At 71.6% G+C, this 113,937-nt stretch carries 105 protein-coding genes and 1 pseudogene (2 of these 106 running past the window's edge); 44 read left to right on the top strand and 62 right to left on the bottom strand.

Annotation, left to right across the window (positions count from 1 at the left end; translation table 11 throughout):
* Positions 1–840 carry the 3' portion of a UDP-glucose/GDP-mannose dehydrogenase family protein gene (locus B042_RS0105530; protein WP_028647430.1) on the top strand. 474 nt of this gene lie to the left of the window's left edge, so only the last 840 of its 1,314 coding nucleotides appear in the window; its start codon lies beyond the left edge, outside the window; its stop codon occupies positions 838–840.
* Positions 841–1,006: 166 nt separating this feature from the next.
* Complete coding sequence (locus tag B042_RS0105525) at positions 1,007–1,768, top strand: TNT domain-containing protein (protein ID WP_028647429.1); 762 nt, start codon at positions 1,007–1,009, stop codon at positions 1,766–1,768.
* A 43-nt stretch (positions 1,769–1,811) separates the two neighbouring features.
* Here B042_RS0105525 and purE read toward each other — a convergent pair whose 3' ends face one another.
* Entirely contained in the window at positions 1,812–2,363 is a 552-nt protein-coding gene (gene purE, locus B042_RS0105520) for a 5-(carboxyamino)imidazole ribonucleotide mutase (protein WP_028647428.1), read from the bottom strand.
* Positions 2,360–3,517 (bottom strand): 5-(carboxyamino)imidazole ribonucleotide synthase, encoded by a 1,158-nt coding sequence (locus B042_RS0105515; protein WP_036553959.1) that lies wholly within the window; start codon positions 3,515–3,517, stop codon positions 2,360–2,362. The genes purE and B042_RS0105515 overlap by 4 nt, the downstream gene beginning before the upstream one ends.
* Before the next feature lie 176 nt (positions 3,518–3,693).
* Between B042_RS0105515 and B042_RS0105510 the strand changes: the two genes are divergently transcribed.
* On the top strand, positions 3,694–4,215 hold the full coding sequence (locus B042_RS0105510) for a GtrA family protein (RefSeq protein WP_028647426.1): 522 nt from the start codon (positions 3,694–3,696) through the stop codon (positions 4,213–4,215).
* Positions 4,216–4,441: 226 nt separating this feature from the next.
* The gene (locus B042_RS0105505; RefSeq protein ID WP_028647425.1) at positions 4,442–5,812 is read left to right on the top strand and encodes an LCP family protein; all 1,371 of its coding nucleotides are present in this window, start codon (positions 4,442–4,444) and stop codon (positions 5,810–5,812) included.
* A 26-nt stretch (positions 5,813–5,838) separates the two neighbouring features.
* Here B042_RS0105505 and B042_RS0105500 read toward each other — a convergent pair whose 3' ends face one another.
* Positions 5,839–6,849, bottom strand: coding sequence for a CPBP family intramembrane glutamic endopeptidase (locus tag B042_RS0105500; protein WP_028647424.1), 1,011 nt, complete (start codon positions 6,847–6,849; stop codon positions 5,839–5,841).
* A 397-nt stretch (positions 6,850–7,246) separates the two neighbouring features.
* Here B042_RS0105500 and B042_RS0105495 point away from each other — a divergent pair, with 397 nt between their 5' ends.
* Positions 7,247–8,389: an Mrp/NBP35 family ATP-binding protein gene (locus B042_RS0105495; RefSeq protein ID WP_028647423.1), complete on the top strand. Its 1,143-nt coding sequence runs from the start codon at positions 7,247–7,249 to the stop codon at positions 8,387–8,389.
* Positions 8,390–8,685: 296 nt separating this feature from the next.
* Here B042_RS0105495 and B042_RS0105490 read toward each other — a convergent pair whose 3' ends face one another.
* From B042_RS0105490 to sigE, 4 genes are all read right to left on the bottom strand, one after another.
* Complete coding sequence (locus tag B042_RS0105490) at positions 8,686–9,750, bottom strand: S1C family serine protease (RefSeq protein ID WP_036553956.1); 1,065 nt, start codon at positions 9,748–9,750, stop codon at positions 8,686–8,688.
* A gap of 303 nt (positions 9,751–10,053) precedes the next feature.
* Positions 10,054–11,112 (bottom strand): sigma E regulatory protein, MucB/RseB, encoded by a 1,059-nt coding sequence (locus tag B042_RS0105485; RefSeq protein WP_028647421.1) that lies wholly within the window; start codon positions 11,110–11,112, stop codon positions 10,054–10,056.
* A complete protein-coding gene (locus B042_RS22040; protein WP_081748609.1) occupies positions 11,109–11,765 on the bottom strand; it encodes an anti-sigma factor in 657 nt (218 codons plus the stop codon). Before B042_RS22040 ends, B042_RS0105485 begins: the two co-directional genes overlap by 4 nt.
* A 2-nt stretch (positions 11,766–11,767) precedes the next feature.
* A complete protein-coding gene (gene sigE / locus B042_RS0105475; RefSeq protein ID WP_028647420.1) occupies positions 11,768–12,364 on the bottom strand; it encodes an RNA polymerase sigma factor SigE in 597 nt (198 codons plus the stop codon).
* A gap of 253 nt (positions 12,365–12,617) precedes the next feature.
* On the opposite strand from sigE, the gene B042_RS0105470 reads away from it, so the two are divergent.
* A complete protein-coding gene (locus B042_RS0105470; RefSeq protein WP_051415486.1) occupies positions 12,618–13,262 on the top strand; it encodes an O-methyltransferase in 645 nt (214 codons plus the stop codon).
* Here B042_RS0105470 and B042_RS0105465 read toward each other — a convergent pair.
* The 7 genes from B042_RS0105465 to B042_RS0105435 form a co-directional block, all read right to left on the bottom strand.
* On the bottom strand, positions 13,259–14,746 hold the full coding sequence (locus B042_RS0105465; RefSeq protein WP_028647418.1) for a leucyl aminopeptidase: 1,488 nt from the start codon (positions 14,744–14,746) through the stop codon (positions 13,259–13,261). The genes B042_RS0105470 and B042_RS0105465 overlap by 4 nt on opposite strands.
* 98 nt (positions 14,747–14,844) lie before the next feature.
* On the bottom strand, positions 14,845–15,012 hold the full coding sequence (locus tag B042_RS24730; RefSeq protein WP_081748608.1) for a DUF3117 domain-containing protein: 168 nt from the start codon (positions 15,010–15,012) through the stop codon (positions 14,845–14,847).
* A gap of 355 nt (positions 15,013–15,367) precedes the next feature.
* Complete coding sequence (locus B042_RS0105455) at positions 15,368–15,949, bottom strand: hypothetical protein (RefSeq protein ID WP_028647417.1); 582 nt, start codon at positions 15,947–15,949, stop codon at positions 15,368–15,370.
* Positions 15,950–16,117: 168 nt separating this feature from the next.
* Positions 16,118–16,489, bottom strand: a complete 372-nt coding sequence (locus tag B042_RS22035; RefSeq protein WP_197024178.1) for a hypothetical protein — start codon at positions 16,487–16,489, stop codon at positions 16,118–16,120.
* A gap of 26 nt (positions 16,490–16,515) precedes the next feature.
* Complete coding sequence (locus tag B042_RS0105445; protein ID WP_197024177.1) at positions 16,516–17,295, bottom strand: TIGR00730 family Rossman fold protein; 780 nt, start codon at positions 17,293–17,295, stop codon at positions 16,516–16,518.
* Between the two features lie 99 nt (positions 17,296–17,394).
* Positions 17,395–18,459 (bottom strand): succinyl-diaminopimelate desuccinylase, encoded by a 1,065-nt coding sequence (gene dapE / locus B042_RS0105440; protein ID WP_028647415.1) that lies wholly within the window; start codon positions 18,457–18,459, stop codon positions 17,395–17,397.
* Between the two features lie 135 nt (positions 18,460–18,594).
* Entirely contained in the window at positions 18,595–19,431 is an 837-nt protein-coding gene (locus tag B042_RS0105435) for a 2,3,4,5-tetrahydropyridine-2,6-dicarboxylate N-succinyltransferase (RefSeq protein WP_028647414.1), read from the bottom strand.
* Between the two features lie 200 nt (positions 19,432–19,631).
* Here B042_RS0105435 and B042_RS0105430 point away from each other — a divergent pair, with 200 nt between their 5' ends.
* Entirely contained in the window at positions 19,632–20,495 is an 864-nt protein-coding gene (locus B042_RS0105430; protein ID WP_028647413.1) for a hypothetical protein, read from the top strand.
* Between the two features lie 4 nt (positions 20,496–20,499).
* On the opposite strand, the gene dapC is transcribed toward B042_RS0105430, so the two are convergent.
* Positions 20,500–21,606, bottom strand: coding sequence for a succinyldiaminopimelate transaminase (dapC, locus tag B042_RS0105425; protein WP_028647412.1), 1,107 nt, complete (start codon positions 21,604–21,606; stop codon positions 20,500–20,502).
* Positions 21,607–21,773: 167 nt separating this feature from the next.
* Positions 21,774–22,094, bottom strand: coding sequence for a ferredoxin (gene fdxA / locus B042_RS0105420; RefSeq protein ID WP_028647411.1), 321 nt, complete (start codon positions 22,092–22,094; stop codon positions 21,774–21,776).
* A gap of 184 nt (positions 22,095–22,278) precedes the next feature.
* Here fdxA and B042_RS0105415 point away from each other — a divergent pair, with 184 nt between their 5' ends.
* From B042_RS0105415 to B042_RS0105405, 3 genes are all read left to right on the top strand, one after another.
* The gene (locus B042_RS0105415; protein ID WP_028647410.1) at positions 22,279–22,536 is read left to right on the top strand and encodes a hypothetical protein; all 258 of its coding nucleotides are present in this window, start codon (positions 22,279–22,281) and stop codon (positions 22,534–22,536) included.
* A gap of 163 nt (positions 22,537–22,699) precedes the next feature.
* Entirely contained in the window at positions 22,700–24,061 is a 1,362-nt protein-coding gene (locus tag B042_RS0105410; protein WP_028647409.1) for a hypothetical protein, read from the top strand.
* An 85-nt stretch (positions 24,062–24,146) separates the two neighbouring features.
* Positions 24,147–25,163 (top strand): site-2 protease family protein, encoded by a 1,017-nt coding sequence (locus B042_RS0105405; RefSeq protein WP_028647408.1) that lies wholly within the window; start codon positions 24,147–24,149, stop codon positions 25,161–25,163.
* Between the two features lie 20 nt (positions 25,164–25,183).
* Here B042_RS0105405 and B042_RS22030 read toward each other — a convergent pair whose 3' ends face one another.
* Both B042_RS22030 and mshB read right to left on the bottom strand, forming a co-directional pair.
* The gene (locus B042_RS22030) at positions 25,184–25,633 is read right to left on the bottom strand and encodes a hypothetical protein (protein WP_051415485.1); all 450 of its coding nucleotides are present in this window, start codon (positions 25,631–25,633) and stop codon (positions 25,184–25,186) included.
* A 32-nt stretch (positions 25,634–25,665) separates the two neighbouring features.
* Positions 25,666–26,532, bottom strand: coding sequence for an N-acetyl-1-D-myo-inositol-2-amino-2-deoxy-alpha-D-glucopyranoside deacetylase (gene mshB / locus B042_RS0105395; RefSeq protein ID WP_197024176.1), 867 nt, complete (start codon positions 26,530–26,532; stop codon positions 25,666–25,668).
* A gap of 111 nt (positions 26,533–26,643) precedes the next feature.
* Here mshB and B042_RS0105390 point away from each other — a divergent pair, with 111 nt between their 5' ends.
* From B042_RS0105390 to B042_RS0105365, 6 genes are all read left to right on the top strand, one after another.
* Positions 26,644–28,830 (top strand): prolyl oligopeptidase family serine peptidase, encoded by a 2,187-nt coding sequence (locus B042_RS0105390; protein ID WP_028647406.1) that lies wholly within the window; start codon positions 26,644–26,646, stop codon positions 28,828–28,830.
* Positions 28,831–28,914: 84 nt separating this feature from the next.
* Positions 28,915–29,298: a DUF3054 domain-containing protein gene (locus B042_RS0105385; protein WP_028647405.1), complete on the top strand. Its 384-nt coding sequence runs from the start codon at positions 28,915–28,917 to the stop codon at positions 29,296–29,298.
* A gap of 100 nt (positions 29,299–29,398) precedes the next feature.
* Positions 29,399–30,103: a TrmH family RNA methyltransferase gene (locus B042_RS22025; RefSeq protein ID WP_036553952.1), complete on the top strand. Its 705-nt coding sequence runs from the start codon at positions 29,399–29,401 to the stop codon at positions 30,101–30,103.
* Between the two features lie 57 nt (positions 30,104–30,160).
* Positions 30,161–30,796, top strand: coding sequence for a GNAT family N-acetyltransferase (locus tag B042_RS0105375; protein WP_028647404.1), 636 nt, complete (start codon positions 30,161–30,163; stop codon positions 30,794–30,796).
* A 179-nt stretch (positions 30,797–30,975) separates the two neighbouring features.
* Complete coding sequence (locus tag B042_RS0105370; protein ID WP_155988885.1) at positions 30,976–31,203, top strand: Arc family DNA-binding protein; 228 nt, start codon at positions 30,976–30,978, stop codon at positions 31,201–31,203.
* On the top strand, positions 31,200–31,586 hold the full coding sequence (locus B042_RS0105365) for a type II toxin-antitoxin system death-on-curing family toxin (RefSeq protein WP_028647402.1): 387 nt from the start codon (positions 31,200–31,202) through the stop codon (positions 31,584–31,586). The genes B042_RS0105370 and B042_RS0105365 overlap by 4 nt, the downstream gene beginning before the upstream one ends.
* A gap of 62 nt (positions 31,587–31,648) precedes the next feature.
* Here the strand turns inward: B042_RS0105365 and B042_RS0105360 are convergent, their stop codons facing one another.
* From B042_RS0105360 to B042_RS0105350, 3 genes are read right to left on the bottom strand one after another with little or no spacing between them, the layout of a single operon-like run.
* A complete protein-coding gene (locus tag B042_RS0105360) occupies positions 31,649–32,395 on the bottom strand; it encodes a succinate dehydrogenase/fumarate reductase iron-sulfur subunit (RefSeq protein WP_028647401.1) in 747 nt (248 codons plus the stop codon).
* A complete protein-coding gene (locus B042_RS0105355; RefSeq protein ID WP_028647400.1) occupies positions 32,392–34,338 on the bottom strand; it encodes a fumarate reductase/succinate dehydrogenase flavoprotein subunit in 1,947 nt (648 codons plus the stop codon). Before B042_RS0105355 ends, B042_RS0105360 begins: the two co-directional genes overlap by 4 nt.
* A complete protein-coding gene (locus tag B042_RS0105350; RefSeq protein ID WP_255342299.1) occupies positions 34,339–35,025 on the bottom strand; it encodes a succinate dehydrogenase cytochrome b subunit in 687 nt (228 codons plus the stop codon).
* 95 nt (positions 35,026–35,120) lie between these two features.
* Between B042_RS0105350 and B042_RS0105345 the strand changes: the two genes are divergently transcribed.
* Complete coding sequence (locus B042_RS0105345; protein WP_028647398.1) at positions 35,121–36,071, top strand: LysR family transcriptional regulator; 951 nt, start codon at positions 35,121–35,123, stop codon at positions 36,069–36,071.
* Between the two features lie 64 nt (positions 36,072–36,135).
* Here B042_RS0105345 and B042_RS24255 read toward each other — a convergent pair whose 3' ends face one another.
* The 3 genes from B042_RS24255 to B042_RS0105330 form a co-directional block, all read right to left on the bottom strand.
* Positions 36,136–36,645: a hypothetical protein gene (locus B042_RS24255; RefSeq protein ID WP_028647397.1), complete on the bottom strand. Its 510-nt coding sequence runs from the start codon at positions 36,643–36,645 to the stop codon at positions 36,136–36,138.
* Between the two features lie 333 nt (positions 36,646–36,978).
* Positions 36,979–37,146, bottom strand: coding sequence for a DUF397 domain-containing protein (locus B042_RS24725; RefSeq protein ID WP_081748605.1), 168 nt, complete (start codon positions 37,144–37,146; stop codon positions 36,979–36,981).
* A complete protein-coding gene (locus tag B042_RS0105330) occupies positions 37,143–37,904 on the bottom strand; it encodes a Scr1 family TA system antitoxin-like transcriptional regulator (RefSeq protein WP_028647396.1) in 762 nt (253 codons plus the stop codon). The genes B042_RS24725 and B042_RS0105330 overlap by 4 nt, the downstream gene beginning before the upstream one ends.
* A gap of 152 nt (positions 37,905–38,056) precedes the next feature.
* On the opposite strand from B042_RS0105330, the gene B042_RS0105325 reads away from it, so the two are divergent.
* From B042_RS0105325 to B042_RS24720, 4 genes are all read left to right on the top strand, one after another.
* Positions 38,057–38,374 carry a hypothetical protein gene (locus B042_RS0105325; RefSeq protein WP_028647395.1) on the top strand — a complete coding sequence of 106 codons (318 nt, stop codon included), beginning with the start codon at positions 38,057–38,059 and terminating at the stop codon, positions 38,372–38,374.
* A 32-nt stretch (positions 38,375–38,406) separates the two neighbouring features.
* Positions 38,407–38,709, top strand: coding sequence for a hypothetical protein (locus B042_RS0105320; protein ID WP_028647394.1), 303 nt, complete (start codon positions 38,407–38,409; stop codon positions 38,707–38,709).
* Positions 38,710–38,858: 149 nt separating this feature from the next.
* Positions 38,859–39,551, top strand: a complete 693-nt coding sequence (locus tag B042_RS22015; RefSeq protein WP_231493835.1) for a type IV toxin-antitoxin system AbiEi family antitoxin domain-containing protein — start codon at positions 38,859–38,861, stop codon at positions 39,549–39,551.
* A 95-nt stretch (positions 39,552–39,646) separates the two neighbouring features.
* The gene (locus B042_RS24720) at positions 39,647–40,447 is read left to right on the top strand and encodes a nucleotidyl transferase AbiEii/AbiGii toxin family protein (RefSeq protein WP_197024175.1); all 801 of its coding nucleotides are present in this window, start codon (positions 39,647–39,649) and stop codon (positions 40,445–40,447) included.
* A gap of 392 nt (positions 40,448–40,839) precedes the next feature.
* Here B042_RS24720 and B042_RS0105310 read toward each other — a convergent pair whose 3' ends face one another.
* From B042_RS0105310 to B042_RS0105300, 3 genes are all read right to left on the bottom strand, one after another.
* Positions 40,840–41,478 carry an MBL fold metallo-hydrolase gene (locus B042_RS0105310; RefSeq protein WP_036553945.1) on the bottom strand — a complete coding sequence of 213 codons (639 nt, stop codon included), beginning with the start codon at positions 41,476–41,478 and terminating at the stop codon, positions 40,840–40,842.
* An 88-nt stretch (positions 41,479–41,566) separates the two neighbouring features.
* On the bottom strand, positions 41,567–42,556 hold the full coding sequence (locus tag B042_RS0105305) for an adenylate/guanylate cyclase domain-containing protein (RefSeq protein WP_028647392.1): 990 nt from the start codon (positions 42,554–42,556) through the stop codon (positions 41,567–41,569).
* Between the two features lie 253 nt (positions 42,557–42,809).
* Positions 42,810–43,673 (bottom strand): biotin--[acetyl-CoA-carboxylase] ligase, encoded by an 864-nt coding sequence (locus tag B042_RS0105300; protein ID WP_028647391.1) that lies wholly within the window; start codon positions 43,671–43,673, stop codon positions 42,810–42,812.
* Positions 43,674–43,801: 128 nt separating this feature from the next.
* On the opposite strand from B042_RS0105300, the gene B042_RS0105295 reads away from it, so the two are divergent.
* On the top strand, positions 43,802–44,416 hold the full coding sequence (locus B042_RS0105295) for a Uma2 family endonuclease (RefSeq protein WP_028647390.1): 615 nt from the start codon (positions 43,802–43,804) through the stop codon (positions 44,414–44,416).
* A gap of 207 nt (positions 44,417–44,623) precedes the next feature.
* Positions 44,624–45,175, top strand: a complete 552-nt coding sequence (locus tag B042_RS0105290) for a Uma2 family endonuclease (protein ID WP_231493834.1) — start codon at positions 44,624–44,626, stop codon at positions 45,173–45,175.
* Between the two features lie 65 nt (positions 45,176–45,240).
* On the opposite strand, the gene B042_RS0105285 is transcribed toward B042_RS0105290, so the two are convergent.
* On the bottom strand, positions 45,241–47,802 hold the full coding sequence (locus tag B042_RS0105285; protein ID WP_028647388.1) for a phosphoenolpyruvate carboxylase: 2,562 nt from the start codon (positions 47,800–47,802) through the stop codon (positions 45,241–45,243).
* A 336-nt stretch (positions 47,803–48,138) separates the two neighbouring features.
* Between B042_RS0105285 and B042_RS0105280 the strand changes: the two genes are divergently transcribed.
* The 3 genes from B042_RS0105280 to B042_RS0105270 all read left to right on the top strand — a co-directional run bounded on the left by B042_RS0105280 (position 48,139) and on the right by B042_RS0105270 (position 51,812).
* Positions 48,139–49,749 carry an acyl-CoA carboxylase subunit beta gene (locus B042_RS0105280; protein WP_028647387.1) on the top strand — a complete coding sequence of 537 codons (1,611 nt, stop codon included), beginning with the start codon at positions 48,139–48,141 and terminating at the stop codon, positions 49,747–49,749.
* Positions 49,746–49,967 (top strand): acyl-CoA carboxylase subunit epsilon, encoded by a 222-nt coding sequence (locus B042_RS0105275; protein WP_028647386.1) that lies wholly within the window; start codon positions 49,746–49,748, stop codon positions 49,965–49,967. The genes B042_RS0105280 and B042_RS0105275 overlap by 4 nt, the downstream gene beginning before the upstream one ends.
* A 78-nt stretch (positions 49,968–50,045) precedes the next feature.
* Positions 50,046–51,812, top strand: a complete 1,767-nt coding sequence (locus B042_RS0105270) for a biotin carboxylase N-terminal domain-containing protein (RefSeq protein WP_028647385.1) — start codon at positions 50,046–50,048, stop codon at positions 51,810–51,812.
* A gap of 27 nt (positions 51,813–51,839) precedes the next feature.
* On the opposite strand, the gene B042_RS0105265 is transcribed toward B042_RS0105270, so the two are convergent.
* Positions 51,840–52,481 carry a Uma2 family endonuclease gene (locus B042_RS0105265; RefSeq protein ID WP_197024174.1) on the bottom strand — a complete coding sequence of 214 codons (642 nt, stop codon included), beginning with the start codon at positions 52,479–52,481 and terminating at the stop codon, positions 51,840–51,842.
* Positions 52,482–52,704: 223 nt separating this feature from the next.
* Between B042_RS0105265 and B042_RS0105260 the strand changes: the two genes are divergently transcribed.
* Entirely contained in the window at positions 52,705–53,940 is a 1,236-nt protein-coding gene (locus B042_RS0105260) for a hypothetical protein (protein WP_028647383.1), read from the top strand.
* Positions 53,941–54,029: 89 nt separating this feature from the next.
* On the opposite strand, the gene B042_RS0105255 is transcribed toward B042_RS0105260, so the two are convergent.
* The 3 genes from B042_RS0105255 to B042_RS0105245 all read right to left on the bottom strand — a co-directional run bounded on the left by B042_RS0105255 (position 54,030) and on the right by B042_RS0105245 (position 56,569).
* On the bottom strand, positions 54,030–54,674 hold the full coding sequence (locus B042_RS0105255) for an AAA family ATPase (protein ID WP_028647382.1): 645 nt from the start codon (positions 54,672–54,674) through the stop codon (positions 54,030–54,032).
* 7 nt (positions 54,675–54,681) lie between these two features.
* On the bottom strand, positions 54,682–55,074 hold the full coding sequence (locus B042_RS0105250; RefSeq protein WP_081748603.1) for a zf-TFIIB domain-containing protein: 393 nt from the start codon (positions 55,072–55,074) through the stop codon (positions 54,682–54,684).
* Positions 55,075–55,186: 112 nt separating this feature from the next.
* The gene (locus B042_RS0105245) at positions 55,187–56,569 is read right to left on the bottom strand and encodes an NAD(P)H-quinone dehydrogenase (protein WP_028647380.1); all 1,383 of its coding nucleotides are present in this window, start codon (positions 56,567–56,569) and stop codon (positions 55,187–55,189) included.
* 374 nt (positions 56,570–56,943) lie between these two features.
* On the opposite strand from B042_RS0105245, the gene B042_RS0105240 reads away from it, so the two are divergent.
* On the top strand, positions 56,944–57,768 hold the full coding sequence (locus tag B042_RS0105240; RefSeq protein WP_028647379.1) for a purine-nucleoside phosphorylase: 825 nt from the start codon (positions 56,944–56,946) through the stop codon (positions 57,766–57,768).
* Positions 57,769–58,088: 320 nt separating this feature from the next.
* Here B042_RS0105240 and B042_RS0105235 read toward each other — a convergent pair whose 3' ends face one another.
* From B042_RS0105235 to B042_RS22010, 5 genes are all read right to left on the bottom strand, one after another.
* On the bottom strand, positions 58,089–58,742 hold the full coding sequence (locus tag B042_RS0105235; RefSeq protein ID WP_028647378.1) for a PH domain-containing protein: 654 nt from the start codon (positions 58,740–58,742) through the stop codon (positions 58,089–58,091).
* Positions 58,727–59,824, bottom strand: coding sequence for an adenosine deaminase (locus B042_RS0105230; protein WP_028647377.1), 1,098 nt, complete (start codon positions 59,822–59,824; stop codon positions 58,727–58,729). The genes B042_RS0105235 and B042_RS0105230 overlap by 16 nt, the downstream gene beginning before the upstream one ends.
* An 89-nt stretch (positions 59,825–59,913) precedes the next feature.
* Positions 59,914–61,152, bottom strand: coding sequence for a M20 family metallopeptidase (locus B042_RS0105225; RefSeq protein ID WP_028647376.1), 1,239 nt, complete (start codon positions 61,150–61,152; stop codon positions 59,914–59,916).
* A gap of 26 nt (positions 61,153–61,178) precedes the next feature.
* On the bottom strand, positions 61,179–62,351 hold the full coding sequence (locus B042_RS0105220) for a glutamate--cysteine ligase (RefSeq protein WP_028647375.1): 1,173 nt from the start codon (positions 62,349–62,351) through the stop codon (positions 61,179–61,181).
* 173 nt (positions 62,352–62,524) lie between these two features.
* Entirely contained in the window at positions 62,525–63,472 is a 948-nt protein-coding gene (locus tag B042_RS22010; protein ID WP_081748602.1) for a YihY/virulence factor BrkB family protein, read from the bottom strand.
* A 142-nt stretch (positions 63,473–63,614) separates the two neighbouring features.
* Between B042_RS22010 and B042_RS0105210 the strand changes: the two genes are divergently transcribed.
* Both B042_RS0105210 and B042_RS0105205 read left to right on the top strand, forming a co-directional pair.
* The gene (locus B042_RS0105210) at positions 63,615–64,736 is read left to right on the top strand and encodes a galactokinase family protein (RefSeq protein ID WP_036553941.1); all 1,122 of its coding nucleotides are present in this window, start codon (positions 63,615–63,617) and stop codon (positions 64,734–64,736) included.
* Between the two features lie 128 nt (positions 64,737–64,864).
* Positions 64,865–66,133, top strand: a complete 1,269-nt coding sequence (locus tag B042_RS0105205) for an LCP family protein (RefSeq protein ID WP_028647373.1) — start codon at positions 64,865–64,867, stop codon at positions 66,131–66,133.
* Between the two features lie 609 nt (positions 66,134–66,742).
* Here B042_RS0105205 and B042_RS0105200 read toward each other — a convergent pair.
* Together B042_RS0105200 and B042_RS0105195 are read right to left on the bottom strand one after the other, a co-directional pair.
* Positions 66,743–67,960, bottom strand: a complete 1,218-nt coding sequence (locus B042_RS0105200; protein WP_028647372.1) for an NADP-dependent isocitrate dehydrogenase — start codon at positions 67,958–67,960, stop codon at positions 66,743–66,745.
* Positions 67,961–68,140: 180 nt separating this feature from the next.
* Positions 68,141–68,536 (bottom strand): DUF3017 domain-containing protein, encoded by a 396-nt coding sequence (locus B042_RS0105195; RefSeq protein WP_028647371.1) that lies wholly within the window; start codon positions 68,534–68,536, stop codon positions 68,141–68,143.
* 467 nt (positions 68,537–69,003) lie between these two features.
* Between B042_RS0105195 and B042_RS0105190 the strand changes: the two genes are divergently transcribed.
* On the top strand, positions 69,004–69,609 hold the full coding sequence (locus tag B042_RS0105190) for an FHA domain-containing protein (protein WP_028647370.1): 606 nt from the start codon (positions 69,004–69,006) through the stop codon (positions 69,607–69,609).
* Between the two features lie 96 nt (positions 69,610–69,705).
* Here the strand turns inward: B042_RS0105190 and B042_RS0105185 are convergent, their stop codons facing one another.
* Genes B042_RS0105185 through purN form a run of 3 tightly spaced genes read right to left on the bottom strand, consistent with a single transcriptional unit; the run spans position 69,706 to position 72,774 of the window.
* The gene (locus B042_RS0105185; RefSeq protein ID WP_028647369.1) at positions 69,706–70,557 is read right to left on the bottom strand and encodes a bifunctional methylenetetrahydrofolate dehydrogenase/methenyltetrahydrofolate cyclohydrolase; all 852 of its coding nucleotides are present in this window, start codon (positions 70,555–70,557) and stop codon (positions 69,706–69,708) included.
* Positions 70,558–70,576: 19 nt separating this feature from the next.
* On the bottom strand, positions 70,577–72,142 hold the full coding sequence (gene purH, locus B042_RS0105180; RefSeq protein ID WP_028647368.1) for a bifunctional phosphoribosylaminoimidazolecarboxamide formyltransferase/IMP cyclohydrolase: 1,566 nt from the start codon (positions 72,140–72,142) through the stop codon (positions 70,577–70,579).
* Entirely contained in the window at positions 72,139–72,774 is a 636-nt protein-coding gene (purN, locus tag B042_RS0105175; RefSeq protein ID WP_028647367.1) for a phosphoribosylglycinamide formyltransferase, read from the bottom strand. Before purN ends, purH begins: the two co-directional genes overlap by 4 nt.
* A gap of 406 nt (positions 72,775–73,180) precedes the next feature.
* Between purN and B042_RS0105170 the strand changes: the two genes are divergently transcribed.
* The 8 genes from B042_RS0105170 (at position 73,181) to B042_RS0105135 (ending at position 82,447) form a co-directional block, all read left to right on the top strand.
* The gene (locus tag B042_RS0105170) at positions 73,181–73,576 is read left to right on the top strand and encodes a hypothetical protein (RefSeq protein ID WP_028647366.1); all 396 of its coding nucleotides are present in this window, start codon (positions 73,181–73,183) and stop codon (positions 73,574–73,576) included.
* A gap of 197 nt (positions 73,577–73,773) precedes the next feature.
* Positions 73,774–75,423, top strand: a complete 1,650-nt coding sequence (locus B042_RS26915; RefSeq protein ID WP_028647365.1) for a Wzz/FepE/Etk N-terminal domain-containing protein — start codon at positions 73,774–73,776, stop codon at positions 75,421–75,423.
* Positions 75,423–76,823 carry an O-antigen ligase family protein gene (locus B042_RS0105160; RefSeq protein WP_231493833.1) on the top strand — a complete coding sequence of 467 codons (1,401 nt, stop codon included), beginning with the start codon at positions 75,423–75,425 and terminating at the stop codon, positions 76,821–76,823. Before B042_RS26915 ends, B042_RS0105160 begins: the two co-directional genes overlap by 1 nt.
* Positions 76,813–78,036 (top strand): aminoglycoside phosphotransferase, encoded by a 1,224-nt coding sequence (locus B042_RS0105155; protein ID WP_028647363.1) that lies wholly within the window; start codon positions 76,813–76,815, stop codon positions 78,034–78,036. The genes B042_RS0105160 and B042_RS0105155 overlap by 11 nt, the downstream gene beginning before the upstream one ends.
* A 47-nt stretch (positions 78,037–78,083) precedes the next feature.
* Positions 78,084–78,962: a sulfotransferase domain-containing protein gene (locus B042_RS0105150; RefSeq protein WP_028647362.1), complete on the top strand. Its 879-nt coding sequence runs from the start codon at positions 78,084–78,086 to the stop codon at positions 78,960–78,962.
* Positions 78,932–80,467 carry a lipopolysaccharide biosynthesis protein gene (locus tag B042_RS0105145; RefSeq protein ID WP_036553938.1) on the top strand — a complete coding sequence of 512 codons (1,536 nt, stop codon included), beginning with the start codon at positions 78,932–78,934 and terminating at the stop codon, positions 80,465–80,467. Before B042_RS0105150 ends, B042_RS0105145 begins: the two co-directional genes overlap by 31 nt.
* 25 nt (positions 80,468–80,492) lie before the next feature.
* The gene (locus B042_RS0105140; protein WP_028647360.1) at positions 80,493–80,951 is read left to right on the top strand and encodes a polysaccharide biosynthesis protein; all 459 of its coding nucleotides are present in this window, start codon (positions 80,493–80,495) and stop codon (positions 80,949–80,951) included.
* Positions 80,948–82,447 (top strand): glycosyltransferase, encoded by a 1,500-nt coding sequence (locus B042_RS0105135; protein ID WP_028647359.1) that lies wholly within the window; start codon positions 80,948–80,950, stop codon positions 82,445–82,447. Before B042_RS0105140 ends, B042_RS0105135 begins: the two co-directional genes overlap by 4 nt.
* Positions 82,448–82,462: 15 nt before the next feature.
* Here the strand turns inward: B042_RS0105135 and B042_RS0105130 are convergent, their stop codons facing one another.
* From B042_RS0105130 to glmU, 10 genes are all read right to left on the bottom strand, one after another.
* Complete coding sequence (locus B042_RS0105130; protein ID WP_036554001.1) at positions 82,463–83,569, bottom strand: glycoside hydrolase family 26 protein; 1,107 nt, start codon at positions 83,567–83,569, stop codon at positions 82,463–82,465.
* Between the two features lie 94 nt (positions 83,570–83,663).
* Positions 83,664–84,551, bottom strand: coding sequence for a sulfotransferase (locus B042_RS0105125; protein WP_036553936.1), 888 nt, complete (start codon positions 84,549–84,551; stop codon positions 83,664–83,666).
* Positions 84,552–84,633: 82 nt separating this feature from the next.
* The gene (cysN, locus tag B042_RS0105120) at positions 84,634–85,902 is read right to left on the bottom strand and encodes a sulfate adenylyltransferase subunit CysN (RefSeq protein WP_028647356.1); all 1,269 of its coding nucleotides are present in this window, start codon (positions 85,900–85,902) and stop codon (positions 84,634–84,636) included.
* A gap of 80 nt (positions 85,903–85,982) precedes the next feature.
* On the bottom strand, positions 85,983–86,915 hold the full coding sequence (gene cysD, locus B042_RS0105115; RefSeq protein WP_028647355.1) for a sulfate adenylyltransferase subunit CysD: 933 nt from the start codon (positions 86,913–86,915) through the stop codon (positions 85,983–85,985).
* Positions 86,916–86,966: 51 nt separating this feature from the next.
* Positions 86,967–87,758, bottom strand: a complete 792-nt coding sequence (locus B042_RS0105110) for a 3'(2'),5'-bisphosphate nucleotidase CysQ (RefSeq protein ID WP_028647354.1) — start codon at positions 87,756–87,758, stop codon at positions 86,967–86,969.
* Between the two features lies 1 nt (position 87,759).
* Complete coding sequence (locus B042_RS0105105; RefSeq protein WP_028647353.1) at positions 87,760–89,262, bottom strand: sugar transferase; 1,503 nt, start codon at positions 89,260–89,262, stop codon at positions 87,760–87,762.
* Positions 89,263–89,465: 203 nt separating this feature from the next.
* Positions 89,466–90,089: an aminoacyl-tRNA hydrolase gene (gene pth / locus B042_RS0105100; RefSeq protein WP_051415481.1), complete on the bottom strand. Its 624-nt coding sequence runs from the start codon at positions 90,087–90,089 to the stop codon at positions 89,466–89,468.
* 84 nt (positions 90,090–90,173) lie between these two features.
* Positions 90,174–90,764 carry a 50S ribosomal protein L25/general stress protein Ctc gene (locus B042_RS0105095; protein WP_028647351.1) on the bottom strand — a complete coding sequence of 197 codons (591 nt, stop codon included), beginning with the start codon at positions 90,762–90,764 and terminating at the stop codon, positions 90,174–90,176.
* 475 nt (positions 90,765–91,239) lie between these two features.
* Positions 91,240–92,211: a ribose-phosphate diphosphokinase gene (locus B042_RS0105090; RefSeq protein WP_028647350.1), complete on the bottom strand. Its 972-nt coding sequence runs from the start codon at positions 92,209–92,211 to the stop codon at positions 91,240–91,242.
* Positions 92,212–92,228: 17 nt separating this feature from the next.
* Positions 92,229–93,695: a bifunctional UDP-N-acetylglucosamine diphosphorylase/glucosamine-1-phosphate N-acetyltransferase GlmU gene (gene glmU, locus B042_RS0105085; protein ID WP_028647349.1), complete on the bottom strand. Its 1,467-nt coding sequence runs from the start codon at positions 93,693–93,695 to the stop codon at positions 92,229–92,231.
* 523 nt (positions 93,696–94,218) lie between these two features.
* On the opposite strand from glmU, the gene B042_RS0105080 reads away from it, so the two are divergent.
* From B042_RS0105080 to B042_RS0105070, 3 genes are all read left to right on the top strand, one after another.
* Positions 94,219–95,181, top strand: coding sequence for a fatty acid desaturase (locus B042_RS0105080; protein ID WP_028647348.1), 963 nt, complete (start codon positions 94,219–94,221; stop codon positions 95,179–95,181).
* 14 nt (positions 95,182–95,195) lie between these two features.
* The gene (locus B042_RS0105075) at positions 95,196–95,846 is read left to right on the top strand and encodes a TetR/AcrR family transcriptional regulator (RefSeq protein ID WP_197024173.1); all 651 of its coding nucleotides are present in this window, start codon (positions 95,196–95,198) and stop codon (positions 95,844–95,846) included.
* Positions 95,847–95,920: 74 nt separating this feature from the next.
* Positions 95,921–96,430, top strand: coding sequence for a MarR family winged helix-turn-helix transcriptional regulator (locus B042_RS0105070; protein WP_028647346.1), 510 nt, complete (start codon positions 95,921–95,923; stop codon positions 96,428–96,430).
* On the opposite strand, the gene B042_RS0105065 is transcribed toward B042_RS0105070, so the two are convergent.
* Positions 96,427–98,196: an ABC-F family ATP-binding cassette domain-containing protein gene (locus tag B042_RS0105065; RefSeq protein ID WP_028647345.1), complete on the bottom strand. Its 1,770-nt coding sequence runs from the start codon at positions 98,194–98,196 to the stop codon at positions 96,427–96,429. The genes B042_RS0105070 and B042_RS0105065 overlap by 4 nt on opposite strands.
* Before the next feature lie 98 nt (positions 98,197–98,294).
* On the opposite strand from B042_RS0105065, the gene B042_RS0105060 reads away from it, so the two are divergent.
* Positions 98,295–99,518, top strand: a complete 1,224-nt coding sequence (locus tag B042_RS0105060) for an RNA-guided endonuclease TnpB family protein (RefSeq protein WP_028647344.1) — start codon at positions 98,295–98,297, stop codon at positions 99,516–99,518.
* A gap of 127 nt (positions 99,519–99,645) precedes the next feature.
* On the opposite strand, the gene B042_RS0105055 is transcribed toward B042_RS0105060, so the two are convergent.
* The 3 genes from B042_RS0105055 to B042_RS0105045 all read right to left on the bottom strand — a co-directional run bounded on the left by B042_RS0105055 (position 99,646) and on the right by B042_RS0105045 (position 102,324).
* Positions 99,646–100,545: a transketolase family protein gene (locus B042_RS0105055; RefSeq protein WP_028647343.1), complete on the bottom strand. Its 900-nt coding sequence runs from the start codon at positions 100,543–100,545 to the stop codon at positions 99,646–99,648.
* A gap of 55 nt (positions 100,546–100,600) precedes the next feature.
* Positions 100,601–101,302: a thiamine pyrophosphate-dependent enzyme gene (locus B042_RS0105050; RefSeq protein ID WP_028647342.1), complete on the bottom strand. Its 702-nt coding sequence runs from the start codon at positions 101,300–101,302 to the stop codon at positions 100,601–100,603.
* 80 nt (positions 101,303–101,382) lie between these two features.
* The gene (locus B042_RS0105045; protein ID WP_081748600.1) at positions 101,383–102,324 is read right to left on the bottom strand and encodes a 4-(cytidine 5'-diphospho)-2-C-methyl-D-erythritol kinase; all 942 of its coding nucleotides are present in this window, start codon (positions 102,322–102,324) and stop codon (positions 101,383–101,385) included.
* A gap of 256 nt (positions 102,325–102,580) precedes the next feature.
* Between B042_RS0105045 and B042_RS0105040 the strand changes: the two genes are divergently transcribed.
* Positions 102,581–104,443 carry a serine/threonine-protein kinase gene (locus B042_RS0105040; protein WP_036553933.1) on the top strand — a complete coding sequence of 621 codons (1,863 nt, stop codon included), beginning with the start codon at positions 102,581–102,583 and terminating at the stop codon, positions 104,441–104,443.
* A 46-nt stretch (positions 104,444–104,489) separates the two neighbouring features.
* On the opposite strand, the gene guaA is transcribed toward B042_RS0105040, so the two are convergent.
* The 6 genes and pseudogenes from guaA to B042_RS21990 all read right to left on the bottom strand — a co-directional run.
* The gene (gene guaA, locus B042_RS0105035) at positions 104,490–106,070 is read right to left on the bottom strand and encodes a glutamine-hydrolyzing GMP synthase (RefSeq protein ID WP_028647339.1); all 1,581 of its coding nucleotides are present in this window, start codon (positions 106,068–106,070) and stop codon (positions 104,490–104,492) included.
* 170 nt (positions 106,071–106,240) lie between these two features.
* The gene (locus tag B042_RS22005; protein ID WP_081748599.1) at positions 106,241–108,706 is read right to left on the bottom strand and encodes a lamin tail domain-containing protein; all 2,466 of its coding nucleotides are present in this window, start codon (positions 108,704–108,706) and stop codon (positions 106,241–106,243) included.
* Positions 108,707–109,037: 331 nt separating this feature from the next.
* Positions 109,038–110,402, bottom strand: a pseudogene (locus B042_RS22000) (AAA family ATPase); the annotation flags it as partial.
* Positions 110,356–111,369, bottom strand: a complete 1,014-nt coding sequence (locus B042_RS0105020; RefSeq protein WP_028647338.1) for a hypothetical protein — start codon at positions 111,367–111,369, stop codon at positions 110,356–110,358. The gene B042_RS0105020 and the pseudogene B042_RS22000, both read right to left, overlap by 47 nt.
* Before the next feature lie 82 nt (positions 111,370–111,451).
* Positions 111,452–113,695 carry a TRAP transporter fused permease subunit gene (locus tag B042_RS21995; RefSeq protein WP_081748598.1) on the bottom strand — a complete coding sequence of 748 codons (2,244 nt, stop codon included), beginning with the start codon at positions 113,693–113,695 and terminating at the stop codon, positions 111,452–111,454.
* Positions 113,688–113,937: the final stretch of a DUF1850 domain-containing protein gene (locus B042_RS21990; protein WP_051415479.1), read on the bottom strand. The gene runs 386 nt beyond the window's last position; only the last 250 of its 636 coding nucleotides appear in the window; its start codon lies beyond the right edge, outside the window; its stop codon occupies positions 113,688–113,690. The genes B042_RS21995 and B042_RS21990 overlap by 8 nt, the downstream gene beginning before the upstream one ends.

Raw genomic sequence — 113,937 nt, 5'->3', positions numbered from 1 at the left:
GGGGTGGAGGACACCCTCAACCCCAACCGGATCGTGCTCGGCACCGACTCCCGCAGGGTCGAGAAGGTCGTCCGCGAGCTGTGGCAGAAGCAGATCGACGAGGGGGTGCCCTTCCTGGTCACCGACCTCCAGACCGCCGAGCTGGTCAAGGTGTCGGCCAACGCCTTCCTGGCCACGAAGATCTCGTTCATCAACGCGATGGCCGAGGTGTCGGAGGCCGCCGGGGCCGACGTCATCCAGCTCGCCGAGGCGCTGTCCCACGACGACCGCATCGGTGGCAAGTTCCTCGGCCCCGGGCTGGGCTTCGGCGGCGGCTGCCTGCCCAAGGACATCCGGGCGTTCATGGCGCGCGCCGACGAACTCGGGGTGGAGCCCGCCCTGTCCTTCCTGCGCGAGGTGGACGCGATCAACCAGCGCCGCCGCGCCCGCACGATCGACATCGCGCGCGAGCTGATCGGCGGGGACTTCTCCGGCACCTCGGTCGCCGTGCTGGGCGCCGCGTTCAAGCCCAACTCCGACGACATCCGGGACTCCCCGGCCCTGGACGTGGCCGCCACCGTGGCCTCCCTCGGGGCACGGGTGACGGTGTACGACCCCCGGGCCATGGACCGGGCACGCGAGGCCTACCCGCAGTTGGGCTACGCCCCCACCATGACGGACGCCGTGCGCGGCGCGGACGTGGTCCTGCTGCTCACCGAATGGGCGGAGTTCCGGGAGGCCCACCCCGACGAGATCGGTGAGGCGGTGGCCCACAAGCGCATCGTCGACGGTCGCAACGCGCTCGACCCGACGTTCTGGCGGGCCTCCGGCTGGACCTACCGGGCGCTCGGACGCCAGTAGCCGTACCCAGGCATCGAAGGGAGCTCCCCGCGGGGGGCTCCCTTCGTGTTTCCCCTCCCGTCCGTGCGTTGCCCGGCGGTCGGCCCGCGATCGTGATTCACTGCTCTGCGCACTCAAGTGAACACACTCGGCCATCGCCGGGTGTCCGAGTACCGAACGGAGTCCGATGCCGAGGACCACGCCGCTGGTCGGCACCGCCCTGGCCCTGGCCCTGGCCGCCGCACCCGCCCACGCCACAGCCTCCGTGGAACAGCCTCCGACGGCCTCCGCGCTGGACGGCTGCCCCGCGCGCTACGAGCCGCCGACCGCCGACGAACTGGAGAGGTACCTGTGCGGCGACCCGCGGCTGGGGCCGGCGTCGCTGCCCTCGGAGGGGCCGGTCGCCGCGCTGGTGGAGGGGTATGAGCGCTTCGGCGGGCTGACCCCCGCCGCGTTTCTGGACCGGTGGTACCTGGAGGACCAGGTGGACCCGGCGACCGGCGATACGTTCGACGGGTGGGACTACCCGGAGCACAACGGCTTCGCTGTGCAGGACGGGGAACCCGTCAGCGGGCTCCGCGTCCTCGGCTCCGGGGAGCTGCTGGACCGCTTCGGCTCCCCCCGTGGCACGTTCCTCGCCCCGGCGGGTGCCCCCTACGCCGAGCGGGCCCTGCCGCCCGACTCGCTGAACACCTACCCGGGCGGCACCGAGCACAACTACCACTGCTACGCGGTGCTCGAAGACCTGACCGCGCTGGTCGGGCCGATCACCCCGCACTTCGGGCAGCCCGGAGGCGGGGAACAGCTCCTCGTCCCCGCGGAGGGGGTTCCCGAGGCGGACGGGGACGGCTTCGTGCGGGTGGTCCGGCTCCTGGAGCTCGGCTACCTGGGCGAGCAGCCCGCCGAGGCCTGCGTGGACGGCGCGGACGACCGAGCCGTCCCGGCCTGAACCGCGCCGCCCCACCGCCGACGTGCCGCCCGAGGGCGGCGCGTCAGCGGCCCAGGCCGAACCCGGCCGGCCGGCCGTCCTCGGCGACCTCGCGGCGCAGCCGCTCGCCCTTGGCGTGGGCCTGGGCCATGAGCTCCTCCTGGAACCGCGCCATCCGCTCGGTCAGCTCCGGGTCGCCCGCCGCCAGCATCCGTACCGCCAGCAGACCGGCGTTGCGGGCCGCGCCCACGGCCACGGTGGCGACCGGCACCCCTGCCGGCATCTGCACGATCGAGAGCAGTGAGTCCATACCGTCCAGGTACTTGAGCGGCACCGGGACCCCCACCACCGGCAGGGTCGTCACCGACGCCAGCATCCCCGGCAGGTGGGCGGCGCCGCCCGCACCGGCGATGATCGCCTTGAGGCCCCGTCCTGCGGCCTCGGAGCCGTATCGGATCATCTCGTGCGGCATCCGGTGCGCGGAGACCACGTCGGCCTCGAAGGGCACGTCGAACTCACGGAGGGCCTCGGCGGCCTCGCGCATCACCGGCCAGTCGGAGTCCGAGCCCATCACGATCCCCACGGCGGGGCCACCGCCGTTTGCGCTGTCGGTCACTGGTCGTCTCCTCGCAGGTAGTCGGCGGCGTCCCGGGCCCGCGCCAGCAGGTCCCGGTGGTCGTCGCCCGTCACGGTGACGTGCCCGATCTTGCGCCCCGGCCGCACGTCCTTGCCGTACATGTGCACCTTCACCCCGGGGTCCTTGGCCATGACGTGCAGGTAGCGGCCGTAGACGTCGGGGTCCGCGCCGCCCAGCACGTTGGCCATCACGGTGTAGGGGGCGACGGTGCCCGGTGCGCCCAGGGGCAGGTTGGCCACGGCGCGCAGGTGCTGCTCGAACTGGGAGGTCACGGCACCGTCGATCGTCCAGTGCCCGGAGTTGTGGGGGCGCATCGCCAGTTCGTTGACGAGCACGCTCCCGGAGGTCTCGAACATCTCCACCGCCAGGACCCCGGTGACGTCCAAGGCGTGGGCGATCTCGATCGCGGTCTGCTGCGCCCTGGTCGCCTTCTCCTCGTCGAGTCCGTGCGCGGGGGCGATCACCTCGTGGCAGATGCCGTCGCGCTGCACGGTCTCCACCACCGGGTAGACCGCGACCTGCCCGTGCGGGGAGCGCGCCACCTGCACGGCGAGTTCGCGGCGGAAGCCGACCTTCTCCTCGGCCAGCAGCGGCACCCCCTCGGCGGTGGCGCGCGCGAGGACCCCGGCGGCCTCCTCGGGGCCGTCGGCGATCCACACGCCCTTGCCGTCGTAGCCGCCGCGCGCCGCCTTGAGCACGATCGGCCAGCCGTGCTCGTCGGCGAAGGCGTTCACGTGCTCGGGGGCGCTCACGGCCCGCCAGGCCGGGGAGGGGGCCCCCAGTTCGGCCATGCGGGTGCGCATGACGATTTTGTCCTGGGCGAAGCGGAGCGCACGGCGGCCGGGCCGCAGGAGGCCGCCCGCCTCCTCCACGGCGCGCAGGACGGGTTCGGGCACGTGTTCGTGGTCGAAGGTGACCACGTCGCAGGCCTTGGCGAAGGCCAGAACGTCCTCCAGCCCGCGGTCGTCCCCCAGGACGACGTCGCCGCACACGCGGGCGGCGCTGTCGCGGGGGTCGGCGGCCAGCACCGAGAAGTCGATTCCCAGGGCGATGCCCGCCTGGTGGGTCATCCGGGAGAGTTGTCCGCCTCCCACCATTCCCACGCGGGGGACGGTGCGGTTACGCTCGCTCACAATGCCTCAATGATCATCGATTCGTCGGGGGTGGAGACCCCTCCTGCCGGGGATCCGCGCTCCGGCCCCGGGCTAGAGTCTAGGGTGTGCCCGCTCCGCGTCCTCGCGAGGCGCACGCCGCGGACCGGCCGCGGGCCCGGTGCCCGCCCCGACCACCGCGACGGGAGACCCCAAGCGTGCGTGACTTCCTTCTCCGTCATCCGAGGATCGCCGGGCTCCTCCGGGAGCTGAGCCGGTTCGCCTCGGTGGGGGCGGTGGCCTACACCGTTCAACTGGGTGTGACCAACCTCCTGTGGGCGCTGGGCACGGACACGATGCTCGGCCAGGCGGTCGGCACACTGCTCTCGATCGCGGTGGCGTTCGTGGGCAACCGCTTCTGGACCTACCGCCACCGCGCGCGCACGGGTTACGGGCGCGAGACGGCGCTGTTCCTGGCGATGAACGCGGTGGGGATGCTCATCCAGCTCGGCTGCCAGGGGACGGCCGTCTACGTCCTGGAGCTGGAGGGCCCGTTGGCCTCCAACATCGCCGGGAACGTCGTGGGGGTCGGCCTGGGCACGCTGTTCCGGTTCTGGTCCTACCGGACGTGGGTGTTCCCGGAGACCGGTTCCGGTGCTCGGGGCGGCGCGGCGCAGGACGTGCGCGGCCAGGTCTCCGACCCGTCGGGGGTGGCCCCCGCCCCGGACCCGAACTCGTAGACGGCCCTGAACGGACCAGCTCGTAACGCCGGTTTACCGGCAAAAAATCCAACAGATCTGGTCTAATCTACTCATTTTAGGTAAAGTCCCATCACTGTTACGGCCGCGTCCACAACACCAACGCTTATGTGCGGTGCGACCCCAGGGTGACCTGCCCCCTCCCCATCCCCGACCGCGGGCACCCCTCGCCGACCCCCGAGGGCCCATCCCGCTCCTGAGGAGAAGGATGAGTATCGGCCAGTGGGCCGCCAGCTTCGCGACAGCCCTGCTGATCGCGGCCAGCCTCGCCGTCTACACCGCGTACCAGGGCGCGTTCGGCATCGAGACCGAGGCGATCGACCCCGAGTCCTGGGGCGACGGCGAACGCCCCGACCCGGTCGAGGGCATCCACAACTTCCTCCTGCTGGGCGTGGACACCGAGTCGGAGGGCGAGCGGCCCGACGTGCTGATCATCGTCAACATCGACGCGGACCGGGACGCGGTGACCATGGTCAACCTCCCCCGCGACCTGATCGTGGACATCCCCGCCTGCGAGGCCGACGACGAGCACCCCGGCTGGACCGGCGGCCTCCAGCAGATCAACCACGCGGCGACCTACGGCGGCATGGACTGCCTGGGCAACACGGTCGAGACGGCCACCGGCATCCGCCTGGACCACATGGTCATGGTGGACTTCGCCGGGTTCGAGAACATCGTGAACACCGTCGACGGCGTGGAGATGTGCATCCCCGAGCCGATCGACGACCCCAAGGCCCACCTGGTCCTGGAGGCCGGAACTCAGACGCTCGACGGCGCGCAGGCCCTGGGGCTGGCACGGTCCCGGGCCAGCACCGACAACGGCAGCGACCTGGAGCGCATCGAGAGCCAGCAGCGGCTGATCGGCGCCCTCGTCCGGAAGGTGACCAGCGGCGAGTTCCTCTCCAGCCCGGCCTCCGTCTACTCCTTCGTGGACTCGGTTACCGACAGCATGGTCACCGACGACCGGCTCACCGTGGACACCATGGCGAACCTGGCCCTCAGCATGAGCGGCGTCGACCTGGACCAGGTCAACATGGTGACGGTCCCGGTGGTGGACTCCGAGACCCACCAGTACAAGGTCGATCCGATGCAGCCGCAGGCCGGTGACCTGTTCGCCGCGGTGGCCAACGGCGAGGTGCTCCCCGAGGAGGAGGACGGCGCGTCGGAGGCCGACGAGGAGCCCTCCCTCACCCCGGGCGACGTCTCCCTGCGCGTACTGAACGGGACCGGGGTCACCGGACTGGCAGCCGAGGTCGGTGTGCTCCTGGAGGGGCGCGGGTTCGTGGTGGGCGGGGTGGGCAACCCGGTCCAGCGCACACCCGCCGCCACCACCGTCTACCACGCGCCGGACCAGCGGGAGGCGGCCGAGCTGCTGGCCGCGGAGCTGGCGGCGGCCACCGTGGAGGAGGTCGACGGCCTCGGCCCCGAACTGGAGCTGGTGATGGGAGCGCAGGACTGGGACGGGCTGGCCGTCGGCGGTCGGAGCCCGAGCGCGGAGGCCTCCGACGGAGAGGACGGCGGCGTGCTGGAGGAGCTCGACTCCACCTCTGCCGAGTCCGACACCGCCGTCTGCGCGTAGCCGTCCGCCCTACGGCGGTCGGGGACTCAGGACGGCGCGGCCGGGCTGGTGCGCCGCACGCCCGTACGGCGCACCAGGACGACGGCCCCCAGCGTGTACGCACCCGCCAGCACCACCGCGAGGACCAGGCCGAGGGGCGTCCCCGTGCCCGGCGGACCCGCGCCGACGACGGCCCCGGTCCCGATCGCCGCCATCCGGCCCTCGGCCACACTGAAGACGATCTGGACCAGCCCGTTGACCACGTGCAGGCCGATCGCCGCCTCCAGGCCGCCGGTGCGCCAAGTCAGCCAGGCCGCGCACAGGCCCATGACGGCGAGCGTGGCCGCCGTCCACCCGTCCTCGGGGAAGGCGGAGGCGTAGAGCGCGGCGAGCAGCGTCCCGCCGGCCAGGACCGCGGGAGCCGGCGAGCGCAGGACCCGTGCGACCGCCCGGTGGCCCTCCGGAGCATCGGCCGGCGCCCCCAAGGAGCCGACGAGCTGCATCACCAGACCGCGCAGCCCGAACTCCTCGGCCACGGCCTGGAACGGCACCAGCAGCACGATCACGGCGACCGCCGCCGCCACGACCCGTGCGTCGGGCGACGGCCCCGCCTCGGGGCCGGAGAGGCCGAACGGGCCCACCAGGAGCAGGTAGGCGCCGAGCACCGCCGCGACGCACGCCAGCGCCAGCGCCGAGCAGCGGGCCAGCCACCCCCCGCGCAGCCGGCCCTCGACCGACAGCAGCGACCGCACCCGACGCCACTGGACCACGCGCACCACGATCAGCACGATCGGCAGGAGCAGTACCGAGGAGCCCAGGCCGATGGCCAGTCCCGCGATCTCCCCGACCCGCGGCGAGTCCGCGAGCAGACTGCTGCCGCCGAGGACCGCGACGATCGTCACGACGAAGGCGACCGCCACGCCCAGGACGAACAGCAGGATCGCCAGCATCACGAGTGACAGGGCGGGGACCCACCAACGGAACCGGTCGCCGCGGGCCAGCCGGTGATACTGCTCACCCCCGGGGATCTCCGCGCAGGCGAACTCACTGGTGCGCACCGGACGCGGCGGCGGCCACGCCCACACCGAGGGGGACGCGTTCGCCGCGGGCTGCCCGCCGGGGGGCGTCAGACGGCCGCCGCCGGGCGGCCCCGCCCAGGTCTGCTCCCGCGCCCACGCCTCGTCGGTCCGCCCACCGGCCCTCTCCGGGGCCGGCCAGGACGGACCGGATGGCGGCGGCACGTTTCCCATAGTGGGCAGAGGCTACTATCCGGTGGTGTAGCGACAGCGTTAAGGGCACGCCGTAAACGCCTGGTCACAGTACGGACGGGCCCCTCCGGGGCACCCGCGGCACCGCCAGGGAATAGGCCGGTGACAGCGCGCCGTTGGAGGGGGTGGTCCGTGCAGGAGACGCCACAGGCCAACGCCGGCTTCCGCTGATCTACGATTGAGTACTATGTCCTCCACACCATCCACCGAGCAGGTGCACGAAGCCCTCGCCACGGTGCTCGACCCGGAGATCCACCGCCCCATCACCGACCTCGGTATGGTCAAGAGCGTCGACATCGCCGACGACGGCTCCGTCAAGGTCGGTATCTACCTCACCGTGGCCGGCTGTCCGATGAAGGGCCGTATCGAGAAGGACGTGACCGAGGCGGTGACCGGCAAGGTCACCGGGGTCGCCTCCGTGGCCGTCGAACTCGACGTGATGAACGAAGAGCAGCGCAAAGAGCTCCAGACCAAGCTCCGCGGCGGCCAGGCGGAGAAGGAGATCCCCTTCGCCAAGCCCAGCTCGCTGACCCGGGTCTTCGCGGTCGCCTCCGGCAAGGGCGGTGTCGGCAAGTCGTCCGTGACGGTCAACCTCGCCGCCGCCATGGCCGCCCGGGGCCACAAGGTCGGTGTCGTCGACGCCGACATCTACGGCCACTCGGTGCCGCGCATGCTCGGCGCGTCGGACTTCCCGACCAAGGTCGAGGACATGATCCTGCCGCCCACCGCGCACGACATCAAGGTCATCTCCGTCGGCATGTTCACCCAGGGCAACACGCCGGTCGTGTGGCGCGGCCCCATGCTGCACCGGGCCCTCCAGCAGTTCCTCTCCGACGTCTTCTGGGGCGACCTGGACGTCCTGCTGATGGACCTGCCCCCGGGCACCGGCGACATCGCGATCTCGGTGGCCCAGTTGCTGCCGACCGCCGAACTGCTCGTGGTGACCACCCCGCAGCAGGCCGCCGCCGAGGTCGCCGAGCGCGCGGGCGCCATCACCGCCCAGACGCACCAGCGCATCGCGGGCGTCATCGAGAACATGTCGTACTTCGTCCCTCCGGGTGGTGGCGAGCCGCTGCACCTGTTCGGCGAGGGCGGCGGCAGGACCGTCTCCGAGGCCCTGGGCCGGACCCTGGGTACCGACATCCCGCTGCTGGGCCAAGTGCCCCTCGACACCCGCATGCGCGAGGGCGGCGACTCCGGTCGGCCACTCGTCCTGACCGACCCCGACACCGAGGCCAGCAAGGTCCTCACCTCGATCGCCGACGGCCTGGTCGGCAAGCCGCGCGGGCTGTCCGGCATGCAGTTGGGGATCTCCCCCGCCGGGCGCTAGGCGGTGTCTCCTTGAGCCTCCGCTCCGCTTCGGCCCGCCCGTCGCCCGCCACCGCCCTCAATGACGGACGCCTACGGCGCGGTCCCCTTTCCGCTCGGGCTCCCGGAGAACGGGAACCTTCGGCGCCCACGGCGTGTGCACCCGTTCCTCGCGGACACGCCTCCGGTACCTCCAGGACCACGCGGGCGCCCGAACCGGCCCCCTGGAGTACAGCAGCACATGCAGAGGACAGGGCCTAAAGGAGTGGACGGCGGCCCGCGGGCCCCGGAACCGACGGTTCCGGGGCCCGCGGCGCGTCAGTCGCCCGACGCGCCCAGGACGATATCGGTGGTGACGGTCTCCCCGTCGCGCCGGTAGACGAGCTCAACCTCGTCGCCCGGGGAGCGGTCCCGGAGCATCGCCAGCAGTTCCTGGCCGGAGTTCACCCGCCGTGTGTCCAGGAACGTGATCACGTCGCCGGGCTCCAGCCCCGCCCCGTCCGCGGGGCCGCCGCGCTCCACGGCACCGGGCTCGTCGACGATGACCGCGCCCGCCGTCGGGCTGCTCAGGTCGAACTCCGCGCCGATGTCGGCGTAGGTCGCGCCCTCGTTCTCGATGAGCCGCTCCACCACGGTCTGTGCCTCGGACGAGGGGATCGCGAAGCCCAGACCGATGTTGCCGGTCCCCTCCCCCATGGAGCCGCCCATGGTGATGATCATCGAGTTGACGCCGATGACCCGTCCCTGGAGATCGACCAGGGGGCCGCCCGAGTTGCCCGGGTTGATCGCGGCATCGGTCTGGAGCGCGTAGAACTGGCCGACGTCCTCGCCCTCGGGGCTCACTGGCCGGTCGGTGGCGCTGATGATGCCCTGGGTGACCGTCCCGGCCAGGCCCAGGGGTGCGCCGATCGCGATCACCTCGTCGCCGACGATGACCTCCTCGGAGTCGCCGAACTCCAGCGGCTCGACGTCGATCGGGTCCTCCAGCGCCAGGACGGCCAGGTCGGAGGTGGGGTCGGCACCGACGACGGTGGCGTCCGACAGGCTTCCGTCGCTGTACTCGATCCGGATGCCGGCCTCCTCCAGTTCGGAGGAGACGTGGTCGTTGGTGACCACGTAGTCGCCCTCGATGACGAACCCGGACCCGCCGCCGGGAATCACCGGGCTGGCACTGCCGATGTAGACCACGCTCGGGCTGACGCGCTGGGCGACGCCCGCGATGGTGTCGGGGTCGCGCTGGGGCGCCTCGGGCGGCGGCTCGTTCATCTGCGGCCCCTGGTCCGGGGCGGCCTCCCCGTCCCCCGAGGAGGAGGCGGTGGCACCCACCAGGCCGCCGGCACCGCCGGCGATGAGGGCGACGACCAGCATCCCGGACAGTGCCATCCACGCGGGTATCCCGCGTCCGGGCGGGCGCGGCGGTGCGGCGGGCGGACCCTGGCCCGGGTGGTACGGGGCCTGTGTGAAGTGCTGGGGCTGGAACCGGGGGTCCGGCGGGGGAAACGGGTGCTGCTGGGAGGTCTGGGTCGAAGGGGAGGGGGCCTGGGGTGTGTGAGGGTGCTGCGGAACCTGTGACATGCGGGATGCATCAGGTTGTTCCGCTGGACCTGGGGGCGGTGTGTGGTTCATGCGGCCTCCGCTGGCGGTCGCTGGGGTAGGGGGCGAGGCGCGGCGCTACCGGGACGGGGGTCAGCCGATCCCCCACCGGGACAGGCCGCGCTGCACTCTGGCCCAGAACCCGAAGGCCCCGGGTTCCGGCAACGCGGTCACTGCGGAGGACACCAGTCCTGTGGGGGCATCTGCCAGAACCGTGTAGACGAAACCACCGGATTCCCACACGTTCCGGTACTGACCGGTACCACCGCCGAAGATCGTGTCATGTTCTGTTGTGATGCCGTCACCCCCCGCCCCGGTTCCGGTGGATTCGTCACCGAGTGCGGAAGGATGTTCGGATTCCAGCTTCCCACGTTGGAGGAAAACCGACACCTGGGACAGACCATCCGAATAGACCGCGTGCACGACACGCGCGCCGTCCAAGCGGGTCGACCTGGCGTCCACGAGCCGCAGATTCCACGCGAGGTGCTCGGGCAGGTACCAGCCGCCCTCCCGCAGTTCCTCCCGCTCGTCCGGGGAGAGCGTGTCGCCCCAGGGCTCGCCGCCGGCGGCGTGTTCGGGCCAGTCCGCCGCGCCCACCCGGACCCCGGACAGGCGCGACACCGAGAAGGGCCGACCCGACCCGTCGTACACCGCACGGCCCACGAGCAGGCCGGTGCCGGCGTCCACCAGGAAACGGCCCGCGCGGGTGCCGTCGGCCCTCAGCGCGTCCACCCGGTGGACCGGTCGGCCCTCCAACTCCCCGGGCCCCGCGTACACGACGGCATAGGTGTCCGCCAGCACCCGCAGGAGACGGCCGTCGAGGGCCTCGGGGGACTCGCGCATCACGAAGGCGGGCTCCCGTGAGCCGAGGGGTGCGATGGCGACCCCCTCCCCCGGGCGGCTGACCACGTGCAGGGCGCGCTCCTGCCGGGCACCGGGAAACGACACCGTGCCCACGGCGGTGTAGGGCACCTCGTCCTCGGCCGCGGCGGCACCCAGGAGGTGGCCCATCCCGTCGTCGCCGCCCTCGGCGGGGACTCCGGAGGAGTCGGGGTGCCCCGGCGGGGCCGTGAGCAGGACACACAGCGCCAGAGCGGCCAGCAGGACCGCGGCCAGCGGGGGCGGAGGGGAGGAGGGTTCCTCCGGTCTCACCGGGTCTGTTCGGTCTCGCTGGGAGCGGCGCCCGTGACGGTCTCCGCCGGGGGCTCCTCACCGAAGGGCAGCTGCCGAACGGTCAGCGCGTGTTCGAGCGCGAAGTCGGCGATCCGGGGCTCGACCACCGGTGTGTCGTCGTCACCGCCGCCCGCCACGAACGCCGAGCCGAGCAGGGCCGTGGCCACCGCGACCCCGGCCACCGCGTACCTGCCGCCCGGGAACGCGGGCAGGAGGGAGGTGAACCGGTCGGCGCGGCGACGCACCGGACGGTCCGCCGGGGGCGGGGCCACAGGTGCGGCGGGAGAGGCGTCCGCCACGGCCTCCGCGGCGAACGGACCCGTGGGAGGGTGACCGCCGAGAGGACGGGAGGAACCCAGCGGAGGGCTCATGCCGAATCCGGCGCCCCCGGGCGGCGGGCCGGGCGGTCGGCCGCTGGTTCCGCCCCCGGCCAGGCCGCTCAGGCGTCCCAGGAAGTCGTGGTCGGGCTCGGGCTCGCCGAGCGTGGTCAGGCGCCGTTTGAGCCTGCGCAGCATGTCGGCCTCGAAGCGGCAGGTCTCGCAGCCGGCCAGGTGGATGAGGGCGCGTTCGTGCTCGACCGGTCCCAGTTCTCCGTCGACGAGCGCGGAGAGGCGCTCTCCGAGGTGGCCCATACTCACTCCGCCTCCCGGGTGCTCACACGCGCCTCACGCGCCTCCTTCTCGGCTGCCAGGGCGCGCCGGTGCTCCAGTGCACGGCGCAGTTGCGCACGGCCGCGGTGGATCCTGCTGCGGACCGTGCCGAGTTTGACGTCCAGCGTGGCGGCGATCTCCTCGTACGACAGGCCCTCGATGTCGCACAGGACGACCGGGGCCCGGAACTCGGCGGGGAGCGCGTCGAGGGCCGCCTGCACGTCAGCGTCGAAGTGGCGGTCGTCGTAGCGCTGCGCGGGGGAGGGCTCCCGGCCCTCGATGCGCTCGTCGGCGTTGTCCGCCAGGCCCTCGAACCGGATGCGGGCCTTGCGCCGCGCCGTGTCGAGGAAGAGGTTGGTGGTGATGCGGTGCAGCCAGCCCTCGAACGTGCCGGGGGTGTACTTGGCCAGGGAGCGGAACACCCGGATGAAGACCTCCTGGGTGAGGTCCTCCGCGTCGTGCTTGTTCCCGGTGAGCCGGTAGGCGAGCCGGTAGACGCGGGGCGAGTGGACGCGGACCACCTCGTCCCAGCTCGGGGGCTCCCATTCCTCGAATTCCGCGGCCGGGCGGGGCTCTGGCACCGCTGCTCCTTCCTCGCGTCGATCGCGGGGGTCCGTGGGGCCCGGTCGACGACCGTTCACCCTGGTTCAACGCCGGAGGACATCGGATAAGTTCCCGCCGTCACGCTCGGAGTTCTCCCCTGTTTCACGTTAATCTTTTGCCGAGAGGCGGCCTGAACGCGACCACTCCCTTACGGAGCGTGTCCGATCACCGTCGAACCGACCACGACGCGAGGAGGCCGTCATCGCGAGCACGGAACAGGCCGCGGCCCAGATCACCTGGGCACGGACCGAGCAGAACCGCTTCGCCCACGAAGCCGTCGGGGAGGGCCCTCTGGCCGACGCCTACGAGACGGCGCTGCGGTCCACCGCCCCGCCCGTGGACCCCGCCGCGGGTGCGGCACTGCGCTTCCTCGCCGCCGCGATCGGCACGAGGTCGGCGGTGGAGGTCGGCACCGGCTGCGGCGTCTCGGGGGTCTGGCTCCTGAAGGGGATGGCCGCCGACGGGATCCTCACCTCCGTGGACACCAACGCCGCCTACCAGGACCACGCCCGGTCGGTGTACGCCGCCGAGGGGTTCGGCACGGGCCGGGCCCGGCTCATCAGGGGCCGGGCCCTGGAGGTGCTGCCCCGTCTGGCCGACGGCGGCTACGACCTAGTCTTCGTGGACGCCGACCCGGAGGGCTACCCGCTCTACCTGCGGGAGGCCCTGCGCCTCCTGCGCCCGGGCGGGATCCTGGCCTTCAACGAGGCCCTGACCGTGTCACCGGAGCCGGACGGCCCGCTGAGGGCGCCCGACCCGGTGGAGACGGCGGTGCGTGAGACGGTCCGGCAGGTACGCGAGGACGCCTCGTTCGTCCCCCTGCTGCTGCCCGTGGGCGGCGGCCTGCTGGCCGCCATCCACCGCCCGGCCCTCTAGCGGGAGGCGAGCCAGCGCAGCAGCGTGCGGGTGGTGAACGCCGTGCCGCCCTTGCTGAGGACGCCGCTCTCCGACATCGACCGGCCCGGACCCGCGATGTCCAGGTGGGCCCAGGGCACGTCCGCCGTGAACTCCCTCAGGAAGAGGGCAGCCTCGGTCGCGCCCGCCGGCCCGAAGTCCTTGCCGCGGGTGCCGACGTTGGCGAGATCGGCGATCCGGGAACCGGTGGTCGGTGCGTACTCGTCGGTGAGCGGCATCCGCCACAGCGGCTCGCCGGACTGCTCACCGGCCGCCGAGAGCTCGACGGCGATCGTGTCGTCGTTGCTGTACAGTGCGCCGATACCGGTGCCGAGCGCGACCTTGGCCGCGCCGGTCAGCGTCGCCACGTCCACCAGGGCGTCCGGGCCGAGCTCGGCGACCGCGTAGCCGAAGGCGTCGGCCATCACCAGGCGCCCCTCGGCGTCGGTGTTGAGCACCTCGACGGTGGTGCCGGAGTAGGTGGTGAGCACGTCGCCGACCCTGGTGGCCGAACCGGAGAAGGAGTTCTCGGCCAGGGGCAGCAGGCCGGTGACCCGCACCGAGACGCCCACGGACGCCAGCTCCGACAGCACGCCCAGCACGATCGCCGCGCCGCTCATGTCCGTCTTCATGAGCTTCATGTTGTCGTTGGGCTTGAGCGAGAGACCGCCGGTGTCGAACGTGATGCCCTTGCCGACCAGCACGATGTGCTCGGTGGGGTTCTCGGGCGTGTAGGAGAGCCGGACCAGGCGCGGCGGACGCACGGACCCCTGCCCCACGCCGAGGATGGCGCCGAAGCCCTCGTCCACCAGGTCCTTCTCGTCCCAGACCCGTACGTCCAGCCCCGCCCCGGAGGCGACCTCGCGGGCCCGGGCCACCATCCACTCGGGGCCCTTGGCCAGTGAGGGGGTGTTGATGAGGTCGCGCGCAAGCGCGGTGGCCGCGGCGAGGGCTGCCCCTCGGCGGAGGTCGTCCGCCAGGGCCTCGGCGTCCTCGCCCACGACGTCGACGGTCTGGGCGGGGCGCTGGTTCGCGGGGGTCTCGCCCGTCTTCATGCTGAAGGTGTAGGAGGCGAGCAGCACCCCCTCGGCGAAGGCAGCGGCAGCGTCAGCGCCGTGGCCGGGCCAGGCCAGGGCGACCCGTTCCCGTCCCCGGCCGGCCCGGGAGAGGGCCGCACCGGCCTTCCGGAGGTCTCCGGGCGATCCCGGCCCCACCCCCAGAAGCGCCAGCCGTGTCAGGCTCCCGTCCCGGGGCACCGGGAACTGGACGAGCTCACCGGGCGCGCCGGTGAGCGAATAGTGCGTGAACAGATCGTCGAGGGGAGCGGGGAGAAGGCCCGCAACCGCTTCGGCCCCTCCGGCCGCGATCGGCGCGTCATCACCGGAGGCCACGGGAAGGACCAGCAGGTCCGCGGTGGAATCGGCAAGGCTTCCCCGTCGGGGCTGGATCTGCGTGGTGAAGGGCACGGGCCGCTCGCAATCGTTCACTCGTTCGGGAGATCGGTGACCTCGGGGATCGTCGGGGATGTCCGGCCCGGGGTGGGGGCGGGCACGGATCGGCTCACCTAGCCGACGACACCCTGCAACGCGTCCCGGAGCTCGCCCGCCTCGTCCGGTGTCAGTTCGACCACCAGGCGCCCGCCGCCCTCCAGGGGGACTCGCATGATGATGCCGCGACCCTCCTTGGTGACCTCCATCGGCCCATCGCTGGTCCTCGGCTTCATCGCCGCCATGCCATTCCCCTTTCTCGATGTTCCTCGCAGGTGGCCAGGGGGCCGGCCGCGTCACCGGTACCGATCCGGCGAAGCGTCCCGGTCCCGGAACCGCGCACCGGTTCCCCGCGGCCCCGCGCCCGCACCGGCGCGCGCGTGCCGCTCCTCCCATTATCTCGGAGGTTGGCCCCGGGTGTGTGCGCCAGACAGACGCCTGACCATCGCACGGGCCCACCGGCGAGGAACCGTTGTTCATTAAAGGTTATATCGGTACTGACCGAATCTTGGGAGAGCCCGACAGCCGACCGGACTTCTCCCCCTTCGGAACCAATCGAAACAAAAGGGAACCGGATCCCCCTGGGCAGCCCGGAACCGGTCAGCCGAGGACGCCCGTGGAGGTCATGCGCGTGCCCTCGTCGGTGACGGACGACCACTCGGCCCTCAGCCCCCGCCCGTCCTCCTCGGGCCACAGCGTCAGTTCGGCCTCGTCGACGCACCGGTCCTCGGGGTCGGCGGTCTCGGTGTAGGCGTACACGGCCCGATCGCCCTCGCTCGCCGACAGCACCAGGCTCCCCGAACAGGAGAAGGTGATCCAGGCGGAGGTGCCGTGCTCAGCGCCCTCCTCGATCGAGACACGGGCATCCCAGTCGGCGACGTGCTGCCCCTCGGTGTCGACCTGGTTCATCTCCCCCGACCACGAGCCCACGAACTCACCCGCCGCCACAGCCCCACCGACGGAGCCGGAGTCGCCGCCGACGAACACCGCCACCGCCGCGGCTCCTCCCGCGAGCACGGCGACCGCCGCCACGGATCCGACCAGAAGGAGGATCCGCTTTCGGCGCTTGCTCTTGTAACGGGTCGACCGGGGCGGGGCCCACAGGGAGATCTGGCTCACAGGGCCCGGGGAGCCGTCGCTCCCACCATCGGAACCGGATTCCACTTCGGCTGGTGTGTCCATCCTCGCCATCCTGAGCAACGGTCCACCCTCACAGGTGGAACAGGGGGGTACGTTTGTGCTGCGCTGAGAATAGAGCACACGAACGCGACATGCGTCAGGACAGGGGCGCGAACAGCGTGACCCACGGCATAGCGTGGGCCCGGACCTCACTCCGGAGCCCCCGAATCGTCACTGTTCGTAGCGCGCGTGGACGCGGTCGCCCTCACCGCCGGGCGCGAAGGACACCCCGGGGGCGGCCGGGGAGGCGCCGGCGAGCCGCTCCTCCAGCTCCGCGATCCGCCGTTCGCGCTCCCCCAGCTCGTCGGACAGCCGGGTCAGAAGGTCGTCGACCGCCCGGACGTGGTAGCCCAACAGCGACAGGGGCAGCGTCAGCCGATGGAGGTCGGCCGTCCCGACCGGGCGGTCGGCGGGCAGGTCGAGCGGAGGGCGGTCGGCCTCCACGCCGGCGAGTCCCCCGCCCCTGCCGAGCACGACGAGGACGACGCCCGCGAGCACGGTGACAGCGACCGCTCCCAGCAGGATCATGATGAAGACAGGCACGGGCCCCATCCTCCCATAACCCGCTCCTAACCGCTGATGCCCGGCGGGGTGGCCCCGTTCTCGCGGGCCAGGTCGGAGTGGGATGTGCGGATGATGTCGACGACCTCGTCTGGGTCGTCGGTGAGCCGGAACAGGTGCGTGTCCTGTGGGCCGATCAGCCCGTGCTTGGACAGGCTCGACTCGATCCACTCGGCCAGCCCGCCCCAGAACTCCGTCCCGACCAGGACCACGGGGAACCGGGTCACCTTCTTGGTCTGGACGAGCGTGATCGACTCGAACAGCTCGTCCAGGGTCCCGAACCCGCCGGGAAGCACGACGAAGGCCTGCGAGTACTTCACGAACATGGTCTTGCGGACGAAGAAGTACCGGAACGTCATCCCCACGTCGATGTAGGGGTTGAGCTCCTGCTCGAACGGCAGCTCGATACCCAGGCCGACGGACAGCCCGCCCGCCTCCTGGGCACCCTTGTTGGCGGCCTCCATCATCCCCGGCCCGCCGCCGGTGATGGTGGCGTACCCGGCCCTGGCCAGCTCGGTGCCGACCCTCAGCCCCACGTCGTAGAAGTGATGGTCGGGAGCGACCCGCGCCGACCCGAACACGCTCACCGCCGTCGGCATCTCCGACAGCAGCCCGAACCCCTCGACGAACTCCGACTGGATGCGCAGCACCCGCCAGGGGTCGGTGTGCACCCAGTCCGTGGGACCGCGCTGGTCCAGCAGTCGCTGGTCCGTGGTGGTCTGGGGGATGGCGCTCCCCCGGTAGGTCAGGGGACCGGCGTGCCGTATGTGTGCCTCTTCTTCCGTCATGCCCGCCAACCTAGTCGAGCGGGAGCCGCCCATGCGTGAACCGAGCGTGTCACCAGGGAAAACGGTGATGCCTCATGAAAGGGCGGCCGTCCCGCCCGGTCAGCGTTCCCCAGTGAGCCAGCCGAGCATCCGCTCCTCGGCCTCACGGATCTTGGCGATGTCAGCGTACTCGTCGCGGGTGTGCGCCAGCGTCGGGTCGCCCGGGCCGTAGTTGACCGCGGGCACGCCCAGCTCCGAGAACCGGGACACGTCGGTCCAGCCGAGCTTGGCGCGCGCCCGGCCGCCGCCCACCGAGGCCACGAACGCGGCCGCCGAGGGGTCGTCGAGGCCGGGACGTGCCGGGGCCGCGGCGTCGGTCACCTCCACCTCGTAGCCGTCGAAGAGCCCGCGCAGGTAGGCCTCGGCCTCGGCCACCGACAGGTCCGGCGCGAAGCGGTAGTTGATCGTGACGACGCACTCGTCGGGGATGACGTTGCCCGCCACCCCGCCCTCGACGAACACGGCGTTGAGCCCCTCGTGGAAGCGCAGCCCCTCCACCTCCGGCTCGCGGGGGGTGTGGGCGCGCAGCACGTCGAGGACGGCCCCGGCCCCGTGGATGGCGTTCTCGCCCATCCACGAGCGGGCGCTGTGCGCGCGGGTGCCCCGAACCGTGACCCGCACCCGCATCGTGCCCTGGCAGCCGCCCTCGATGACGCCGTCGGTGGGCTCCATGAGGATCGCGAAGTCGCCCGCCAGCCACTCGGGGCTGTGCGCCGCCAGCCGCCGCAGGCCGTTGCGTGAGGCGTCGACCTCCTCGTTGTCGTAGAAGACGTAGGTGACGTCGTGCACCGGTTCGGCGGCCAGGGCGGCGAGCTTGAGCTGCACCGCCACGCCCGCCTTCATGTCGGAGGTGCCGCAGCCGTACAGGCGTCCGCCGTCCACGTGCGAGGGGAGGTTGCCGACCACGGGCACGGTGTCGAGGTGGCCGGCGATCACCACCCGTCGGGGGCGGCCCAGGCCGGTGCGCGCGACGACCGCGTCGCCGTCGCGGAGCACCTCCAGGTGCGGCAGGCCCGCCAGCGCGCGCTCGACCCCGTCGGCGAGGGCCTTCTCCTCACCGCTCTCGGAGCGGAGGTCCACCAGGGCGGCGGTCAGGTCCGCCACGTCCGAGGTCAGGTCCAGCATCGTCTCGCCCCTGTTTTCCGGTGAGGTCGTCGTCTTCCGGTCCCAGCCTAGGGACATCCGCGGCCTCCCGGGGCTCGGACGCCCTCCCCCGCGTGTACGGGAGAGGGCGTCCGCGCCACGGCGGACCGTACCCCGTCAGGCGTTGACGCCGTGTTCGCGCAGGAGGTCGTTCAGGGCGAGCTTGTCGTGCTCGGCCCCCTCCTCCAAGCGCTTGAGCACCAGCAGGACGGGCATGCCGAAGTCGCCGCCGGGGAAGCTCTTGACACGGTTGGCGGTCACACACACCGACCAGGCCGGAGCCTGCCCGCGCTCCAGTTCCTCGCCGGTCTCGGCGTCGAAGACCCTGGTGGAGGAGGTGAGGATGGTCCCCGCGCCGAGCTTGGCACCGGTCCGCACACGCGCGCCCTCCACGACCATGCTGCGGGAGCCGAGGAAGGCGTCGTCCTCGATGATCACCGGGGAGGCCTGCGGCGGCTCCAGGACACCGCCCACGCCCACGCCGCCGGACAGGTGGACGTTCTCGCCGACCTGGGCGCAGGAGCCCACGGTCGCCCAGGTGTCCACCATGGTGCCGGAGCCGACGTGGGCGCCGATGTTGGTGAAGGAGGGCATGAGCACGACGCCCGGCGCCAGGTAGGAGCCCCAACGGGCGATGGCGCCCGGCACCACGCGGACCCCGTCGAGACGGGTCTTCAGCGGCATGCGGTCGTGGTGGTGGAAGTCGCCCGCCCGGGACTCCTTCATCTCCAGGACCTTGAAGCCGAGCAGGATGGAGCGCTTGGCGCGCTCGTCGACCACGACCTCGTCGGTGCTCGGGTCGACGAAGGCGACGCGGGCCTTGCCCTCGTCGATCTGGTCGATCGCGGCGAGGATGGTCGCACGGGGCTCTGCGTGGTCAGGGGTGAGTTCGGTGCGCCGCTCCCAGAGTGCGTCGATCTCGTCGGGCAGCGGGCTTGTGTACGAGCTGGTCATGTGTCACCACGTTAGCCGCTGCGCGGCCTGCGGAATGCCGTACCCCGCCCCTGATGGAACGAGTTCTTCCCACCGCTATGTCCTGGTTCACTCGCCGACTACACTTTCGCCGTGGCACTCACACGCCTCACGCGCCTCGCGGACCTACTCCCTTCCCGCGCGGACGCGTTCCACCCGTCCACCGACCCGATGGTTCGCCCGTGCCCAGTAAGCGGCGGAGACTCTCCGCGTTCGTCAAGATCCTCCTCGCCCTGTCCCTCGTCTGCGGCGCGCTTGTCGGGGGCGCCTACTACGTGCTGACCACCGTGGAGCCGGTGGAGACCGCGGAGCCCCCCGAACCAGGGTGCCGGCTGGACCTGGCCCAGGGGGAGTACGAGCTGGAGCCCGCCCAGGCGAGGAACGCGGCCACGGTCAGCGGTGTGGCCTTCGGCCACGACCTGCCCGGGTCCGCCGTCACCGTGGCGTTCGCGACCGTGTGGCAGGAGTCGACCTTCTACAACCTGGAGTTCGGCGACCGTGACTCGCTGGGCCTGTTCCAGCAGCGGCCCTCACAGGAGTGGGGCGAGCCCGAGGAGATCCTCGACCCCGTGTACGCCAGCACCGCCTTCTACACGGCACTGGCCGAGGTTGAGGGCTGGGAGTCGCTGCCGGTGTTCGAGGCGGCCCAGGCCGTGCAGCGCAGCGCCGACGGCTACGCCTACGACCAGCACGAACTCCTGTCCGCGGACATGGCGGAGGCGTTCACCGGCACGCTGGGACCGGCGATGACGTGCTGGTACGTCCCGGAGACCGTCGAGGCGGTCCGGGCCGCCGACGCGGACCCGGAGGGCGCCCGGGAGGAGATGGCCCGGGTCTTCGGCATCGCCCCGGAGAGCCTGCCCTTGGAGGAGGACCCCCGGACGGGGGACACGGGGTGGGCGATGGCGCTCTGGGCGGTCGCCCACGCCGAGGAGTACGGGCTGACCTCGGTCGCCTACCAGGGGCGGCAGTGGCGGATCTCCGACGGGACGGAGGACGCCGAGGCCTGGTCCACTGCGGACCCCGGCGGACTCGTCCTGGAATGAGGTCTCAGGGCAGGCGCGCGGCCGCCGCGTCCACACGCTCGTCGGTGGCGGTGAAGGCCACCCGGACGTGGCCCGCCCCCGCCTTGCCGTAGAACTCGCCGGGCGCCACCAGGATGCCGCGCTCAGCGAGGGCGGACACCGCCCCCCACGCGTCGTGCCCGGGGTGGCTCGCCCACAGGTACAGACCGGCCTCGGAGTGCTCGATCCGCCATCCCGCGGCCTCGAAGGCGGTGCGCAGCCGCTCGCGGCGCGCACGGTAGCGCTCCTTCTGCTCCCGCGCGTGGGCGTCGTCGTCCAATGCCGCCGCCATGGCCGCCTGGACGGGGGCCGGCATGATCACCCCCCCGTGTTTGCGCACGGCCAGCAGCTCCTCGACCAGGGCGGGGTCCCCGGCGACGAAGGCGGCCCGGTAGCCCGCCAGGTTGGAGCGCTTGGACAGCGAGTGCACGGCCAGCAGGTTCTCGTGGGACCCATCGCACACCTCGGGATGCAGGATCGACACCGGCTCGGTGCCCTCCCACCCCAGGCCGAGGTAGCACTCGTCGGAGGCCACCACCGCACCCCGCTCGCGTGCCCAGGCGACGACCTTGCGCAGGTGCGGCACGCCCAGCACGCGGCCGGTGGGGTTGCTCGGCGAGTTCACCCAGACGAGCCCGACCGGGGCCGGGCCGAGCGAGGCCAGGCCGTCGGAGGCCACGGGCTCCGCGCCCGCCAGCCGCGCCCCGATGTCGTAGGTGGGGTAGGCCAGCTCGGGGTGGACGACGGTATCGCCCGGGCCCAGCCCGAGCTGGGCGGGCAGGTGCGCCACCAGCTCCTTGGAGCCGACGGTCGGCAGGACCGCGCCCTCGGCGACGCGCACGCCGTGCCGCCGCTCCAGCCAGTCGGAGATCGAGCCGCGCAGCCGGGGCGTCCCCCATGTGGCGGGGTATCCCGGCGCGTCCGCGGCGTCGGTCAGGGCGCGGCGGACGAGACCGGGAACGGGGTCCACGGGCGTGCCCACCGACAGGTCGACGATGCCGTCGGGGTGGGCGGCGGCCGTGCGCTTGTACGGCGTGAGCCGGTCCCACGGGAAGGTCGGGAGCCGGTCGGTCACCCGTCGCCGCTGGGCCATCGGTGTTCTCTCTCCCTGGGGTTCGCTTACCACTGCTCATGACGCGGTCGCGCCGGCCCCGTCGGGGGCCGGCGCGACCGCGTCGATCGGGCCGCCCGCGCGGGGCGGCACCCTCTGCGCCAAGGGGGTGTGCGTGGTCGGCCGCGGACGCGGCCGAGGGGCGGATCCTACTCCGCCTGCGGCGGCAGCTTGGCGATGAGCGGGTGGTCCCGGTCGATCTTGCCCTGCTTGGCGGCGCCGCCGGGGGAGCCCAGGTCGTCGAAGAACTCCACGTTGGCCTTGTAGAAGTCCGACCACTGGTCGGGAAGGTCGTCCTCGTAGTAGATGGCCTCGACGGGGCAGACCGGCTCGCACGCACCGCAGTCAACGCACTCGTCCGGGTGGATGTAGAGCATGCGGTCGCCCTCGTAGATGCAGTCCACGGGGCATTCGTCAATGCACGCCTTGTCCAGCACGTCGACACAGGGCTGCGCGATGACGTAGGTCACGTCGAACTCCTTGATCTCACCCCCGCGGCGGGAGCCTGACGGGGACCCTGAGAGTCCCGGAAGGGGCGGCGGTGTGCGGGCACCGCGGCCTCCCCTGCCGGGAACTCTGTCAGCGATTGGCACAGATATCGTCCTCCTAGTATGGCGTTGGAGAACGTGTGACGCACAATCGGGGGTGGGTTGGATGCACATGGGGGGCCGTCTGGTCCATCGAATCACCCGCGAGGACGTCGGTCGGCGCGTCTCCCTGCGGATCCGCCTCCCCGAGGGCGGCTTCACCGATATCGTCGGAGTGGTGGAGTCCTGGACGGACGGGGTGCTGTGCCTGCGCCGCCGTGACGGCTCACCGGTGGAGGTCTCCGAATCCGGTATCGCCGCCAGCCGTGTCGTCCCTCCCGTCCCGCCGAGACGGCGCGGCGGCCGACCGCCGGAGGCTCCCTGAGGCGCGGTCCTCCGGAGGCGACGCATTCTTCGCCCCGACCGGGGTAAACAGACGGCACGGTTCCACTTCGGCGAGCCGATTCGGCTCCGTGTGGACGAACGCGCCCCGGCCCCGCCCCGGGCCGACGGGCGCCGGGTACGGCGGGAGGTGGTGAGCGCCCATCATGCGCGAAGCAGTCACGTGCGCCCTCGCGGAACTGGCGCAACGGGATGAGCGGATCGCCGAATCGGCGCGCCGCGCCCTGGACACGCTGGTCCCCGACCACGACATCGAACGCCTCACCCAGCACCGCCTCCAGCGGTTCTGCTGGTACGAGCTGCCCGTACGCTTCCACGACTCCGCCGAGGAGCGGCTGTTCGCCGTCCGCTCCCTGGGACGCCTCTTCTCCCTCCTCCAACTGCACCGCTACGCGCACGTCTGCACCTCGGCGGAGACCGTCACCCTGCTCACCACCTACGACGAGGACCACGACACCGGCCTGGCCATGTACGAGCGGCTCATGTGGGAGTCGGGCGTGCAGCCACCGGACCTGCCCGAACTGACCTGGGGCGCCTCGGTGGGCGAGGCCGAGATCAGGGCGCACGGCGAGACCGCCGCCGCGCTGGAGCTGGCGATCTCCCTCGGCGACATCCGGCCCGGCAGGCACGGGTGGCGGCCCGCGCAGGAGCGGTTCGCGCGCTCCTTCCTCATCCAGCCCGACAGCAAGGGCCTGAGCCACCTGGACCGGATCCGCGAGGAGCGGGTCCGCGCGTGGCTGGGGTCCTCCTCCCACCCGCACCGCCAGCGCATGTGGCCCCTGGTGGGCCTCCTCATCGCCGGGGTGGACGTCCCGCGCACCGCTGATCGCGCCATGGAACCGCTGCGGGCGCTGTTGGACCTGGCCGAGGACGGTATCGCGCTCACCCAGGTCGGATACCTCTCCCCCGCCGTGGTCCGCCGCCTGTGCGAGGACTTCGGCTGGCGGAGCAGCCCGGAGCCCCCGCGCAGTGAGACGGACTGCACCCAGGTGATCGCGCTGCACCAGCTGCTGAGGAGCATGCACGCGGTGCGGTGCTCGGGCCGGCGGCTGGTCCTCACCCGGCGGGGCCGACTACTCCGGGGGGACACCGAGGCGCTGTGGTGGGCCGCCGCCGGGGCCGTATGCCGGTCGGGCGGCATCGAGCGGGCGGCCGTGGAGACCCTGCTGGGCATTCTCCTGGACCGCACCCCGCAGGGCACCGGCTCGCACACGCGGCGCGCGGAGTCGGACGCCGCCGCGGCGGAACGGGTCCTGGTGGAGTCGGGGTGGACGCCGGTGGAGTCTCCGATGCCGGCCGGGCGCCACGCGGCGACCCGGAGCGAGACGGCCGAGACCGGTTCGGACCAGGTGCGTGCCATGGTGACGGCGGTCAACTGGCTGCTGGAGGCGCTGGACCTGCTCGTCGGCGGTGAGGTGGAGGGGCGCGGAGGGCTGACGGCCACGGGACGGGCGTTCGCGCTCGCGTGCCTGCACAAGTCGGCCGTCGCCCCCCGGGCGGTGGTGTGACCTGCGGCGGGCACCCGCCGCGGAGGAGTGCGGCGCACGCCGTACCCTGGAGCCCGAGAGGCCGTCCGTGACCCGCAGGAGTGCCATGCCCACGCCCGAGACCCCGCGACAGGCGGACCCGACCGACGCGTCCGCGGCGGAAGACGGCGCGACCGGGGCCCTGGGCGCCGACCCGTGGGAGCGGATGCCCGAGGACGCGCTCAACGTCCCCTCTCGGGCCGGAGGCGCCGAGGACGGCGGGGACCCTGGCCACGCCGCGGAACCGGCCTCCGGGGAGGACCCCGCCGGGCACACCGGACCCGCGCGGCAGGGCTGGACCGACTTCCTGCCCAGCCCGGTGCTGCTCCTGCTGCTGGGGCTGACGGGGTTCGCGGGTTGGCTGTCCTGGCAGGCCGTCGAGCTGGACTGGGTGGCGGAGGGGACGAGGGTCACCCCGCTGATCCCGCCGCTGCTGATCCTGCTCGGGTGGATCGTCTCCTCGGCCGTGCACGAGTTCGGGCACGCGCTCGCCGCCTACCTGGCCGGTGACCGCTCCCTGCGGGGCAGCGGCTATCTGCGCCTCAACCCGTTCGCCTACCACGAGGCCTTCGGCGGCCTGGTGCTCCCGGTCGCCTACCTGTGCCTGAGCGGCCTCGGGCTGACCGGCCCGCCCGCCTACGTGGACTGGGACCGCATCCCCGGCCGGGGCAGGCGCGTGCTGGTGGCTCTGGCCGGACCACTGGCGAGCCTGGCCGCGGCGACACTGCTGGCGCTCACCGTCTCACTGCTGGTCCCGCCCGGCAACGACACCACCAACTGGGCGATCGCCGCGATGGCGTTCCTGTCCCTGGCCAACCTGACCGCCGCCGCGATCAACCTCCTGCCCCTGCCGGGCCTGGACGGGTTCGAGGTCCTCGCGCCCTGGCTGCCCGGGAGGGCGGTGCGCCCGGGACGGGCCTGGGGGGCGTTCGGATCGATCTCCGTCTTCGCGGTGCTGTGGTTCCCGTCGGTGAACGGGCCCCTCACCGACCTCTTCTACGGGCTGTTCACGCTGGTCCTGCCCAACCCGGCGTTCCCGGGTATGGCCTTCCACGGCGAGCTGCTCCTCCAGTTCTGGGGATAGCGGGCACGCGTGGGACGCTCTCAGGAGGGGCCGAACCGGTTCCTGCGGTCCGCCTCCCCGAGCCCGCTGCGTACGAAGGCGAGAGCCAGCGCGAGCATGGCGCCGAACATGTAGGCGTAGTTGACGATGTGGGCGGTGAGCAGGAGGTCGCCGCCGCGCGTGTAGCCGACCAGGGCGCTGAGGGCCAGCACGTAGCCCGCCCCGAAGACCACGGCGCCGACCGGGCTCCCGCAGCCCCACGCGACCAGGCGGGCACCGGCGTACAGCAGGACCAGGTAGGCGGCCAGGGCGGCCAGGACGAGCGTCGGCACGTACGACGCCGCCTCCCAGTAGCGGGTCAGCCACCCGGCGCCGACGGTGGAGACGGCCCCCACCAGCGCTCCGAGCGGCGCGAGGACCACAAGGGTCGCGCCGTGCAGCAGGGTCGACGCGACGCGGGCCGGGGTGCCCCGTGTTTCGGTGGTGGTCACGTCAGGCAACGGTACGCGCTCCGCTCCGGTCTTCACAGGCCCGAGAAGAGGTCGGTCTCCAGCTCCCCCTGGCGCAGCCGCGGTGTGGGCCCCATGAGCAGCGTGAAGTACTCCACCGCGTCGATCTCCTGGGCGATGCCGTTGGAGAGGGCGAACCGCTCCCCCTCCACACTGATCTGCGTGGCGTGGGCGCGCATCGCCAGGGCCTTGGCCGCCCAGTGCGCGGTGGCGTCCACACGTGTGGTCACCTGAGCGTCGGGGGTGCCCCGGGCGATGTCGGACACCCGTGCGGGCGGGGTGAAGGAACCGGACTCCTCGCGCAGCCGGGCGATGGCGGCCTCGATCCGCGAGACGGGCTGGGCGATGGCGTAGAGCTTGCGGACCTGCCACGGGGTTCCGGGCATGGAGCGCTCCCCGGCCCTGATGCAGGCGCGGCGGGTGACCCGGTGGGCCTGGATGTGGTCGGGGTGGCCGTATCCGCCGTGCTCGTCGTAGCAGACCAGCACATGGGGGCGCACCTGGCGGATCACCTCGGCCAGGAGCGTGGCCGCCTCCTCGACGTCGGCCCCCCAGAAGGCGCGGGGGCTGCCGTTGGCGGCGGCGCCCATCATCCCGGAGTCGCGGTAGCGGCCCGCTCCGCCGAGGAACCGGTGGTCGCGCACGCCCAGGGCGACGCACGCCTTGTCCAGCTCGCCGACCCGGTGCTCCCCGAGCGTGTCGGTGCGGTCCGAGGCCAGGTGCGCGAGGTCGTCGGGGATGACCTCGCCCTCCTCGCCGAGGGTGCAGGTGACGAGGGTGACCCCCGCCCCTTCCGCCGCGTACTTCGCCAGCGTCGCACCCGTGACGATGCTCTCATCGTCGGGGTGCGCGTGGACCATCATCAGTCGCCTGTCCTTCACCCGGTGAACGATACCGGGAGGCCGGCGGGGTCCGGCCCTCTTCTGGAGCGTCGGCCGGGGCGCGCCGCCGGGGACGCGTCGTCCGGGCCGGTGATGCGCGAGAATCGGCCCATGAGCTTTCCTCGCCAACTTGCCCGGACCCACCGCTTCTCCCTCGGTGTCCCGCACGCGTTCCAGATCTCCGAGGACGGGCGGTGCGTGGCCTTCCTGAGGGGGCGCGACGGTGTGGACACCGCCACCTGCCTGTGGGTGCACGAGACCGAGGGGGATACGGCCCGGGTGGTCGCCGACCCCAGAGAGCTGGGAGCCGACGACGAGAACCTCCCGCCTGAGGAGCGCGCGCGCAGGGAGCGGCTGCGCGAGAGCGGCGGCGGCATCGTCGCCTACTCCGTGGACACGGCCTTCAGCCGGGCCGTGTTCTCCCTCTCCGGCCGGCTCTTCTACGTGGACCTGTCCGCCGGCGGCTCCACCCCGGCCGAGCTCCCCGCCACCGGTCCCGTCGTGGACCCCCGGATCAGCCCCGGGGGCGACCGCGTGGCCTACGTCGCCGGAGGGGCACTACGGGTGATCGACGTCGACGCCGGGGAGGGCGGCCACGGCGACCGGGCCGTCGCCGAACCCGACGGGCCCGACGTCACCTGGGGTCTGGCCGACTTCGTGGCGGCCGAGGAGATGGGCCGCCACCGGGGCTTCTGGTGGTCCCCCGACGGTACGTCCCTCCTGGCCGCACGGGTCGACGAGTCCGGTGTGGCGCGCTGGCACGTGGACGACCCGGCCGCTCCGGAGCAAGAGCCCACCAGCCTGCGCTACCCGGCGGCCGGCACGGACAACCCGGACGTGCGGCTGGCGGTACTGCCGATCGCCGGCGGCGGTCCCGTGTGGGTGGAGTGGGACCGCCGGTCCCTCCCGTACGTGCCGCGGGCGGGCTGGAAGCGGGTGGGGGAGGACACACCGACCGTGGTGTTCACCGCACAGAGCCGCGACCAGCGCACCCTGACCGTGTTCGACGCCGACCCGGCGACGGGCCGGGTGGGCGAGGTGCGCACCGACACCGACGACGTGTGGGTCGAGATCCCCTCAGGGGTGCCCGCGTACACCGGGTCCGGTGCCCTGGTGTGGGTTGCACGCGATCCGGGAACCGGTGAGCGGCGGGTCTACGTGGGGGACGAACCGGTCAGCCCGACCGACGTGTACGTGCGCTCGGTACTCGACGTGGACGCCGACCGGATCCTGTACTCGGGCTCCCCTGCCGGTCGTCCCGGCGACGTGTCGCTGTGGTACGTGGACCTGGCCACGGGGAACTCGGGGGCCGTCAACATCCCCGGCCACGGCTGCTCGTCCGCCTCCGACGCCGACGTGCACAGCGGTCTGCGATCGGGGTGGCTGCGCGACGACACCCTCCTGCTCCAGCACCGGTCGATGGACTTCCCCGGTGTGCGCACCCTGGTGTTCCGCGACGTCAGTGTCGAGTCCAAGCGGCAGCGGAGCGAGATCGAGAGCTTCGCGCAGACCCCGGACCTGCCCGAGACCCTGCGGGTGGAGACCTGGCGGGCCGGTGAGCGGGAGATCCCGACGGCGCTGGTGCTGCCGAGCTGGTACCGCAAGGGCCTGCGTCGACTGCCGGTGCTCATGGCGCCCTACGGCGGGCCGCACGCGCAGCGGGTGCTCAACGCGCGCGGGGCCTATCTGACCGCGCAGTGGTACGCCGAGCAGGGGTTCGCGGTGCTCATCGCGGACGGCCGCGGCACGCCGGGGATCAGCGTGGAGTGGGAGCAGGCGGTCCACCTGGACCTGGCCGGGCCGGTCCTGGAGGACCAGGTGGCGGCGCTGGAGGACGCCGCCGGACGCCACCCCGACCTGGTGGACACGGAGCGGGTGGGCATCCACGGGTGGTCGTTCGGCGGCTACCTGGCGGCTCTGGCCGTGCTGCGCAGGCCGGACGTGTTCCACGCCGCGGTGGCGGGCGCGCCCGTGATCGACTGGAAGCTGTACGACACGCACTACACCGAGCGCTACCTGGGCACGCCGCAGGAGCACCCGGAGGCCTACGAGGGCAGTTCCCTGCTGGCGGACGCCGCCAAGCTGGAGCGCCCGCTGATGATGATCCACGGGCTCTCCGACGACAACGTGGTGTTCGCGCACACGCAGCGGATGTCCTCGGCCCTGCTGGCGGCGGGCCGCAGGCACACGGTGCTCCCGCTGTCGGGGGTGACGCACATGGCGTCGGACCCGGTGGTGGCGGAGAACCTCATGCTGCTCCAGGTGGAGTTCCTCAAGGACGGCCTGTCCAGACACTGACCGACCGCCGGGCGCCGTCGCCGCGGCGACGGCGCCCGGCGGTCCCGCCGTGCATCCCGCCACAGGCCGTTCTAACCTGGTGTTATGCGTTCGTTCACGGCTCCGCTCGCCTTCGTCGCCGACCTGGTGTGCGTGCTGGCCTTCGTGCTGATCGGCAGAGCCGAGCACGAGAGCGGCACCGCCCTCGGCTCGGTCCTCGGTACGGCCTGGCCGTTCGCGGCCGCGCTCGCGTTGGGGTGGGCCCTCACCCTGGCGTGGCGGTCTCCCTCCCGGCTGTGGCCGACCGGCGTCTTCGTGTGGGCGGTGGCGGTCGCCGGGGGCATGGTGGCACGCCTGGCCACCGGGGAGGACGCGCCCTACTCCTTCGTCGTGGTGACCGGTGTCTTCCTCGCCGCGACCATGCTGGGCTGGCGCGGCCTCGCCCACCTGGTCGTGGAACGACGGGAGAAGAGGCGCCAGGCCGTCTGACGGCCTCGTGCGCGTGCTCCCTCCGGGTCCGCCGCCCTGTCGGTCCGTGGCGGGGTGATCCGCGGACCGGCCCGCCGACGTGGTCCCTACACTGGGGCGGGTGAATGAACAGCCCGCTCCGGTGACCGCCGCTCCGACCTCCTCCGACGACGGGGAGCGGCCCGGTGGCGTGGGTGTGGGGCCATGGCCCGGCCCCTGGCCCGCTGAAGAGCGCTACGATCCCGACCTCCTGGCCGGGGGCGACCGCCGCAACGTCGTGGACCGCTACCGGTACTGGCGGCACGAGCACATCGTGGCCGACCTGGACACCAGGCGGCACCCGTTCCACGTGGCGGTGGAGAACTGGGAGCACGACTTCAACATCGGTTCGGTGGTGCGCACCGCCAACGCCTTCGGGTGCGCGGCCGTACACATCGTCGGCCGCCGACGCTGGAACAAGCGGGGCGCCATGGTGACCGACCGCTACCAGCACGTACACCACCACCCCGACACCGCGTCGCTGGTGGCCTGGGCGCGCGGGCGCGGGCTCGCCCTGATCGGGGTCGACAATCTGCCCGGTTCGGTGCCGGTGGAGACCTACCCGCTGCCGCGTGAGGCGGTCCTGGTGTTCGGCCAGGAGGGGCCGGGTCTGTCCGAGCAGGTGCGCGAGGTGTGCGAGGCGGTGTTGTCGATCACACAGTTCGGCTCCACCCGGTCGATCAACGCCGGGGCGGCGGCCGCGATCGCCATGCACGCCTGGGTTCGTGCGCACGTGTTCGACCAGCCGGTCCCGACCGCGGAGTCCACAGACCCATCCCCTTCGTGATGTTCTCGTGATCTAATGGTGGTGCGAGGCCCCCGACCGGAGAGTTGTGTGTTCCCGATGAGCCCCACCGTCACCGCCGCCGCCCGCCGAGCCACCATCGAGGACATTCCGGGGGTGGCGCGCGTGCTGAGCCGGGCCCTGGCCGACGACCCGCTCTTCCGGTGGCTGTTCCCCGACGACGCCCAGCGCATGGCCCGTACCCGCCGCTTCTTCGCCCTGGCGGCGGGTTTCGGGTACGTCCCGGCCGGTGACACCCGTGTGGTGTCCATCGCCGAGGGCGCCTTCGAGGACCCGGTCATCCGTGCCGCCGCCCTGTGGGCCCCGGCGTCGAGCAACCCGGAGGGGCCGCTGGTGTCGCCGCGCACCTGGCCGCACTGGGTACCGCTGATCGGCCGTGAACGGCTGGGCGCCTTCGTCCGCCTGTGCGCCGAGTGGAAGATGGCCGCGCCCCAGGAGCCGCACCTGTACCTGGCCGTGCTCGGCGTCGACCCCGCGCTGGAGGGTGCCGGCCTGGCGAAGGAGCTGCTGGAGTCGGGGCTGGCGCGGTCCGACGACGAGGGGCTGCCCGCGTTCACGCAGACGCTCTCCCCCGAGAGCGTGGACTTCTACGAGCGGTTCGGTTTTCGGGTGGTCCAGCAGGTCGAGCAGCCGGGGATCGGGACCAGCCGGTTCCTCATGCGCACGCCCGCCTGACCCCTCGGGGCACGCGGCACTCAGGGGGCGGCGGGCCGCGTGCCCTGTCGCCCGCGGCCCGGCCGCAGTCGCCCGCCGGCACCTCCGGGCCCCATCCGAGTTCCTGACAGACCCCTGACGGTGCTGCTGTCCAACACCCCGCTGGGTGAGCGCTCTTTCACCACCAGAACCAGAAAGAGATACCGTTTTCCGGTATCATGCCCCACATGAACATGCACCTGCGCCTACCGGACGATGTCCACACCAGGTTGAAGGCCGCGGCCGAAGAAGACGGCAACAGTGTCAACTCCGAAGCGGTGACCGCAATCTCCGACTATCTCGCCCGGCGTCAGACGGCCAGAGCAAGGGAGGTGGCGGCACGCATCGCCGAACGCGACGCCGAACTGCTGGCCAGGCTCGCCGAATGACGACCTACCTCACCAAGGAGGATCTGCTCGGCGTCATCGAGCGTGTCCTCCCCCCACACACCCGCTTGCGGGATGCCGGGCAGCTCCATGCGGCGGTCCTACGGCCGCAGACAACGGCGTTCGGCACGGACGCCTACCCGGATCTGTGGCAGAAGGCCGCCGCGCTCATGCAGTCCCTGCTCATCGGGCACCCCCTCGCCGACGGCAACAAACGGCTCGCCTGGCTGGGTGCTGTGGTCTTCCTCGAACTCAACGGGTTGGAGACGCGCAAGATCGACACGGACGCCGCCTACGACCTCGTCATCGCAGTCACCACCGGCGCGGTCGCGGAGGTCCCGGAAATCGCTACGCGGCTCCGCGGTCTCGGACTAGCGGACGACTGACCACACACGCGAGGGGCCGCGCCCCCGAAGGGACACGGCCCCGTGGCCGAGAGGGCGGCGTTCTAGCCGTTGCCCCGGCCGAGCGACCCCAGCAGGTCGCGGTTGAGCTGGGAGATCGTGTCCAGCGGGATGCCCTTCGGGCAGACCGCGGCACACTCACCGATGTTGGTGCAGCCGCCGAAGTCCTCCTCGTCGTGCTGGTTGATCATCTTCACCACGCGCGCGTCCCGCTCGGGCTGGCCCTGCGGGAGCATGCCCAGGTGGGTGACCTTGGCGGCGGTGAACAGCATGCCGGAGGCGTTGGGGCAGGCCGCCACGCACGCGCCGCAGCCGATGCAGGTCGCGGCGTCGAACGCGCGGTCGGCGTCCGGCTTCGGAATCGGGTTGGCGTGGGCGTCCGGGGCGGTACCGGTCGGGGCGCTGATGTAGCCGCCCGCCTGGATGATCCGGTCGAAGGAGCCGCGGTCCACGACCAGGTCCTTGACCACCGGGAACGCCGTGGCGCGCCAGGGCTCCACCGTGATGGTGTCGCCGTCGTTGAAGCTGCGCATGTGCAACTGGCAGGTGGTGGTGGTCTCCGGGCCGTGGGCCTCGCCGTCGATCACGACACCGCAGGCACCGCAGATGCCCTCACGGCAGTCGTGGTCGAAGGCCACCGGGTCCTCGTTCTCCAGCGTGAGCTTCTCGTTGAGGACGTCGAGCATTTCGAGGAAGGACATGTCGGGCGAGACGTCGGTGAGCTCGTAGCTGGCCATCCGACCCTTGTCGTCCCGGCCCTTCTGGCGCCAAACGCGCAGGGTGATGTTCACTTGTAGCTCCGCTGCTTCATCTCGACGTACTCGTACTCCAGGGCCTCCTTGTGGAGCACGGGCTTGCTGTCCTCGCCACCGAACTCCCAGGCCGCGACGTAGGCGAACTCGTCGTCGTGGCGCAGTGCCTCGCCGTCCTCGGTCTGGCTCTCGGCGCGGAAGTGGCCGCCGCAGGACTCGCGGCGGTGCAGGGCGTCGATGCACATGAGCTCGCCCAGCTCCAGGAAGTCGGCCACCCGGCCGGCCTTCTCCAGGGCCTGGTTGAGCTCGTCGTTGGTGCCGAGCACCTTGACGTCGCGCCAGAACTCGGCGCGCAGCTCGCGGATGCGCCCGATGGCCTTGGTCAGGCCCTCCTCGCTGCGCTCCATGCCGCAGTACTCCCACATGATCTGCCCGAGCTCCTTGTGGAAGGAGTCGACGGTGCGGGAGCCCTGGATCGACAGGAGTTTGTCGATCCGGGAGGTGACCTGCTCCTTGGCGGCGACCGCGTCGGGGTGGCTCTCGTCGAGCCGCTCGAACGGCCCGTCCGCCAGGTAGTCGTTGATGGTGTTGGGCAGGACGAAGTAGCCGTCGGCCAGCCCCTGCATCAGAGCGCTGGCACCCAGGCGGTTGGCTCCGTGGTCGGAGAAGTTGGCCTCACCGGTCACGAACAGGCCCGGGATGGTGCTCTGGAGGTCGTAGTCGACCCACAGGCCGCCCATGGTGTAGTGCACGGCCGGGTAGATGCGCATCGGAACCTCGTAGGGGTTCTCGCCGGTGATGCGCTGGTACATGTCGAAGAGGTTGCCGTACTTGGCCTCGACGGCGGACCGGCCCATGCGCTTGATCGCGTCGGCGAAGTCCAGGTAGACGCCCAGACCGCCGGGGCCGACGCCGCGGCCCTCGTCGCAGACGTTCTTGGCGGCGCGGGAGGCGATGTCGCGCGGCACCAGGTTGCCGAACGCCGGGTAGATGCGCTCCAGGTAGTAGTCGCGCTCCTCTTCCGGGATCTGGCGCGGGTCGCGGTCGTCACCCATCTCCTTGGGCACCCAGATGCGGCCGTCGTTGCGCAGCGACTCGCTCATCAGGGTCAGCTTGGACTGGTAGTCGCCGCTGACCGGGATGCAGGTCGGGTGGATCTGCGTGTAGCACGGGTTGGCGAAGAGCGCGCCCTTGCGGTGCGCGCGCCAGGAGGCCGTGACGTTGCAGCCCATGGCGTTGGTCGACAGGAAGAACACGTTGCCGTAGCCGCCGGTGGCGAGCACCACGGCGTCGGCGAAGTGCGTCTCGATCTCGCCGGTGACCATGTCGCGGGCGATGATGCCGCGCGCCTTGCCGTCCACGACGATGACTTCGAGCATCTCGTGGCGGGTGTTCATCGTGACGGTGCCGGCCGCGATCTGGCGCTCCAGGGCCTGGTAGGCACCGATGAGCAGCTGCTGGCCCGTCTGGCCGCGCGCGTAGAAGGTACGGGACACCTGGACGCCGCCGAAGGAGCGGTTGTCCAGCAGGCCGCCGTACTCGCGGGCGAACGGTACGCCCTGGGCCACGCACTGGTCGATGATCTCGACGCTGGTCTGGGCCAGGCGGTAGACGTTCGACTCGCGGGAGCGGAAGTCACCGCCCTTGACGGTGTCGTAGAACAGGCGGTGGATGCTGTCGCCGTCGTTGCGGTAGTTCTTGGCGGCGTTGATCCCGCCCTGCGCCGCGATGCTGTGCGCGCGGCGCGGGCTGTCCTGGTAGCAGAAGGACGTGACGTTGTAGCCCGCCTCGCCCAGGGTCGCCGCCGCGGAGGCGCCGGCCAGGCCGGTGCCGACGATGATCACGGAGAGCTTGCGCCGGTTCGCGGGGTTGACCAGCTTGGCGGAGAAGCGGCGCTTATCCCAGCGCTCGTTGATCGGTCCCTCGGGGGCCTTCTCGTCCCGGACCGGGGCACCCTCGATGTACAGGTCGTTCTCAGACAACTAACTCACCAGTCCAAAGGTGACCGCCATGGGCGGGAGGAGGAAGCCGACGGTCACGATCAGCGCGATGGCCACGGCGACGCCGTTGATCTTGCCCTGGCGGGGCGCCTTGTTCAGGCCCAGGGTGGCCATGCCGCTCCAGATCCCGTGCCGCAGGTGGAAGCCCACGGCGATGACCGACGCGACGTAGAACAGGGTCACGTACCAGTACTCGGGCTGGAATCCGTTGACGAGCCGCTCGTAGGCGCTGTCGGACTTGCCGCCGGGCGCGATCGTGTTCGTCGTCAGGTGCAGGATGTGGAAGACCACGAAGAGCGCGATGAGGACGCCGCCCCAGCGCATCGTGTACGAGGCGTAGGAGCGCTGCACGCGCTTGGTCACCGCGTACCGGTGCCCACGGGCCTTGCGGGCCCGGATCGTGAGGACCGCCGCGCTGTAGATATGGATCAGGATGCTCGCCAGCAGGACCACGCGCACGATCCACAGGAAGCCCTCGTGGGGCAGCAGCGGGTAGCCGAGGTCGCGGAGCCCCTCGGCGTAGCCGTCGAAGGCCTCCTGGCCAGCGAAGACTTTCAGGTTGCCGTACATGTGCGCGATCAAATACAGCACGAGGACCACGCCGCTGACAGCCATTGCTGACTTGAGCGCGACCGTGGATCCGTAGGCCGTAGACCGCTTCTTGGTCAAGGTACTGTTCGCCACAGCCTGTCACTTTAATTTCGGGTTAAGTTCGTCGTCCAAGTCATCACGACCCTGGTGTCCATAGCCGTAGGCTATGGAACATGCAGTTCCAACAGCTCGCGTACTTCGTCGCTGTGGCCCGCACGCGCCATTTCACCCGCGCAGCCGAGCTTTCGCGCGTTGCCCAGCCGAGCTTGAGCAAACAGATCCGCAGCCTTGAGAGCGAGTTGGGCGCGCCGTTATTCAGTCGTGCCAGGGGAAATATCACACTCACCCCGGCGGGCGAGACGCTGTTGCCGCTGGCCCAGCGCATCCTCACCGACCTGGAGACGGCCCGCCGCGAGGTGGCCGAGCTGGCCGGGATCCGCAGCGGCCGGGTGCGCCTGGGCGCCACGCCGTCCCTGTGCGCGGGACTGCTGGCCGATGTGCTCGCCGACTTCCATACCCGTTTTCCGGGCATCGAACTCCACGTGGAGGAGAGCGGTTCGCGCGACCTCATCCGCGACCTGGGCCGGGGCGCGCTGGACCTGGCCCTGATCATCCTGCCGCTGCACAGCAGCGACCCCGATTTCGCGACCACGCCGATCCTGCGGGAGAACCTCGTGGTGGCCAGCCCGTTCGCGCTGCCCTCCCCCAACGGCCGGGCCTCGATGCGCATCACGGAGCTGCGGGGCCGCCCGCTGGTGATGTTCCGGCGCGGCTACGACGTGCGCGAGGCGACGCTGCGGGCGTGCCGGGCCGCCGGGTTCGACCCGGAGCTGGCGGTGGAGGGCGGCGAGATGGACGCGGTGCTGCGGTTCGTGGAGGCGGGCCTGGGGCTGGCGGTGGTGCCGAGCATGGTGCTGCGCAGCCGGCCGGGCCTGCGCGGCACCCCGCTGGCCAGGCCCCGCCTGCTGCGGACGGTGGCACTGGCCCAGCGCCGGGACGTGGAGCCCTCGCACGCGGCCGACGCCTTCCGCCGCCATCTGGAGCGGTACCTGCTGGACCTGCCCCCGGAGGAGCTGGGACCGGACCTGGAGGTGCTCATCTCCGGTAGGGCTTCGGAGGGTTGAGCCCTGTACTCGATCCCATAACAACGGACCCCGACCACACGACAGCGAACCGTGGCCGCGCTGTTCAGGCGGCCGCCCCGCTCCGCCGGCCGGCACGCTGGTCCTGCAAGAGGCGGACCAGCCGCGCGAGTTCGTCGAACTCGCCGGGCACCGGCGGGGGCGGAACCGCGAGCAGGTCCCCGGCCGGTCGCGGCGCGGGGACGCTCGGGCGCGCGTGGGTGGGGGCGTAGGGGGCGGCCGGGACCCGGGGGCCGCGCGGGCCGGGGGTGGTGGCGCGGGCGCGCAGACGCCGGGCGGGGTGGACCCGCGTGTAGGCGAGTTCGCGCTCGTAGGCGGTGTAGTAGGGCCGCACCAGGGCGGCGTCCCTGGCGGGCGTGCGCACGGTGGGCGGCGCGAGCCAGGACTCAGGCACGGGTTCGGGCACCGGAGACGCGGCCTGCTCGGGGACGGGCAGCGGCGCGTAGCGACGGACCCGGGCCGAGCGGCGGCGGGCGTGGCGTCCGCGCGCGGGCAGGAGGAGGGCTTCGAGGGTCTCCAGGGCAGACCTGAGGACCGCACGGCTAGAATGAGCCATGTCGGCAATCCTTTGCTTCAAGGTGTGTCTTGCTGACCACGACCCCGGCCGGTTGTCTACCGTCGCGGGGTCTTCGTCGTATGCAGTTGGGCTTTCGCAAAGAAGATTAGGGCACGCGGGGCGTGGTGTCGCACTTTTCTGCGAAGTCAGGGAGAAAAAGTTCTCCCCGACGGACATCATCCCAGCTCAGCGCGGTTAACAGAAAGGGAGAAGCCCTTTTCACTCCCGAGTCAGAACTATCCCCTTGGTCCGAATTGAAATCATTTGCACACCCCCACCTCGCACACAAAAGGGGCGGCACCACCACCGGTGGCACCGCCCCTCCTCGTGCTGTCAGCAGGTCTTGAGGGAGTCCACGAGCGCGAGCCACTCCCCGGCCGCGAACTCCAGGTGTCCCAGCTCGCGGTTCTGCGTGTCCCGCACCGCCGTGGTGACGCCCTCGGCAACCTCGACACAGTTGGACCCATTAGGGCTGTAGCTGCTCTTGTGCCAGTCGTTCATGCGAGTTCCTTCAACGCTTCGAGGGAGTGTCGGGCCGGGAGCGCGACCGCCAGCGCCCCAGTGACGAGTGCAGACAACCGCTCATGAGTGTGAGTCGCGTGGATGACGTTACCGTCAGGGTTGTCGCTGGTAATCACCAGTTCCCCAGAGTTCAGCCGGAACACCATCATCGGCGCCACGGGGTCGGTCAGAATCGAGCCTTCCGGAACAAGATGCACTGCCACCCGGCCTGAACCAGCGAGATCCAGCAGGCGGGCCACCTGATCCCTCCTGACCTCCTCATCCATCCCGGTCAGTGCCGTCACTGGGAATACCGCTGTCACCCGCAGCCGGGGCAGATGGTCGAGGCGTTCCGTGCGCAGCTTGGTGAGTCGAGCAATCTCCTCATCGGAGGCCAGGGGCCAACCGGATCGGAACACTGCCGCCGCGTACAGGGAACTCTGAAGGTAGCCAGGAACGACCACCGGTGACACGACCTGCACCGTGCGCGCTTCCGCCTCGATACCGGCAAGCGACCGCGCCCACTCCGGCAGTGTGGTTCCTGATGTGGCCTCGCGCCAGGCCGCCAGCAGCCTCCCCTCCGCGCCCAACTCGGCATCCAGCGTTTCCGCCATGGAGAGCTTGGGCATCGCGTGCCCGTTCGTCCACCGGGAAACCGCCGCGACCGAAGCGTTGACGCGCGCGGCGAGCTGTTTCTGGGAAAACCCGTTCAGCTCCCGGAACTTGGTGAGCACATCGAGGAAAGGGGGTTCCGCCATGCGCAAGAGGTTACGCCGGGATTCCTCAGCGCATCAGGTGTTTGCCGAAACTTCTCGGACGGTGGAGGGACCCCCACCCGGGGCCACATGCTGGGTTCAGACGGGTCGGCCGCCCCGGTGGACCCGGACACGAGCGGAGAGCGGTGGGCGCGGTGGCACGGCACGCGGGCGACGACGAGGCGGGGTACCTAGCCGCCCGGAGGCTCCACGCGCACCACCGACCGCTGTGGCTGGTCCTGTGGGGAGCGGTGGAAGGCCACTACATCGCCCTCTACCAGGGCGATGCCGACGTCACGCCGCTGACCGACACCACCCCGGACGGTCTCGACGCCCGGATTCGCCAGGCCCAAGCGGTCATCGCGCGCACCCGCCCGCACTCGTACTGGCACTGCCCGGTGCGGGGATGCGCGTGGGCCTCGATCACGCCGACGCCGCACGCACCCTGCCCCAGCCCGCGCGAAGCGTCGTAGGCCCGCCCGACACGAACAGACAGGAGTCGCCCGTGTTCCCCACGTCCCAGCAGGAGCGCCCACCGCTCCCCCGCCGCGTCCGGCGGTCGGTACCGGCCGCCACTGGCCCCGGTGACCTCTCCGAACTGGACCGGGCCGTGCGCGCCCTCCTCCGCCTGCGCCCCGACCTGGCCCGCCCCGTCCCCACGCTCTGGAGCACCCCGCCCCCGCCAATGCTCTCCACCAACCTGCTCATCGCCCTGGACCAAGTCCGCCGGCTCGCCCTCAGCATCGACGCCGACCAGGAGGCCGCCGAGATCGCCCGCCTCATCAACACCCTCCGCACCACCGTGTAACCCCGGCACACAGCTTGATCAGAGGAGAGATCGGAATCTCGCCTGGCAAGCACTGCGATCTATAGCGGACACAGCTACTTTGCAGCATCGATCCAGAATGAGCGCTGCGTTCTATAGCGCTATCGCTATAGAATGCAGACATGGTTCTCATGACGAGCATGGTAGCCCTCACCGACCTCGCTGAGGAACAGGGAGGGCTGTTCACCCGCCGCCAAGCCGAAGCCACCGGGATGGCCTGGAGCACCCTCGCCCGCCTCTCTTCGAAGGGGGCCACTGTCGAGCGTGTGGCCCACGGCGTCTACCGGATGAGGGGCGCCCCCGCCCCGGAGCACCTGGAACTGCGCGCAGCCTGGCTACAGCTCTCGCCCGACGCCCCAGTCTGGGAACGAAGACCCGCCGACGGCGTCGTCTCCCACCGGTCGGCCGCAGCGCTCTACGGACTCGGACACCTGCCCGCCGACATCCACGAGTTCACCCTGCCCGGACGTCGACAGTCCCGGCGGCCCGACCTGCGCCTGCACCGCGGCCACCTCGCCGATGCCGAGTGGACCACCCTGAACGGTCTTCTGGTGACCCGGCCACCGCGCATCGTCTCCGACCTGCTGTCCGCTCGCGAAGACCCCGGCGCGGTCGGCCACGTCCTAGCCGAAGCGCTGCGAGACGGGCACAGCCGTCCTTCCACGATGGCCCGGTCTCTCGCCGGCCACGCCGGGCGTTTCGGCCTGCGCCGCGGTGACGGGGTGGCCCTACTGCGCTGGCTCCTCGACCTGACCACCGCTCCCGAACGAAACCACTGGCTCAGCCAGATCTCCGAAACGGAAACAAGCACCGCACCACCATGACCCTGCCTTATAAGACACCCGCCGCGTTCCGTCGTGCTCTCACCGACCGTTTGCGCTCTAGCGCACGACCCAAAGGCCCGTGGCCCCTGCCAGAGTTGCAGCGCCAGTTCGCCTACGACCGGCTTCTCGCCCGGCTCTACCTCATCGACAACGAGTGGATCGTCAAAGGGGCGACCGCACTTCTCGCACGTGAACTAGCAGTACGACGTACCGTAGATATCGATATCTACCGAGACACTAGCCGTGAGGCAGCCGAGCGGGACCTACGCGAGGCAGCCGTACAGGACCTCGGGGACTGGTTCCGCTTCGAAACCAGCCGATCAACACTCATCTCCGATGGTGCCAACGGGGTGCGCATTCCAGTCACCGCCCGTCTGGGGGCCACCGTGTGGACCAAGTTCCATGTGGACGTCGTAGCCGAGAACATCCGCATGACCGGCAGCGCCGAAGTCGTCCCGCCTCTGCCCACGGTTGACGTTCCCGGCCTGGAGCGCACCGGTTACCGGGTCTATCCTTTGGTCGACCACATCGCCGACAAGACCTGCGCCATTCTCGAACGACACGGCCCCGAACGTCGGCCCTCCACTCGTTTCAAGGACCTCGTCGATCTGGTCTCTGTCATCAGCCGGGCACGCCTGCCCGCAGCCCTGCAACACGATGCTCTGCGATCCGAGGCCGAGCGCAGAGGATTGCCACTTCCCCTTCGGTTCTCCGTTCCCGATCGCGGCCTGTGGGAGCCCGGCTACGCCACTGAATCAGCGCGAGCCCTGGCTTTGCCTGCCCGCACACTGGACCAGGCACTCGATGTTGTCTCTCCGTTCCTTGATCCGCTGTTCCAGGGGACTGCCTCAGGTACTTGGGAACCCCAGGCAGCCACGTGGACGCTGACGAGGTGAACCCGCTTTCCCGGAACAGAGGGGAAGGCAGGGGCGGGGTGCCCGTGGCACACTGGGCGCACGGAGATCCCGCGCGGTCAGCGGGGCGTGTACACCGAATCCGGTTCGGTCACGAGAACCCGGGTTTGCGTGCACGGCGTTTGCGCAGGACACAGGCTTGCAGAAGTGAAATGTGACGCGCGTCACGTACCATCGAGAGTCCTAGAGACCGGTTGCGTGCAGAAGGGGTGCATCACCGCAGGTCAGACCCGGCGAAAAACGGCAAGGGTTTCACCGACCCACAAAGCCCCTCAGGGCATCCGGTACGCCCTCCACTCCCGGAAAACAGCGCGAGCCCTGCACCAGTGCAGGGCTCGGCTACCTGACCCCTGCTCCAGCGCAGGGCTCGCGGGTCAGAACCCGCGCTTAGCCCACTCGTCCAGGTACTCGGCGGCCTCAGCGATCGTCGTGGACTCCCCGTGGCCGGGGTGCACCACGGTCTCCGGCAACAGGCCCACCAGGTGGTCGCGGATCGAGGCGATGACGGTCGGGAAGTCCGAGAAGGGCTGACCGGTCGCACCCGGCCCGCCCGGGAACAGGGTGTCACCGCTGAACAGCACCCCCGGTTCCGCCGCGTGCAGGCACACCCCGCCGGGGGTGTGGCCCGGCGTGTGCAGAATTCGGAGCTCCAGGTCCCCGGCGACGAGGGTCTCGCCGTGCAGCAGCGGCGCGTCCGGTTCGCGGTCGGGGTGGACCCGCTCCCACAGTTCGGCGTCGTCGGGGTGCAGCAGGATCGGGGAGGACGTCAGCTCAGCGAGCGCCACCGCCGCGTTCACGTGGTCGTTGTGGGCGTGGGTGCACACGATCGCCATGAGCTCGCGGTCGCCCAGCCCCCGCGCGATCCGCTCGTGGTCGTGGGCGGCATCGATCACGATCGCGCTCCGCGCGTCGCCCACGATCCAGACGTTGTTCTCGACGTCGGCCTCGACGCCCTCCAGGCTGAAGAGCCCCGAGGTGCGCAGCCGCTCCACCGGGTTCGGGGTGCCGGGCACTGGATCACCACCTCAACGTTCGCGGGCCGGTTCGGTACCACCCGACCCTATCCGCGATCGCCCGCGCGGCAGGGCTTTCCCGCCCGGCTCACGCCCCGCCGGGCTCGAAGCTGCGGCGCAGCGCGTAGGGCTGGATGAGCCCCAGGCCGTGGGCGTGGCGGGCGCGCACCTGCACCACCTGGATGCCCTCCTGGCCTTGGAGGCGCTCGGCGAGGGCGTCGTCGATGAGGACGGTGCCGGGCCGGGCGAAGGAGGTCAGGCGGCTGGAGCGGTTCACGGTGGTGCCGAACACGTCGCCGTGCAGGGTGAGCACGGGACCGTAGGCCACCCCGACGCGGACGTCGGGCACCTCCACGTGGGTGGTGACCCCGGAGGCCAGGCGCAGGGCGATGTCGGCGGCCTCGGCCGGGGAGTCGGCGACGTAGAGGATCTCGTCGCCGAGCGTCTTGACGACCCGCCCCCCACCGGTGGCGACGATGTCGGCGGCGGTGGCCTCGAACCCCTCCACGACGTCGGCGAGTTCGAGTTCGTCCAGTTCGCGGCTGAGCGTGGTGAAGGAGACGAGGTCGGCGAAGCCCACGATGAGCGGGTAGTAGTTGGGGACGGTGTCGGTGTGGTTGGACATCACCGTCAGGGTGCGCGCGGTGGAGGCGGCCAACTGCCGCCGCCAGATGTGCAGCAGCAGCCGTTCGACGTCCGGCAGCAGCTCCTTGACCTGGTTCATGAGCGGGCTGCCGATGGAGTCGCCGTCGTCGGTCATGAGCGTGCTGAGGATGCTGGTCTGCCAGTCGGCCAGGCGGGACATGGTCTGGCCCATGGCTCGGGCGAAGCGGACCACGCCCTGCTCGTCCAGGAGCCCCTCCTGCAGAAGGGAGTGGGTGATGCGCAGCGCCTCGACGTCGCTCTCGGCGAAGACGACGGCGTCGTCGGCCTGGGTGGGGAAGCCGAGGGCACGCCAGACACGGCTCGCGATCTCGGGTTCGGCGCCGGAGAGTTCGATCGCCTGCCGTTTGGTGTATACCGGCTCACCGCCGAGCAGGACGGACTCGATCGCTTTCGGGTCGGGACGCGACGGCATACGTTCTCTCTCAGACCATCCCCGTGAATACGGGGTACGAGCACTGCGTCACTGCGTCGGCAGTGCGGCGCGGTTGTTCCTCACCAGCCTACGCCCGCGGCCTCCCCTGACAGGAGGGGTCGTCGGGCCATCACGGGAGCACACCTCTCCACGCGGCGGGGATCACGACTCCCGATCGTTGTACCAATGATCATGTCATGATCTTTCGTAAATCGGGAGTTCTGGAGCCGAAACAGCACGCATACGGGTGTCGTCATTCTCCGGGGCGGACGTGCACGACGTCGCCGACGGTCAGCACCCGCTCACCCACCGGTCCGCGCACCACGAGCCGGGCCTGGGTGTCCACGGCAGCGGCCGTACCCTCCAGTACCGAGCCCCCCGGCAGGTGGACGCGGACCCGGCGGCCCACGGTGGTGCACAGGTCCCGGTAGGCGTCGGCCAGGCCGCAGGCCCCGGCGTCGCCACCGGCTTCGCTCCACGCCGTGTACAGCTCCCCGAACCCGGCCAGGACGGCGGTGAGCAGGGCGGTGCGGTCCGGAGCGGCGGCCCCCTCTCCGCGCAGGGACGCGGCGGTGTCCACGGGGAGTTCGGCGCGGGTCTGGGACACGTTGAGGCCCATGCCCACGACCACGGCCGGGGCGTGGGTGTCGGAGAAGTCGGCCTCGGAGAGGATCCCGGCGAGCTTGCCGTCGGCGGCCTCCGTCCCGGGCCGGGAGCCCGCGGGGACGATGACGTCGTTGGGCCACTTCAGCGCGGCGGCGACCCCGGTCTCCGTGCAGATCGCCCTGACGGCGGCCACCCCCATGAGCAGCGTCAGCCAGCCGAGGGCGTCGGGGTGGGCGCGGGGGCGCAGCAGGACGGAGAAGGTGAGCGCGGCGCGGTCGGGGGTGGTGAAGCCGCGGCCGAGGCGGCCCTTGCCGGCGGTCTGGTGCTCGGTGGCCAGCACGGTGCCGTGCGGGGCGCCGCCCCTGGCGCGGACGGCGAGTTCGGTGTTGGTGGAGCCCACGGCGGGCAGTACCTCGACGGAGCGCCACGTCCCGCCGGGGCGGACCACCGCGGCGGTGAGCGCCGCCGTGTCGAGCGGTGGGCGCGGGAGGTCCTCGGTGTCAGGGGTCATGGCCCCATTACAGCAGCGCGGCGATCGCCTGGGGAAAACCTGTCCCGATGGGGGGCACGGGTTATCCTGAAACCGGAGCATCGGTGATCACGCGCTGCTACGTTCAGCTACCGGAGGTGGCGCCGCAGATGAGTATCGCGGAAGCGGAAACCGGATCGGTGACCCCGGTACCGTCCCGGTGGGACGTCGTGCTGCATGCCTGGAAGGAACTGGACCTGCCCGAGGGCTGGCAGGCCGAGATCATCGAAGGCGACATCGTCATCATGACGCCCCCTAAATACGACCACAACCACATCGTGTGGCTGGTCAACAAAGCGCTGATGCGTGAGATCCTGCGCCCGGGCAGCCGCGTCTCCGAGGCGGAGGTCCACCAGGCACAGGACATCCGGGTCCCGGTGACCGACAGCGTGTACATCCCGGATCTGATGGTCCTGCCCGAGTCCGCGCCCGATCCCGACGCCGAGAACCCGGCGGCCGACGCGATCCTCGTGGTCGAGGTGGCCTCGCCGAGCACGGCAAAGAAGGACCGCAAGGCCAAGCTGTGGGGCTACGCGCACGCCGGGATCCCCCTGTACCTGCTAGTGGACCGCTGGGACCCGGACACCGGCCAGGAGGCCGCGACCCTGTTCGCCGAGCCCGAGCGCGGCGTCTACAAGCACGTCGAGAAGGTGTTCTTCGGCGAGCCGCTGAAGCTGCCCGAGCCGTTCGGCATCACGCTGGACACCTCCGGCTTCCCGGCCTGACTCCTCCCGAACAGAGCCTCGTCCAGCTCCCGGGCAGCGCGGCGATCGCCTGGGGAAAACCTGTCCCGACGGGAGGGCACGGGTTACCCTGAAACCGGCGCATCGGTGATCACGCGCTACTACGTTCAGCTACCGGAGGTGGCACGACAGGTGAGTATCACGCAAGCGGAGAGGTCGGCGAACACTCCATCCGCCTGGGAACTGTCGTTGCGCACATGGGAAGCGCTGGACCTGCCCGAGGGCTGGCAGGCCGAGATCATCGAAGGCGGTCTCTTCTTCGTGGCACCCCCTTCTCGCGAACACGCGCGGATCGTCGCCCTGCTGCAAAAGCAGCTCTATCGCGAGATCCTGCGCGACGGGAGCGGTCTTTCCGAAGCCGACGTACACCAGACACTTGATGTACGGGTTCCGCTGCGGTCGAGCCTGTTCATCCCCGACTTGGTGGTCCTCCCGTACTCGGTCTTGGAGTACGACCCCGACGCCATGGTCTCGGACGCCCTGCTGGCCGTCGAGGTGACGTCGAAGGGCACGGCGGAGAAGGACCGCAAGGCCAAGCTGTGGGGCTACGCGCACGCCGGGGTGCCCCTCTACCTCTTGGTCGACCGGTGGGACCCGGAGACGGGCAGAGGCGAGACCACCCTGTTCTCAGCGCCCGAGAACGGCCGGTATACCTCGGCGACCAAGGTCCCCTTCGGCAAGGACATCGACCTTCCCGAACCGTTCGGCATCACGCTGGACACCTCCGGCTTCCCGGGCTGACACCGCCCCCCGAAGCAGCGGGCGCCCCCGCACTCGGTGCGGGGGCGCCGGTGTTCCCTCGGGGCTCAGCCGGTGTTCTGCAACCCGGCGGCCACGCCGCTCACCGACAGCAGCAACAGCCGCTCCAGGTGCTGGCGGTCCTGCTCCGACAGGGCGTCCGCCTCCTCGCCGCGCAGTGCCTCCAGGGCGCGCAGTTGCAGGTGGGAGAGGGCGTCCACGTACGGGTTGCGCAGGTCCACCGCGCGGGAGAGCACCGCCCGGTTCTCCAGCGGCCGTCCGTGTCCGGTCACACTGAGCACCAGGGCGCGGGTGCGGTCGTACTCGGCGAGCACCCGTTCGGCCAGCTCTGGCCGACCGCCCAGCGCCAGGTAGCGCTCGGCGATGGTCCGGTCGGTCTTGGCCAGGCTCATCTCGGCGTTGTCCAGCAGCGAGGCGAACATGGGCCACTCGCGGTATGCCTCCTGGAGCACGGACAGGTCCTCGACCGCCGCCAGACCGGTGCCGAGCCCGAACCAGCCGGGCAGGTTCACGCGGGTCTGGGTCCAGGCGAACACCCACGGGATGGCGCGCAGGTCGCCCAGACCGCGGGCCGCGCCGCGGCGGGCGGGGCGCGAGCCCAGGCGCAGCTCGCCGAGCTCCTCCAGCGGGCTGACCCGGGAGAACCACACGGCGAAGTCCTCGGTGTTGACCAGGTCCAGGTAGGCCTTCTGTGCGGCTTCGGCGATGGTGTCGGCGTGCGGGCGGTACCGCTCGGCGGCCGAGCGCTCGTGGTCCTGGACGGCGTCGGTGGAGGAGATCAGGACGGCGTGGCCGACCTGCTCGATGTGGCGGCGGGCGATGGCGGACTGGCCGTAGCGGGCGAAGATGACCTCGCCCTGCTCGGTGACCTTGAACCGCCCGTCCACCGAGCCCGGGGCCTGGGCGAGTAGTGCCCGGCTGGCGGGACCGCCGCCGCGACCCAGGGAGCCGCCCCGGCCGTGGAAGAGGGTGAGCCGCACGTCGTGCTCGCGCGCCCACGCGGCGAGGCGGGCCTGCGCGTCGTACAGGCGCAGGGTGGCGCTGACCGGTCCGACGTCCTTGGCGGAGTCGCTGTAGCCGAGCATGACCTCGACGCGCCGCTCGGTCTCGTCCAGCCGCCGCTGGACGGCCGGCAGCTTCAGCATGCCGTCGAGGACGCCGGGTGAGGCGTCCAGGTCGGCACCGGTCTCGAAGAGCGGGATGACGTCGAGGACGGGCACCCGGTCGGCGGGCAGCGCGTGCTCGGCCAGTTCGTACACCGCGGCGATGTCCTCGGCGGTGCGGGTGAAACTGACGATGTAGCGGCGGCAGGCCTCCACACCGAAGCGCTCCTGGATCCAGGAGATCACCCGCAGAGTGGCCAGCACCTCCTCGGTCTTCTCCGAGAGGCGCTTGCCCTCGCGCAGTTCGGCGAGGGCGGCGGCGTGTACCTCGCTGTGCTGGCGCACCTCCAGTTCGGCGAGGTGGAAGCCGAAGGTCTCGGCCTGCCAGATGAGGTGCTGGAGTTCGCCGTAGGCCTGGCGGCGCGCGCCCGCCTCGGCCAGCGACTCCTGAACGGTGCGCAGGTCGGCGAGGAAGGCCTCGGCGTTCGGGTAGGCCAGGTCGGCGTCGCGTTCACGGGTGGCGCGCAGCCGCGCGGCGGCGAGCAGGAGCAGTCGCCGGTGCGGTTCGTTGGGCGAGCGGTCGAAGATCTCGCCCATGAGGTCGGGGTATCCGGCCTGGGCGGAGGAGAGCGTGTCGAGCAGGGCCGTGCTGGCGGGCGTGAGGTTGGAGTAGGCGGTGAGCGTACGCCCCACCCGGGTGCAGGCGCCCTCCAGGCCGCGCAACACGTGGTCGGACTGGATGAGCATCGCCTCGCGCGTCACGTCGTGGGTGACGAACGGGTTGCCGTCGCGGTCGCCGCCGATCCAGCTTCCGTAGCGCACGAAGGCCTTGGCGCGCGGGGGGCGGGTGCCGGTGCCCTCGGGGTCGATGGCGGTGTCCAGGCTCCGGTACACCTGCGGGACGACGTCGAAGATGGTCTCGTCGAAGGCGGCCAGGGCGGTGCGCACCTCGTCGAGCGGGTCGAGCTTGGTGTAGCGCAACTGGGAGGTGCGCCAGAGCAGGTCGATCTCCTCCAGCAGGCGGCGGTGCGCCTCGGCGGCGGCGCTGCTGCCCTCGTGGGAGGAGTGCCAGGCATCGAGCTGGGCGCTGATGCGCAGGATCGAGGTGGACACGGCGCGGCGGCGGGCCTCGGTGGGGTGGGCGGTCACCACCGGGTGGAACTCCATGCCCTCGACGAGTTCGTCGAGCCGCTCCTCGCCGCCTCCGGACTCGCGCACGGCCCGCACGGCGGCGGCCAGGGACTCGCCGGGCGGGTGGGCGAGGTCGTCGCGCTCGCGCAGGGCGCGCATGCGCTGGTGCTCCTCGGCCAGGTTGGCCAGGTGGAAGTAGACGGTGAAGGCGCGAGCCACCTGCTTGGCCCGCTCCAGGGGCCACCCGGCGACGAGCGCGGTGATCTCCTCGGTGGGGACCGTGCCCTCGCGTGCGCCGATCACGGCGTGCCGGAGCCTCTCGACGTCCTCCAGGAGGTCGCTGCCGCCGCTTTCGGCGAGAACCGTCCCGAGCATCTCGCCGAGCAGTTTGACGTCATTGCGAAGCTGCTCGGGGACTTCCTGTCGTGCACTGTCGCGTTCTGCGCTTACCGCTGTCATAGGGACGACTTTACAGAGACCGTGCCTGCACCGATGTCCCAGGGGGCGCATTTCGTCGGTTTTGCCAGAGCGTTAACAATTGTGTATTTCCAGAGCGAATTCACATTGGATCACGCCGCAATTCCCCGGCCCTCCCCCTCGCCCGGCGGCGGCACGCACCGCGGCACTCCCGCGTACCCGCCCCGCACCTACGCGCAAGTAACATGACCCCGGTACTGGTCAGAGCGATAACGACGACTAACCTGGACTGTTATGGCCACCGAAGCCCCTGAACCACTGGCCGCGGCGGAGATCGACATCCACACCACCGCTGGCAAGCTCGCCGACCTGCGACGACGCCGGTATGAGGCGGTCCACGCGGGGTCGGAGCGAGCCGTCGAGAAACAGCACGCCAAAGGCAAGATGACCGCGCGCGAGCGCATCGACGCCCTCCTGGACCCGGGTTCGTTCGTGGAGTTCGACGCCCTGGCCCGACACCGCTCCACCAACTTCGGGCTCGCCGACAAACGCCCCTACGGCGACGGCGTCGTCACCGGGCACGGCACGGTCGAGGGCCGACCCGTCGCCGTGTTCAGCCAGGACGTCACCGTCTTCGGCGGGTCCCTCGGCGAGGTCTACGGCGAGAAGATCACCAAGGTCCTCGACCACGCCCTCACCAACGGCTGCCCCGTCGTGGGCATCAACGAGGGCGGCGGCGCGCGCATCCAGGAGGGCGTCGTCGCACTCGGCCTGTACGCGGAGATCTTCAAGCGCAACACCCACGCCTCCGGAGTCATCCCCCAGATCTCCCTGGTCATGGGGGCCGCCGCCGGAGGGCACGTCTACTCCCCCGCGCTCACCGACTTCGTCGTGATGGTCGACGAGACCTCGCAGATGTTCATCACCGGCCCCGACGTCATCAAGACCGTCACCGGCGAGGACGTCTCCATGGAGGAGCTGGGCGGGGCCCGCGCGCACAACACCAGGTCCGGCGCGGCGCACTACATGGGCGCCGACGAGCAGGACGCCATCGACTACGTCAAGGCCCTGCTCGCGCACCTGCCCGACAACAACCTGGAGGAGGCGCCCGAGCTTCCCCCCGAGAACCCCCGGGGCGACGAACCCGCCGACACCGACCTGGCCCTGGACACGTTCATCCCCGACTCGGCGAACCAGCCCTACGAGATGAAGCGGGTCATCGAGGCGGTCCTGGACGACGGCGACTTCCTCGAAGTGCACCCGATGTTCGCCACCAACATCGTGGTGGGCTTCGGCCGCGTCGACGGGCGGTCCGTGGGCGTGGTCGCCAACCAGCCCATGAGCCTCGCGGGCTGCCTCGACATCGCCGCCGCCGAGAAGGCGGCACGCTTCGTGCGCACCTGCGACGCCTTCAACGTGCCCGTGCTGACCTTCGTGGACGTGCCCGGCTTCCTGCCCGGCACCGACCAGGAGTGGGACGGCATCATCCGGCGCGGCGCCAAACTGCTCTACGCCTACGCCGAGGCCACCGTCCCGCTGGTCACCGTGATCACCCGCAAGGCCTTCGGCGGCGCCTACGACGTGATGGGCTCCAAGCACCTGGGCGCCGACGTCAATCTGGCGTGGCCCACCGCTCAGATCGCGGTCATGGGCGCCCAGGGGGCCGTGAACATCCTGCACCGGCGCACGCTCGCCGCCGCCGACGACGTCGAGGCCGAGCGGGAACGGCTCATCACCGAGTACGAGGACACCCTCCTCAACCCCTACTCCGCGGCCGAGCGCGGGTACGTGGACGGTGTGATCATGCCCTCCGAGACCCGCGACCAGGTGACCAAGGCCCTGAGGGCCCTGCGGAACAAGCGCGAACAGCTTCCGCCCAAGAAGCACGGAAACATCCCGCTGTGAGCGCGCCGAATGACCCGCGCCACCTGACGGTGGTCCGCGGAACCCCCTCCGAGGAGGAGATCGCCGCCCTGACCGCCGTGCTCGCCGCGCGTGCCGCCGCGCGTGCCCGCACGCCAGAGGAGACGGAACGGCCCGCCTCCGGCTGGCGGGACCGCTCACGACTCCTGCGCGCCCCGCTGCGGCCCGGCCCCGGTGCCTGGCGCCTGAGCACGAGGTGAACCCGTGCCACCACCTGAGTTTTCCCGCCGAGCGGACGGCGCGCTCCCGTTCCAGCCACAGCGGAAGGAATTCCCACCGTGCGTAAAGTTCTGATCGCCAACCGCGGCGAGATCGCCGTGCGTATCGCCCGCGCCTGCCGCGACGCCGGACTGGCCAGCGTCGCCGTCTACGCCGAACCCGACCTGGACGCGCTGCACGCCAAGATCGCCGACGAGGCCCACGCCCTAGGCGGCACCACCCCGGCCGAGTCCTACCTGGACATCGCCAAGCTCCTGGACGTGGCCACCCGCACGGGAGCCGACGCCGTCCACCCCGGGTACGGCTTCCTCGCCGAGAACGCCGACTTCGCCCAGGCCGCCATCGACGCCGGGCTCACCTGGATCGGGCCGCCCCCGGCGGCGATCACCGCCCTGGGCGACAAGGTGGCGGCCCGCCACATCGCGCAGAAGGTCGGCGCGCCCCTGGTGGCGGGCACCCCCGATCCGGTCTCCGGGGCCGGGGAGGTCGTCGCGTTCGCTGAGGAGCACGGGCTGCCGATCGCGGTCAAGGCGGCGTTCGGCGGCGGCGGGCGCGGGCTGCGCGTCGCCCACACCATGGACGAGGTCGAGAGCGCCTACGAGTCGGCGGTGCGCGAGGCGATCACCGCCTTCGGGCGTGGTGAGTGCTTCGTGGAGCGCTACCTGGACAGGCCCCGCCACGTGGAGACCCAGTGCCTGGCCGACACCCACGGCAACGTGGTGGTGGTCTCCACTCGCGACTGCTCGCTCCAGCGCCGCCACCAGAAGCTGGTGGAGGAGGCCCCCGCCCCGTTCCTGACCGCAGACCAGACCGAGCGGCTCTACAGCGCTTCCAAGGCCATCCTCGCCGAGGCGGGCTACGTGGGCGCGGGCACGTGTGAATTCCTGGTGGGCACCGACGGCACCATCTCGTTCCTGGAGGTCAACACCCGCCTTCAGGTCGAGCACCCGGTGAGCGAGGAGGTCACCGGCCTCGACCTGGTGCGGGAGATGCTGCGCATCGCCGACGGCGAGGAGCTGGGCTACGGCGACCCGCAGGTCCGCGGCCACTCCTTCGAGTTCCGCGTCAACGCCGAGGACGCGGGACGGGGCTTCATGCCCGCCCCCGGCACCATCACCGAGCTCGCCCTGCCCGGCGGCCCGGGCGTGCGCGTGGACACCGGCTGCGAGGCCGGGTTCACGGTGCCGCAGGCCTTCGACTCCATGGTCGCCAAGCTCATCGTGACCGGGCGGACCCGCACCGAGGCCCTGGAGCGGTCCCGGCGGGCGCTGGCGGAGTTCACGGTGGGCGGCATGCCCACGGTGCTCCCCTTCCACCAGGCCGTGGTGACCGATCCGGCGTTCGCCCCGGCCGACCCGGAGCGCGCGTTCGGCGTGTACACGCGGTGGATCGAGACCGAGTTCGACAACCGGATCGAGCCGTGGTCGGGCGAGAGCGGCGACGCGGAGCCCGAGCAGCGCGAGACGGTCACCGTGGAGGTGGGCGGCAGGCGCATCGACGTGGTGCTGCCCGCGTCCCTGGGCACCGCGACCGCCGCACCTGCGGCCCACCCGGGCGGCCGCAGGAGGCGGGCCGCGCGGCGCGGCGGCGGTGCTGCGGCGGTGGGCGGTGACGCGCTGGTCTCGCCGATGCAGGGCACGGTGGTCACGGTGGTGGCCGACGAGGGCACGGCGGTCGCCGAGGGCGACACCGTGGTCGTGATCGAGGCGATGAAGATGGAACAGCCGCTGAGCGCGCACAAGGCGGGCGTGGTCACCGGGCTGAAGGTCGCCCCGGGCGAGAGCGTGGGCAACGGCGCGGTGGTCTGCGAGGTCAAGGACTCCTAGGGTCCCGTAGTGCCGGAGGGGGAGGGTTCAGCGCGTCCGGGTCAGGTCGATGTCCAGGTGGCCGGGCGCGGCGACCTTGACCCGGTCGCGGTGGACACCGGCGGGCGCGTACCGGCCGGACAGCCGGTCGAGTTCGTAGACGTGCACCGCCGCTCCGTACTCCTCCTGCTCCACCAGCCAGAAGTGGGGGATGCCCGCCCGTGCGTAGAGTTCGGGTTTGCGCTCGTGGTCGCGCAGGTGCGATTCGGGTGACACGATCTCCACGGCGAGGAGTACGGGCTCCGGTCCGACCCAGGTGTCATCCGGTCCATCCGTCTCCTGGTCCCGTGCCAGCATCAGGTCGGGCTCGGGCCGCTGCCTCTCCCCCAGGCGGAGGGTGAACTCGCGATAGACGGTGAGGCCGGGTGGAACCTGGGAGTCCATCTGCTGTTCGAGCAGCTTGAGCATGAGCATGCGGAAGCGTTTCTGGGGGCTCACCAGCACCAGGCTGCCGTCGATGAGTTCGGTATGCGGCGGAAGATCCGGGATCCGGTCGAGATCGTCGGCGGTGAACCCGTCCTGTGGGGGCATCGGCAAGGTCACCTTGTCGAAATCGGAGGCAGGGTCTCCGGCAACGGTGGGAACGGACATGTCGTCGCCTCCGGCCATCGGATCGTCCTCATGACCCATGGTAGCCACCCCTGTCACCCCGTAACGGTGCTTTCCTGGATTGTCTCGTCTCCCCGGTGCCCGGCACGGCCTCCCCGGCCACGCGCCGTATGCTCGGGGTGTGAGACCGCGAACACTGAGGTCACAGCGCCCCCGTCCGGGAACCCCGGGCCCGCGCCGTTCGTCTCTGACGGTGAGGGAGGCGAGAGGAACCACCATGACGCGCCGCTTGGCAACACCCACAGTGCTGACCGCCGGACTCGTGGCGGCGGTGACGGGAACCGCGGCCCTGCCCGCCGCGGCCGACGTCCAGCCCGAACTACCGGACACCCAGGCCATCGTCGACGAACTCGAAGGCGACGGCGTCTACATCGACCCGAGCATCGACCAGATCTCCCCGGCCGACGAGCTCGCCCTGGAGAACGCCGCGTCCGGCTCGGACGTGCCGGTCTACTACGTGATCCTGCCCAGCGGGACCGCCAACTCCAACTCCAGCGTCGACGCCGTCATGGACCCGGTGATGGCCGAGGTGGGCGACGGCGCCTACGGCGTCCTGGCCGGTTCCGACGCCTTCGCCGTCACCTCGCCCAACCTGGACGACCCCGGGGAGATCCGGGAGATCGCCCTGGCCCAGGGCGGCAACCAGATCGACACCCTGGTGGCCGTGCCCGACGCCGTCGAGCAGTCCGAGTCCGATGCCGGTGCCGCCTCCGGCGTGGTCCTGATCGTGCTCCTGGTGGCGCTCGTCGCGGGCGGCGCCTGGTTCGTCCACCGCAGCCGCAAGAAGCGCGCAGCGGAGAAGGCCCAGCAGGTCGCCGAGATCAAGCAGATGGCCACCGAGGACGTCGTGCGGCTCGGCGAGGACGTCGCCAGGCTGGAGATCGACCTCACCGCCGTCGACGAGGCCACACGCGTCGACTACACGCGGGCCATGGACTCCTACGACCAGGCCAAGGCACGCCTGGACACCATCACCGAGCCCGAACAGGTGAAGGCGGTGACCCAGTCACTGGAGGACGGCCGCTACCACATGGCCGCGACCCGGGCCCGGATGAACGGGGAGCCGGTGCCGGAGCGGCGCGGCCCCTGCTTCTTCAACCCGCAGCACGGCCCCTCCGCCGAGGACGTCGTCTGGGCCCCGCCCGGCGGCGCGCCCCGGTCGGTCACCGCGTGCGCGGTGTGCGCGCAGGCCGTGCGCACCGGCGGGCAGCCCGACGTGCGCCTGGTGGAGGTGGACGGCGAGCGGCGCCCCTACTACGACGCGGGCCCGGCCTACTCCCCCTACGCCGGCGGCTACTTCGGCACGGACATGATGATGGGCATGTTCACCGGCATGATGATGGGCTCCATGATGGGGTCGATGATGGGCGGCGGCATGATGGGTGCCGGTGACCTGGGGGACGCGGGCGGCGGCGACTTCGGAGGCGGGGACTTCGGAGGCGACTTCGGCGGCGGGGACTTCGGCGGCTTCGACTTCTGAGCCCCGCGGCGCGCGACCGCGAACACGGGCCCCGGGCACGCTCCCGGGGCCCGCGGCGTCCTCTCCGCCCGCCCGGGGCCGCCGGTGGCTCAGACCCCGGACGCGAAGCGCGCGTGCAGTTCCTCCACCCAGCCGCACACGGCCTCGGCGGTGTCCTCAGGGGCGGCGCGGGTGGTGTCGACCAGGGTCAGCGGGGGCGTGAGGCGGTCGGCCTCGGCCGCGATCCACTCGACGAACTCGCGGTTCTCCGCGATCCGCTCCTCGTCCCAGGCCCGCCAAGCCGGGCGGGCACGCAGGCGGTCGGCGAGCACGTCGGGGTCGCACATCAGCGACAGGTAGTGGATCCGCGCGAACAGCGCCCGCTCGGGAAGCGGCTCCAATTCCGGGGGCATCACCGTGCCGCAGAGCACGACGGGGCGCCCGCTCTGCTGCACCATGGCGGCCGTGCGCAGCCAGGTGGAGCGGAACAGGCGGTGGTGGTCGGCCGGGTCGCGCAGCCCGCCCACCCACAGCAGGTCCTGTTCGAGGACGACGAAGCGGTCCCGGAGCCGTTCGAGCAGCAGGCCCGCGATGGTGGACTTGCCGGTACCGCTGGGGCCCGACACGCAGTACAGCGGCAGGCGGCGGTAGGGGCGCTCCCGGCCGCAGGCGTGGCAGCGCAGGGCGGACGCGCCCGCTCCGGTGTCGGGAACCTCGTTCCACTCACCGCAGCGGGAGCAGATCAGCGGATGCACGGCCGACTCAGTCGAAGAGCTCTTCCAGGAAGCTCTTGCGGCGCTTGCGGTAGCCCTTGGGAGAGTCCGGGTAGCCGCCGCGGTAGCCCTTCGGGGAGTCCGGGTAGCCGCCGCGGAACCCCTTGGGAGAGTCCGGGTAGCCGCCGCGGTAGCCCTTCGGGGAGTCGGGGTAGCCGCCCGGGCGCGGGTACCCCGGCGGGGGCCCCTGCTGGGGGTAGGCGGGTGGGGGGCCCTGGGGGGCGGCGGGCGGAGGGGCAGCGTAGTGGCGCTGCTCGGCAGCCAGGATGCTCTCCAGCTCGCCCCGGTCCAGGAAGATGCCCTGGCAGACATCGCACCGGTCGATGTGGATGCCCTGCCGGTCATAGGTACGCATGGGGCTCTGGCACTTAGGACAAATCACGGGCCCGAGCCTACATGCACCGGTGTCGGATCGGGTTAAGAGTCCGGGGCCGGAATCCGCCGTGACGTGCTTGGCCCCACGCACGGCGGACCCCGCGGCCCCGATCGCCCGCCTACTCCGGGGAGGCCAGCATGAGCGAGCGCGCCGCCTCGGTGACACTGCCCGAGAGCGAGGGGTACACGGCGAAGGTGTGCGCCAGGTCGTCCACCGTCAGGTTCTGCTGAACCGCGACGGACACCGCGAGGATGAGCTCGCTGGCGCGCGGACCGACGATGACACCGCCCAGGACGATGCCGGTGTGCTGTCGGCAGATGAGCTTAACGAAGCCCTCGTTGACCTCGTTCATCTTGGCACGCGGGTTGGTGTTGAGGGGCAGCGTGACCGACCGCCCGTCGATCCGGCCGCTGCGCACGTCGTCCTCGCTGGCGCCGACCGCCGCGAGTTCGGGGTGGGTGAACACAGTGGAGGCCACCGTGGACAGCTTGAGCGGCGACACGGCCTCGCCCAACGCGTGCCACATGGCGATACGGCCCTGCATGGCAGCCACGGAGGCCAGCATGTTGACCCCGGTGCAGTCACCCGCGGCGTACACGCCGGGCACGGTGGTGCGGGAGACCCGGTCGACCTCGACGAACCCGCCCTGCCCCAGCCGGACCCCGGCCTCCTCCAGGCCGATCCCCTCGGTATTGGGGATCATGCCCACGGTCATGAGGCAGTGGGTGCCCTCCACTACGCGCCCGTCGGAGAGGGTCGCCCGGACACCGGTCCCGCTGTTGGTGACCGACTCGGCGCGCGTCCGGTTCAGGATGTTCATGCCACGGCGCGTGAACACCTCCTCCAGCGCCTGGGCCGCGTCGGCGTCCTGCGTGGGCATGACGTGGTCGCGGGAGGAGACGAGCGAGACGTTCGAGCCCAGGGACTGGTAGGCGCTGGCGAACTCGGCCCCGGTGACGCCGGAGCCGACGACGATGAGTTTCTCGGGGAGTTCGTCGAGGTCGTAGAGGTGGCGCCAGGTGAGGATGCGCACGCCGTCGGGCTCGGCGGTGGGGAGTTCACGGGGGTGGGCACCGGTGGCGATGAGGATGACGTCGGCGCGGATGCGCCGCTCCCCCACCGCGACGATGTGCGGGTCGACCAGGCGCGCCTCACCGGCGACGACCTCCACGCCCTCCTTGACCAGCCGGGCCCGGGTGTCCTCGGACTGGGCGAGGGCGAGACGTTTGATGCGCGGGTTGAACGTGTTCGGGTCGACCTCGACCTCGGACTTGCCGTCGGGGCCGCTGGGAACGTTGATGCCCAGGGACTCGGACTCGCGTACGTAGGTCGTCCGAGTGGAGGTGGCGATGAGGCTCTTTGAGGGGACGCAGTCGGTGAGGACGCAGGCGCCGCCGATCCCGTCGCGCTCCACCACGGTCACGTCCGCACCGAGCTGGGCAGCCACCAGCGCCGCCTCGTAGCCCCCGGGTCCGCCACCGATGATCACGACTTTCGTCACGCTGCTTCACTCCCTCTTCGGTCGGCCGCCGCACCCGTCCGGCTCGGGAGTCGGGCGGGGCCGAACACCACCAGGTTCTCGCTCGCACCCATTGTCGTCCATGTCCGCCCGCGGTATCGGCAAGAGCCCCCGCGCACGGGGCGCCGGGCCACCGGATACCTGCGCGGGCCGGACCCGCGACGCGGCCTTCTCACCCGATAATGGGACGAAGGACACACCCGTATCCCCCACACCCTTCCCCGAACGCCGCGCCCATCACCGCGCGCCCACGGCCCCGTCCGTGGTGTCGCACGACCGGCACCGGCGTTCCACCCGTCGGACACACTGCGCCGCTCTTCGGATTGATTCGACTACCCAGGGGTACCATCCGGGGTGTGAGCAACACAGAGCAGGAGCCCCGGACCAGCGAAGAGGCCAAGGACATGGCGTCCGAGGCGGCACGGGAGCTGCTGTCGCGCGCCGGTGCCGACACCTTCGACGCACTGGTGGTGCTCGGCTCGGGGTGGGCGGGCGCTGCGGACTCACTGGGGGCCGTCGACATCGAGTTCGATGTGACGGAGCTGCCCGGCTTCCTCGCTCCGACCGCGCATGGCCACTCCAGCAAGGTGCGGAGCGTGTGGGTCGGCGACAAGCGTGTGGTCGTGTTCATGGGGCGCGTCCACGAGTACGAGACCCATGACCCCATGGCAGCCACCCACGCGGTGCGCACCGGCCTGTCCGCCGGGGCCCGGATCGCGGTCCTGACGGGGTCGGCGGGCTCCCTGCGAGCCGACATCGCCCCCGGCGTCCCGGTGGTGGTGCGCGACCACATCAACCTCACCGCGCGCTCACCGCTGACGGGGGCCAGGTTCGTCGACCTGTCGGAGGCCTACGCCCTGCGGCTGCGTGAGCTCATCGAGGAGGTGGACCCCTCCCTGGCGGAGGGGGTGTACGTGTCCACCATCGGTCCGCAGTTGCAGACCCCGGCCGAACTGGCGCTGCTGCGCCAAGCGGGGGCGGACGTGGTCGGGCGATCGATCGCGATGGAGACCATCGCGGCGGTGGAGATGGGGGCCGAGGTCCTGGGGCTGGCGATCGTCACCAACGACGCCGTGGGGTCGGTCTTCGCGCCCTTCGAGTCCGACCAGGCGCTGGAGGTCGTCACGCAGAGGGCCGGACGGCTGGGCGAACTGCTGAACGGCACGCTCGAACGAGCGTGAGGCGGGCGGGGAAACGGGGCGCCTCCGGCCGTGGTGCAGAGGAACCGGTACCGGCGTGGCGAGCTGTACACCCCGAGGCCTTGGGATGAACGGTACCGGCCGTGACCAGGCCGGAGGCGGCGCTTCCCCGGTGTCCCGCCGTGCGGAATCCCCGCAGATCCCGTTGGACTCACGGACGGGACACCTTTCCTGTATTCAGTTGAACCGCGCGCGCCGCCCTCGGGAGGAGAACCGGACGGACGGACCATCCGCGCGAAGTCCGCCCGCCCGAAGCACTCTCCCTTAGGCATGCCTTACCTAATCAGAAGCGGCGTACGCCGTCAACCCCCGGGCACCGACACGAGGACACCCGCGATCGCGGCGGCCGTCACCGCCAGGACCGCGAACACCTCCACCGGCACCATGGACTGGGGCCGGTCCCCCGTCCCCAGGGCCGCGGGGCCCGCCTCGGCAACGTCCCTGATCGGCCCGCTCAGCGGCCGTGCCTTGCGGTGCTCGGCCTCTCCCCGCAACTCGGCGGCGATCCGGTCCATCGGGCGCTGCGGCGCGTCCCCGGCACCGGCCTCCGGGTCGACCAGGCCCGACGTCCGTCTCAGGTTGTCGCGCACCCGCGACCGCCGGGTCTCCCGCAGCGGCCACGAGCGCACGATCCGGTCCGGGGTGTGCACGCGCAGCACGTCGGTGACGTCCACCCACACCACCGCGGACCACGGCACGAACGTCTCCCGCACCGGGTTGACCACCCGCAGGCCCCGCTCCGTGGCGACCAGGCACGGCCGCAGCCACACCAGGTACACCGCGGCGATGCTCACCACCAGGACCGCACCCGCGATCCACGCGGACCGGCCCCGGCCCGCCAGGAGCACCTCGACCAGCAGCAGGAGCGCGACGGCCGTCCAGAGCGCGGCCATGACCCGAGTGAACGTCACCGCGTAGGTCGTGGAGCCCGGCCGCTCCATCAGGACGTCGCCCACTTCAACTGCGCGAACCCGGGCTTGATCACACCGTTGATCAGCGACAGGCGCTCGTCGAAGGGCAGGAAGGCCGACTTCATCGCGTTCACCGTGAACCACTCCAGGTCGTCCCAGCCGTAGCCGAAGGCGGCACAGAGCTTCGCGAACTCCTCCGACAGGACGACCCCGCTCTGGAGGCGGTTGTCGGTGTTGACCGTGACGCGGAAGCGCAGGTCGCGCAGGAGCCCGATGGGGTGCTCAGCGACCGACGAGGCCGCACCCGTCTGGACGTTGGAGCTGGGGCACATCTCCAGCGGCACCCGCTTGTCCCGCACGTACTGGGCGAGCCGGCCCAGTCGGGGCGGGGCACCCTCCGCCACGGTGATGTCGTCGATGATGCGCACGCCGTGGCCCAGGCGGTCGCACCCGCACCACTGGAGAGCCTCCCAGATGGAGGGCAGGCCGAACGCCTCACCGGCGTGGATGGTGAAGTGGAAGTTCTCCCGGCGCAGGTACTCGAAGGCGTCCAGGTGCCGGGTGGGCGGGTTCCCGGCCTCGGCTCCGGCGATGTCGAACCCGGACACGCCGGCGTCGCGGTAGCGCACCGCGAGTTCGGCGATCTCCGACGAGCGCGCGGCGTGCCGCATGGCCGTGACGAGCTGGCCGGTCCTGATGGCGTGCCCCTGGTCCGCGGCGCGCTTCTGGCCCAGCTCCAGTCCCTCCTGGACGGCCTCCACGACCTCCTCCAGAGTGAGTCCGCCCTCCAGGTGCTGTTCGGGGGCGTAGCGCTGCTCGGCGTAGACCACGCCGTCGGCGGCCAGGTCCTCCACTGCCTCGGCTGCCACGCGCACGAGCGCCCCGCGTGTCTGCATCACCCCGGTGGTGTGGGCGAAGGTCTCCAGGTAGCGCTCCAGGGAACCGGAGTCGGAGGCGTCGCGGAACCACGCACCCAGTCGGTCGGGGTCGTCGGTGGGCAGCCCCGTGTAGCCGGTCTCCCGGGCGAGTTCGACCACGGTGGCCGGGCGCAGGCCGCCGTCGAGGTGGTCGTGCAGCAGGACCTTGGGCGCCCGCCGGATCTGCTCAACAGTGAGTGGCTGGTTCATACACCTCAGAATGCCACCCGGCCGCCGGACTCCGGTGTCACAGTGGCGTCACACGTTCCGGGGAAACCGCTGGCGGGCGGGGCAGCGGCTCAGGCGAGGGCCTCGTCGTCCACCCGGTCCCCGGCACGGCTCCGGTTCCACAGCGCTGTCAGGGCCGTGGTCACCATGAACCGGGTGCCCACGCCGATGGCGCGTTCGTCGACGTCGAAGGTCCCCCGGTGCAGGTCCAGCATGGGCCCCTCCCAGTCGGGCGAGTGGGTGCCCAGGCGGGCCAGGGCCCCGGGGACGTGCTCCAGGTACCAGGCGAAGTCCTCCCCGCCCAGGCTCTGCGGGGTGCCGGCCACCGCGTCGGCACCAAGTGCCGAGGTGGCCGCCTCACGCATCACCTCCACGCTCCCGGCCTCGTTGATCGTGGGCGGGACGCCCCGGCGGTAGGTGACCTCGGCCTCGGCCCCGTAGGGGCCGGCCACCGACTCGACCAGGCCCTTGATGGTCTCGGGTGCCGCATGCCACGCCTCGTCGTCCAGACAGCGCACGGTGCCCTCGGCGACGGCGTCGTCGGGGATGACGTTGGGGGCCGCACCGGCGCTGATCCGCCCCCAGACCAGGCTGAACCCGGCCCGGGGGTCGACGCGGCGGGACAGTGCGGCGGGCAGTTCCGTGACCACCTTGCCCAGGGCGTAGACGAGGTCGGAGGTCAGGTGCGGCCGTGCGGTGTGCCCGCCGGGTCCGGACAGGCGGACCATCACCTGGTCGCACGCCGCGGTGATGCCGCCGGTGCGCAGCCCGACCCGTCCGGCCGTGAGCCGGGGGTCGCAGTGCAGGGCGAAGATGCGCTCCACACCCTTCAGGGCACCATTGTCCACCACCTCGACGGCACCGCCCGGCAGTTCCTCGGCGGGCTGGAAGATGAGCCGCACCCGCCCGGGGAGGGACCCGGCACGGTCCTGCTGGGCGAGGAAGACCGCCGTCGCCAGCAGGACCGTGGTGTGCACGTCGTGACCGCAGGCGTGGGCCGCCCCGGGGACCGTGGAGCGGTAGGGCACGTCCTTCTTCTCATCGGTGAGGGGGAGGGCGTCGATGTCGGCCCTCAGGGCGACCAGTCCCCCGGGGCCGCTGCCGATGTCGCACACCAGGCCAGTGCCCCGGGGCAGGACACGCGGCTCCAGCCCGGCCTCGCGCAGCCGCTCGGCGATCCGTCCGGTCGTCCGGTGCTCGGCGAAGGCGAGTTCGGGGTGCATGTGCAGGTCCCGGCGGAAGCCGGTGAACTCCCTCTCATGGCGCGCCAGAAAAGCGGTCAACTGCTCCGGCAGGTCACGTCCCTGCATGCGGGGGTCCCCTCTTCATTCGCGTATCAGCGTGCACCGGCTCCGCCGCCGATGCCGACCTCTGCGCGCGCGGGGCCGCCGCGGAGCTCGTCGACCAGCATGTCCACGACGTCGTCGAGCGATCCGCCGTCGGCGACGACCGCGCGCTGCCGTTCGTAGGAGGCGCCCTTGTCCAGGGTCTCGGAGACCAGGTCCAGGTCCTCCGCGCAGCCCAGGCGGGCGGCGACGGGACGCAGCTCGCGGACCAGCTCGTAGAGGTCGTCGCGGATCGGAACGGTGGTTCCATGGATATCCGTGATGACACGAGCGTCGAGCCCGTAGCGGGTGGCGCGCCACTTGTTGTCACTCACCAGCCAGGACGGCGGGCTGGGCAGTGCGTACCCGCGGTCGAGCTGGTGGTCGAACGCCTCCACCAGGGTCTGGGAGAGCGCGGCGGCCATGCCCACCTCGCGCAGGGTGGGAATCCCGTCGAACATCCGGATTTCGATGGTGCCGAAATCCGGGTGCGGCCGGATGTCCCACCACACTTCCTTGATAGAGGCGATGGTACCCGCCCGCTGAAGTGTTGCGAGGTATTCCTCGAAAGCAGTCCATCCGGACAGGTTCGGCGGCGGGCCGGCGGTGGGCAGGGCCCCGAAGACGACGGAGCGGGCGGAGGCCAGCCCCGTGTCGTGTCCGCTCCAGAAAGGGCTGGAAGCGCTCAGAGCGAGGAAATGCGGGAGGAACTTCGTGAGCGCGTTGACGATGGGGATGGCCTTCTCCGGGCTGCGCACGCCCACGTGGACGTGGACCCCGCAGGTGAGGATCCGCCGGGCGAGCCACTGCAATTGCTCGATGAGTTCGTCGTAGCGCTTTCCCGGGCTGAAGGACTGGTCGCGCCAGTCATCCATCGGGTGGGTGCCCGAGCAGGTCAGCGTGGTACCGCGCGCTTCGAGGACCGCACGCATCCGGCCGATGCTGCGCTCGAGGTCGAGCTTGGCCTCCTCCACCGTCTCGCAGATGCCGGTGACCACCTCCACCTGCGACTGCATGAGCTCGTGCCGCAGCGGAGGGGTGTCCGTGCGGGCGCTGAGTTCGGGGAGTTCGGAAAGGAGTTCCTCCGCTTCCTGCTTCAGGTGGCGGCTCTGCCGGTCCACGAGTTGGAGTTCCCACTCCACACCGAGTGTCGGGCGTTCGGACGACTTGAATGCGATTCCCATCTGCCCTCCGAGGGGGGTGATCGCCGACTGTCATCGTCGGCAGCCGGTGCGTCCCGATGAAACGTCGAACGGGACAGAGGAGGACTACCCTTCCCGCACCCCGCGCATACGGGTCTCTGTTCCACGAGTGAGTGTTTTTCCTTATATAAGACTAAAAGTCGCTCTTCGCGTATTTAGCCAGCAACGTCGGAGGGCTCGGGCATCGCCGTGTAGGGCGGCGGAACCGGCAGCCACGTCGCGGCCCACGAGGCGCTCAGGACCACGATGCGCATCACGAAGTTGATCCACACCAGCAGCCCCACCAGCACCGCGAACGAGGCGTACAGCGGGTTGCTCAGCGTCCCCGAGAGCAGCATCGCGGCCACGGACTTGAGGATCTCGAAGCCGACGGCACCCAGGAGGGCCCCGTGCCACAGCTCCCGGAGCGGCCGGCCGCTCCCCGAGAGCAGGCGGAAGACCATCGCGAAGATCGCCGTGTTGGCCGCCACCGCGATCACCAGGGCCAGGCCCCGCAGAGCCAGATTGGCCACCAGGGAGCCGTCCAGCCCCACCAGGGACAGCAGGAAGCCGGTGGCCGCCTGCGCCACGCTGGTGAAGGCGACCGTGCACAGCAGCGCCACACCCAGTCCGAGCATGACCAACAGGTCGATGGCCTTGCCCAGCAGGAAGTTCGGGCTGTCCTTGACCTTCCTGAGCCAGACCCTGTGCAGTGCCTGGCGCAGCTCCGACACCGCGTTCAGGCCGGAGTAGAGCAGCCCGAGCACACCGATCAGGCCCGCGCCCAGGCGCGCGTTGGCGATCTCCTCCACGGGAAGCTGGTCGGACAGGCCGGGCAGGATCTGGTCCAGGGCCTCTTCGAGGTAGGAGGTCAGCTCGGCCTGGCCCGCCGCCACGAAACCGACCGCGGCGAAGGCCAGCGCCAGCAGCGGGAAGAACGACAGGAAGGCGTAGTAGGTGACCGCACCGGCCAGCAGGCTGCCGCTGCACTCGGCGTAGCGGCCGAGGGCACGCACGAGGTGGTCGAAGACCGCGTTCCTGTGGCGCAGCGCCCAGAAGGCGTCCATGGACATGTGGTGGTAGCGCCGGGCCGCGGCACGGCCCCGGTCCACAACTGCGGGCATGGCCCCCTTCACTCCACGGTCGCCACTGGTGGGCGCAACACTAGAGGAGAACGGGCGGGAGGGGAACCCGCCACACGCGGCCGTCGGCGCACAGGAGTGGGCTGCGTGTGCCAAGTGAGAACCAAGTGAAAGAGGTCGTCTGTTGGAACGCGCTGTGACCCGGTTGCGTGCCGCGCTGGGCGTACGGTCGGCCGGCCCTCGGGGCACGTGGCCGTCGGCCGCGCCCGGAGCTGACATGCTTCTGGCGGAGTTCGGCGCCCGCTACGGTTCGGCGGCCTCGGGTGTGTGGCACGCGCCGGGCCGCGCGGCGCTCCTCGGCGAGCACACGGCGGCCGTCGGCGGCGCCGCCCTGTACACGGCCCTGCCCTGGGGCGTGACCGCCGCGGTCGACACCTCCCCAGACGGCCGCGTCCGCGTGGCGACGCCGAGAGGGCCGCTGAGACCCCGTGACCCCTCCTTCCGGGCCGTGACCGCGGCGACGGACTCAGCGCGACGCACGGGGCTGTTGGGCAGCGGCCAGGGGCTGCGCGTGCTCCTGGACGGCGACCTGCCCCGGCACGCCTCACTGGGGTACGCGTCGGCCGTGGCCGGAGCGGTCTCGCTCGCGCTCGCCGACCTCACGGGAGGTCCCCCGCCGGAGGGCGCGACCGCCGACGAGCGGGTGGTGCTCACGGCCCGCCCCGGCCACGCGGTCCGTGTGCGGCCCGACACCCTGCGGACGGTGATCCTGCCGTTCGACCTGGCCGGAGAGGGGCTGTGCCTGCTCGTCGTCGACACCGGGGCCCTGCCGCACCGCGATCCGCGGCCCGCGCATACGGCGGCGCTACGGCGTGCCCAGGAGGCCCTGGGACCGCTCCGGTCCGTCCGGGACCCCCGCGCGGCGCTGCGGGAACTGCGTGAGCCCGCGCTGCGCGACCACGCCGGGTGCGCCCTCACGGAGGTGCACCGGCTCAACGCGGCCGTGGGACTGCTGCGCTCCGGACGTGCCGGGGAGACCGGACCCGTACTGGAGTCCTCCCACCTGTCCCTGCGCGGCTGCGGCCTGACCACCGCCGAGGTCGAACTGGCCGCCGAGACCGCCTCCCGCTCCGGAGCCCGGGGCGTACGGGTGTCCGGCTGGGCGGGCACCCTGGTCGCGCTGGCCGCGGAGGAGCGCGTGGAGCCGATCACGGCCGCCCTCACCCGCGCCTTCACCGACCGGGGCCGGGTCCCGCCCCGCGTCCGCTCCGCCCTGCCCTCGGCCGGGGCGCACCGGCTGCGCTGAGCCGCGCGTTCCCGGAAGGTGGCCCGGACCACCGTAGACGAGTGCGAACCCGGCTACAGTTTTCGCGGTCATACACGGGCAGCAGGAACCTTTCGAACCGAGCAGAAGCGCGACGGGTGGGCGGATCGATGACGAACTCACAGAACCGGGGCGGTTCCGGCCCCACCAGCGAACACGACCGGGCGGGCGTGTTCCGCCGCGCGGGTGATCCGGACAAGCCGGACGAGTTCGAGAGGCTCTACCGCCAGCGCGAGTCCGAACGGCGGACCGTGGGGACGGCCCGGCGCATCCCCGAGACCGGGGATGCGCCGCCGATCCGGCCCGAGAGGCGCCGGACCCACAGCTCCGGGACGGTGTACGACGGGACCGGGAGGGGCCGCCGGACCCGGCAGCGGCACAAGAAGCGCTTCCGCAACGTCGCGGCGGGCGTCCTCGTCGTGCTGATCATCCTGCTCACCGTCCCGCCGGCCCTCTTCTACTCCTGGGCTGACAACCGCCTGGTCCGTGTGGACGCCATCACCGACTACGAGGGCCGACCGGAGGACCAGCCGGGCACCACGTACCTGATCGTGGGTTCCGACAGCCGGGACGGGCTCAGCGAGGAGGAGATGGACGAGCTGGCCACCGGGTACGCGCAGGGCCGCCGGACCGACTCGATTATGCTGCTCTACCTCCCCGAGGGCGACGCCTCCCCCACCATCGTCAGCATCCCGCGCGACTCCTACGTTCCGATGGCCATCCCCGGGTACGCGGACAACAAGATCAACACCGCGTTCGCCGACGCCGTCTGCGGGACCGACGACGCCGGCGAGGAGGTCTGCGGTGGCCCTGGGCCGCTGGTGGAGACCTTCGAGCGCGCCTCCGGGGTGCACGTGGACCACTACGTCGAGATCGGCATGGGCGGGTTCGTGGACCTGGTGGACGCGGTCGGCGGCGTGGAGCTGTGCCCCGAGCAGGCCATGCAGGACCCCAAGGCCGGGCTGGACATCGAGGCCGGCTGCCAGATGATGGACGGCGGCACTGCGCTGGGCTACGTGCGCACGCGCGCCACCCCCCGCGCCGACCTGGACCGCATCCAGCGGCAGCGGGAGTTCTTCGCCGAGCTGGTCCAGACGGCCACCGAGCCGTCGACGCTGTTCAACCCGTTCCGGGTGATGCCGCTGGTGACGGCGGGCACGGACACCTTCATCGTCGACGACGACGTCCACCTGCGGCACCTGGCCACGATGGTGCTGGCGATGCGCGGCGGGACGCAGACCACCTCCGTGCCGGTGGGCTCGACCCCCACCCTGGACGGGGTGGGCTCCGTGGTCGTCTGGGACGAGGTCCGTTCCGAGGAGATGTTCACCGCCATCCGCGCGGGCGAGCCCGTCCCGGAGAGCGCCATGCAGGACTGAACCCGGCCCGTCTGTCCGACAGGCCACGGGTGCAAGCAGCGCGAGCGGCGTACCGGCCCCCGCGGGAGGAGTCGCTGCCGAGGCCAGGAACGAGCACGGCGGCAGCGACGACGGAGAGGCCGGTCCTGCGCGCCGTGAGCGACGTTGCGAGCCCGCGGGAAACCACAGAAACGAAGGGCCCGCCGCGCGAGGCGACGGGCCCTTCTTCGTGACGTTCCGTACTGTGCGCGCCTACCCCCCAGCGGGCGCACGGACGGCACGTCGGCTTCTGGGGCCGGAGGGGGTTCACACCCACTCTGGCCTGCCGGTTCGCACCGGCGCGTCTCCACAATAGGTCAAACTTCGCGAAAGGTGCGAATTACAGCTACGTGTCCTACGTCGCATCAGGAGTCCGACCTGCGTGTCCGACACCCCCATACTCGCACCGGTGCCCCCTGTGTGTGCGCCGAACACGGAAAACACACCGGGGAAAATGATCGCGAACGTCGCTCGAACCACCACGAAAGCCGTGTTCAGCGCATCGGATCCGAGTTCTCCGACCGGGAGACGACGACGTCCGGGCCTCCGCGAGGGACACCCGGACGTGATCGGCCTCACCTACGATCAGAGTTACGCGAGGCGCTTGGACAGGTTCTCGTCCAGGGCCTCAAGGAACTGCTCGGTGGTCAGCCACTCCTGGTCGCCGCCGACCAGCAGAGCGAGGTCCTTGGTCATCTGACCGCCTTCGACGGTCTTGACGACGACGTCCTCCAGCGTGGTGGCGAACTCGGCCAGCTTCGGCGTGTTGTCCAGCTTGGCGCGGTGCTCCAGGCCACGGGTCCACGCGAAGATCGACGCGATCGGGTTCGTGGAGGTGGGCTTGCCCTGCTGGTGCTGGCGGTAGTGGCGGGTCACCGTGCCGTGCGCGGCCTCGGCCTCGACCGTGCGTCCGTCGGCGGTACGCAGGACCGAGGTCATCAGTCCCAGCGAACCGAAGCCCTGGGCGACGGTGTCGGACTGCACGTCACCGTCGTAGTTCTTGCAGGCCCAGACGTAGCCGCCCTCCCACTTGAGCGCGGCGGCGACCATGTCGTCGATCAGGCGGTGCTCGTAGGTCAGGCCGGTGGCCTCGAACCTCTCCTTGAACTCGGTGTCGTAGATCTCCTGGAACACGTCCTTGAACATGCCGTCGTAGGCCTTGAGGATCGTGTTCTTGGTGGAGAGGTACACCGGGTAGTTGCGGTCCAGACCGTAGTTCAGGCTGGCGCGCGCGAAGTCCTCGATGGACCGGCGGAAGTTGTACATCCCCATGGCGACGCCGCCGCCCTCGGGAAAGTTCGCGACCTCGAATTCGACCGGCTCGCCGCCGTCGGTCGGGGTGTAGGTCATGGTCACCGTGCCGGGGCCGGGCACCTTGAAGTCGGTGGCCTTGTACTGGTCACCGTGGGCGTGGCGGCCGATGATGACCGGCTTGGTCCAGCCCGGGACCAGACGCGGCACGTTCTCGCAGATGATCGGCTCGCGGAAGACGACGCCGCCCAGGATGTTGCGGATGGTGCCGTTGGGCGACCGCCACATCTTCTTCAGGCCGAACTCCTCGACCCGGGCCTCGTCGGGGGTGATGGTCGCGCACTTGACGCCGACGCCGTGCTCCTTGATGGCGTTGGCGGAGTCCACCGTGACCTGGTCGTCGGTGCGGTCGCGCTCCTCGATGCCCAGGTCGTAGTACTTGAGGTCGATGTCGAGATAGGGAAGGATCAGGCGGTCCTTGATGAAGGACCAGATGATCCGGGTCATCTCGTCGCCGTCGAGTTCGACTACGGGGTTCTCGACCTTGATCTTGGCCATGGCTGTGCGGCTGTCCCTTCAGTCTGCGCTCCCGCCTCGCTGCGAGGAACCGGCCACAGGTTCGTGGCCCTGGCCGGCCCCGCCCGCTCGGCGATCCCCTGATCCCGCCCGGTGTCCGTGCACTCCGGGAGGCGGTCGCTGTCGGTGTCGCGGTATCTCGACGTCAAGCTTATTCGACGCCTAGTCGGAGAGTTGCGGCGCCACCCACGCCAGCACCATCAACATGACCGCCATCCCGACCAGCGTGGCGAGATCGACCCAGCGGCGTCGGACGGCGAGCAGTCCGATCCACTCCCTGGGCAGGACCGACCGGAAGAGCGCGGCCAGCACAAGCGCCCCGGCGATGATCGTCGGCCCCCGTTTGAAGTGGGCGGCGGCCACCACCACGATCCCCGCGGCCAGGGCCGACAGCACCAGCGCGTAGGGGGTCTGGACCAGCCAGAAGGGGGGCTCCGGTCCGTCGTGCGGCCCGTCCGGGGGGCTGTCCTCCGAGCGTTCGCCGTACTCGGGGCCGCCCCGCTCCTCGACCGGCTCCTCCTCGTCCCTGTCCGCCAACTCCGTCCGTCCCTTGTCCACCGCGTATCGACCCGTCCGGTTGAGAGATCAGTCTCGGCCGCAGCACGGCCCGGTCAGCACCCGTGTCCGAGAGCCGGCCGGACGCCCTCGGGTGCTCAGGAGAGGACGTCGGGCCTTCAAGCGTGGGTGAGACCCGCCCATTCTATTGAGCCGGCTTCCCCGATCCCGGCAGAAACAGAAACGGCCCTGCCGTAGACCAACAACTCTGACGACCGTTACCACCGTCCTGTTCGACGCCACACCCGTGATTCCCGTGCCGGAGCCGCCTAACTCGGGGGGAGGGGCGTAGAACGCCCGCGGCACGGGTAGCCAGAGACGAGACGAGTGCAAAGGCGAGCGAGGACCCCACCCCTATGAAGCCCACTCAGAGCGCAGAACGAGCAGTCTCCACTCGACAGCCGCCCCGCCCCCGCCGCCACCCGCACATCCACCGGCCGCGCCACACCACCAGTCCGGGAGGAGCCACTGTGGACGGGCCCCATCTCCGGGTCGAAGAGACCGGTGACCTCCACCAGATCACCGGTGAGGTGACCACCGTCGGACGCGGCAAGGGCGCCGACATCCGCCTCGCAGACCGCAGCGTCTCCCTGCTGCACGCCGAACTCGTCCGCCGCGGCCCCTACGTGTACGTCGTCGACCTGGGCCTGTCGCGCAACGGCACACGCGTCAACGGCAGACCCGTCGCCCGCCGGGTGCTCGAAGAGGACGACGTGGTGACCTTCGGCACCGCGCGCTGCCGCGTGGCCGGCCTGCACCGGGAGCAGATCAGCCCCGACATCGAACTCCGCCGCGGCGCGGCACCCGAGCTCACCCGTCGCGAACTCGACGTGCTCTCCGCCCTGTGCCAGCCCGCGCTGTCGGAGGAGGCCTTCGTCGCACCGGCCACGGCCCGCGACATCGCCGAGGACCTCGTCGTCACGGAGGCCGCGGTCAAGCAGCACCTCCTGCGGCTGTACCAGAAGTTCCGCATACCCGAAGGGCAGAACCGCCGAACCCGGCTGGCCAACGAGGTCGTCGCGCTCGGCCTGGTCCGGCCGACACCGGCCGGGGAGCCGGCGCGCGAGGCGAGCTGACGGCCCCCGCTGCGCTCTCTGCGTCCTCACGGGCCCGGACGGTGCTCACCCGTGGTGGTTGACGGGCGGTGGCGCCCCGGCACCACCGCCCGTGTCTCACGCGGCCAGGCGCTCGGCCCGCTCCACGACGTTGACCAGCAGCATGGCCCGGGTCATCGGGCCCACACCACCAGGGTTGGGGGACAGGAACCCGGCCGTCTCGGCGACGTCGGGCCGCACGTCGCCCACCAGGCCGTCCCCGGTGCGCGAGACGCCCACGTCCAGCACCGCCGCACCCGGGCGGACCATGTCCTTGGTGATGAGTCCGGGTACGCCGGCCCCGGCGACGATGACGTCGGCACGGCGGGTGTGCTCGGCGAGGTCACGCGTACCGGTGTGGCACAGGGTGACCGTGGCGTTCTCCGTCCGGCGGGTCAGCAGCAGGCCCAGGGGGCGGCCCACCGTCACACCACGGCCCACCACGACCACCTCGGCACCCTTGAGCGGCACGTCGTAGCGGCGCAGCAGCTCCACGATGCCGCGCGGCGTGCACGGCAGCGGGGCGTCCTGCATGAGCACCAGCTTGCCCAGGTTGGAGGGCTGGAGGCCGTCGGCGTCCTTGTCCGGGTCGATGAGGCCCAGCACCCGGTTCTCGTCCAGCCCCCGGGGCAGGGGCAACTGGACGATGTAGCCGGTGCAGTCCGGGTTCGCGTTCAACTCACGCACCGCCCGCTCCACGTCCTCCTGGGCTGCGTCGGCGGGCAGGTCGCGGCGGATACTGGCGATCCCCACCTGCGCGCAGTCGCGGTGCTTGCCCCGGACGTAGGAGTGGCTGCCCGGGTCGTCGCCGACCAGGACCGTGCCCAGGCCGGGGACGACCCCCTTGGCCTTGAGCTTGGCCACCCGCTCGGCCAGGTCGCCGCGGATGGCCTTCGCGACGGCCTTGCCGTCGAGAATCGTCGCGCTCATGTGCTCGGGCTCCTCACGATCAGTGGAAGAAGTGACGGGTGCGGGTGAGGTACATGGTGACACCGGCGGCCTCGGCCGCGGCGACGACAGCCTCGTCCCGGATGGAGCCGCCCGGTTGGACCACGGCGCTCACTCCCGCCTCGGTGAGGATCTCCAGGCCGTCGGGGAAGGGGAAGAAGGCGTCACTGGCGGCGACCGCCCCCCGCACCCGGTCGCCGGCGCGGGTGACGGCGAGCCGGGCCGAGTCCACCCGGTTGACCTGGCCCATGCCCACACCCACGGTGGCGCCGTCGGCGGCGAGCAGGATGGCGTTGGACTTGACCGAGCGCACCGCCCGCCAGGCGAAGGCGAGATCGGCCAGGGTCCGCGCGTCGGCGGGCCGCCCGGTCGCCAGCTCCCAGTTCGCGGGGTCGTCGCCCTCAGCGTCGATGAGGTCGCGGGACTGGGCCAGCAGGCCGCCGCTGATCTGGCGCCGCTCGACGGCGGGGGCGGCCGGGTCCGCGACCGCGAGGAGGCGGATGTTCTTCTTCGCGGTGAGGATCGCCAGGGCGGCCTCGTCGAAGGCCGGGGCGACGACGACCTCGGTGAAGATCTCCTTGACCTGCCCGGCCAGCTCCTCGCCGACGGGCCGGTTGGTGGCGATGACGCCGCCGTAGGCCGACACGGGGTCGCAGGCGTGCGCCTTGCGGTGGGCCTCGGCGTTGTCGGAGCCCACGGCGATACCGCACGGGTTGGCGTGCTTGATGATCGCCACGCACGGGTCGCCGAAGTCGTGGGCCGCGCGCAGGGCGGCGTCGGCGTCGACGTAGTTGTTGTAGGACATCGCCTTGCCATGCAGTTGCACCGCCCCGGCCAGCCCGGCGGGGGCGGTGCCCTCAGCCGTGTACAGCGCCGCCTTCTGGTGCGGGTTCTCGCCGTAGCGCAGGACGTCCCTGCGTGCGTGGCCGGTGCCCAGGAAGGCGGGCCACCCGGACTCGGCGGCCTCGGTGTCGGGGGCGTAGGAGTCGGCGAACCAGGAGGCGACCGCGGCGTCGTAGACGGCGGTGTGCCGGAAGGCCAGGCCCGCCAGGTGCTTGCGCTGCTCCAGGGTGAACCCGCCGCCGCGCACCGCGCCGAGGACGGTGTCATAGGCGTTCGGGTCGACGACCACGGCGACGCTGGCGTGGTTCTTGGCCGAGGCGCGGACCATGGCCGGTCCGCCGATGTCGATCTTCTCGACGCAGTCGGCGGCGCAGGCCCCGGAGGCGACGGTGTCCTGGAAGGGGTAGAGGTTGACCACCACCAGGTCGAAGGGGGCGATGCCCAGGCCCTCGATCGTGGCGACGTGGTCGGGGTTGGTCTGATCGGCGAGGAGTCCGGCGTGCACGTGGGGGTGCAGGGTCTTGACCCGGCCCTCCATGATCTCCGGGAACCCGGTGACGTCATCGACGGGGATGACGGGGACGCCGGCGTCCCGCAGCCGTGCGGCCGTCGAGCCGGTGGAGACGATCTCCACACCGGACTGTGCCAGGCCCTTGCCCAACTCCTCCAGACCGGTCTTGTCGTACACGCTGATCAACGCACGCCTGATGGCCTGCTGGGTCACCGGTTCTCCTTCGTGTCGCTCGCGTCCGTGACGCTGTGCTCGGTGCGGCCGAACCGCACGTGCCTGCCGTCGACCGTCCAGCCCTCCCGGGCGAGCCTGCCGACCGTGTCGACGAGCATCCGCCGTTCCACGGTCTTGATCCGCTCGTGGAGGCTGGACTCGTCGTCGCCGTCCTCGACGGGCACCGCGACCTGGTCGATGATCGGACCGGAGTCGACGCCCTCGTCGAGGAAGTGGATGGTGGTGCCGGTGATCCGGACACCGTGGGCGAGCGCGTCACGCACGGCGTGCGCGCCCGGGAACGAGGGGAGCAGAGCGGGGTGGATGTTGACCGCGGTGTGGCGCTGGAGGACGGCGGGGCCGAGGATGCGCATGAACCCGGCGGAGACCACCAGGTCCGGCTCGTGGGCGCTGATCGCCTCGGCCATGGCCCGGTTCCACTCGAAGCGGTCGGCGTAGTCCCGGAAGGGGACGACGAACGCGGACACGCCGGCCGCCTCGGCCCGTTCGATGCCCCGCGTACCCCGGCGGTCCGATCCCACGGCCACCACCTCGGCGCCGTAGGCGGGATCCCGGGCCGCTTCGACCAGGGCCGACATGTTGCTGCCCGTGCCCGATATGAGGACGACCACTCGCGCGGACAATGTGCGTCTCCCAGCGTGTAGAGAACCGTGCGGGAGCGGGACTCCCGTGCCCGGGGCGCCGGGAACGGCGCGGCGTCCGGACGGGGTTTCGGCGGCACCCGCGACGGGCTCTCGGTGGAGCGCGACCACCGCGTCGCGGAGGGTGACCTCCGCGCCCCGGGCGGGGCACGGTCCGCGTGCGAGGCCGACGGGTGCCGGACGGATCGACTCGGCCCGCCCGATCCCCCACCCTATCCGGCCAGGTAGCGTCAGACCCACGGGGACCGGTCGTAGGCCGCCCGCGGCCCGGCCGACGCGGGCCCGCTCCGTCCCCGGACCCGCCGACACCGACGCATGCCCCGTGCCCCCGCGCGCGGGGGCACGGCGCCCCTAGGGGCGTACCGAAGGAGTGAACGTGACCGACAAGGAGCCCAGAGCCGACGAGCAGCCGCCCAAGCTCGAGCGGGGCGGCCTGTGGGGCCTGTTCCTGGGAGCGGCCGCCCTGCTCTTTCTGCCCTACGGCGTGGTGCTGTCCGTGTTCGGGGTCGTCCAGGGCTTCCGGGCGGCGCGCCGCGCCGCCCGGAAGAACAGCACCTACGCGCCCGTCGCGGCGGCGAGCGTGGTGGTCGGCGCGGCGGGCATCCTCATCACGGCCGCCGCGGGTGCCATGTTCGTGGTCTACGACGAGGAGATCACCGCCTACCGTGACTGCTCCGTACGCGCGCACACCGTGAGCACCCAGAAGGCCTGCGACGAGGCCTGGGAGTCCGGTACCGGCCTGCCCCCGGTGCTGCCGTCGTTCGTCGCCTGACCCCGTCTTCCCCGCACGGGTGCGGCGGGGCTTCCCGCCGCACCCGTGCGTGCCGGCTTGGTGACTGGCCGCCCTCCCGCACTGCTCCTAGCCGAAACGGCCGTTTCCCTCACTGCGCCGACCCGCAAAGGAACTACACTCAGTGCACAACCATTGACCAAAAGTGCTGACACCACTGCTCGCGTGGAAAGGCTCAGATGGACACTGAGGCCGCCGTCCCGCCCGGACCGGAACTGAGGGAGTACACGGCCCTGCTGCGACGCCGCTGGCGGACGGTGGCCGCCGGGGTCCTCGGCGGAACGCTCCTCGCCACGGCCGGCGTTCTGGCGCTGCCCCGCACCTACGAGTCCACCGCCGCCGTCCAGGTCCGCCCCACGGAGCTGCCCGAGCTCACCGGCGAGCAGGCCGGACGGCTCACGGGGGACATCAACCTGGACACCGAGGCGCAGGTGCTCCTCTCCGACGAGGTCTCCGCCGCCGTCGCCGAACGGCTCGGTGGGGCTGGCGGAGCACCGCCCTCCACCTCCGATCTGCGCGAGCGCTTGTCCCTGACGGTCCCCGCCAACAGCAACGTGCTGGAGGTGACCTACGCGGCCGGGAGCCCGGAAGCCGCCCGCCGCGGTGCCGACGCCTACGCCGAGGCCTACCTCGCCCAGCGTGAGGCCTACGTCCAGGAACTCCTCTCCGACCGCTTGGAGGCCCTGCGCGGGGAGCAGGAACTGCGCTACGAGGAGCTGTCCGGTCTGAAGGGCGACTCCACCCGGGCGGTCGCCCTCCGCGCGGAGATCGCCGACCTCGGCGGCGACATCAGCCCGCTCGGCACCCTCCGGGAGACGCTCCGCCCCGGCCGGGTCATCACCCCGGCCGCCCTCCCCGAGGGCGCCGCCGCCCCCCTGCCGGCCCTGTGGCTGCCCGCGGGTGCGGCGCTCGGGCTGCTCGCCGGGCTGCTCCTGGCCGCGGCCCGCGACCGTCTGGACCCGTTCCTGCGCGGTGCCGAGGACACCGGGCGGATCGGCGGCGTCCCGGTGCTGATGGACCTGTCCGCCACCGCCGGAGGCTCCCCCCTGCTGCCGGACGACGGCGACCGGGGCGGCCAGCACGTCAACGGGGCCGCGCACGCCGTACGCGCCCGCCTGCGCGCCCGGGACGCCTCCGGGGCCCGCAGGCGCGGCGGTGTCCTGCTCGTGGCCGCCACCGCGTCCGGACGCGCCGGGACCGCCGCGGCGGCCGACCTGGCGGCGGCCCTGGTCCGTACCGGCTCCGACACCCTGCTCGTGTGCGCCGACCCCGACCCGGGGGGCGCCGCACTGCTGGGGCTGGCCGAGGGCCCGGGGCTGGCCGAGGCCCTGACGGGCGGCACCGACCCCGCCGAACTGGAGACGCGATCCGCCGCGGCCGCACACCTGCGCGTGCTGCGCTACGGCCGCCCCGGCAGCGCCGCCGACGTGCAGGGCACCGCGATGCCGGGTCTGGTCCGCCTGTTGCGGGAGAGGGCCGAGTACACGGTGATCGCCGTGCCCTCAGCTGCCGAGCGCGCCGACGTCCACGCTCTGTCCGCCTCGGTGGACCTGCTCCTTCCGGTCGTCGAGGCTGGCCGCACCCGCCGGGCCGACCTGAGGTCGCTGCTGGACACGGCCGCGCGGTTCGGGGTACCCGTGGCCGGAGCGGCCGTCCTGCCCCGCCAGCCCCGCTCACAGGCCCGGCCCACCCGGGTCAAGGGGTCCGACGGCCCCTCGTCCGGCGGCCCCTCGTCCGGCGGCCCCTCGTCCGGCGGCCCCTCGTCCGACGGGCTCACGGCCGGTGCGGCCCCGGCCGCCTCCGTCGGCTCCGCCAAGGCCGGGAACTGATGGCGGGCGCTTCCGCGTCCGTGCGCGGTGCCCGTGCCGGTTCGGTGCTCCTCGGTGTGCCGGCGGCCACGTCCGGGCGTCCGCTGGTCTGGCTGCTGGCCGGATATCCACTGTGGTGGGCGCTGGGCTTGGGGCAGTTCGCGTACTGGCTGTTCGCCGTGCCGATGGCGGCGGAACTGCTGCGCCGCCACCGGCGGGTGGGCCTGCGCCTGCCCCCGGGGTTCTGGATGTGGGGGCTCTTCCTCGCCTGGACCGTGCTGGGCCTGGCTCTGGTGCCGCTGGAGGCCCCGGGGACCGTCCCCGACAGCGGCGGCTACGCCGGGGCGGTGCTGCGCGTCGTGAACTACCTGGTGCTGACCGTCCTCATGCTCTACGTCGGGAACCTGTCCGAGCGCGAACTGCCCACGCGCACGGTCGTGTGGTGCCTGTCCGTCCTGTGCCTGGCCACCATCGCGGGCGGCTACCTGGGCGTGTTCGCCCCGCGACTGGAGTTCACGGCGCCGCTGGAGCACCTCCTTCCGGGCACGCTGGCTTCGGACCCCTTCGTCCAGGCCCTGGTGCACCCGGCCTCGGCGCAGGTCATGGACGTCTTCGGTTACGAGAGCGCCCGGCCGAAAGCACCGTGGGAGTACACCAACACCTGGGGGTACATGGTCTCCCTCCTGCTGGTGTGGCTGGTGGTGGGCTGGTTCCTCCAGGGGGGCCGTGCCGCGCGCTGGGGGGCGCTGGCGGCGGGCGCGCTGGCGGTGCTGCCGGTCGTCCACTCCCTCAACCGCGCCGTGTGGGCGGGGCTGGCGCTGTCGCTGGTCTACGCGCTCGTCCAGACGCTGCGCCGGGGGCACACGGCCCTGGCGGCTGCGTGCGCGGCGGCCGTCGCGGTGGGAGTACTGGCACTGGCGGTGTCGCCCCTGGGGGAGACGGTGCGCGCACGCGCCGAGAACCCGCACAGCGACGACGGCCGCGCCGCGACCAACTCCGCGGCCGTCGACGCCGCCGCCCACTCCCCCGTCCTGGGCTGGGGCACCACGCGGCAGGCACTGGGCAGTTCGGACTCGATCGCGATCGGTCCCACGGCCGAGTGCCCGGAGTGCGGACAGCACGTCATCGGCAACGCGGGCCAACTGTGGATGACTGTGGTCGCCCACGGCTGGGCGGGCGCCCTCCTGTTCCTGGCCTTCCCCGCCTGGACGGTGTGGCGCCACCGGGCGCAGGCCTCGCCGGTGGGCCAGGGCGCGCTCCTGACCGTGCTGCTGCTGTTCTGGTACATGTTCTTCTACGTGGCGCTGATGTCCCCGATGGCGGTCACCGTGATCGCTCTCGCCCTGCTCTGGCGCCTCGAACGGCCGACTCCGGCCCTTCGGGGAGGGGTGTGCCTGCCTGGGGGCCCCGGTGAACCGTGAGACGACCTACCTGACCGATCTCGCCGCGGTGCTGTGGCCGTGCGGCGGCCTGCTCGGGCCCGGGGACGGGGAGGTGGGCCGACGCGCCCGCCGGGACCGGGGACAGCAGTACCTGCCCGTGCCCAGCGCGCGCGATCCGCGGGTCATCCTGCCCGTCTACGACCGCTCGGCCGCCACCCGGGGCATCGCGTCCTTCTCCCGGAGGCACTCGGCAGCGGACCGGCTGCGTGCGGCGCTCCTGGCCGCGGCGTTCACCACCGGGCTGGCCCCCCTGGTGCTGCGCGACCGGCTGTACGTGGGGGCGGGGCCCGGAATCGAGCACGCGCTCGCGTCGGCGCTCGACCGGGAGCTGGCGGTCGCGATCCACCTCGGTCCGCCGCGCGCCAACCGCAAACCAGTGCTCCTGCTGCTCACCCCCGGGGGCCGTACCGTGGGCTACGCCAAGGTCGCCGTGAACGACCTGACGTCGCGCCTGGTGCGTGACGAGAGCCGTGCGCTGCGCCGCCTGGCCGACGCGCGCCTCCCGGACGTGACGGTCCCGCGCCTGCTCCACGAGGGCGAGTGGAACGGCTACCCCCTGCTGGTGCAGGAGGCGCTGCCTGTGGGCTACCAGACCGACCGTCCCACCCGCCACCAGCTGCTGCGCTGTGTCACCCAGATCGCCGACCTGGCGGGGAGCCGCACGCTGCACTTGGCGGAGAGCCCCTACCGGCGTGCCCTGGCCGAGCGGATCCTGCGCCTGGGGGCGCGCCCGGAGGCCGCGCCGCTGCGTGAGGCCCTGGTCGGGCTGCCGGACGTGCGCCTGCCGTTCGGGGCCTGGCACGGCGATCTGACCAGGTGGAACATCGCCGGCACCGCGCGGCGTGCCTTCGTCTGGGACTGGGAGCGGTTGGCCATGGACGCCCCCGTGGGCTTCGACGCGCTGCACTACGACCTCAACGAGTGCGTCCAGGCGGGGGTGCACCCGGGTGTGCACCGGTGGCTGGACAGCGGCCCCCGTCTGCTGCTCGACCCCCTGATGTCCGGAACGGGGCTGGGCGCACACGCGGTGTCGACGGTGATGGCCCTGTACCTGATCGATCTGGCCACCCGGTACCTGCACGACCGCCAGGACGAGTGCGGGGCCTCGATGGCGGCCGTGGACGACTGGCTGCTGCCCGCTCTGGAGGTCCTCCGGGAGAGGGCCGCGCACGAGGCCGCCCGCACCGGCTGACGGCCGCCGCCCCACACACGACCCACCCGTCATGGAAGGACCCCGTGATGCCACAGGACACCCGCCCCGCCCTGCGCCGCCTGGCCGCCCCGGTCCGGCAGGCCCTGCTGCCCCTGGCCGACGGGGTGGGGGCCGTGACCAGTTCCGCCCGCGCCCTGCCGGACCTGCTCATCTGCGGTGCCCAGCGTGCGGGGACCACGTCCCTGTTCAAGTGCCTGTCCCAGCACCCGGCAGTCACGGGGCCGACCCTGCGCAAGGGGGTGCACTACTTCGACACGGACTACGCCCGGGGGCTCGCGTGGTACCGGGCGCACTTCCCGCTGCTGTCCTCCGTGCGGGAACGGGAGGGACGCCCCCGGGTGCGTGTGATGGAGTCCAGCCCCTACTACCTGTTCCACCCGCTGGCCGCACGGCGGATCGCCCGCGACCTGCCCGGTGTCAGGGTCGTGGTGATCCTGCGCGACCCCGTGGAGCGCGCCTACTCGGCGCACGCCCACGAGAGCGCCCGCGGGTTCGAGACCGAGCCCTTCGCCCGTGCGGTCGATCTGGAGGAGCGGCGGCTGGCGGGTGAGGAGGCGCGGCTGACGGAGGAGCCGGGATACCGGTCCCACTCCCACCAGCACCACGCCTACCTGGCACGCGGCCGGTACGCCGACCAGCTCGCACGACTGGAGCGGTACCTGGGCCGGGACCGGGTGCACGCCGTGGACCACGCGGAGCTGTTCGACGGCACCGCGCGGGAGCTGTCGGCGATCGAGCGCTTCCTCGGCCTGCCCCCCGGCCCGGGGCTGGTCCCCGGCCGCCACAACGCGCGCGGCCGGTCGGCGATGCCCGCGTCGCTGCGCGCCGAGCTGACCGACCGCTTCGCCGAGAGCGACGCCGCGCTGACCCGCTGGTGGGGGCGCACCCCCTCGTGGCGAGCGTGACCGCCTCCACCGACGATTCCGGGCTGGGCCGCGTCCTGCGGGGCGGGGTCCTCAACATGGCGGGGGCCGCCGTCAGCGCGGTGCTCGGGCTGGCGCTGACCGTCACCGTCACCCGGGCCTTCTCCCAGGAGACGGCGGGGCTGCTGTTCTCCGCGACCTCGGTGTTCCTGATCGCGGCGGTGGTGGCAGGGGCGGGCGCCCCGGACGGCCTGGTGTACTTCATCGCCCGGCTGCGCGTCCACGGCACGGCCGGGGGGACGGCCGCGCTCCTGCGGCTCGCGGCGGGGCCGGCCACCGCGGTGTCGGTGGCCGCGGGCGGTGCGCTGATGGTCTTCGCCGAACCGATGGCCCGCGCCCTGGCCGTGGCGGACGCCGCCCTCTACCTGCGGATCCTGGCCGTGTTCCTGCCCTGCGCGGTCATGCTCGACACGGCTCTGGCGGCCACGCGCGCCCACCATGTCATGGCCGCGACGGTGCTGGTGGACAAGGTGGGGCGACCGCTGGCCCAGTTGGGGCTGGTGGTGGCGGTGGGGCTGTCGGGGTCGGCGGGTCTGCTGACCCTCGCGTGGGCGGGACCGTACCTGCCCGCGGCCGTGCTGGCCTGGTTCTGGCTGGGCCGGATCCTCTCGCGGGGCGCCGCCCGGAGACCGCCCCTCGGTGCGGGGGACACTGCGGAGGGGGTCACGCCGCGGACGTTCTGGGGGTTCGCGCTGCCGCGCGCGGTGGCCGGGATCGCACAGATGGGCGTGCAGCGCGGCGGAGTGGTGCTGGCGGCGTTCCTGGGCGGGCTCGCGGAGGCCGCGGTGTTCACGGCCTCGACCCGGATCATGGTCGGCGGGCAGTTCGCCACGCAGGCGGTGCTGTCGGCGGCCCAGCCCCGGTTCGCGGAACTAGCGGCGGAGGAGGACCACACGGGTGTGCGCACCCTGTACCAAGCGGGGACGTCGTGGCTGGTGTGCGTGACGTGGCCCCTGTACCTCACCGGTCTGGGATGCGCGCCCCTGATCATGGCCCTGTTCGGCCCGGACTACGCCACGGGCGCCACGGCGCTGGCCGTGGTGTGCGCCGGCCAGCTCACCGCGTCCGCGCTGGGCATGGGCGACCTGGTGCTGACGATGAGCGGGCGGACCGGGCTCAACCTGCTCAACAACGGCCTGTCCCTGGCGGTGAACCTCCTGGGGTGCGCGGCCCTGATCCCCGTACTGGGCGCGACCGGGGCGGCGGTGGCGCTGGTGGCGGCCCAAGCGGTGCGCAAGCTGCTGCCACTGTGGCAGTTGCGGCACCAGGTGAGGCTGTACCCGTTCAACGGCCCGGTGATGATCGCCACGGGCAGCGCGCTCTGCTGGTTCGCCTCCCTCCCCCTGCTCGCACGGGCGACCCTGGGCGAGGGGTTCGCCGTGCTGGCGGCGGCCGTGGCGGCCGGTGCGTTGGGCCACGCGCTGACGGTGTGGCGGCTGCGCGGCCACCTCTCTCCCCGTCAGTGCGCGCACATCCCCGCGATGTGACTGTGTGTTATGACATGATGACGGCATGTCCGATCGACCGATCCTCCTGGTGTCGTCCAACGGCGGCCATCTCACCCAGTTGCTGTCCCTGCGGCCCTGGTGGTCGGGGAGGGAGCGCCTGTGGGTGACGTTCCGCGCCCCCGACGCGGCTGCCTCCCTGCGCGGTGAGGACGTGCGCTGGGCCCACCACCCCACCACCCGCCACGTGGGCAACCTCGCGCGCAACACGCTCCTGGCCGCGCGGGTCCTGCGCGAACGGCGCCCGGCGGCGGTCGTGTCGACCGGGGCCGGGGTCGCCCTGCCGTTCTTCGCCCTGGCCTGGCTGCTGAGAGTGCCGACCGTCTACATCGAGGTCTACGACCGCATCGACACCCCCACCCTCACCGCCCGGCTGTGCCGCCCGTTCACCCGCCTGTTCCTCGCCCAGTGGGAGGAGCAGCGGTCGTTCATGCCCGGCGCCATCACGGTAGGACCGCTGCTTTGACCGAAGAGACCACCCGCACGACACCGCACTCCCATGACCGGAACCACCCCGACGTGCTGGTCAGCGTCGGCACCGACCACCACACGTTCGACCGCCTGGTCCGGTGGGCCGACGACTACGCCCGCCGCAACCCCGATCTGCGTGTCCTGGTGCAGCACGGACACAGCGCGCCCCCCGAGCGGGCCCAGGGGACCCCGTTCCTGCCGCCGGCTGAGCTCGGCCGGCACATGCGCCGGGCCCGGGCCGTGGTCACCCACGGGGGGCCGGGAAGCATCGTGCAGGCACGCGACAACGGACGCCTGCCCATCGTCGTGGCCCGCGACCCCGAACTGGACGAGCACGTCGACGACCACCAGCTCCTGTTCGTGGAGCGCCTGGAGCGGTCCGGGCGCGTCCGGGCGTGCTCCACCCCCCAGCAGCTGGAGGCGTTGATCGACAAGGCGCTCGCCTCCCCGGAGGACTTCCTGGTCCGCCCCGGGGACGGGCCCGGTCCCGACCGCGCCGCGCTGCGGGCCGGGAAGCTCATCGACCTGCTCACCGATGCCCCGGCGTCCCCCGAACCGGTGCCCACCGTCTCCGCCGAGGGCCCCTGGCCCGACGTGACCGTGGTGGTCCCGACGCGGGACCGGCCCGAACTGCTGCGGCGCACCCTGCGCTCGATCGACGAGCAGGACTACCCGGGCCGTATCACCGCGATCGTGGTCTTCGACAACGACCAGCCGGACCCCTCGCTCACCCGCCGCGGCGGCGACCGCCCGGTGCGCGTGGTGACCAACACCCTCACCCCGGGCCTGGCCGGGGCGCGCAACACCGGGGTCCTGGCCGCGGACACCGACCTGGTGGCCTTCTGCGACGACGACGACACGTGGCTCCCGGACAAACTGCGGGCCCAGGTCCGCGTCATGGTCGCCGAACCGGACACCGAGATGGTGTGCTGCGGCATCCGGGTGGTCTACGACAGGACCGAGTCCGAGCGGGTACTGGACCGCACCAGCGTCACCTTCGGCGACCTGTTGGGCTCGCGGCTGACCGAACTGCACCCGTCGACGTTCCTGATCAGGCGGCGGGCGATGGTCGACGGGTGCGGCACCGTGAGCGAGGAGATCCCGGGCAGCTACGCGGAGGACTACGAACTGCTGTTGCGGATGGCGCGCCGAGGGCCGATCAGGAACGTGCCCGAACCGGGAGTGCGCGTCCTGTGGCACCGCCGGTCGCACTTCGCGGGCCGCTGGAAGACCATCTCCAGTGCCCTGCGCTGGCTCCTGGACCGCTACCCCGAGTTCTCCCTCGTCCGCCGGGGCTACGCGCGGGTGGCTGGCCAGATCGCCTTCGCCGAGGCGGCGGCGGGACGGCGCGGCACCGCCCTGCGGTGGGTGCGCACCACCCTGCGGCACAGGGCCGTCGAGGGGCGCGCCTACCTGGCACTGCTCGTCGTGCTCGGACTGCCCTCCGGGTGGGTGCTGCGCGCGCTGCACCTGCGGGGCAAGGGCCTCTGACCGGCCCGGCCCCGGTCAGTCGCCGGTGAGTTCCGACAGGCGGTGGACCCGGCCGGGCATGTGGACGTAGGGGTCCAGCCCGGCCACCCGATAGCCCAGCCTGGCGAACTCGTTGGCCCCGATCCGGAAGTCGCACTCGTGCGTGGTCCGGTTGTCCCAGAGCTTGACGGCGCGGATCCGCTCGTAGCGCTTGAGGACTCCCGGGATGTCGGCGTACCAGAGCAGGGTCTGGGCGGGGCCGATGTCGGTGGTGCCCATCTCACCGATCATCACCGGCTTGTCCGGGTCGATACCGTGCTCGGGGCCCTCGCTCTGGATCCACTCGTAGGCGGGCGCGATGGCCTCCTCGAAGGAGACCACGTGCGTCCAGCCGGGGTGGCTCTCACAGCCGGTCATGTTGTAGCCCTCCCAACTGATCCAGTCGACGTAGCCGTTGCCGGGCCACAGCCCGGGGAGCCGGTCCAGGTTGCCCGGCCACCCGGTCACGTTCCACACCCAGACGGCGTTGTCGGCGCCCTCCTCGCGGTACAGGTCGACCACGTGCCGCCAGGCGGCCACGAACTCCTCCGGGGTACCGCGCACCTTGTAGCGCCTGCCCGCGTCCGCCTCGTGGTCGAAGGTGACGAAGTAGGGGACCTTCAGGGCGGCGATCCCCCGGGCCTGGGAGCGCAGCGAGGCGTCGTACTCGCCGTCGATGATGTCCTCGTAGTCGACGGCGGGGTGGCCGCGTTCGTTGAAGCGGCGCGCCTCGATGTTGGTGTGCACGATGCGCCCCTGGGCGACCAGCCGCTTCTCCCGCTTGCCGGGGACGTGCCCCTGGTCGACCCCGCGCCAGGTGTAGACGAGGTCCATGTCCCGGTCAACGAGCTCCTCCAGCGGCTCCACGTCGTCCTCGTAGGGGCTGGCGCCCCACCACACACCGCACGAGGGTTCGAGGATCTCCGAGACCGTGCACCCGTACCACTGCGGCAGGGCGAGCCCGAGCAGCGGCACCCAGCGGTCCGAGGCGGGCATGTGCTCCTCGCCGCGTCCGTCACCCGACGCGGACACCCCTCCCGCCAGGACCAGGGTGGCCAGTGCCGCCCCTGTCGCCGCCAGTCCGCGTCCCGGTCTCCTGAGCACGTCGCACTCCCCCACTTCGCATATGCCATCCTGGAGTAATGAAATAACTACCCATTGTCACAATGTGGACACATGCGGAACCGGGAATCCGCGCTCAGTAGTCGTACCGCCCGCGTACGGGCGCGGTCAGCGCCGTGACCAGGCGCCTGCGCCACGGCGCCAGGGAGGCGCGCCACCCGTGGTCCGGACGCACCCCCAGCGGTCCGCCGGTGAAGCGCATCGGGTTGCCCGACACCGCGTGCGTCGCCGCCGCGCCGAGGCCGCCCTCCAGGTCGGGCAGCGCGCCCCCGTGGCCGACGAACGCGGCGATCCGGGCGAACTCGGCCGCCGGGTCGGTCACGAAGTCCTCGTAGCGCACCCGCAGGGTGGGCAAGCCGCGGCGCTCCAGCGCCTCGAAGGCGGTGTTCTGCACCATCCACTGCACCGCCGCCCGCCCGGTGCCGTAGCGCGCCATCTCCGGCTCGCTGCTGGCCGGGGAGGCGTCGGGGCGCGCGATGCGCTTGCTCCAGGAGTGGGCAACCGCCCTGGGGTCCCTGACCACGTGGAGCAACCGCATCCGGGTGCCGTAGCGCCGGAACAGGCACGCGGCGAGCGAGGCGTGTTTGCTGGCGTCTACGATCACGTGCGCGCCGCCGACCCGCGCCACCGCAGCGTACAGGCGGTGGTAGAACCCGGTGTAGCGCTCGCCCCGCGAGGCCAGGGGGCCGGGGACCGTGCCGCGCAGCAGCGCGGGCAGGTGGCGGGTCCGGTCGACCCCCGCCTTGAGCCGCAGCAGGTCCGGGGCGTCGAGACGCTCCCAGCCGCCGAAGGCCTCCTTGCCGACCTCGGCCCAGAAACCACAGTCGTGGAAGGGGGCGCCGCAGCCGCACCGCTCGTTCTCGACGAGGCCGCGCCGCCACAGGTGCACGGTCTCACCCACCGGGCAGAACCCGGGCAGTTCCCCCAAGAGCCGCTCGATCAGGGTCGACCCGGAACGCCCCATCCCTCCGACGAACACCAGACGATAGCCATCCACACCCCCAGGATATGACCCGGAGAGATCAAATGGACACCGAGGGACACCGCTAGTCGGCCTGGACGACCATCCCCGCGCCCACCGTGGTGTTGGTGGCCTCGTCGATGAGGATGAAACCACCCGTCTCGCGGTTCTTGGCGTACTCGTCCACGAACAGGGGCTGGGTGGAGCGCAGCCGCACCCGGCCGATCTCGTTCAGCTCCAGGTGGTCGGCCTGCTCGTCGCGGTGCAGCGTGTTGACGTCCAAGCGGTAGCGCAGGTCCTTGACCATCACCTTCGCCGTGCGGGTCGTGTGCTTGACGATGAACTTGGCGCGCGGCGCGAGCTTGCGCGTGTCCGTCATCCAGCACACCATCGCCTCGATGTCCTGGGACACCTGGGGCGCGTTGTTCGGACGGCAGATCATGTCGCCGCGGGAGATGTCGATCTCGTCCTCCAGCAGGAGGGTGACCGACATCGGGGAGTAGGCCTCCGCCGCCTCGCCGTCGGCGGTCATGATCTTGGCCACACGGCTGCTGAGCCCGGAGGGCAGGTGGGTCACCTCGTCGCCCGGCTTGAGGACCCCCCCGGCCAGACGGCCCGCGTAGCCGCGGTAGTCGTGCAGGTCGGGGTCGTCGGACTTGTGTGGGCGGATGACGTACTGCACGGGGAAGCGCGCGTCGACCAGGTTGCGGTCCGAGGCGATGTGCACGTTCTCCAGGTGGTGCAGCAGGGAGGGCCCCTCGTACCAGGGCATGTTCTCCGAGCGGTCCACCACGTTGTCGCCGTGCAGGGCCGAGAGCGGCACGAACGCGAGGTCGTCCACGTCCAGCCTGCTCGCGAAGTCGGTGAACTCCGCCCTGATCTCCTCGAAGCGCTCCTGGGAGTAGTCCACCAGGTCCATCTTGTTGACCGCCAGCACCAGGTGCGGCACCTGGAGCAGCGCGGTGAGGAAGGCGTGGCGGCGGCTCTGCTCCTGGAGGCCCTTGCGGGCGTCCACGAGGATGATCGCCAGGTCCGACGTGGACGCGCCGGTGACCATGTTCCGGGTGTACTGGATGTGGCCCGGGGTGTCGGCGATGATGAAGGTGCGCTTGGGTGTGGCGAAGTACCGGTAGGCCACATCGATCGTGATGCCCTGTTCGCGCTCCGCGCGCAGGCCGTCGGTGAGCAGGGCGAGGTTGGTCTGTTCCTCGCCACGGTCCGCGCTGGTGCGCTCCACCGCGTCGAGCTGGTCCTCGAAGATCGACTTGGAGTCGTACAGCAGTCGGCCGATCAGGGTGCTCTTGCCGTCGTCGACGGAGCCCGCTGTGGCGAACCTCAGGATGTCGTTGTTCATGCTTCCTGGTCCAGGGTCGAAGGGGTGGAGCCGGTGGAGGGCGGTGGCCCCGGTCCGGCGCCGGACCGGGGCCCGGGCGGCTAGAAGTAGCCCTCGCGCTTGCGGTCCTCCATCGCGGCTTCGCTGGCGCGGTCGTCGGCCCGGGTCTGTCCGCGCTCGGTGATCCGGGTCGCGGCGATCTCGGCGATGATGTCGTCCAGCTCCACCGCCGTGGACTTGACCGCTCCTGTGCAGGTCAGGTCGCCCACGGTACGGTAGCGTACGGTCTCGGTGAAGACCGTCTCGGTCTCGTCGCGCTGGATGACGGGAGAGTCGGCCAACAGGACGCCGTCGCGCTCGAAGACGCTGCGCTCGTGGGCGAAGTAGATGGAGGGCAGCTCCAGGCCCTCGCGCTTGATGTAGGCCCACACGTCCAACTCGGTCCAGTTGGAGATCGGGAACACGCGGATGTGCTCGCCGCGGTCGATGCGGGTGTTGAACACGCTCCACAGCTCGGGGCGCTGGTTCTTGGGGTCCCACTGCCCGAACTCGTCGCGGAAGGAGAAGATCCGCTCCTTGGCGCGGGCCTTCTCCTCGTCGCGGCGGGCACCGCCGAAGGCCGCGTCGAAGCGGTTCTCCTCGATGGCCTCCAGCAGGGCTGCGGTCTGGAGGCGGTTGCGGCTGGCCCAGCGTCCGGTGGGCTCGGAGACCTTGCCCGCGTCGATCTGCTCCTGCACCGACGCGACGACGAGCCGGACCCCGGCCTCGGCGACCCGGCGGTCGCGGAACTCGATCACTTCGTCGAAGTTGTGGCCGGTGTCCACGTGCATGACCGGGAAGGGGACGGCACCGGGCCAGAAGGCCTTCTCCGCGAGCCGGAGCATGACGATGGAGTCCTTGCCGCCGGAGAAGAGCAGCACCGGGCGCTCGAACTCCGCGGCGACCTCGCGCATGATGAAGATCGCCTCGGCCTCGAGGACGTCGAGTTGGGAGAGTTGGTAGCGCCCGGGCGCCTGCTGACTGGACTGACCCATGAATCCGCCTTCGTGATACCGACACGGCCGACGGCGGAGGTACCCTGTGGTTCAGCCCCCCGCGTACGGCCCCGCGCTGTCCAGGTCCGCACCGTCGCGGATGCTTGCCAACAACATACCCGACAATTCCGATCGACATACAAGGACATCGGGCAGTAGCGGGTCGGACACGTTGTAGCGCAGCGGCGACCCGTCGATCCGGGATGTGTGCAGGCCCGCGGCGCGCGCGACCGCCACCGGCGCCGCGCTGTCCCACTCGTACTGGCCGCCCGCGTGCACGTAGATGTCGGCTATGCCGAGCATCACCGCGCAGATCTTGGCCCCGGCCGACCCCATGGGGACCACCTCGGCACCGAGCTGGTTGGCGATGCGCTGGACGAACGCGGGCGGGCGCGACCGGCTGGCCGTGATCCGCAGCCGCTGCCCCTCGGGGCGCTCCTGCGGCAGCCACGGCGGATCCACCGTGGAGACCGTGCTGCCCTGCGCGGGCAGGGCGACCGCACCCGCCACCAGGTCGCCGTTCTCCCACAGCGCCACGTGCACGGCCCAGTCCGTACGGCCCGCCTCGGCGAACTCCCGGGTCCCGTCCAGGGGGTCGATGATCCACACGCGCCGCGCGCTGAGCCGCGACGGGTCGTCGGCGCCCTCCTCGGAGAGCACCGCGTCGCTGGGCCGCAGACGCCCCAGCGCGGAGAAGAGGAACTCGTGGGAGGTCCTGTCACCCAGGGTGCGCAGAACCTCGGGCTCGGAGAACCCGTGCCGGGCCCGCAGCCTCAGCAGAAGCTGACCGGCCTCGGTCGCCAGGTCCCGTGCCACCTCATGATCGTTTCGGATATTGTTCACCTCAGTAGGCCCCCGCACCACGGATCACCGCTGACCACGTCTTCCACAGGATCTGGATATCCAATGTCAGCGACCAGTTTTCCACGTACCTCAGGTCCAGGCGGACCGATTCCTCCCAGGAGAGGTCGGATCGACCGCTGACCTGCCACAGCCCCGTCATACCTGGCTTGACCACCAGCCGACGGCGCACATCGTGTCCGTACTGGGCGACCTCCTCGGGCAGTGGCGGCCTGGGACCGACGAGCGACATCTCCCCCCGGACCACGTTGACGAGCTGGGGCAGCTCGTCGAGCGAGTACCGGCGCAGCCACGCCCCCACGGGGGTGACCCTGGGATCGCGGCGCATCTTGAACAGCACACCGTCGTGCTCGTTCCGGGGCCGGAGCGTCTCCTTCAGCGCGTCCGCTCCGACCACCATGGTACGGAACTTGTACAGGGTGAACTCGGCACCACCCCTGCCCACCCGCGTCTGCGCGAAGAGCGCGGGGCCGCCCTCGGCACGGATGAGCACGGTCAGCACCAGGAAGAACGGGGAGAGCACGGCCAGGGCCAGGGCGGCCGCGCAGCGGTCGAAGAACCCCTTCATCACCCGGCGGCCCCCGGCTAGCTCGGGGTGTTCGACGTGCAGCAGGGGCAATCCCGCGACCGGCCGGATGGAGGTGCGCGGACCGGCCACCTCCATGAGCGCGGAGGCCACGATGAGGTCGGTCCGGCTCTTCTCCAGCCGCCACGCGAGTCGGCGCAGTTCCACACCGTCCATCTCGGGGCAGGCCAGCACGGCCACAGTGTCGGCCCCGGCCAGCTCAGCGGCCTCGGCCGCCTCGGTGAACGACCCCAGGACGGGGCAGCCCTCCACCCGCTCCCACTCGGCGGCCTCCGTCTCGGGCAGGCACACCCCCACGACCCTCATGCCGTGGTAGACCTCACCCCGGAAGCGGTGGATGAGGTCGCGTGCCGCGCTCCGGTAGCCGACGACCACCACACCGCTCATGCAGCGGCCGGAGCGGCGGCGACGGTGCAGCGCCTTGCGGCGCGCGTAGTGCAGGGCCAGGCTCACCGCGGCGATGAGCGGTGGGACGACGAGCGCGTAGCCCCGGGACAGGTCGAAGGCGACGGCGTAGGCCCCGATCGTGGCGGAGGCGGCCAGGAAGACCCCGGAGACGGCAATCCTCCGGTACTCCTCGGTCCCCACCCCCAAGAAGCGCCGTTCATACCCGCCGGCCAGCCAGACGAAGACCACCCACACCACCGGCAGCAGGAGCGACAGGTGCAGGTAGGGGAGCGTCTGCGGCTCACGGAGGGTGTCGCCGAACCGGGCGAGCGTCACGCCGAAGGCGACACCGGACGCGGCGCACAGGTCCAGTGCCACGAGCCCCGCCAGGTAGGGCCGCGTCCACGGCCGCTCGCGCGCACGGGCGAGGGGGCCGTCGGTGCCGACGCCCCCCGCAGCCCCCAGGTCCTGGACGGTCTCCGTTCCACCGGTCGCGACCAACACGCCCCCCATACCGCACACTGTTTCCGTCGAATCACTTGGAGTGAGCACACCCGGCACGGCGGAACCCGCACCGAAGGGCGGAAGCAGGGTGTGCCATCGGACGCTGCCCTGGGCCAACGATCCGAACAGTAACCAAAAGTAGTCGATAAGTCGCGTGACGTGTCGGCTTGTCGGGGCAACCCACTCTCGGCCGCCGTAGCGCGGCGGTCCCGTCAGACGGCGGTGTGGAAGATGTTCTGGGCCCGCTCCAGGCCGTCCCTGAGGACGGTGCGCACCGCGTCGGCGGCGCGCTCCACGTTGAGTCCGAGCTCAGAGCGCTCACCGGAGGAGAAGTCCCTGAGCACGTAGGCGGCGGGGTCCATCCGGCCGGGCGGGCGGCCCACGCCGAAGCGCACCCGGACGTAGCCGGGGCCGGCCAGGGAGGCGGTGATCGACTTCAGGCCGTTGTGCCCGCCGGAGCCGCCGCCGCGCTTGAGCTTGAGCGCGGAGAAGTCGATGTCCAACTCGTCGTGGACGACGACGACGCGCTCGACCGGCACCTTGTAGAACGCGGCCAGAGCCGCCACCGGTGCACCGGAGACGTTCATGAAGGACCGCGGCTTAGCCAGGACCACCGGGACGCCCTCCACCCGGGTCTGGACGACCTCGGCCCGCGCCTTGTGGACCTTCCACCGCTCGTCGGCGGCCGCGGCCAGCGCGTCCACCACCATGAACCCGGCGTTGTGCCGGTTGCCGGCGTACTTGGGGCCGGGGTTGCCCAGCCCGACGACCAGCCAGCGCTCGGTCTCGGCCATGTCCTCGTTCTTCCTGATCCCCAGCATGCCCCACAGATCCATGGGTCACGACCCTATCCGTACGCCGAACGCGCGGCCCCCGCCGGGAGCCGCGCGTTCGCGGTGCGGACTGTGCGGAGCGGCCGCCTACTCGGCGGACTCCTGCTCGGCCGGAGCCTCCTCGTCCGGGGCCTCCTCCTCCGCGCGCGGCGCGGAGACGGTGAGGAGGATGGTCTCGGGGTCGGTGACCAGTGTGGTCCCGGCCGGCAGCTTCAGTTCGGCGGCGGTCGGGTTGGTACCGACCTCCAGACCGGTGACGTCGAACTCGAAGCTCTCGGGGATGTGGGTGGCCTCGGTCTCCACGGCCACGGTGACGAGCTCCTGGTTGAGCACACCCGGGGCCTTGACCTCACCGGTCAGGTGCACGGGGACGTCCACCTCGACCGTCTCGCCCTTGGCCACGACCAGCAGGTCGATGTGCTCCAGGAACCCCTTGAGGGCGTCGCGCTGGACGCTCTTGGGCAGGGCGAGGTTGTCCTTGTCCAGGCCGTCGAGGCGGATCAGGACGTTGGGGGTCTTCAGGGCGAGCATGAGATCGTGGCCCGGCAGGTTCAGGTGGCGGGGCTCGGTGCCGTGGCCGTAGAGGACGGCCGGCACCTTACCCGCGCGGCGGGCGCGACGGGAGGCGCCCTTGCCGAATTCCGTGCGGGGCTCGGCAGCGATACGTACCTCGGACACGACAAAACTCCTCGGGTTCAACCCCGCAGCACGGGGAACACGACTCCAGTAGTACGGCGATTCCCGCCCTGGGCGGGGACAGCGGCGGGGTCACCCCTCGTGGGGGACGCGACCGCCCTGGTTCCAGGCGTGCCCGGCGAGCCGCCACCGGACCCGACCGGCCCGGGAACGCTCGTCACACACCCCGTTCCCGACCCCTGCGGCGCAGCGGAAAGCAGCGCCGTATGGACACGGGGACACTCGGTCAAGTCTACTGGCTTCACCGAGGACTCCGTACACGGCCTGCGGACGACCACCCGCCAGGCTGCGCTCTCTTCGCACCTTCGCTCCGCTTCGGCCCGCCCTCAGCGAACGCCTGGCGGCGCGGTTCGGTCGTGCTCAGGCACTCGGAGAACGGGAGCCTTCGACGCCTCCGCCAGCCCCCCGCGGGCACCCTCGCTCACCCCCTGCGGTGCGGCAGCGTTCACGACGGCTTCTAGTCGAAGAGGCTCGCCACGGAACCGTCGGTGAAGACCTCGTTGACGGCGCGGGCGATCAGGGGCGCGATCGAGAGCTGTGTGAGCTTGTCGAACGAACGCTCCTCCGGGATCGGCAGGGAGTTGGTGATGATCACCTCGGAGATCGGCGAGTTCTGGAGCCGCTCCGCCGCCGGGCCGGACAGCACGCCGTGTGTGGCCGCCACGACGACCTTCTCCGCGCCGTTCTCGACCAGGGCCTCGGAGGCCTTCACGATGGTGCCGCCGGTGTCGATCATGTCGTCGACCAGCACACAGGTACGGCCCTCGACCCGGCCGACGACCTCGTGCACCCGCACCTGGTTGGCCACGTCCGGGTCGCGCCGCTTGTGGATGATCGCCAGCGGCGCGCCGAGGCGGTCGGCCCAGCGGTCGGCCGTGCGCACCCGGCCCGCGTCCGGCGAGACCACGGTGATGTCGGAAGCGGGCTTGACCTGCTCGGACACGTAGTCGGCCAGGATGGGCAGCGCGAACAGGTGGTCCACCGGGCCGTCGAAGAAGCCCTGGATCTGGTCCGTGTGCAGGTCGACCGCCATCATGCGGTCGGCACCCGCGGTGCGGAACAGGTCGGTCATCAGCCGCGCCGAGATGGGCTCGCGGCCGCGGTGCTTCTTGTCCTGGCGGGCGTACCCGAGGAAGGGCGTGACCACGGTGATCCGCTTGGCGGACGCGCGCTTGAGCGCGTCCACCATGATCAGTTGCTCCATGATCGACTCGTTGATCGGCGACGAGTGGCACTGGAGGACGAAGGCGTCGCTGCCGCGCACCGACTCCAGGTAGCGGACGAAGATCTCACCGTTGGCGAAGGTGTCGAACCGGGTGGGGACCACCTCGATCCCCAGTTCCTTCGCGACCTCCTGCGCCAGCTCGGGGTGCGTGCGCCCCGAGAAGAGCATCAGCTGTTTCTGCCCGGTGGCCTTCATTCCGCTCACGTACTTCTCCCCCACGGTTACTGCTGCTCGAAACTGTCTGTTCTCTCCGCCTCGGCCCGCTCGGCCGCCTCGGCGGCGGCGGTGCCCCGGCGCTTGCGCCGGGTCCATCCCTCGACGTTGCGCTGCCGATTCCCCTCCGACACCGCCAGGGCACCGGGCGGAACATCCTCGCGGACCACGGTGCCGGCGCCGGAGTAGGCGCCGTCGCCGACCCGGACCGGCGCGACGATGGTGTTGTCACTGCCCATCCGCACGTGGTCGCCGATCGTGCTCCGGTGCTTTTCGACGCCGTCGTAGTTGACGAACACCGAGGAGCAGCCGATGTTGCTGCCCACGCCGATGTCGGCGTCCCCGACGTAGGTCAGGTGCGGGACCTTGGAGCCCGCGCCGATCGTCGAGTTCTTGACCTCGACGAAGGCGCCGGCCTTGGCGCCCTCTGCCAGGCGGGTGCCCGGCCTCAGGTAGGCGTAGGGGCCGACGGTGGCGCGCGGGCCGATGTCGGCCTGGTCGGCGGTGGTCTCGCGCACGTGCGCGCCCTCACCGACCACCGTGTCCTTCAGGTCGGTCCCCGGGCCGACCACGGCGTCCTCGGCGATCACGGTGGCACCGCGCAGGCGCGTGTTCGGCTCGACGACGGCGTCACGGCCGATCCGCACCTCGGCGTCGACCCAGGTGGTCGCCGGGTCGACGATCGTGGCCCCGGCCCGCATGTGCTCCTCGACCAGGCGGTCGTTGAGGATGCAGCGCGCCTGGGAGAGCTGGACCCGGTCGTTGACGCCTTGGACCTCGTGCCAGTCGTCGGCCGTCCAGGCGCCGACCCGGTGGCCGTCGCCCCGCAGCAGTGCCACGGCGTCGGTGATGTACTCCTCGCCCTTGGCGTTGTCCGTGGACAGGCGGCGGACCACCTCGGACAGCAGTGCGCCGTCGAAGGCGTACATGCCGGAGTTGATCTCGTCGATCCCGTGCTGCTGCGGCGTGGCGTCCGCGTGTTCGACGATCTCGGTGAACTCGCCGTCGGCCTCGCGGACGATCCGGCCGTAGCCGCCGGGTTCGGGCACGCGCGCGGAGAGCACCGTGACGGCGTTGCCCTCCTTCTCGTGCGCGGCGACCAGGGCGGCGAGCGTGCTGCCGCGCAGAAGCGGCGTGTCACCGCAGGTGAGGACCACCGTTCCGGTGAGGACGATGCCCCGTGAGGCGAGGTCCTCGACCGCCATGCGGACCGCGTGCCCGGTGCCGTTCTGCTCCTCCTGGACCGCGGTGACGGCCTCCGGCGCGACCTCTTCCAGGTGGCTGCCGACCCGGGCCCGGGCGTGCCCGACCACGACCACGGAGTGCTCCGGGTCGAGTGCACGGGCGGCGGCGAGCACGTGCCCGAGCATGCTGCGGCCGCTGATCTCGTGGAGGACCTTGGGAAGTTTGGACTTCATCCGCGTACCCTCGCCGGCGGCGAGGACGATGACGGCGGCCGGGCGGTTCACACTCACTGAAGGGGACCCCTCGTGAATAGGCTGGCGGTCGAATCTGTCGGCTCACCCCTCGGCGGCCCGGCCCGCGTGCCGCACGGGCGGCCGTCGGATGATCCAGCGGCCGACATGGGAAGGATACACGCGCGTCACCTCCGCCTCGCGGGGACGTGACACCACCGCACCACGGACGCGGTGCGCACGCCCGCCGGGTGCCGGAGCCGCCCCCGTGAGCCGCAGCGGCCCTTGCGGGCCGGTGCGGCGGCGGTGTGGATTGCTCCCGGACCAGGACTCGAACCTGGACGATGGGGACCAAAACCCCAGATGCTGCCAATTACATCATCCGGGAACGTAACGGGCATGACCACAGCACGCCCGGACGCTCGCCACCAACATAGCGCGTTCCTCGGGGGGGTTGCCAAACCTACGGCCACGTAGGTTACGGTTACGTAGGAATAGGTTGGGCCGTCGGCAGGGGTGCCCGGTACTCCACGGACGCCGTCCTGACCGCAGTGACGCTCCCTGGACAAGGTTGGTGCAGAACATGACCGCAGCCCCCGATCTACCGATCGACAAGGTCGCTCCGGCGCGCGAGGCCGTACCCGAGTACGAACCGGAACTGCGCGGCAGGGCCGAGCGCGCCACGGTCTTCGCGTTCGTGTTCATCCCCCTGATCGCGCTGGCGGCGTCCGTGCCCTTCTTCTGGGGCTGGGGGCTGAGCCTCGTCGACATCACCATCGCCACGGCGTTCTACCTCGTCAGCGGACTGGGCATCACCGTCGGCTTCCACCGCCACTTCACGCACGGCTCGTTCCGCGCCAACCGCCCGCTGCGGATCGCCCTGGCGGTCGCGGGCAGCCTGGCCATCGAGGGCAGCGTCATCAAGTGGGTCGCCGACCACCGCCGACACCACAAGTACGCCGACGCCGAGGGCGACCCGCACTCCCCCTGGCGGTTCGGCGACGACTGGAAGTCCGTGGCCAAGGGCCTGTACTACGCGCACATGGCGTGGCTGTACCTGGACGACAAGAAGACCTCACCGCGGCGCTTCGCCCCGGATCTGCTCAAGGACAAGGACATCGTCCTCGTCAGCAGGCTCTTCGGCCCGCTCGTGCTCTTCTCCCTGCTGGCACCCGCCGTCATCGGCGGACTGGTGACCATGTCCTGGTGGGGCGCGGTCACCGCCTTCTTCTGGGCGAGCCTGGTGCGCGTCGCCCTGCTGCACCACGTCACGTGGTCGATCAACTCCATCTGCCACACCATCGGCGAGGAGAACTTCGAGGTCCGCGACCGCTCCCGCAACGTGTGGTGGCTGGCCATCCCGTCCTTCGGCGAGTCCTGGCACAACCTGCACCACGCCGACCCCACCTGCGCGCGGCACGGTGTCCTCAAGGGCCAGATCGACATCTCCGCCCGGGTCATCTGGATCTTCGAGAAGCTGGGCTGGGCCACCAAGGTGCGCTGGCCCAACAAGGAACGCCTCGCGGCCAAACGGGTCACGGTCTAGGATCTGAAGCCATCATGGGAGCAGCCGACAGCCAGCAGGGAACCCGCGCGCGCCGCAAGCGCATGACGGGCAAGGAGCGTCGGCAACAGCTTGTGGAGATCGGCCGGGAGCTGTTCGCCGAACGGGGGTTCGACGCGACCTCCGTCGAGGAGATCGCCGCGCGGGCCGGTGTGTCCAAGCCCGTCGTCTACGAGCACTTCGGCGGCAAGGAGGGCATCTACGCCGTCGTGGTGGACCGGGAGATGCGCACGCTCTTGGACATGGTGGGCCACGCTCTGACCGCGGACAACGCCCGCGACAAGATCGAGCAGGCCGCCATGGCACTGCTGCTCTACGTGGAGGAGCACACCCTGGGCTTCCGGGTCCTGACCCGCGACTCCCACGTGGCCTCCGGCACGGGCAGCTTCGCCAGCCTGATCAACGACATGGCCAGCCGGGTCGAGCACATCATGGTGGACGAGTTCGCCAAGCGGGGCTACGACCCCGCGCTCGCCCCCATGTACGCCCAGGCGCTGGTGGGTATGTGGGCGCTGACCGGGCAGTGGTGGCTGGAGGTACGCAGGCCCGGGCGCGAGGTCGTGGCCGCACACCTGGTCAACCTGGCCTGGAACGGCCTGGGGAGGCTGGAGCCCCGCCCCGGGATCAACACCCGGAGGAAGCGCTAGCGAAGGACCGACGGCGGCGGGGAGGGTTCCGTACCCTCCCCGCTATCTTGATGTCAAGAGATATGCTGTGTCCCATGCGCGATGAGGTGGATGGGCTGATCGAGGCGTGGCGCACCGAGCGCCCAGACGTGGACGTGACGCCGCTGGAGGTGTTCAGCCGGGTCTCCCGGCTCGCACGCCACCTCGACCGCGCCCGGCGCACGGTCTTCACCGAACACGCCCTGGAGCCGTGGGAGTTCGACGTCCTCGCCGAACTGCGCCGATCCGGGCCGCCCTACGAGCTGAGCCCGGGAAAGCTCCTGCGCGCCACTCTGGTCACCTCCGGCACCATGACCAACCGCGTCGACCGCCTGGCCTCGGCCGGGCTCGTGCGGCGGCGCCCCGACCCGGCCGACAAACGCGGTGTCCTGGTCCGTCTCACCAGGCGCGGTGCCGAGCGCATCGACGCCGCGCTGGCCTCCCTGATCAGCTACGAGGAGTCCCTCCTGGCCCCGATGCCCGCCGAGGACCGCGTGCGACTCGCGTCTTTGCTGCGGGCCCTGCTGGCCCCCCTGGACAGCCTGCCGACGCGCCCGCGGCTCTAGTCGACGGCCTCGGCCTGATCCAGCCAGACCTCCTCCAGCCGCTCCTTCTCCGCCGCGAGCTCCTTGGCCTCGGCGTCGAGTTCGGCCAGGCGCGTGTAGTCCTCCGCAGCCGCGGCCATCAGCTCGTGCAGCTCGGCCTCGCGCCTGCCGATCCGGTCCATCCGGCGCTCCACGCGCTGCATCTCCTTCTGAGCGGCGCGCCGCTCGGCCGCCGAGGGCCCGGCCGCCGGGCTCCCGGACACGGCCGTCTCGGAGGCACCGCGGGGCACACTGCCCTCCCCCGCGGTCGCGGCGCGGCGCTCCAGGTACTCGTCCACCCCGCGCGGCAGGAACGCGAGGGTGCCGTCGCCCATGAGGGCCAGGACGCGGTCGGTGATCCGCTCCAGGAAGTAGCGGTCGTGGCTGACCAGGACCAGGGAGCCGGGCCAGCCGTCGAGGAGGTCCTCCAGCTCGGTGAGGGTCTCGATGTCCAGGTCGTTGGTGGGCTCGTCCAGAAGCAGCACGTTGGGCTCGTCCATGAGCAGGCGCAGCAGCTGGAGGCGGCGGCGCTCTCCGCCGGAGAGGTCGGCGATCGGCGTCCACTGCCGCTCGCCCCGGAAACCGAAGCGCTCCAGCATCTGGCTCGCGGTGTAGTCGCGCTTGCCGATGGTGACGTGCTCGCGCACGTCCATCACGGCCTGGAGGGGGCGCGCCTGCGGGTCGAGTTCCTCGACGTTCTGCGACAGGTGGGCGAGACGGACGGTCTTGCCGGTGCGCACCGTGCCGGAGTCGGGCGCGCGCTCGGCGCCCAGGACCCTCAGCAGCGTGGACTTGCCCGCGCCGTTGACCCCGACCAGGCCGATCCGGTCGCCGGGACCGAGCTGCCAGGTGAGACGGTCCAGCAGGACCCGGTCGGGGACCGCGACCGACACGTCCTTGAGGTCGACGACCGTCTTGCCGAGCCGGGAGCTGGCGAAGCGGACCAGTTCGACGCTGTCGCGCGGCGGCGGCTCGTCCGCGATGAGCTGGTTGGCCGCCTCGATACGGAACTTGGGCTTGGAGGTGCGCGCCGGGGCGCCCCGGCGCAGCCAGGCCAGCTCCTTGCGCATGAGGTTCTGGCGGCGCTCCTCGGCCACGGCGGCCATGCGCTCGCGCTCGGCCTTGGCCAGGACGTAGGCGGCGTACCCGCCCTCGTAGCGCTCGACCGAACCGCGCCCGACCTCCCAGGTGCGGGTGGTGACGGCGTCCAGGAACCAGCGGTCGTGGGTGACGACCACGAGCGACTCCGAACGGCCCCTGAGGTGCCCGGCGAGCCAGGCGATGCCCTCGATGTCGAGGTGGTTGGTGGGCTCGTCGAGGACGATGAGGTCGTGGTCGCCAACGAGCAGGCGCGCCAGACCGGTCCGGCGGCGCTCGCCGCCGGACAGCCCCGCCATGGGGGTGTCGAGGTCCCAGCCGCTGAGCAGGCCGCGCAGGATGTCGCGGATACGGGCGTCGCCCGCCCACTCGTGCTCGGCCCGCTCGCCCAGGACGAACCCGCCGACGGTGGTGTCGGGGAAGGTGTCGCGCTGGTGCAGGTAGCCCACGCGCAGCCCCCGGTTGTGCACGACCCGCCCGGAGTCGGGCTCCAGGCGGCCGGAGAGCACGGAGATCAGCGTGGACTTGCCGCCGCCGTTGCGGCCGACGACACCGATGCGTTCGCCCTCGTCGACGCCGAGGGACACCTGGTCGAGGAGGACGAGCGGCCCGTAGGCCAGGGACACGTCCTGGAGATTGACGAGATTCATCGGGTGTTGGGCGTGGAGACCCGGTCCTTCAGGGCCGGGAGGAAGCGCCCTCCCCCTTCCTGCTTCGATCTTACAAGAACCTCGGTTAGAATGTGAGCATGGCCAGGAGCACGGTGAAGCGGGCGTTCAAGTACCGCTTCTACCCCACCCCAGCGCAGGCAGCGGAGCTGTCGCGCACGTTCGGCTGCGTGCGCCTGGTCTACAACCGCGCCCTGGCAGAGCGCACGGCGGCGTGGTTCACCGAGCAGCGGCGGGTGAACTACAACGAGTCCTCCGCCGCGCTCACCCAGTGGAAGAACGACCCCGGTCTGGCGTTCCTGAACGAGGTCTCCAGCGTTCCGCTGCAACAGGGGCTGCGGCATCTGCAGACGGCGTTCCGCAACTTCTTCGACAAGCGCGCCAAGTACCCGCGCTTCAAGTCGCGCAAGAGGTCGAAGGCGTCGGCGGAGTACACCCGCTCCGCTTTCAGATACCGTGACGGCCAGCTGACGTTGGCGAAGATGCCCGGACCGCTGGACATCGTGTGGTCCCGGCCCCTCCCGGAGGGCGCCGCGCCCTCCACGGTGACGGTGTCCAGGGACGCGGCGGGCCGCTGGCACGTGTCGATCCTGTGCGAGGACACCGTCGGCACCGCCCCGGCCCCCAGCGACGCGGTCGGCGTCGACGCCGGGATCACCTCCCTGGTCACCCTCTCCACAGGGGAGAAGGTCGCCAACCCCGGGCACGAGCGCCGTGACCGGGCCAGGCTGGCCCGCGCCCAGCGGGAGCTCTCCCGCAAGGCCGAGGGCAGCGCGAACCGGGACAAGGCCCGCCACAGGGTCGCGCGGGTGCACGCCCGCATCACCGACCGCAGGAAGGACTTCCTGCACAAGCTCTCGACTCGACTCGTCCGCGAGAACCAAGTGGTCGTGATCGAGGACCTGACCGTGCGCACCATGGTCAAGAACGGGAGACTCGCCCGCGCCATCTCGGATGCGGCGTGGAGCCAGCTCCGGTCGATGCTGGAGTACAAGGCCGCCTGGTACGGGCGGGAGCTGGTCGTGATCGACCGGTTCTTCCCCTCCTCCAAGCTGTGCTCGGCCTGCGGTGCCCTGGCGGAGGGGCTTGCGCCGGACGTGCGCGAGTGGACCTGTTCCTGCGGCGTCACCCATGACCGCGACATCAACGCGGCGATCAACATCAAGGCCGCCGGGCTGGCGGCATCTGCCTGGGGAGCCGGTGTAAGACCTCAACGGGAGTCCTCCCGGACGGGGCAGTCGGTGTCGAAGCAGGAAGGCCGCGGGGCGACCCGTGACGGGGCCAGAGCCCCGAACCGCCGTTAGGCGGCTGCCGGAATCCCCTCCCTTCAGGGAGGGGAGGAAGCCAACACCTTCCATTGTCACGGCACACCGGGTGTGCCCCGGACGGAGGACGGGCTTCCCCTCCCGACCCCGGGGCGCGGCGGCGGGCTCAGGGGAGGAAGAAGTCCCGCGCGGCCCGCGCGATCCCCTCCGTGTCCAGCCCGTGGGCACGCGCGTGCTGCTCCGGTCGGCCGTAGGCGCGCAGCTCCTCGGTGCGGCCGACGCCCAGGCCGAGCTGGCGGTGGCGCCGGTCGGACAGCGCCGCCGCCACCTCGTGTGCGGACGTGCCGCGCAGGTAGGGCTCCACCACCAGGACGTCGGCGCTGCCCGCCGCTCCGACCAGGGCGCTCAGCCCCGGACGGTCGAAGGGGCGCACAGTGGAGGTGTAGGCGACGGTGACGTCCAGGTCCTCGGTCGCCGCCAGGACACGGTCGAGCATCGGGCCTACGGCGAGGACCACCCCGGCCGAGCGGGGCGACCCGGAGCGCACCGCGGCCAGCTTCCCGGTCACTGGCAGGGGCACCCGGTTCCCGGTGTCCGACAGACGGACATAGGCCGGCTGGTCGCCCGGGAGCGCGACCCTCAGCGCCTCGCGGACCTCGTCGGGGTGTCCGGGCACGTGGACCGCCCATCCGGGCAGGGTGTCGATCAGGGCCACGTCTCCGGGCGCCTGGTGGGTCCGGCCCTCGGCGGCGGCGTCGTAGGAGCCGCCGATGCTCACCAGGACGGCACCGGTCCCCTGGTGGCCGAAGTCGAGCTTGACCTGCTCGAAGGGGCGCTCCACCAGGAAGGGCGCGTAGCTGTGCACGATCGGGCGCAGGCCGGTGAGGGCGAGCCCGCCGGCGACGCCGATCATGGCCTGTTCGCGGATGCCGACATCGATCACGCGGCCGGGGTGGCGCGCCGCCGCCCGCGTGAACAGACCAGCGGAGATCGCGGCGAGGACGAGGGCGGTCCGGGGATCGTCGTCGAGGGCGGCGGAGGCGGTCTCGACGAAGGCCTGGCGCATGGCGCCCCGCGCGGGGGCGGCGGGCCTGGTAGCGGTCCGGGTCATGGCGGTGCTCCTATCGGAGGGCGGCGACCACGGCCAGGGGGCGGCCGGGGTGGGGGTCGGTCAGCGCGGCGCGGAGGGCACCGTGGTCGCGGCCGTCGACCCGCCGGGCCGTCCAGCCCTCGGTCTCGAAGCGCGTTCCGATCCCGCCCGGCCAGCCGTGCCGTCCCGAACCGTTGTCGAGGACGACGGTGGTGAGCGTGTCCGCTCCGAACCTGCCCGCGACGGCGATCGCTTCGTGGTTGCTGCCCTCGTCGAGTTCGCCGTCGCCGACGAGCACCACCACGCGGGGCGGTGTGCCGTCGGGACGCCGTGTCCCCTGGATGCGCAGCCCGAGAGCCGTCCCCAGGGCCAGGGGCAGTCCGTGCCCGAGCGAGCCGCTGCCGATCTCCGCTCCGGGCACGAGGAGGGCGTCGGGGTGGTGCCCCAGCGGCGAGCCGAAGGACGCCCAGCCCCGCAGGGCAGAGGTGTCGAGGAAGCCCTTGGCGGCGAGTACGGCGTAGTAGGCGGCCGGGCCGTGCCCCTTGGAGAGCAGGAAGCGGTCCCGGGCCGGGTCCTCGACCGTGTCAGGGGCGACCTCCAGGACCTGGTCGTAGAGCACCCACAGGACGTCGAGGGCGGAGTGGGCGGCACTCTTGTGCTTCTCGTCACCCTCCATGAGCGCAATGAGCACGGGCAGATCGGCGTAGCGCGACAGGGCGGCTGCGGTCGTCATGGTGACCAGTGTTCGACCTCAACCGAACTTGAGGTCAACCGCCCACCGGGGGCCCGCGACGCCCCTTCGCGTGATTTGCCTCACACGACGACGGTGCCGGGGACGCCCCCCGAATCCGCCGCGACGCACGCGTCCACCCCCCGGCACTCCAGAGCACGCACGACCTCGACCTCGACCGCAGCCGTCCTCGGGTCGTCGGCGTCGCCCACCAGGAAGGCACAGGTCGGACCGGAGCCGGAGACCAGGGCCCCCAGGGCACCCGCCTCGCGGCCCGCCGCCAGTGTGCGCCCCAGGCCGGGACGCAGGGACAGCGCGGCCCGCTCCAGGTCGTTGGTGAGCACCGCGCCCAGTGCGGCGGCCTCCCCCGAGGCCAGCGCTTCCTCCATCGCGGCGCAGGGCTCCGGTTCGGGGGCCTGCGGCCGCAGCCGGTCGTACTCGCCGAACACCCGCGCCGTGGACAGGCCCTCCCCCGAGAGCGCGAACACCCACCGGTACCGCCCGGGGGCTTCCAGGGGCGTGAGCAGCTCGCCCCGGCCCGTCCCCACGGCGGTACCGCCCAGCAGGGGAAAGGGCACGTCGCTGCCGAGCCGCGCCCCCAGCTCCAGCAGCTCGGAGCACGAGAGCCCGCATCCCCAGAGCCGGTCGCAGGCCACCAGGGCCGCGGCGGCGTCGGCGCTGCCGCCCGCCATGCCCCCGGCGACGGGGATCCGCTTGTCCAGGTGGATGCCGACCGGGGTGCCCCGGCCGGTCTCGCGGGCCAACAGCTCGGCGGCGCGGGCCGCGAGGTTGGTCCCGTCCAGCGGAACCCCGGAGAGGTCCACGGTCCCACCGCTCGCCGTGAGCGCGGCGAGGGCCGCCTCCTGACACGCGGGGGCCGCCGTGACGGTAATCTCGTCGAACAGTGAGACGGCGTGGAACACGGTGACGAGCGCGTGGAACCCGTCCTCACGTCTGGGCCCCACCGCCAGCCGGAGGTTGACCTTGGCGGGGACCCGGACGGTTACGGTGGTAATGACGGTCACGAGTCCCCAATCGTAAAGGAACTCCCTACCTTGCGTGCACACCTGCTCCGACCGCGGAACCGGCGTGTTCACCGCTCCCGTTCCCGAAGGGAGACCGGCCGATGAGAACCAGGGGACCGTGCCGGGGATCTACCACCACTGTCATGTCGGATAGCGCCTCACCCCATAACGACCATGGGTCCACAGTTGGGAATAAGGGCGCAAACCCCTATACCTTGGGGCGAGACGCGGTTTGGACACCGTCGGGGAGGGTCGCTTGCCGTCGGATGGGCTCCCGAAGAACCTGGAACCGCTGGCCGCCGGAGATCCGGCCACCATCGGTCCCTACATGCTGTCCGGGAAGCTGGGCAGCGGCGGCATGGGCACCGTCTACCTGGGCAGCGCCGGAGGCGAGAAGGGCCACCAGGTAGCCATCAAGGTCATCCGCCCCGAACTCGCCTTCGACGAGGCGACGCGGGCGCGCTTCCGCGACGAGATGGAGAACGCCCGCAAGGTCGCCTCCTTCTGCACCGCGAAGGTGCTCGACCACGGGACGTTCGAGAACCGCCCCTACATGGTCACCGAGTACATCGCGGGGACCGCTCTGGCCGAGCACGTCTCCGAGAACGGTCCGCTGGACTCCTCGACCCTGCACGGCTTCGCCCTGGGCGTGGCCGCGGCGCTGGCGGCCATCCACCGCACCGGGCTCGTCCACCGCGACCTCAAACCCGCGAACGTGCTCCTGTCGCTGTCCGGGCCGCGCGTGATCGACTTCGGTATCGCCCGCGCGATGAACACCGCCACCAACCACACACAGACCGGCATCGTCATGGGCAGCCCCGGCTGGATGGCCCCCGAACAGCTCCTGGAGGAGCAGGTCACCACCGCCGCGGACATCTTCGCCTGGGGATGCCTGGTGGCCTTCGCCGGCAACGGCACCCACCCCTTCGGCAACGGCGACGCCATGACCCTCGGCAAGCGCGTGCTGTTCGCCGAACCGCAGATCGGCCGCCTGGACAGCCCCCTGGACCGGCTCGTCTCACGCGCCCTGGCCAAGGAGCCCGGACGGCGCCCGACCGCGCAGGACCTCCTCCTGGAACTGGCCGGAGGGCAGGAGGCCGGCAACCCCAACGACATGGTCTCGCAGGCGCTGCACCAGTCGTGGCGGCCGAACCTGCCGCCGGTACCGCCCGGCCACCCGCACGCCCCGCACCCGGCGACGGGTGTACGGCAGCAGCCGCTCCGCCCCGGCACCTACCCCGCGCCGCCCCCGGCCCAGTACCCCGCGCACCAGAGTGGCACCTTCTCCCGGCCGCAGGCGCCCCCTCCCGGCCGCAGCGCGCCCACGCCCTCCGCGCCCCGCCAGGCGGCCCCGGGCCAGCCCCCGCACCCCGCACCGGCACCCGCGCAGCACCCGGCGTCCACGGGGCCGATCCCCGTCGTGCAGGACCCACAGGCCCAGCGGCCCGGACCCCAGCCCTACGTCCCACCGGTGCCGCCGCCCCCGCACCGGCCTGCCGCACCCCGGCGCCGCAGGGGCCTCCTCCTGGGTGCCGTCGCGATCGGCGTCGCGGTCCTGCTGGCCCTGGCCGCCGTGCTGCTCTTCGTGTCCAACATCGACTTCCCGCCGTTCGGCGACGACACGGACTCCGGTGTCGAGCAGGAGGACACGGGAACCGGCACCGACGGCGGCGGCCGGGAGCGGGACGAGGACAAGGCAGAGGCCGCCGACGGCATCAACCCGGACGGCTCGGTGACGTCGGCCGACGGCATGGTCACCTACACGGTGGAGGACGTCGACTGTGAGCCCGACCCGGACTCCCGGTCGAGCGTGCTCTCCGGCGGGACGTACTGCATCGTGCGCCTGTCCGTGGACAACGACAGCGGCACCCCGCTCTCCTTCCGCTCGCAGGAGCAGTTCATACTGACCTCCGTGAGCGACGAACCCACGGCGGCGGAGACCCCGACCCCTGCGGAGCGCCAGGCGAGTCTGTGGAACCCGGAGGGGATCGCCCCCGGTTCATCGGTCGAGGGCGACCTGGTCTTCCTCATCCCCCAGGAGGCCGAGCCCGACTCGCTCCAGCTCACCCACCTCTCCGGGCAGGACCGGACCGTCGTGCCGATCGGCGCCCCGACCTAGTGGGCCCGGGGGTCGCCCCGCCGGGCCCCTGCGGCGCCGGGGAGTGCTACTCCCACTCGATGGTGCCCGGGGGCTTGCTGGTCACGTCCAGCACCACCCGGTTGATCTCGCGGACCTCGTTGGTGATCCGGTTGGAGATCTTGGCGAGCACGTCGTAGGGGACCCGCGACCAGTCTGCGGTCATGGCGTCCTCGCTGCTGACGGGGCGCAGCACCACGGGGTGGCCGTAGGTGCGGCCGTCGCCCTGGACGCCCACCGAGCGCACGTCGGCGAGCAGCACGACGGGGCACTGCCAGATGTCGCGGTCCAGCCCGGCCCGGGTGAGCTCCTCGCGGGCGATCGCGTCGGCCTCGCGCAGCACCTCCAGGCGCTCGCGGGTCACCTCGCCGATGATGCGGATGCCCAGGCCCGGCCCGGGGAAGGGCTGGCGCCACACCATCTCCGGCGGCAGGCCGAGCTCCTCGCCGACCTTGCGCACCTCGTCCTTGAACAGCTCACGCAGCGGCTCCACCAGGGTGAACTGGAGGTCCTCGGGCAGTCCGCCGACGTTGTGGTGGGACTTGATGTTGGCGGTGCCGGTGCCGCCACCGGACTCGACGACGTCCGGGTAGAGGGTGCCCTGGACCAGGAACTCGACCTCGGCGCCCTGCTCGCCGCCCTCGGCGACGACCTCGCGGGCGGCCTGCTCGAAGACACGGATGAACTCGCGGCCGATGATCTTGCGCTTGGCCTCGGGGTCGGTGACCCCCGCCAGCGCGTCGAGGAAGCGCTCCTCGGCGTCGACCACCTTCAGGCTCGCCCCGGTGATCGCCACGAAGTCCTTCTCGACCTGCTCGGCCTCGCCCTTGCGCAGCAGTCCGTGGTCGACGAACACGCAGGTGAGCTGGTCGCCGACGGCGCGCTGCACCAAGGCCCCGGCCACGGCGGAGTCCACCCCGCCGCTCAGGCCGCAGACGGCGCGCTTGTCGCCGATCCGCTCGCGGATGCGCTCCAGTTGCTCCTCGACGATGTTGACCATCGTCCAGGTGGGACGGCACCCGGCCCCCTCGTGGAGGAAGCGGCGCAGCACCTCCTGGCCGTGCTCGGTGTGCATCACCTCGGGGTGGAACTGGACGCCGAACAGGCGGCGGTCGGTGTCCTCGAAGGCGGCGACCGGAGCCCCGGCGGTGCTCGCGGTGGTCCGGAAGCCCTCGGGGGCGCCGACCACGGAGTCGCCGTGCGACATCCACACGAGCTGCCGGGCGGGCATCCCCCCGAAGAGGAGGGAGTCGGTGACCGCGGACAGTTCGGTACGGCCAAACTCGCTCAGGTCGGTGCGCTCGACGGTGCCGCCCAGCGCGCGCGTCATGGCCTGGAAGCCGTAGCAGATGCCGAACGTGGGCACCCCGGTCTCGAAGAGTTCGGCACCCACCGCCGGGGCGCCCTCGGCGTAGACCGACGACGGACCCCCGGACAGGATGATGGCCTTGGGTTTCTTGGCGAGCATCTCCCCGACCGGCATGGTCGAGGGCACGATCTCGCTGTGCACGTGGCATTCCCGGACCCGACGGGCGATCAACTGCGCGTACTGCGCACCGAAGTCGACGACGAGAACGGTGTCGAACGTGCTCTCAGCACCTACGGACACGACGGAGGACCTTCCGCGAAAGTTCAAGGGATGTCCGCCCAGTCTAGGGCGTCCCCCGCATCCGGGCGCCGCCGTCCACAGGCGCAGTGCATGCGCGCGGCGCCGCCCCTGTCGGGTCGGCGCCGCGCCGGGTTCCGGCCCCGGTGGTTCCGGGGCCGGGACGGTGGACCCTAGTACCAGGAGGGACGGTCGGGGCCGCGCCCCCAGCCCCAGCCGTGGCCCCGGTCGTCCCGGTCACGGCCGTGGCCCCGATCGTCCCGGTCACGGCCGTGACCCCGGCCGCCGGCCTCGAACCACAGCACCTGCGGGTCGTGGTCGCTGACCTGGTCGTGGAACTCGGAGTTGATCCGCGCGATGGCGTAGTCCATGTCCATGCGGCGGTCCAGGGCGTCATTGACCAGGATGTGGTCCAGCGCCTGGGAGTTGCCGTCGTAGACGTAGTTGTAGCGCTCCTCCTCGGGCAGCTCCAGCATCGGGTTGGTGAGGGGCCCGTCCCCGGTGAGGATGTCCAGGGTCTCGGAGAACTGGAAGTCGTTCAGGTCGCCCATGACGATGACGTTGGCCTTGGGGTCGGCCTCGAACAGCTCGTCGGTGAACGCGCGGACCACGCGGGCCTGCGCGTGGCGCTGCTCCTCACTGGAGCGCGTGGGCGGCTGGCGGACGCCGTGCAGGGACTCGTCGCCGCCCTTGGAGGCGAAGTGGTTGGTCACCACGAACAGGTCTTCGCCGTCCACGCGGAACTGGCCCACGAGCGGCTTGCGGCTGTCCTCCCACGCCTCGTCCTGGGGCGCGATCCGCCCCGGGGAGACACTCAGGTCCGGGCCACCGCGCCCGTCCACGACCTCCACGGCGGTGGTGGCGTCGCCGCCCTCGGCGTCGACGAAGTCCACCTCCTCGGGGTTGAAGAGGAAGACGTTGCGGATGTTGCCGCCCGGCTGACCGCCGTCCTGCTTGTCCTCGGGGGCGATGTAGCGCCACTCGTAGACGGGCCCGCCCTGGGCGGTGATCGCGTCGACCAGCCTCTGGAGGGTGGCGTCGGCGGTCACGGTGCCGTCGTCGACGGGGCCGTTGTCGTCCTGGATCTCCTCCAGGCCGATGATGTCGGGCGAGCGCAGGTAGTCCACGATGCCGGTGGCCAGCTCGTCGAACGTGGCCTGGCCGTCCTGGGCGTCGAGGTTCTCGACGTTGTAGGTGGCGACGGTGGTCTCACCGCGCCCGGCCTCGCGGACGGGCCCGCGCTCCAGGTCGCCGGGCACGTGCTCGCCCATGGTGGTGGCGCGGATGAGATAGCCGCCGTACTGGCTGTAGTACAGCGGGCCCTCGGTCACGCCCGCCATGAGGTCGCCTACGTTGACCTGGGGGAAGGGGTGGGTGGAGCGGTCCAGCAGCGACTCGACCTTGATCCGGCCGCTGTTGGGGTCGTCGTAGGAGCCGTAGACGGTGCCGCCGTTCGGCGAGACCAGCTCGTCGGACTCGGTGCCCACCCAGAAGGCGTAGTAGGGGTCGGTCTCGCCGATGACCGGCGCGTCCTCCACCCGGACGAGCATGTGCTCGTGGGCGGCCCAGAAGTCGAGCGCGTAGGTGTCCGGCTCCAGTTCGAGGCCGGAGATGTCGCCGCCGGTCTCGGGGGCGTAGGCGTCGGGCAGGGTGCCCTCCTCCAGGAGGACGGAGGCGGGGGTCCCGTTGCCCTCGGAGAGGACGGTCCAGTCCGCCCAGCCGATCTGGGTGATGGTCTGAGACCCTCCGGAGGGCCGGTACTCGCTGACGCCGCCGGAGACCAGCACCTCGTCGCCAACGCTCACGTCGGGGGTGGTGGAGGCAGTGAAGACGAAGAGCGCCTCACTCGTGCGCGGGTCGCCGTCGCCCTCGGGGTCCTGGAACCAGAACCCGCGGGCGGAGCCGAAGACGTTCACTGCGGTGACGATCCCCGGGACACCGACCACGTCCTGGCCGACGTACGGGGAGGTCCGGGTGGTGCCCTGGATGTCGGCGATGCGCAGGTCGCCGGGCTCGGCCGGGTCGCCGCCGTCGCCGGAAGTCTCCCCTGCCGAGTTGACCGGGGACGGAGCGCCCGCGGTGAGGTCGGCGCCGTTGTCGTCGGTGTCGGTGAGATCGCCGTCACGGGAGGCGGAGGTGGTGTTGTCCAGCCTCGGCGCGGGCGTGCCCTCGTGGACGACGGCGCTGCCGTAGCCGACGATGTCGACGATCCCGTCCTCGGCCGCGCATGCGGCGGCGGTGCGGCACTCGACCGGGTCGGTGCCCTCGACCAGGAGCACGGCACCGGAGGAAGCGGACATGCTGACCGTACCGGTGGCGTCGGGGACGGGCAGGTCGGTGCTGCCTCCCGCACCGGCGTTCTGGCCGACGAGGTAGTACTCCCCCGCCCCGATGGTCCCGCTCAGGCCGGTGACCTGCACCCGGGTACCCGCACTGGGCGAGGCGGGCAGGTACTGCACGCTCCAGCCGTCGAGGGAGACGGGGGCGTCGGTGGGGTTGCCGAGTTCGATGAAGTCGTTGCGCAGGTCGGCACCGGAGTTGCCGCCGCCTCCGTAGACCTCGCTGATGACGGGGGTGGTGGCCGCGGCGGCGGCGGCGGGGAGGGACGCCGTCAGGGAGGCGGTCAGGGCGAGGGCCATGGCGGCGGAGGCAGAGGCGAGGGCACGTCTGGACGGCGTTCTAAGGAAGGTTGAGGGCACGCCTTCTCCCGTATCTCATTCGATGGGGGTTGTGTGACGCTTAGAGAACTTCGCCACTTTTGCGAGCGTGCACATCCTGGCCCCCGTGTGTGACGGGGCAGCGGAGAGCACATGAAGGCGAGGCGACACGCGGCCGTGTTCGGCGGATGGGACGGACGGAGGACACGGCCGGTCTCGTGCGATCCTCCGAAAGCGGCGGGCTCCCCGCCGCCTCAGCGGCCGCGGGGCGCTACGGCCGTCCTCCCCCGGGCGCGGCCCCCTCCTCGGCGGTGCCGCCGGTCTCCGGCGGGAGCGGCCGGGCCGGCTCGGACCAGGTGCGGTGCGCGGCCACGTCCACCAGTGCGCGCTCGGGGTAGCACAGGGCCGTGAGCCGTCCGCCGAACACGCAGCCGGTGTCCAGGCAGAGGGTGCCGTTGAGCCACCGGGCCCTCTCGCCCGGCACGTGCCCGTAGACGACCGCCGCTCCGCCCCGGTAGTCGCGCGCCCACGGCAGGCGCACCGGCAGGCCGTACTCGTCGGTCTCACCGTTCGTGTCGCCGTACAGGGCGAAGGAGCGCACCCGGCCGGAGTCGCGGCCGTGGTACCCCTCCTTGAGCCCGGCGTGCGCGACGACCAGCCTCCCGCCGTCCAGGACGAGATGGTGGGCCAGCCCGTCGCAGAACTCCAGCACGCGCGCCCGGAACGCGGCGTCCTCCCGGCCGAGCTGCTCCACGGTCTCAGCCAGTCCGTGGGTGAGGCGGGCCCCCGATCCCCTGAGCACCCGGACGAGCTTGTTCTCGTGGTTGCCCTGCACGCACAGGGCGTCGCCGTCGCCGACCATCCCCATGACCAGGCGCAGCACGCCGGGGCTGTCCGGGCCGCGGTCCACCAGGTCGCCGACGAACACGGCGGTGCGGCCCTCCGGGTGGCGGGCCCCGACCGGGTGCCCCCCGCCGTCGCGCACGACCGCGTAGCCGAGAGCTCCGAGCAGCTCCTCCAGCTCGGCACGGCAGCCGTGCACGTCGCCGATGACGTCGAAGGGCCCCGCCAGCTCAGTGCGCTCCACCGGCGACCGCACCGGTTCGACGGTGGCCGCGTCGATCTCCCCCGGCCCGCGCAGCACGTGCACCGTGCGGAACCTCTCACGGGGCAGTTGTTCAAGGGCCGTGCGCAGATCCGCGTACTGCTGGCGGATCACGTTCTCGGCCACGACCCGTCCCGGTCGGCTCCGGTTGCGCTCGTGGGCCAGCGGCTCGGGCACGTCCAGCACGATGGCCGTGGACGGCACGTCGTACTCCTTGGCCAGGCGCACGAGCCGCTGGCGCGCGCCGCGCTGGACACTGGTCGCGTCCACGACGGTCAGCAGCCCCCGGCGCAGCCGGATACCGACGAGCGTGTACATCAGTTCGAAGGCGTCGGCGCTGGCGCCCTGGTCGCTCTCGTCGTCGCTGACCAGCGCCCGGCAGCGGTCGGAGCCGACCACCTGGGTGGGCAGGAAGTGGCGTGCCGCGAACGTCGACTTGCCCGAACCGGACACCCCGATCAGCACGACGAGCCCCGTGCGGGGCACCTCGATCACCCGGGAGGCGGCGGCCCCGGCACCCTCGGGCTTAGGCACGGCCGCCTCCCGGGACGACACCGAGCCGGGACATGGCATCGGCGGCCCCCGCCCGCGCACGACCGAAGAACGACCACGGCAGGTCGCAGTAGTAGCGGCCGGCCGCGCCCAGGTGCCAGGCGGCGGCCTCGGTGGCCTCGACCCGGTAGAAGGCCCACCCGAACAGGTGGTGCGCCTGGACGTCGCGCTCGTGCTCGACCCCAGCCCTCGCCCACGCCCGCGCGGCGTCGAACAGCTCGCGCACGGACTCCCCGGTCAAGCGGCCCAGGCCCAGGCCCGCGATGTAGCCGGACCCGCCCTCGGCGACGATCCGGGCGCGCTCGGCCCGCAGGTACTCGGCGTGGGCCAGCGCCAGCACCGACGGCAGGGGGCTGCCCTCGGGCGCGGTGTCGGCGGCGGCGCCCGCGACGGCGAACATCTCCTCGGCCGACCCGCCCCGGGCCGGGGAGAGCGTCCGTACCCGGGTCATGTGCGCGGGCAGCAGGTGGGGCGCCCGCGCGACCACCTCGCCCCAGATGCGGTCCTTCTCCCCGCGGTCGGCACCCAGCCCCATGGCCACCGTCTGGAGGGCCGCCCAGGGCGCCGGGTCGTCGGGGCGCAGCCGCGCGGCGGCCTCCAGCGGGAGACGGGCCTCGGTGAGCGCCGCGTCCAGCGCCTTGCGGTCGGCGCGGCCCGCGGCGGCGCCGACCGGTCCGGAGAGGGCGGCGGCAAGCAGGGCGTACCCCAGCCAGAGCAGGGCGTCGGCCCGGTCCGCGGAGCCTTCGGCCAGAGCGGCGACCCCGTCCAGCCGGCCGACGGCGGCCCGGCCGAGCGCCTCCGCCCGGTGGACACGCACCTCGGGGTCGTCGCGCTCCTCCGCGAGCAGGGTGAGCCCGGCGGCGACGCCGCCCTCGCGTACCGCCGCGCAGCCGGAGCGCAGGACGGGGTCGGTACCGAAGGCGGCCGGTACCAGCGCCGCCTCGGTGCTCCGGGCGTCCCGCTCCGGGTTCCGTGCAAAGGGCCACATGGCTGTCGATCCTAGGCGGTGGCCGTGGCTGGCGCGCGGGAGGGCCGCCGTCCCGTGCGCGGCGGCCCCGCCAGCGGCTCCGTCATCCTTCGGGGGACGCACCGCGCACGGTCGGCTCCGCGTCCGCCGGGCCTCCCCTCGCACCGGTGGCCGCGGCGGTCCGCCGACCGAACAGCTGCAAGCCAAGGAGCGCCGCCCCCAGCACCGATCCGGCCAGGACGAACCAGTGGGAGGCCACCGGCGTCGTCAGCACACCCCGGGTGATCCCGCTCCACTCCGGAGCGACCAGGACCAGAACCGCGGCCAGCGCGAGCCCGGCCCGTTCCAGGAGCGCCACGGGCCGCAAGAAGTGCCCTTCGATCGCCACCGCGGCCGCCGCGAGCGCCACACATCCGCTGAGGACCGCGATCACCAGGTCGAGCGGGGGGCCGTCGATGGCCATGAGAGCCGAGTAGGCCATCAGAAGGGGGATGAGGTAGAGCCCCTTGGCGAACTTCCACGACGCCACACCGGAACGCATCGGGCTCGCGTTGGCGATCCCCGCCCCGGCGAACGCCGCCAGCGCCACCGGGGGCGTCACGTTGGAGTCCTGGCTCAGCCAGTAGATGATCATGTGTGCCACGATCACCGTCAGTCCCAATTCTCCCAGAGCGGGAGCGGCGAGAACCGAGATGACCACGTAGGAGGCCGTCACCGGCAGGCCGAACCCCATGATGAGGGACGCCAGCGCCACCATCACCAAGGTCATGACCAGGTTCCCCGAGAACACCGTCAGCAGCACGTGGGAGAGCGTCAGGCCCAGCCCGGTGAGACCGACCATGCCGACGATGACGCCCGCGACGGCACATGCCACCGACACCGGAAGCGTGTTGCGCGCGGCCAGGACGAAGACGTCGAGGAAGTCCTTCGGCGACAGTCGGCTGCCCGCCCGTACCATCGCCACGACCAGCAGCACGCCGCAGGTGTACAGGCCGGCCCTCGCCGGGGTGACGTAGTTGAGCAGCAGCACGATGAGCAGCAGGAGCGGAAGCAGGAAGTGCCAGCCGGCCGCCAGGACCCGCCGTATCCGCGGCAGGTCCTGGTTCCGGGCCGCGGGGATGCCGTGCTTGCGCGCCAGGATGTCCACGAACAGGAACATCACACCGAAGTACATCAGTGCCGGGAGCACGGCAACCTTGACGATGTCGGCGTAGGCGATACCGGTGCGCTCGGCCATGATGAAGGCGCCCGCACCCATGATCGGCGGCAGCACCTGTCCGCCCGTGGACGCCGCGGCCTCCACCCCGGCCGCCTCCGCCCTGCGGTAGCCGACCTTGCGCATCAGCGGGATCGTGAACGGCCCGGAGGTGACGACGTTGGCGATGGCGCTCCCGGAGACCGATCCCAGCATGGCGCTGGCCAGGACGGCCCCCTTGGCGGGGCCGCCGACCATGCGTCCGGTGAGCACGTAGGCCAGGCCGACGAAGAAGTTGCCGCCGCCGGTCTTGCTGAGCAGAGCGCCGAACAGGATGAACACGAACACGAAGGTCACGACGACGCCGAGGGTCAGGCCGTAGACGCCGTCACCGAGGTAGCTGTGTGTCGCGATGCGCTGGATGGTCGCTCCGGAGTGCCCGAACTCGCCGGGGATCAACGGTCCGATCCATGCGTAGTAGACGAACCCGAGGACCAGCACGGCCATGATCAGACCGACCGCCCGGCGGGTCGCCTCCAGCAGCGTGACGATCAGCACCAGTCCCAGGATCCAGTCCGTGGTGGTGTAGGCGCCCGCGCGGCTCGCCAGCTCCTGCTGGAAGTGGATCGGGTACACGCTGACGACGCACGCGGCCGCAACGAGCACCAGGTCGAGCGCGCCGCCGGCGGCGCGCAGGACCGTGCGTGCCGAGGCGTCGCGCCGTTCCCGGCTTCCCCCGCCTGGGACGAGCGCCCGCACCAGGGCCAGGGCCGAGAGACGGGAGGCCGTGTCCAGCTTGAACGGACTCATGGTGAGGAAGACCAGCACCATGACGAACAGGAGGTGGATGATCCGCTGGTGGTGCCCGTCCAGGCCCGAGGCGAACAGGACGATGTAGAGCTGGAAACAGGTCAGTCCTATGGAGAGGGCCAGGACGAGCAGGCCCGCGGCGGTCCCCGCAGGCCCGGCACCCCACCGCTGACGGGCGATCCGCGACCACTCGGCCTCGCTCCCGGCCCGGCCGTCCACGTCGGGGAGGAGATCCGGGGCGGCCCCGCTCCGGCCCCGCGCGCCGATGCCTCCCCGGCGCCGCCCGCTCCCCGCGTCGGCCCTTCCGGTGTCGCCCCGTGCCTGCGTGGGGGTATCAGCCATGGTCTTTCCTCAGGTTCTCTCGAAGGGTCCGTTCGGGGTGCGGGCGGCTGTCGGCACCGGATGGGCACTCCGGCCGGGGGTCCTGGCCGAACAGCAGCCGGAGCGTGGACACCCGTACGGGGCGGATGACCACCCTGTGGGAGGTAAGGCACGGGGAGAGCCGTACCTCGGCCCCGGGCGTGCGCAGACGATGGTCGACCGCGGCCGATCCCGGGCGGAGCACCACCTCGCCACCGACGTCG

Source organism: Nocardiopsis sp. CNT312 (assembly GCF_000515115.1).
Classification (GTDB): Bacteria; Actinomycetota; Actinomycetes; order Streptosporangiales; family Streptosporangiaceae; genus Nocardiopsis.
The sequence above is the reverse complement of the archived record's forward strand: the minus strand, read 5'-3'. Positions and strand labels throughout refer to the sequence as shown.

What these genes read in the sequence shown, in the direction of transcription:
- B042_RS0105525 (WP_028647429.1), top strand. Translation starts at nt 1,007, where the DNA reads ATGCCGAGGACCACGCCGCTGGTCGGCACCGCCCTGGCCCTGGCCCTG.
- B042_RS0105505 (WP_028647425.1), top strand. Translation starts at nt 4,442, where the DNA reads ATGAGTATCGGCCAGTGGGCCGCCAGCTTCGCGACAGCCCTGCTGATC.
- B042_RS0105495 (WP_028647423.1), top strand. Translation starts at nt 7,247, where the DNA reads ATGTCCTCCACACCATCCACCGAGCAGGTGCACGAAGCCCTCGCCACG.
- B042_RS0105490 (WP_036553956.1), bottom strand. Translation starts at nt 9,750, where the DNA reads ATGGCACTGTCCGGGATGCTGGTCGTCGCCCTCATCGCCGGCGGTGCC.
- B042_RS22040 (WP_081748609.1), bottom strand. Translation starts at nt 11,765, where the DNA reads ATGGGCCACCTCGGAGAGCGCCTCTCCGCGCTCGTCGACGGAGAACTG.
- B042_RS24730 (WP_081748608.1), bottom strand. Translation starts at nt 15,012, where the DNA reads ATGGCGGCGATGAAGCCGAGGACCAGCGATGGGCCGATGGAGGTCACC.
- B042_RS0105455 (WP_028647417.1), bottom strand. Translation starts at nt 15,949, where the DNA reads ATGGACACACCAGCCGAAGTGGAATCCGGTTCCGATGGTGGGAGCGAC.
- B042_RS0105445 (WP_197024177.1), bottom strand. Translation starts at nt 17,295, where the DNA reads ATGACGGAAGAAGAGGCACACATACGGCACGCCGGTCCCCTGACCTAC.
- dapE (WP_028647415.1), bottom strand. Translation starts at nt 18,459, where the DNA reads ATGCTGGACCTGACCTCGGACGTGGCGGACCTGACCGCCGCCCTGGTG.
- B042_RS0105435 (WP_028647414.1), bottom strand. Translation starts at nt 19,431, where the DNA reads ATGACCAGCTCGTACACAAGCCCGCTGCCCGACGAGATCGACGCACTC.
- dapC (WP_028647412.1), bottom strand. Translation starts at nt 21,606, where the DNA reads ATGGCCCAGCGGCGACGGGTGACCGACCGGCTCCCGACCTTCCCGTGG.
- B042_RS0105415 (WP_028647410.1), top strand. Translation starts at nt 22,279, where the DNA reads ATGCACATGGGGGGCCGTCTGGTCCATCGAATCACCCGCGAGGACGTC.
- B042_RS0105410 (WP_028647409.1), top strand. Translation starts at nt 22,700, where the DNA reads ATGCGCGAAGCAGTCACGTGCGCCCTCGCGGAACTGGCGCAACGGGAT.
- B042_RS0105405 (WP_028647408.1), top strand. Translation starts at nt 24,147, where the DNA reads ATGCCCACGCCCGAGACCCCGCGACAGGCGGACCCGACCGACGCGTCC.
- B042_RS0105390 (WP_028647406.1), top strand. Translation starts at nt 26,644, where the DNA reads ATGAGCTTTCCTCGCCAACTTGCCCGGACCCACCGCTTCTCCCTCGGT.
- B042_RS0105385 (WP_028647405.1), top strand. Translation starts at nt 28,915, where the DNA reads ATGCGTTCGTTCACGGCTCCGCTCGCCTTCGTCGCCGACCTGGTGTGC.
- B042_RS0105375 (WP_028647404.1), top strand. Translation starts at nt 30,161, where the DNA reads ATGAGCCCCACCGTCACCGCCGCCGCCCGCCGAGCCACCATCGAGGAC.
- B042_RS0105365 (WP_028647402.1), top strand. Translation starts at nt 31,200, where the DNA reads ATGACGACCTACCTCACCAAGGAGGATCTGCTCGGCGTCATCGAGCGT.
- B042_RS0105345 (WP_028647398.1), top strand. Translation starts at nt 35,121, where the DNA reads ATGCAGTTCCAACAGCTCGCGTACTTCGTCGCTGTGGCCCGCACGCGC.
- B042_RS24255 (WP_028647397.1), bottom strand. Translation starts at nt 36,645, where the DNA reads ATGGCTCATTCTAGCCGTGCGGTCCTCAGGTCTGCCCTGGAGACCCTC.
- B042_RS24725 (WP_081748605.1), bottom strand. Translation starts at nt 37,146, where the DNA reads ATGAACGACTGGCACAAGAGCAGCTACAGCCCTAATGGGTCCAACTGT.
- B042_RS0105330 (WP_028647396.1), bottom strand. Translation starts at nt 37,904, where the DNA reads ATGGCGGAACCCCCTTTCCTCGATGTGCTCACCAAGTTCCGGGAGCTG.
- B042_RS22015 (WP_231493835.1), top strand. Translation starts at nt 38,859, where the DNA reads ATGACGAGCATGGTAGCCCTCACCGACCTCGCTGAGGAACAGGGAGGG.
- B042_RS0105305 (WP_028647392.1), bottom strand. Translation starts at nt 42,556, where the DNA reads ATGCCGTCGCGTCCCGACCCGAAAGCGATCGAGTCCGTCCTGCTCGGC.
- B042_RS0105300 (WP_028647391.1), bottom strand. Translation starts at nt 43,673, where the DNA reads ATGACCCCTGACACCGAGGACCTCCCGCGCCCACCGCTCGACACGGCG.
- B042_RS0105295 (WP_028647390.1), top strand. Translation starts at nt 43,802, where the DNA reads ATGAGTATCGCGGAAGCGGAAACCGGATCGGTGACCCCGGTACCGTCC.
- B042_RS0105285 (WP_028647388.1), bottom strand. Translation starts at nt 47,802, where the DNA reads ATGCTCGGGACGGTTCTCGCCGAAAGCGGCGGCAGCGACCTCCTGGAG.
- B042_RS0105280 (WP_028647387.1), top strand. Translation starts at nt 48,139, where the DNA reads ATGGCCACCGAAGCCCCTGAACCACTGGCCGCGGCGGAGATCGACATC.
- B042_RS0105265 (WP_197024174.1), bottom strand. Translation starts at nt 52,481, where the DNA reads ATGGGTCATGAGGACGATCCGATGGCCGGAGGCGACGACATGTCCGTT.
- B042_RS0105230 (WP_028647377.1), bottom strand. Translation starts at nt 59,824, where the DNA reads ATGAACCAGCCACTCACTGTTGAGCAGATCCGGCGGGCGCCCAAGGTC.
- B042_RS0105225 (WP_028647376.1), bottom strand. Translation starts at nt 61,152, where the DNA reads ATGCAGGGACGTGACCTGCCGGAGCAGTTGACCGCTTTTCTGGCGCGC.
- B042_RS0105220 (WP_028647375.1), bottom strand. Translation starts at nt 62,351, where the DNA reads ATGGGAATCGCATTCAAGTCGTCCGAACGCCCGACACTCGGTGTGGAG.
- B042_RS22010 (WP_081748602.1), bottom strand. Translation starts at nt 63,472, where the DNA reads ATGCCCGCAGTTGTGGACCGGGGCCGTGCCGCGGCCCGGCGCTACCAC.
- B042_RS0105205 (WP_028647373.1), top strand. Translation starts at nt 64,865, where the DNA reads ATGACGAACTCACAGAACCGGGGCGGTTCCGGCCCCACCAGCGAACAC.
- B042_RS0105200 (WP_028647372.1), bottom strand. Translation starts at nt 67,960, where the DNA reads ATGGCCAAGATCAAGGTCGAGAACCCCGTAGTCGAACTCGACGGCGAC.
- B042_RS0105185 (WP_028647369.1), bottom strand. Translation starts at nt 70,557, where the DNA reads ATGAGCGCGACGATTCTCGACGGCAAGGCCGTCGCGAAGGCCATCCGC.
- B042_RS26915 (WP_028647365.1), top strand. Translation starts at nt 73,774, where the DNA reads ATGGACACTGAGGCCGCCGTCCCGCCCGGACCGGAACTGAGGGAGTAC.
- B042_RS0105160 (WP_231493833.1), top strand. Translation starts at nt 75,423, where the DNA reads ATGGCGGGCGCTTCCGCGTCCGTGCGCGGTGCCCGTGCCGGTTCGGTG.
- B042_RS0105150 (WP_028647362.1), top strand. Translation starts at nt 78,084, where the DNA reads ATGCCACAGGACACCCGCCCCGCCCTGCGCCGCCTGGCCGCCCCGGTC.
- B042_RS0105140 (WP_028647360.1), top strand. Translation starts at nt 80,493, where the DNA reads ATGTCCGATCGACCGATCCTCCTGGTGTCGTCCAACGGCGGCCATCTC.
- B042_RS0105125 (WP_036553936.1), bottom strand. Translation starts at nt 84,551, where the DNA reads ATGGGGCGTTCCGGGTCGACCCTGATCGAGCGGCTCTTGGGGGAACTG.
- cysN (WP_028647356.1), bottom strand. Translation starts at nt 85,902, where the DNA reads ATGAACAACGACATCCTGAGGTTCGCCACAGCGGGCTCCGTCGACGAC.
- cysD (WP_028647355.1), bottom strand. Translation starts at nt 86,915, where the DNA reads ATGGGTCAGTCCAGTCAGCAGGCGCCCGGGCGCTACCAACTCTCCCAA.
- B042_RS0105105 (WP_028647353.1), bottom strand. Translation starts at nt 89,262, where the DNA reads ATGGGGGGCGTGTTGGTCGCGACCGGTGGAACGGAGACCGTCCAGGAC.
- pth (WP_051415481.1), bottom strand. Translation starts at nt 90,089, where the DNA reads ATGGATCTGTGGGGCATGCTGGGGATCAGGAAGAACGAGGACATGGCC.
- B042_RS0105080 (WP_028647348.1), top strand. Translation starts at nt 94,219, where the DNA reads ATGACCGCAGCCCCCGATCTACCGATCGACAAGGTCGCTCCGGCGCGC.
- B042_RS0105075 (WP_197024173.1), top strand. Translation starts at nt 95,196, where the DNA reads ATGGGAGCAGCCGACAGCCAGCAGGGAACCCGCGCGCGCCGCAAGCGC.
- B042_RS0105070 (WP_028647346.1), top strand. Translation starts at nt 95,921, where the DNA reads ATGCGCGATGAGGTGGATGGGCTGATCGAGGCGTGGCGCACCGAGCGC.
- B042_RS0105065 (WP_028647345.1), bottom strand. Translation starts at nt 98,196, where the DNA reads ATGAATCTCGTCAATCTCCAGGACGTGTCCCTGGCCTACGGGCCGCTC.
- B042_RS0105060 (WP_028647344.1), top strand. Translation starts at nt 98,295, where the DNA reads ATGGCCAGGAGCACGGTGAAGCGGGCGTTCAAGTACCGCTTCTACCCC.
- B042_RS0105055 (WP_028647343.1), bottom strand. Translation starts at nt 100,545, where the DNA reads ATGCGCCAGGCCTTCGTCGAGACCGCCTCCGCCGCCCTCGACGACGAT.
- B042_RS0105050 (WP_028647342.1), bottom strand. Translation starts at nt 101,302, where the DNA reads ATGACGACCGCAGCCGCCCTGTCGCGCTACGCCGATCTGCCCGTGCTC.
- B042_RS22005 (WP_081748599.1), bottom strand. Translation starts at nt 108,706, where the DNA reads ATGGCCCTCGCCCTGACCGCCTCCCTGACGGCGTCCCTCCCCGCCGCC.
- B042_RS0105020 (WP_028647338.1), bottom strand. Translation starts at nt 111,369, where the DNA reads ATGTGGCCCTTTGCACGGAACCCGGAGCGGGACGCCCGGAGCACCGAG.
- B042_RS21995 (WP_081748598.1), bottom strand. Translation starts at nt 113,695, where the DNA reads ATGGCTGATACCCCCACGCAGGCACGGGGCGACACCGGAAGGGCCGAC.